We start from the raw sequence: 110,829 nt of genomic DNA, 5'->3' as shown, positions 1-110,829 counted from the left end.
GTGAAGAGCGCGGTGGAGGGAACGTCCACCGGCAGCCCAAGGTCCGCAGCGTTCATGCCGGCGATGCTAACCCAGAAATCGTCAGAGTGACGATTTCTGTTCCGGGGGTCGTGGCCCGTTTGTGCGAGGGGGGCCCGGGAGTGGCAGCATGGGGTGAGTGAGCGTCGCGCCTATTGAGATCGAACGCACGGAGCCGGCCGAAGGGGTCACGGCGGTCGTCGAACCGGACGTGCCCTGGGTGACCCTCGTGCACAACGATCCGGTCAACCTGATGAGCTATGTGTCCTACGTCTTCCAGTCGTACTTCGGATACTCCAAGGACAAGGCGCACAAGCTGATGCTCGACGTGCACAACAAGGGCCGCGCGGTGGTCTCCAGCGGCACCCGCGAGGAGATGGAACGGGACGTGCAGGCGATGCACGGCTACGGGCTCTGGGCGACCCTCACCCAGGACCGCGGCTGATGGCCGGCCGCTTCGAGGCGCTGCCCGGCGGCGGCGCGGCCGTGGCCCTCGACGACGTCGAGGTCTCCATCCTCCGCTCCCTCGCCGTCCAGCTCCTGGAGCTGATCGGCCCCGGCGACGAGCCGGCGGCCGACGCGGACCCGCTGGCCGCGCTCTTCTCCGAGGGGCCCGGCGAGCCGCCCTCCGACCCCGCCCTGCGGCGCCTCTTCCCCGACGCGTACGGGGACGACACCGAGGAGCTGCGGGAGGCCGCCTCCGACTTCCGCCGCTACACCGAGAACGACCTGCGGGCCCGCAAGCGCGAGGACGCCCTCGTGGCGGTGCGCGCCCTGGACTCCCTCCCGGCCGGGGCGGAGGAGGGCGGCGGGGTCCTGAAGCTCGCCCCGGACGAGTCCCGGGCCTGGCTCGGCACGCTGAACGACCTCCGGCTGACCATCGCGGCCCGCCTGGAGATCGCGGACGACGAGGAGAGCGAGCGGCTGTACCGGCTGCCGGACTCCGACCCGCGCAAGCCGATGGTGATGGCGTACCTCTGGCTGGGGATGCTCCAGGAGTCCCTGGTGGAGACCCTGATGCCCTCCTGAGGGGGCCGGAAGGGTGACATCGGGGGCCGTTCGCTCAGCGGACGCTCAAATCCGGATAACGAATACGTTATCGGAGTGTCCGCTTTGTCCTCTTGGGTGCGCCGGATTCCCCTTTCCCTGTGGTGCGCGCCACCCACGCACCCGGAGGCCGCCTCCGGGTGCGTGATACACCTTCACGACCGCTCGGGGACGCCACCCCTGTTCCCGAGGGCGCTTCGGCCGGCTGACCGCCGGCGGCACTCCATCCACATCCGGGGGGATCAGGATCTGATCCGTGACCGACGCACTCGTGGTCGCGCGGATCAGCATGGAGAAAGGCGCACCACCATGACCTCTGTGCAGGTCGACAAGCAGCACGACGGCACCGACGGGGCCGTGGGCGGCGGCGAGGGCTACCAGCGCGGCCTCGGCGCCCGGCAGATCCAGATGATCGCGATCGGCGGCGCCATCGGCACCGGCCTCTTCCTCGGCGCGGGCAAGGCCATCCACAAGGCCGGCCCCAGCCTCATCCTCGCGTACGCCATCGCGGGCCTGGTGATCTTCTTCATCATGCGGGCCCTGGGCGAGCTCCTCATGTACCGCCCGGTGTCCGGCTCCTTCTCGGAGTACGCCCGGGAGTTCGTCGGCCCCTTCGCGGGCTTCGTGACCGGCTGGACGTACTGGCTCTTCTGGGTCGTCACCGGGATCACCGAGGTCACCGCCGCCGCCACCTACATGACGTACTGGTGGGACATCCCGCAGTGGATCTCCGCCCTCGTCTTCACCGTGGTCCTCTACGGCGCCAACCTGATCTCCGTGAAGCTCTTCGGCGAGCTGGAGTTCTGGTTCTCCATGGTCAAGGTCACCGCCATCATCGGCATGATCCTGATCTGCGCCGGCATCCTCACCGTCGGCTTCTCCGACGCCGGGGACACCGCCACGGTCGCCCACCTGTGGAACCAGGGCGGCTTCTTCCCGAACGGCGTCGGCAGCACCCTGATGACGCTCCAGATCGTGATGTTCGCCTTCCTCGCCGTCGAGCTGGTCGGCGTCACCGCCGGCGAGTCCAAGGACCCGAAGACCGTCCTGCCCAAGGCCATCAACACCGTGCCGTGGCGCATCGCCGTCTTCTACGTCGGCGCCCTGATCATGATCCTGTCGGTCGTCCCGTGGACCGAGTTCCAGCCGGGCGTCTCCCCGTTCGTCGCCGCCTTCGAGAAGATGGGCCTCGGCGTCGGCGCCGCCGTCGTCAACTTCGTGGTCCTCACCGCGGCCCTCTCCTCCTGCAACTCGGGCATGTACTCCACCGGCCGCATGCTGCGCGACCTCGCGCTCAACGGCCAGGGCCCCAAGGTCTTCACCCGGCTCACGAAGAGCGGCATCCCGTTGCTCGGCACCACCTTCTCCGCCGCGCTCATGCTGGTCGGCGTCTGGATCAACTACGTCGCCCCCGGCAAGGCGTTCGAGTACGTCGTCTCCTTCGCCACCATCTCCGGCATGTGGGCCTGGATCATGATCCTGGTCTGCCAGATCCGCTACCGCCGCAAGGCGGACCGCGGCGAGCTCCCGCAGTCCTCCTTCAGGGCGCCGGGCGCCCCGTACACCAGCTGGTTCGCGCTCCTCTTCATCGGCATGGTCGTCGTGATGATGGGCATCGACGAGGGCGCCCGCGTCTCCCTCTACTGCGCGCCGGTCTGGGCCCTGGTCCTGGGCGTCTCCTACCTGGTCCTGAAGTCCCGCGACCCCGAGGGCGCCGCCTTCGCCAAGCGGTCCTGACCGACCCCGTCCCACCCTGCGGACCGTCCCGTACCACCCCTCGGTACGGGACGGTCCTTCTGTCTATCCTGTCGCCATGCTGACCATCACCCGGACCCTGTACGACCAGATCGTGGACCACGCCCGCGCGGACCACCCGGACGAGGCGTGCGGCGTGGTCGCGGGCCCGGCCGGCAGCGGCCGCCCCGAGCGGTTCGTCCCCATGCTGAACGCGGCCCGCTCGCCCACCTTCTACGAGTTCGACTCCGCCGACCTGCTCCGGCTCTACCGCGAGATGGACGACCGGGACGAGGAGCCCGTGGTCATCTACCACTCGCACACCGCCACCGAGGCGTACCCGTCCCGCACGGACATCACGTACGCCAACGAGCCGCACGCCCACTACGTCCTCGTCTCCACCGCCGACACCGACGGCGCCGGCCCCTTCCAGTTCCGCTCCTTCACCATCGTGGACGGCGTGGTGACCGAGGAGGACGTGAAGGTCGTCGAGAGCCACGCGTGACGCAGCCGATGAGACACTGACGGAAACCCAACGGGCGGCAGGACCCAGGAAGCCGGTGCGAATCCGGCACGGTCCCGCCACTGTGACCGCCTTCCCGGAGGCGGAAGCCAGGAACTGACCTGCCGCCCGCACCACCGAACGGGGACGTGGAAATCCCCGGAGGAGGAACGTTCCGTCATGTCCTGGCGCCGCCCGCTCGCACTCGCCGCCGTCCTGCTCCCGCTCCTCGCCGCCTGCTCGGCCGCCCCCGGACCCGCCGACCCGCCCGCGAAGGCCGCGCCGGGATTCCCGTACACCGTCACCAACTGCGGTGTGGAGCACACCTTCCGGGCCCCGCCGAAGCGCGTGGTCACCATGAACCAGCACGTCACCGAGATCATGCTCGCCCTCGGCCTGGAGAAGTCCCTCGTCGGCACCGCCTACCTGGACGACGCGGTCCTGCCCGCCTACCGGAAGGCGTACGACTCCGTCCCCGTCCTCGCGAAGGAATACCCCTCCAAGGAGGCCCTGCTCGCCGCCGCCCCGGACTTCGTCTACGGCGGCTACGGCTCCGCCTTCGACGCCAAGGACGGGCGCGGCCGCGACGACCTGGAGCGCTCCGGCATCGCCACCCGCCTCAACACCGAGTACTGCCCCACCGGTTCGCCCTCCGTGGACGACCTCTACCGCGAGGTCCGCGAGGTCGGCAGGACCTTCGGGGTGCCCGACCGCGCCGAGAAGTGGATCGGCGGGGCCCGCGCCGCCCTCGCCGCCGCCGGGAAGCGGATCGAGGGCGTCGAGCCCGTCTCCGTCTTCGTCTACGACAGCGGCGACAAGACCGCGTTCACCGCCGGCGGCAAGGGCATCGGCAACGAGATGATCACCCGCGCCGGCGGCCGCAACGTCTTCGCCGACCTCGACAAGGCGTTCGGCGACGCCACCTGGGAACAGGTCGTCGCCCGCCGGCCCGAAGTCGTCGTCCTCTACGACTACGGCTCCACCACCGTCGAGCAGAAGAAGAAGCGGCTCCTCGACGACCCCGCCCTCCGGGACGTCCCCGCGATCAGGAACCGCCGGTTCGCCGTCCTGCCCCTCTCCGACACGGTCCTCGGCGTCCGCGTCCCCGCCGCCGTCGGCAAGCTGGCCGCCCAGCTCCACCCGGCCGCCGCCCGATGAGCGCCGGGACCCGCGCCGTGGACACGGCGGAGGAACCGGCCGCCCCGGCGCGGGCCCCGCGCCCCGGCGCCCCGGCCCCCGGACGGATGCGCCTCCCGGCCGTCGTCACCGGCCTCCTGCTCGCCCTGGCCGCCGCCTGCCTCGCCTCCCTGGCCCTCGGCTCCGTCGCCGTCCCGCCCGGACAGGTCCTCGACGCCCTGACCGGACGGGCGGGCCCCTCCCCGTACCGGACGATCGTCCTCGACGTACGGCTGCCCCGGGTCCTGCTCGGCCTCGTCGTCGGCGCCGGGCTCGCCGTCGCCGGAGCCGTCCTCCAGGCCCTCGTCCGCAACCGGCTCGCCGACCCCTTCCTCCTCGGCATCTCCTCCGGCGCCTCCGCCGGAGCCGTCCTCGTCCTCGTCGTCGGCGTCGGGGGAGGGGTCACCACCACCCTCGCCCTGCCCGCCGGAGCCTTCGCCGGCGCCCTGGCCGCCCTCGTCCTCGTCTACGGACTCGCCCGGCGCGGCGGCACCATGACCGGCCCCCGGCTCGTCCTCGCCGGGGTCGCCGTCTCCTACGTCCTCTCCGCCCTCACCACCCTGATCCTGGCCGCCGCCGGCCGCCCCGAGCACTTCCGCGAGGCGCTGTACTGGTCCCTCGGCGGCCTCGGCAGCGCCCGCTGGGACACCCTCGTCCTGCCCGCCGCCGTCCTGGTCCTCGGCACCGGCGCCCTGCTCGCCCTGGCCCGCCCGCTCGACCTGCTCCTCGTCGGCGAGGAGGACGCCACCGTCCTCGGCCTCGACACGGCCCGCTTCCGCGCCGCCGTCTTCGTCCTCGTCTCCCTCCTCACCGCCGTCATGGTCGCCGCCAGCGGAGCCGTCGGCTTCATCGGCCTCATGGCCCCGCACGCCGCCCGGCTCGCCGTCGGCGCCCCGCACCGCCGCCTCCTGCCCGTCGCCGCGCTCGGCGGCGCGCTCGCCCTGGTCCTCGCCGACCTCGGCGCCCGGACCGTCACCGCGCCCCAGGACCTCCCCGTCGGCGTCCTCACCGCCCTCACCGGCGGCCCGTTCTTCCTCTGGCTGATGCGCCGCCGCCCGGAAGGAGCGCTCCTGTGACCGGCCTGCGCCTGGAGGGCCTGTCGTACGGGGAACGCCTCCGCTCCGTCGACCTCACCGTCCGCCCCGGCGAGACCGTCGGCCTCATCGGCCCCAACGGCAGCGGCAAGACCACCCTCCTGCGCTGCGTCTACGGCACCCTCGCCCCCACCGCCGGACGCGCCCTCCTCGACGGCGACGACCTGCGCGCCCTCGGCCCCCGGGCCCGCGCCCGCCGCGTCGCCACCGTCCCCCAGGACAGCGCCGCCGAGTTCGAGCTGACCGTCCGCGAACTGGTCGCCCTGGGCCGCTCCCCGCACAAGCGCTTCTGGGAGGGCGACACCGCCCCCGACCACGAACGCACCGCCACCGCCCTCGCCCGGGTCGGCCTCACGGACCTCGCCGACCGCGCGTACCCCACCCTCTCCGGCGGCGAGCGCCAGCGCGCCCTGGTCGCCCGCGCCCTCGTCCAGGACCCGGCCCTGCTCGTCCTGGACGAGCCGACCAACCACCTGGACATCCGTCACCAGCTCGACGTCCTCGCCCTGGTCCGCGCCCTGGGCACCACCAACCTGCTCGCCCTCCACGACCTCAACCTGGCGGGGGCGTACTGCGACCGGATCTACGTCCTGGAACGGGGCCGGGTCGTCACCGGCGGCACCCCCGCCGAGGTCCTCACCCCCGCCCTCCTGGACGCCGTCTACGGGGTCGGGGCGGATGTGATCCCGCACCCCAGGACCGGCAGCCCGACCGTCGTCTACCTGCACGGTCCGGCAGGCGGTCAGGAACCTTCCATCATGTGAGATCACATTCCGGAACCCGGACCGGGAATCGATACGATGAGCCCATGGTTTCCCACGACGTGAGCGAAGAGACTCCGGGCACCCTCCTGCTCGTGGCGCGCCTGCACGTCGACCTGGGCCGCCTCGCCAGCGCGATCTGTCCCGGCCGGGCCGCGGTCCGCCCGGTCCGCGCCGCGCTCTGAACGACCGGCCGAGCGCCCCTCACCGCACCACCCCTCCGCGCGGGGGCCAGCAGCGCGCCCCTCACGCCCCTTCCGACAGGAGCCCACGCCATGGCCATCGAGGTCCGCATCCCGACCATCCTCCGCACCTACACCGACGGCGCCAAGGCCGTCGAGGGCTCCGGCGGCACCCTCGCCGAGCTCTTCGCCGACCTGGAGACCCGCCACACCGGGATCGAGGCCCGCATCGTGGACGGCGGCAAGCTCCGCCGCTTCGTCAACGTCTACCTGAACGACGAGGACGTGCGCTTCCTCGACGGCATCGACACCAAGCTCTCCGACGGCGACAACGTCACGATCCTGCCGGCCGTCGCCGGCGGCGCGGTCTGATCCACATGCGCTACGACTCCCCGCTCGCGGCGGTCGGCAACACGCCGCTGGTCCGCCTCCCCCGGCTCTCGCCCTCGGACTCCGTCCGCGTCTGGGCGAAGCTGGAGGACCGCAACCCCACCGGATCGGTCAAGGACCGCCCCGCGCTCCACATGATCGAGCGGGCGGAGAAGGACGGCCGGCTCACCCCCGGCTGCACCATCCTGGAGCCGACCAGCGGCAACACCGGCATCTCCCTCGCCATGGCCGCCAGGCTCAAGGGCTACCGCATCGTCTGCGTCATGCCCGAGAACACCAGCGAGGAGCGGCGGCAGCTGCTCGCCATGTGGGGCGCGGAGATCGTTTCCTCCCCGGCGGCGGGCGGCTCCAACACGGCGGTCCGCGTCGCCAAGGAGCTGGCCGCCGAGAACCCGTCCTGGGTGATGCTGTACCAGTACGGCAATCCCGACAACGCCGGGGCCCACTACGCCGGCACGGGCCCCGAGATCCTCGCCGACCTGCCCTCGATCACCCACTTCGTGGCCGGGCTCGGCACCACCGGGACCCTGATGGGCGTCGGCCGCTACCTGCGCGAGCACAAGCCGGACGTGAAGATCGTGGCCGCCGAACCGCGCTACGACGACCTCGTCTACGGCCTGCGCAACCTCGACGAGGGCTTCGTTCCGGAGCTGTACGACGCCTCCGTCCTCACCACCCGCTTCTCCGTCGGCTCCGCCGACGCGGTCACCCGCACCCGCGAACTCCTCCAGGAGGAGGGCATCTTCGCGGGCGTCTCCACCGGCGCGGCCCTGCACGCGGCCATCGGCGTCGGCAACAAGGCCGTCACGGCGGGGGAGAGCGCCGACATCGTCTTCGTCGTCGCCGACGGCGGCTGGAAGTACCTGTCCACCGGCCTCTACACGGCCGCGACGACCGAAGAGGCCGTCAAGGCGGTCCAGGGCCAGCTCTGGGCGTGAGCCCCGGCCCCGGCGGGCGGCCTCAGCGCGCCAGATGGCGGACCCGGTCCCACAGGGCCGGGTCCGCCTTTCCGACCCTCCGGCGGAAGTCCGCCACCGGCACCTCCCGCAGCTCGTCCGTCTCCAGGAAGCTGCGCCGCCCCCGCGCGTCGCCCACCGCCCCCGGCGGCAGCGCGATCACCCCCGGCCGCTCCTCGTGGTGCTTGCTGGTGATCTTGGCGACGAGCGCGCGGTCCCCCCGTACCGAGAGCACCAGACAGGGCCGGTCCTTCGACCCGGGCCCGTCCTCGAAGGGCACGTCGGCCCACCAGATCTCGGCCGGTTCCGGCCCCCGCCCCCGCCGGGGTCCGGGCTCCGCCGGCCGTCCGGGCGGCCGGGTCCGCCCCGGAGGGCGGCGGGAGGAGGGCCGGGAAGGGGGCCGGCGCGGGGAACGCTTCCGCCCGTCGACGACCGCCACCACCAGGGCGAGCACCACCACCGCGGCCAGCGCGGGCCACCACGACGTGTCCATACCGCACGACGTTACCGGTGCGCGGTTCCCCCCGCCGTGACGCCCCGCCATCCATCCGAACCGGTGACAGAGCCCGTGAGTTCGCCCACAACGGGCCACCACGGAGGAGCGACGCGCCCGGACGCGCCTTACGCTCGACAGACCGCACAGCCTCCCCTCCCCCAGCGCGCTTCCCGCACCCGTCCACGGAGGTTCACGCTCCATGAAGCTCACCGTCGTCGGCTGCTCCGGGTCGTTCCCGTCCGCGGAATCGGCCTGTTCGAGCTACCTCGTCGAGGCCGACGGCTTCCGGCTGCTCCTCGACATGGGCAACGGCGCCCTGGGCGAGCTGCAGCGCCACATCGGTCTGTACGACCTCGACGCGATCTTCCTCAGCCACCTGCACGCCGACCACTGCATCGACATGTGCGGGTACTTCGTCGCCCGCTACTACCGGCACGAGGGCGGGCGCTGCGACGCGATCCCCGTCTACGCGCCGGAGGGCGCCGAGCAGCGGCTGACCGCGGCGTACGCGGACACGCCCTCGCCCACCTCGATGAGCGAGGTCTTCGACTTCCGCACGCTGAAGCCGGGCACCTTCGAGCTGGGCCCGTTCTCCGTCCGCACGGAGAAGGTGTGCCACCCGGTCGAGGCGTACGGCATCCGGGTCGGGCACGGCGGCCGTTCGCTCGCGTACTCCGGGGACACCGGGGCCTGCGAGGCGCTGCACGAGCTGGCCGAGGGCGCCGACCTCTTCCTCTGCGAGGCGTCCTTCACCCACGGCAAGGAGGACGTCCCGGACCTCCACCTCAACGGCCGCGAGGCCGGCGTCCAGGCGGCCCGGGCCGGGGTGGGCCGCCTGGTCCTCACGCACATCCCGCCGTGGACGGACGCCGGGCGGAACCTGGCGGACGCGCGCGCGGTGTACGCGGGACCGGCGGAGCTGGCGAGACCGGGCGCGGTGTACGAGGTCTGAGGACGAGCGGGTCCCGCGTACGGGGAAGGGCCCCGGAACCGTGACGGTTCCGGGGCCCTTCGGCGTCGTGGCGGGGCTCACGCCTTGGTGAGGTCCTCGACCTCCTCCTCGGGCTCGCGGCCCGGGGTGGGGAGGTTGAACTTGACGATCACGAAGCGGAAGACCACGTAGTAGATCGCCGCGAAGACGAGGCCGATCGGGATGATCAGCCAGGGCTTGGTGTCGAGCTTCCAGTAGAGGGCGTAGTCGATGAGACCGCCGGAGAAGTTGAAGCCCGCGTGGACGCCGAGCAGCCAGGTGATGGCCAGGGAGGCGGCGGTCAGCACGGCGTGGAGCACGTACAGCAGCGGCGCGATGAACATGAACGAGAACTCGATCGGCTCGGTCACACCGGTGACGAACGAGGTCAGCGCCAGCGAGGTCATCATGCCCAGGACGGCCTTGCGGCGCGTCGGGTGGGCGGTGTGGGCCATGGCGAGGGCGGCGGCCGGCAGGCCGAACATCATGATCGGGAAGAAGCCCGACATGAACATTCCGGCGGTCGGGTCGCCGGCGAGGAAGCGGCCGTAGTCACCGTGGACGACCTCGCCGGCCGCGTTGGTGAAGTCACCGAGCTGGAACCAGGCGACGGTGTTGACGAACTGGTGCATGCCGATCGGGATGAGACCGCGGTTGATCAGACCGAACAGGCCCGCGCCGGTGGCGCCGAGGCCGGTCATCCACTCGCCGAAGCTGGAGATGCCCTCGCCGATCGGCTCCCAGACCAGGCCGAAGAAGACGCCCACGGCCACGCCGACGAAGGCCATGATGATCGGGACGAGACGGCGGCCGTTGAAGAAGCCGAGCCAGTCGACCAGCTTCTTGCGGTGGTAGCGCTGCCACAGGACCGCGGCGAGCAGGCCCATGATGATGCCGCCGAGGACGCCGGGGTTGTTGTAGGTCGCGGCTATGTCCGCGCCGTCCTGGACCTTCGCCTCGGTGACCGGGAACGCCTCCAGCACCTTGCTGTAGACCAGGAAGCCGACGAGGGCGGCGAGGGCGGTGGAGCCGTCCGCCTTCTTGGCGAAGCCGATGGCGACGCCGATGCAGAACAGGATCGGCAGGTTGCCCGTGATCGCCCCGCCCGCATTGGCGAAGACGGAGGCGACCTTGTCCCAGCCGAGGCCGTCGGCGCCGAAGACGTCGGGCTGGCCCAGGCGGACCATCAGACCCGCGGCCGGCAGTACGGCGATCGGCAGCTGCAGGCTGCGACCGACCTTCTGCAGGCCCTGGAACAGGCCGGACCCGCGCTTCTTGGCGGGAGCGGCGGCCGGGGCGGTGGCCGTACTCATCAACTTCCTCCAGTAAGGCAAGGCGTCGCCGGAGGACAGTGAAAAGGGGTGCCGGCGGCGTCTCGTGGAACGCGGTGGTCTGGACCGCGTGGTCTACACCAATGAGTGGTGTAGACCAGTTTTAGCACGCGCGACTTAGATAAGGAACCTGTGAATTCTCACCCGCCCGGACACGCTCCGTGACGGGCACGGAAAGGCCCCCGGACCGTGGGGTCCGGGGGCCTGGATCGGGGCTCGCCGCGGGAGGCGCGGCGGAGCCGCGACGGGTCTACTTCACGTTGTCCCGCTCCATCTCCGCCTCCACCTCCTCCGGCTCGCGGCCGGGGGTCTGCAGGTTGAACTTCGTGATCGCGAAGCGGAAGATCGCGTAGTACACGACCGCGAAGGCCAGGCCGATCGGGATGATCAGCCACGGTTTCGTCGCCAGGTTCCAGTTGATCACGTAGTCGATCAGGCCGGCCGAGAAGCTGAAGCCGTCCTTCACCCCGAACGCCCAGGTCACCGCCATGGAGACGCCGGTGAGCACCGCGTGGATCGCGTACAGGACCGGGGCGATGAAGAGGAACGAGTACTCCAGCGGCTCCGTGATGCCGGTGACGAACGAGGTCAGCGCCACCGACAGCATCAGACCGCCGACCTCCTTGCGCCGGTGCGGCCGGGCGCAGTGGGTGATCGCCAGCGCGGCGGCCGGCAGCGCGAACATCATGATCGGGAAGAAGCCCGTGGTGAACTGCCCGGCGTCCGGGTCGCCCGCCAGGAACATGCTGATGTCACCGTGGACCACCGTGCCGTCCGGCTTGGTGTACGAACCGAACTGGAACCAGACGGGCACGTTCAGGAACTGGTGCAGGCCGATCACCAGCAGGGCGCGGTTCGCGACGCCGAAGATGCCCGAACCCCAGGCCCCGAGCCCGACCAGCCAGTCGCTGAAGCTCTCCAGGGCGTCACCGATCGGCGGCCAGATCCACAGGCAGAGCGCGGCGAAGAGGATCCCGACGAACGCCATGATGATCGGCACGAGCCGGCGCCCGTTGAAGAAGCCCAGCCAGTCCACCAGCTTGGTGCGGTGGAACCGCTGCCACAGATAGGCGGCGAACAGGCCCATCAGGATGCCGCCGAACACCCCGGGGTTCTGGTACGTGTAGCCCGCGAAGGCGTCGTCCGCGCCGAGGCACCCGCCCCCGATGTCCCTCGTGCCCTCGGGGCAGCCCTTCGGGAACTGGCGCAGCACCGTGTAGTAGACGAGGAAGCCGACCACCGCCGCGAGCGCGGTCGACCCGTCGGACTTCTTCGCCATGCCGATGGCGACGCCGATGCAGAAGAGCAGCGGCAGGCCGAGGCTGCCGTCGAGCAGGGCGCCGCCCGCGCCCGCCATCACCTTGGCGACGTTGTCCCAGCCCAGGCCGTCCGCGCCGAAGACGTCCGGCTGCCCGAGCCGGTTGATGATGCCGGCGGCCGGAAGCACGGCGATGGGGAGCTGGAGGCTGCGCCCCATCTTCTGGAGGCCCTGGAAGAGGCCGCTTCCCCAGGACCTCCTCGGTGCGGCCGCGGCTCTGTCGGTACTCATCGGCGTCCTCCCTGCCCGGAACGGCCCGGGTCCGCGTCGTGGCGCACACTGGTGTAGACCAGTTGCGGTAGGCTCCGGGAGCCCACCGAGGACAGGCTGCCGGTGATCGTCATCATTCGGCAGAAAGGTGCCACTCGCTCGCGAAGGTGGGCCAACCGTGGGTTAACGTGACCGAGCGGACCGCAAGTGCGCCGAGATTCGCGTCCCCGCGAACGGAACGGACAGGGAGAAACACATGGCCACCAAGGCTGAGAAGATCGTCGCCGGGCTCGGCGGCATCGAGAACATCGAAGAGGTCGAGGGCTGCATCACCCGCCTGCGCACCGAGGTCCGTGACCCGGCCCTGGTCGACGAGGCCGCGCTCAAGGCCGCCGGCGCCCACGGCGTCGTGAAGATGGGCACCGCCATCCAGGTCGTCATCGGCACCGACGCGGACCCGATCGCCGCCGACATCGAAGACATGATGTGAGCGGCTGACGCGCACCGGCAGGGCCCGTTCCGGCAGGGGAACGGGCCCTTCCCCATGTCCCGCTAGGCTCGTCGCATGTCTCGCATCGACGGCCGTACCCCCGAACAGCTCCGCCCCGTCACCATCGAACGCGGATGGAGCAAGCACGCCGAGGGCTCCGTCCTCATCTCCTTCGGCGACACCAAGGTCTTCTGCACCGCCTCCGTCACCGAGGGCGTCCCGCGCTGGCGCAAGGGCAGCGGCGAGGGCTGGGTCACCGGGGAGTACTCCATGCTGCCCCGGGCCACCAACACCCGCGGCGACCGCGAATCCGTCCGCGGCAAGATCGGCGGCCGCACGCACGAGATCTCCCGCCTCATCGGCCGCTCCCTGCGCGCCGTCATCGACTACAAGGCGCTCGGCGAGAACACCGTCGTCCTCGACTGCGACGTCCTCCAGGCCGACGGCGGCACCCGCACCGCCGCCATCACCGGCGCCTACGTCGCCCTCGCCGACGCCGTCGCCTGGGCCCAGTCCAAGAAGCTCGTCAAGGCCGGCCGCAAGCCCCTGACCGGCACCGTCGCCGCCGTCTCCGTCGGCATCGTCGACGGCGTCCCCCTCCTCGACCTCTGCTACGAGGAGGACGTGCGCGCCGACACCGACATGAACGTCGTCTGCACCGGCGACGGACGCTTCGTGGAGGTCCAGGGCACCGCCGAGGCCGAGCCCTTCGACCGCGAGGAGCTGAACGCCCTCCTCGACCTGGCCTCCGGCGGCTGCGCCGACCTCGCCCGCATCCAGCGCGAGGCCCTCGAAGGAACCCTCTGACCGCAACCCCCGGGCGCCGCACGGCGTCCTGACGGACAACGGGCGCACGGACACGTTCCGTGCGCCCGCGCCACCGACGCGTACAGGGGAGGACCCGTCTTGAAGCGCCGTCTCGCACTCGCCGCCGCCACGGCCGTCACGCTCACCGCCGTCCTGAGCGGCTGCGGAGCCCTCGACACGGCCATGGACTGCGTCAAGACCGCCGACGCCATCGCCACGTCCGTGCAGAAACTCCAGCAGGCCGCCTCCAACGCCACCAACGACGTCACGCAGATCGAGGAGTCGCTGAACTCGATCTCCACCGAACTCGGCAACCTCAAGAACACGACGGACAACGCCGACCTCTCGAAGGCGGTCGACGACCTCACCAAGGGCGTGGACTCGGTCCGCACCGCCGTGAAGAACGGCGACACCACCCCGGACATCACGCCGATCACGAACGCGGCGGGCGAGGTCGCGAAGGTCTGCACCCCGGGGTGACCGGCTCCGGGACGACCGCTCCGGAGCGAACGGTTCCGGGGCGAACGGCTCCGGGACGGCCGCTCCTCGGGGCGACCGCCCGGGGACGGTCGCCCCGAGGAGCGGCCGCCCCGGGATAATCACCCGCATGACCCGTCTGATCCTCGCCACCCGCAACGCGGGCAAGATCACCGAACTCCACGCGATCCTCGCCGACGCCGGCCTCGACCTCGAACTCGTCGGCGCGGACGCGTACCCGGAGGTGCCCGACGTCAAGGAGACCGGCGTCACCTTCGCGGAGAACGCCCTCCTCAAGGCCCACGCCCTGGCGCGGGCCACCGGCCTGCCCGCCGTCGCCGACGACTCCGGCCTCTGCGTGGACGTCCTCAACGGCGCCCCCGGCATCTTCTCCGCCCGCTGGTCCGGCACCCACGGCGACGACCGCGCCAACCTGGACCTGCTCCTGGCCCAGCTCTCCGACATCGCGGACGAACACCGCGGCGCCTCCTTCGCCTGCGCGGCGGCCCTGGCCCTCCCGGACGGCACGGAACGCGTCGTGGAGGGCTGGATGCCGGGCATCCTGCGCCACACTCCCGTCGGCACGAACGGCTTCGGCTACGACCCGATCCTCCAGCCGGAGGGGTACGACGTCACCTGCGCGGAGCTGACCCCGGCGCAGAAGAACGCGATCAGCCACCGCGGCAAGGCGTTCCGGGCGCTGGTGCCGGTGGTGCGGGAGTTGCTGGGCTGAGGGGTGGCACGCGAAGAGCCGCCCCGAGGGCGGCTCTTCGACGGTGCGGCCGATGGGATTCGAACCCACATGGGCGAAAGCCCAGAGGCACCTAAAACCTCCGCTTATACCATTCAGCAACGGCCGCTCGCACGGCCATGGTAGCGGTCCCCCGGCACCCGTTCGCGGGCTGTGCCGAAGTTCCCGCAGGGGCTGCGCCGGACCGGTTCCCCGCCGGAGCGAGCGGTCGGCGCGCGGAAGGGTCGGGACGGTCAGAACTTCGGCTCCGGCGCCCGGGCCATCACCATCTCCGCCGCCTCCTCGTGGGTCTCCACCGACGGGGGCGAGCCCTCCAGGGGCTGTTGGGCCGTCTCCTTCATGCAGGCCACGGCGATCACGCCGACGAGCGCCGCGCCCATCGCGTAGTACGCCGGCATCAGGTCGCTGCCGGTGGCGCCGATCAGGGCCGTGATGACCAGGGGGGTCGTGCCGCCGAAGAGGGACGCGGAGAGGTTGTAGCCCACGGACAGGGAGCCGTAGCGGACGTCCGTGGGGAAGAGGGCGGGGAGCGCCGCCGACATGGTGCCGAGCATGCACAGCAGCGACAGGCCGAGCATCAGCATGCCCGCGGTGACCGCCGGGACGCCGCCCCGGCCGATCAGCAGGAACGCGGGGAGCGAGAGCAGGAGGAAGCCCAGCATCCCCGTCATCAGGACCGGTTTGCGGCCGAGGCGGTCGCTCAGCCGGCCGACCCGGGGGAGGAGCGCCATCAGGAGGACCATCACCAGGAGCAGGATCAGCAGGCCGTGCGTCTCGCTGTAGCCGAGTTCGTCCGAGAGGTACGTCGGCATGTACGACAGCAGCATGTAGTCGGTGATGTTGTACGCGCCGACCAGGGCGACGCACAGGATCAGCGTCGGCCACTGGCGGCGGAAGATCTTCGCGAGTTCGCCCCGGGTCGTGGTCGCGGGCGCGTCCGCCGCCTCCGGCGGGTGCGCGGTGTCGGACTCCAGGCGCTGGAAGGCCGGCGTCTCGTCCAGGCGCAGCCGCAGGTAGAGGCCGACCAGGCCCAGGGGGCCCGCCACCAGGAACGGCACGCGCCAGCCCCACGCCTCCATCGTGTCGGTGCCGAGCCACGCGGTGAGCGCCGTGACCAGGCCCGCCGCGGCGACGTACCCGGCCAGGGTGCCGAACTCCAGGAAGCTGCCGAAGTAGCCCCGGCGCCGGTCGGGCGCGTACTCGGCGATGAAGGTCGAGGCGCCGCCGTACTCGCCGCCCGTCGAGAAGCCCTGGAGCATCCGGAAGCAGATGAGGAGGACCGGCGCCCAGAAGCCGATGGAGGCGTACGACGGGATCAGGCCGATCGCGAGGGTGCCGACCGCCATCAGGACCATGGTGAGCGCGAGGACCTTCTTGCGGCCCAGGCGGTCGCCCATCGGGCCGAAGAACATGCCGCCGAGCGGGCGGACGAGGAAGGCGACCGCGAACGTCGCGAACGACGAGAGGAGCTGGACCGTGTCGTTGCCGGAGGGGAAGAAGACGTGGCCGAGGGTGACGGCGAGGTAGGCGTAGATGCCGAAGTCGAACCACTCCATGGCGTTGCCCAGGGAGGCCGCCTTGACGGCCCGCCTGACCGCCGCCTCGTCCGTCACGGTGATGTCGGTCCGTCGCAGGCGGGGCTGTTTGCGCCGGCCGGCGGCCCGGAACAGGCGGGGGTGGCGTCTCAGGGCGCCGGGGTCGGGCGCGGGGGCGGGGTCGGTGGCCGGCATGACCGTACGTCCTCTCCGGGAAGGGCGAACACAAGAGGCCCTTCTTGCACGGTCATGCCGTTCGCAAACGAAAATCAGCCGAAAGTGCGATCTCCGTCACGCCCTCCCGGGCGTCAGGCCTCGACGCCCAGGTCCCGGATGATCTTGGCGACGTGGCCGGTGGCCTTCACGTTGTAGAGGGCCCGTTCCACCCTGCCCTCCTCGTCCACGACCACGGTGGAGCGGATCACGCCCGTCACCGTCTTGCCGTACAGCTTCTTCTCACCGAAGGCGCCGTACGCCTCCAGGACCTTCTTCTCCGGGTCCCCGACCAGGGTGACCTTCAGGTCCTCCTTCTCGCGGAACTTCGCCAGCTTCTCCGGCTTGTCGGGCGACACGCCGATGACGTCGTAGCCCGCGCCCGCGAGCAGCTCCAGGTTGTCGGTGAAGTCGCACGCCTGCTTGGTGCAGCCGGGGGTGAGGGCGGCGGGGTAGAAGTAGACGATGACCTTGCGGCCCCGGTGGTCCGCGAGGGAGACCTCGTTGCCGTCCGCGTCGGGAAGGGTGAAGGCGGGGGCGGTGTCGCCGGGCTGCAGTCGCTCGCTCATGGCTCTCCTCGGGAAACGTTCGCGTACGCGTGCAGAGCCTAATGGGGGTCTGGGGCGCCCCTTCGGCGGCGGAACTGACAGACTGTCCATCAACGACCGGATCACGACTACGGAGGCAGCGCGGTGTCGGAGGCCAGGACCCCTGCGCAGATCGAGGCGGACATCGTCCGCCGGCGCGAGCAGCTCGCCGTCACTCTCGACGAGATCGGCATTCGAGTGCACCCGAAGACGATCATCGGAGACGCGAAGGCCAAGGTGGCGTCGACGGTCGACCAGACCGCCGGCCGCGCCTTCGTCGCCGTCAACCGGGTGGTCTCGGACGTGAAGGCGCATCTCACCCACGCGGACGGCTCGCCCCGCCTGGAGCGCGTGGTGCCGGTGGCGCTCGCGGTGGTGGCGGTGATCGGGCTGGTCGCCGCCGGCACTCGCAAGGGCAAGTGACGGCACCCGTTCACGGGCGCCGCGCCCGGGCGGGTAGGTTCACCCCGTGAGCGAGAACACGCACGACAAGCTGCCCATCCGGATGCTCCACGACCGGGTTCTGGTCCGCACCGACTCCCCGGAGGGGGAGCGGCGTTCCGGCGGGGGCATCCTGATTCCGGCGACCGCCGCGGTCGGCCGTCGCCTCGCCTGGGCCGAGGTGGTCGCGGTCGGCCAGAACGTCCGTACGGTCGAGACCGGCGACCGGGTCCTGTACGACCCCGAGGACCGTGCCGAGGTCGAGGTGCGGGGCGTCGCGTACGTCCTGATGCGGGAGCGCGACCTGCACGCGGTGGCCGCGGACCGGTTCCAGGGGACGTCCGACTCGACCGGGCTCTATCTGTGACGACGGGTGCGAGAGGGCCCCGGTGACCACGGTCACCGGGGCCCTCGGCCGTTGTTTGCTAGCGTGGGAACCCCCGACGAGACGCGCCGTACCGGGTACACGACAAGACGACGCACCCCTGTTGTTCCGTCTCACGGAGGTGCTGTCGTCATGGCGTGGGTCCTGCTCGTCGTCGCGGGTCTGCTGGAAGTCGCCTGGTCGGTCGGGATGAAGTACACCGACGGGTTCACCCGTCTCTGGCCCAGCGTGTTCACCGGTGCCGGGATCGTCGCGTCCATGCTGCTGCTCTCGCAGGCCGCCAGGACGCTGCCGATCGGCACGGCGTACGGGGTGTGGGTCGGCATCGGCGCGGCCGGCGCGGCGGTGCTCGGCATGGTGGTCCTGGGGGAGCCGGCGACCGCCGCCCGCGTCTTCTTCGTCTGTCTGCTGGTCGTCGCGGTGGTGGGGCTGAAGGCGACCTCGGGTCACTGACCCCGTTCGGCGGTACGGGCGGGACCGGATTCCGGGGCGGCGGTGCGGGGGCGTCCGGCCTCCGGGCCGGTGCCGCCGGGCGGCCCGTCCGCCCCGGCCGCCCGTTCGGCCGCCGGGCTCCGCGTCGCGGCTCCCGGCCCGGCCTCTCCGGCCGCTCCCGTCGCCCCCGGCGTCCCCGTCGCTCCCGGTACGTACTCCCCGGCCATGTCCTCCTCCGACGAGGACGGGTGCGGCGGGGACGGGGGCGAGGAGGGCGACGGGTCCGGCGGCGACGGCGGGACCGGGGCGCCCGACGCGCTCGAAGGGTGGGCGGGACGGGAGGAGTGCGCCGTGTTCGCGGAGTTCGCCGCGTTCGGCGGGGCCGGTGCGCCGGACGCGTCCGGCGCCGCCGTCTCCTCCGCCTCCGCCCCCGGCATCAGCCGCAGGTCGAACTCCTTCGGGGACGTCTCCGCGAGCGCTTCCCGGGTGAAGGCGCCCCAGATCTCGGCGGGCGGCCCGCCCCCGGCGACCCGGGGCTGGCCGAGGGCCCCGTACAGCGGTTTCTGGTGTCCCGTCTCCGGGTCCTGGCCCATCAGCGCGACGACCGCCGCCAGGTCCGGGGTGTACCCCGCGAACCAGGCGGCCTTGTCGTCCTCCGCCGTGCCCGTCTTGCCCGCCGCCGGGCGCCCGACGGATCGCGCGGCCGTTCCCGTGCCCGTCTCGATGACGCCCCGCAGGACCGAGGTGGTGGTGTCGGCGGCCTCCCGGGACACCGCCTGCCGGGGCCGGGGGGCCGGGAGCGACAGCTCCGTGCCTTCCCTGGAGACCCCCTCGACCAGGGAGTACCCGCCGTGCCTGCCGTGCGCGGCGAGCGACGCGTACGCCGTGGCCATGTCCAGGACGCTGGCGGTGGCCGGGCCGAGCGCGATGGAGGGGGAGGCGGTGAGGTCGGGCGTGGACCCGGGCAGGCCGAGGGCGACGGCGGTCCGGCGTACGCGTTCGGGGCCGACGTCGACCGCCATCTGGGCGTACACGGCGTTCACCGACAGGTCCGTGGCGGCGGTGACGGGGATCTCGCCGTAACTCGCGTCGTCCTCGTTGGCCGGTTCGTACGGGGCGCCGTTCCAGCCCTCCACCGGGCGCCGGTTGGTCCCGTCGTACAGCGTGTGCGGGGTGATCGGCAGGCCCTGCTGGGTCTGCGCGCCGTTCTGCACGGCCGCCGCGAGGACGAAGGGCTTGAAGGTGGAGCCCACCTGGTAGTCGCGGCGGGTGGCGTTGTTGACGTACTGGCGGGTGTAGTCGATCCCGCCGTACATCGCGAGGACCTCGCCGGTCGCCGGATCGACGGCCGCCGCCCCGACCCGCACGTACCGGTCGGCGGGGCGGCGCGCCGGGTCGAGCCGGGACACGACCCGGTCCTCCACGGCCCGGACGAGGGCGTCCTGCGCGGCCGGTTCGAGGGTGGTCGTGATCCGGAAGCCGCCGGCGGCGAGGGCCTTCTCGTCGACGATCCCGCGCCCGGTCAGGTGGTCCTCGACGGCCCGGACGAGGTAGCCGCGCTGTCCGGACAGGGTGGGCGCGCTGCGGGCGGCCTGCGGGACGGGGAAGCGGAGCGCGGCGCGTTCCGCGCGGCCGAGCCACCCCTCGGTGACCATGCCGTCGAGGACGTAGTGCCAGCGGGCGACGGCCTTGGCGCGGTTCTCCGGGTGGGTGGTGACGTCGTAGGCGCTGGGGGCCTTGAGGAGGGAGGCGAGGTACGCGCCCTCGGCGGTGTCCAGGTGTTCGACGTCCTTGCCGTAGTAGGCGCGGGCGGCGGCCTGCACGCCGTACGCGTTCCGGCCGAAGTAGCTGGTGTTCAGGTAGCCCTGGAGGATCTCGTCCTTGCTCTTCTCGCGGCTGAGCCGGAGCGCGATGAAGAACTCCTTCGCCTTGCGGGTGAGGGTCTGTTCCTGGCCCAGATAGTAGTTCTTGACGTACTGCTGGGTGATGGTGGAGCCGGACTGGCGGCCCTTGCCGGTGACGGTGTTCCAGGCGGCGCGGACCATCGCCTTGGGGTCGACGGCGCGCGAGGTGGGGAAGTCGCGCTCCTCGGCGGCGAGGACGGCCCGCCGGAAGGAGAGCGGGATCTGGCGGAGCCGGACGTTCTCGCGGTTGACCTCGCCGTCGCGGGCGAGGGGGGTGCCGTCCCGGTAGAGGTAGACGTTCGTCTGGGCGACGGCGGCGGCGTTGGCGGGCGGGACGTCCACCAGGAGGTAGCCGGCGACGAGGGCGCCGGCGAGGAGGAGCGTGCCGAGCAGGAGGAGCCCGAGGAGGCCCCGCAGGAAGCGGCGGAAGGGGCCGCGGCGGGGCGGGCGGGGCTTCGTGCCCGGCCCGCCGGCCGTCTTCGGCGCGGGAAGGGTGGGGTCCCTGGGCTCCCAGCCCGGGCGGGACGCCCGGGGGTTGCCGCCCGGACCGCTCGTACCGGAGGAACCGGAGGAACCAGAGGAGACGGACATAAAACAGCATATTGCCCTTAAAGCGGCAAAACATCTGAACGCGACCCGGAAGTGACGCGAAAACGGGTCGCGACGGCGGCCGCGCTCCCGCTAGGGTCGTGCGCTTCGCCGTCAGGGAAGGGAGCCCCATGCTGCGGCTGTACGCGACGGTGGCCGCGGGCGGGTTCCGGCGCTACGCCACCTACCGGGTGGCGACGGCGGCGGGCGTCTTCACCAACAGCGTCTTCGGCCTCGTCCTCTCCTGCACCTACATCGCCCTCTGGGACGAACGGCCTCACCTCGGCGGCTACTCCGCGGACGACGCCCTCGCCTACGTGTGGATCGGACAGGCCCTCATCACCGTCTGCGGCCTGATGGGCGGCGGCTTCGAGGACGAGCTGATCGAACGGATCAGGACCGGCGACATCGCCGTCGACCTCTACCGCCCCGCCGACCTCCAGGCGTGGTGGTTCTCGGCCAACGCGGGCCGGTGCGCCTTCCAGTTCCTCGGCCGGGGCGTCGCCCCGATGACGCTCGGCGCCCTCGTCTTCGGCTTCACCCTGCCGTCGGGGCCGGGCGGCTGGGCGGCGTTCCTGCTCGCGGTGGCGCTGGGCTCGGTGGTCGGCTTCGCCCTCTGGTACCTGGTGGCGATGAGCGCGTTCTGGCTGCTCGACGGCCAGGGAGTGGTCCAGGTGGCCTGGCTGGGCGGCCTCTTCTTCTCGGGGATGCTGCTCCCGCTGAACGTCTTCCCGGGGACCCTGGGCGAGGTCGCCCGGCTGCTGCCCTGGGCCTCGCTCCTCCAGGTCCCGGCCGACGTGTACCTGGGCAGGTACCGGGGCTGGGACCTCGCGGGGGCGTACGGCTTCCAGGGCTGCTGGGCCCTGATCCTGCTCGGCGCGGGCCGGGCGGCGCAGGCGGCGGCGACGCGGAAGGTGGTGGTGCAGGGTGGCTGAGACGGAGGCGGGCCTCCCGGAGGAGGCTCCCGCGCGCGCGGACGGAGGGCCGGACGGCCTTCCCCGTACGGGTGCGGACGGCGAGCGGCCCCGTACGGGCCAGGGCAGCAGGTCCCCTACGGGACCGGACAGCGGCCGGTCCCGTACGCCCCCGGACGGCGAGCGGCCCCGTACGGGACCGGACGGCCCGCCCCGTACGTACCGCGGCCTCGCCGACTCCCTCCGTACGTACCGGATGGTGGCGGCCATGTGGATCCGGTCCACGACGGCGTACCGCGCCTCCTTCGCCCTCACCCTCTTCACCAGCTTCTGCGTGACCTTCTTCGACTTCGTCGTCATCCTCCTGATGTTCGGTCAGGTGGAGGGGCTCGGCGGCTTCTCCTTCGCGGAGGTCGCCCTCCTGTACGGGACGGCCGGCACGTCCTTCGGGATCGCGGACCTGACGATGGGCTCGCTCCAGCGGATGGGGAAGCGGGTCAGGGACGGTTCGCTCGACGTCTTCCTGACGCGCCCGGCGCCGCTGCTCGCCCAGGTCGCGGCGGACAAGTTCGCGCTGCGCCGCGTCGGCCGGGTCGCGCAGGCACTGGCCGTCCTGGTCTGGAGCCTGCTCCTGCTCGACGTGGACTGGACGCCGGCGAAGGCGGTGCTGCTGCCGGTGGCGGTGGTCTGCGGGGCGGTGATCTTCAGCGCCGTGATGGTGATCGGCGCGTCCGCCCTCTTCTGGATCCAGGACGCGGCGGAGGTCACGAACTCCTTCACGTACGGCGGGAACACCCTCCTCCAGTACCCGCCGTCGGTCTTCGCGCAGGAGCTGGTGCGGGGTGTCGTGTACGTCGTGCCGCTGGCGTTCGTGAGCTGGCTGCCCGCCCTGTACGTGCTCGGCCGGCCGGCCCCGCCGGGGGTGCCGGAGTGGGCGGCGTTCGCGTCGCCCCCGGTGGCGCTCGCCTGCTGCGGGGTCGCGGGCCTCGCCTGGCGGGCGGGAATCCGTTCGTACCGATCGACGGGAAGCTGAGGCCATGGTTCCGACCGAACCCTTCATCCATCTGGACGAGGTGGAGAAGACCTTCACGGTCCGCCGCCGGACGGGCCCGTTCCGCCGGGAGAAGCGCGAGGTCCGGGCGGTCGACGGGATCTCGTTCGGGGTGGAGCGCGGCGAGATGGTCGGCTACATCGGCCCCAACGGCGCCGGGAAGTCCACCACCATCAAGATGCTGACCGGCATCCTCACCCCCAGCGGCGGCCGGCTGCGGGTCGCCGGCATCGACCCGGCGCGGGAACGCACCCGCCTGGCCCGGCGGATGGGAGTGGTGTTCGGCCAGCGGACCACGCTCTGGTGGGACCTGCCCCTGAAGGACTCGTACAGGCTGACGCACCGCATGTACCGCATCCCGGACGCCCGCTACCGCGAGAACCTCGACCGGTGCGTGGAGCTCCTGGACCTCGGGGACCTGCTCGACGTGCCCGTACGGCAGCTCTCGCTCGGCCAGCGGATGCGCGGCGACATCGCGGCGGCCCTGCTGCACGACCCCGAGGTGCTGTACCTGGACGAGCCGACGATCGGCCTGGACGTGGTCTCCAAGGCACGGGTGCGGGAGTTCCTGGGGGACCTGAACCGCGAGCGCGGCACGACGGTCCTCCTCACCACCCACGACCTGACCGACATCGAGCGGCTCTGCTCCCGCGTGATGGTCATCGACCACGGGCGCCTGATGTACGACGGCGGACCGGCCGGCCTGCACGCGGTCGGCGGGAGCGAACGGCTCCTCGTGGTGGACCTGGAGCGCGAGCTGCCCCCGATCGAGGTGCCCGGCGCCCGCTTCGTCCGCGCGGAGGGCCCCCGCCAGTGGCTCGCCTTCCCGGCCACGGCGTCGGCGGCGCCCCTGGTCGCGGCGGTGGCGGCGACGCATCCCCTGGTGGACCTCTCGGTGCGGGAACCGGACATCGAGGCGGTGATCGCGAAGATGTACGGGGGAACTCGGGACGAGCGCCGGGAGTCCCTGATGTAGGAGGTCGACCATGGTGAGTTTCTCGTACACGGCGGCGGACGAGGAGAAGAGCAGGGGCGTCCGGCGGATGAAGACGCTGGCGACGTCCCTGCTGCTCCTCGTGGCCGTGATCTACGCCCTGGCGACGTGGGCGCGGAACGCGGGAGCGGGGGCCTGGGCCGGGTACGTCGCCGCGGCGGCGGAGGCGGGCATGGTCGGCGCGCTGGCGGACTGGTTCGCGGTGACCGCCCTCTTCCGGCACCCGCTGGGCGTGCCGATCCCGCACACCGCGATCATCCCGAAGAAGAAGGACCAGCTCGGTGCGTCCCTCGGCACCTTCGTCGGCGAGAACTTCCTGTCGGCGGACGTCGTGCGCGGCAGGCTCACCGCCCTGGGCGTCGGCGGTCGGCTGGGCACCTGGCTGGCGGACCCGGCCCACGCGGACCGCGTGGTGGCGGAACTCTCCACGGCCCTGCGGGGCGCGCTGACGGTGCTGCGCGACTCGGACGTGCAGGCGGTCGTGGGAGAGGCGATCACCCGGCGGGCGGAGGCGATGGAGATCGCGCCGCCCCTGGGCAAGACGCTGGAGAAGGTGGTCGACGACGGGGCGCACCGCCGGGGGGTGGACCTGGTCTGCGCCCGGGCCCACGACTGGCTGGTCACCCACGGGGACTCGGTGATGGACGCGGTCCAGGGCGGCGCGCCGGGCTGGACGCCGCGCTTCGTGGACAAGCGCATCGGGGAACGCGTCTACAAGGAGCTGCTCCGCTTCGTCACGGAGATGCGGGACATGCCGGGGCATCCGGCGCGGGGCGCGATCGACCGGTTCCTCGCGGACTTCGCGGCCGAACTGCAGGCGGACACGGACACCCGGGCCCGCGTCGAGCGCCTGAAGTCGGACCTGCTGGCCCGGCCCGAGGTCCAGGACGTCATCGCCTCGGCCTGGGCGTCGGTCCGGGCGCTGATCATCGCGGCGGCCGAGGACGACCACAGCCAGCTCCGCCTGCGCGCCCGCGCCTCCCTGATCTCCCTGGGCCGGCGCCTCTCGTCGGACGCCCGCCTCCAGGCGAAGGTCGACGGCTGGGCGGAGGACGCGGCGGCCTACCTCGTCACCACGTACCGCACCGAGATCACGTCCCTGATCACGGACACGGTCGCGAGCTGGGACGCCACCCAGACCTCCCGGAAGATCGAGGCCAACATCGGCCGCGACCTCCAGTTCATCCGCATCAACGGCACGGTGGTGGGCGCGCTGGCGGGCCTGCTGATCTACACGGTGAGCCACGGGCTGGGGGGCTGAGGGCGGGACCGTCCCTTCCGGGGCCGGCCCCCGTCGCGGCCTTCCGCAGGACCGGGCCCCGGCCCCGGGCTCAGCCCCGGCCCCGGGCTCAGCCCCTGTCGCGGGTGACGGCCCAGGAGGCGGCGGCGACGGCCCCGGCCACGGAGAACACGGCGGGCCAGGCCCCGATCCTCTTCGCGAGCGGGTGCGACCCGGCGAACGCGGCGACGTAGGCGGACGTCAGCCCCACGGACGCCTTCGTCCCGCCCGCCCGCTGCCACTCCCGCGCGGCCACCCCGCCGGCCACGGCGAGCACGGCACCGCCGAGCGGCCGCTTCCTGGTCCACCGGGCGACGGCGTACCCGCCGACGAGTCCGGCGGCGGCTACGGCGGGGGAGGGAATGCGGGGCATGGCGGGGCCTCTCGGGTCGACGGGTCGTCCTCCGAGCGTACGAGGTGCGTACGGGGCCCTCGCGCGGGGTCAGGGTCCGGCGGGGGCGCGGGTGCCGCCGTGGGCCTCCCGGCCGGGCGAAGGCGAGGACCCGCCGGGGGTGCGGGAGGCGCACCGGGCGCACAGCGTCTCGTCCCCGACGGGCCGGAACAGCATCGGCTGGACGTGGTCGCCGGAGCACTCGCGGGTGCCTTCGAGGCGCGGTGACAGCCGGGGCCCGGACGGCGGGGCCGCCCGGGGAAGCGCGCGGGGCGGCACGTCGCGGAGCAGGTACCGGACCAGCCCGCCGGGCCGGTGGACGGGGGTCCCGGCACCGGGAAGGCCGCGCAGGACGTGCGCGTGGACGTCGGCGGAGGTGTGCCCGGCGTCGAGCCAGCGGGTGGCGAGGCGGACGAGTTCGTCGCGCATGCCGGGCGGGATGTGACGCAGGGCGGGGGAGAGGAGCGGCAGCGCGCCGACGAGGGCGCGGGCCTCCTCCCGTCGCGGGCCGGTGGACGCCTCGTCGGCGGGGAGGGGGGCGGGCGCGGTCCGGCGACCGGGCCCTTCGGGCTCGCCGGACGGTTCGTCAGGTTCGCTGACCGGCTGGCCGTCGGGGTGGTCGACCGGCTCGTCGGGGGACGACGGAAGGTGGGAGGTGTCTTCCCCGAGGTCTTTCTCTGGATGACCGCCGGTCGACGGGGTCTCCGGAGCACCGGCGGCCGGGACACCGACGGCTCGTTTCCGGGGACTCGGCGCGACCTGCGGGGACACCTCGTGCGGGCGGTCGGAGAGGAGCGTCCGGGCGAGGATCTTGGCGGCCTCACCGGCCGTCAGGGGGGAGCTGGAGACGAGCTGTTGGGTGATCCAGAGCCCACCGGCGCCCTGGACCCGCCGCTCGTGTACGAACCCCTCCGCCTTGAGCTGCCGCTTGGCGCGGGTGAACGCGCATGCCCCGATCCGGGCACGTTCGGCGCTCCGGGAGAGTGATTCACGGGCGTTCGGGGGGAGGGAGAGCTGCCAGGTCAGGAGACGTACGGCATCGGAGTTGAGGCGGGGGTGCCGGATGATCTCGTGCGAGAACTGGCTGAAGGCACGGGAGGGCGCGATAACGTTGCGGTAGATCACGGTGGGTGCTTCCACTAGTGGTTCAGGCCCTCGCTGGTGGTTGCCGCCACCGGTGAGGGCCGTTTTGCACGACCGTACAGCACGCCGCGTGTCAAGCCGGACACACGGAGTGAAGATCACCTATGTGGGTGATCACCAGGGCCGTGCCGCAGTCTTCAGCCCCACCGGGGCACCCACGCGCCCCCTCGGCTCGGCGCCCGGAAGCGTCCGGCCGGGCTGGAGCGAGGGCGCACGGAGGAACCGAACGACAGCGCCGTATCCTGAGCCGGGCAACGCGGGCACGTCCGGTGCGGCGCGGCCGTCCACGCCGGGCATCGGGTCCCCGGCTGACGATGGGGAGTCGACAGTGATCAGCCTGGCCGCAGTGGGGGGAGTGGCCCTGATCGAACTGGGCATGGCCCTGACCCCGGGACCCAACATGATCCACCTCGCCTCACGCGCGATCACCCAGGGCCGCAGGGCGGGCCTCGTCAGCCTGAGCGGGACCGCCGTGGGATTCCTGTGCTACCTGGTGGCCGCGGCCGCCGGCCTGTCCGCGCTGTTCGCCGCCGTGCCGCTCGCGTACACGGTGGTCAAACTCGCCGGAGCCGCCTACCTCGCCTACCTGGCCTGGGACATGCTCAAGCCCGGTGGCCGCTCCCCCTTCGCCCCGGCCGGAGACCTGCCTCCCGTCTCCGACGCCCGCCTCTTCTCGACGGGCCTCCTGACCAATCTCCTCAACCCCAAGATCGCTCTCCTGTACGCCGCTCTCCTGCCCCAGTTCATGGACCCGCAGGCGGGCCCGTCCTGGGCGCAACTGCTGCAACTCGGCAGTGTGCAGATCGTCGTGGGGCTCTCCGTGAACGCCCTGATCATGCTGAGCGCGGCGCGGGTGTCGGGGTTCCTGGCCACCCGGCCCCGCGTGATGGCCGCCCAGCGGTACGCGGCAGGCGGCCTGCTCGGCGTCTTCGCGCTGCGCACGGCCCTGTCCCGCACCCCCGTCTCGGCCTGAGGCGCGCACGCGCACCGGTGAGACCGGCGCCCCCGCCTCGCCTCAGCGCTCGGAGGCGTCCCGCCAGTAGTCCGCCAGCATCTCGCCCGGCCACGCCGGCTGGGTGACGGGCCCGCGAGGAAGCATCTCCCGGAACACGGCCACGAGGTCCACGACGTGGGTCCCCTCGTCGGCGTCGAGGTCCGTGACGTGCAGGTCGCGTCCGTCGACCTCGAGGAGCCTCGGGAAAGAGGTCGCGAGCCGGGCCGGGCGCCGGTGGTTGTGGTGCACGAAGGTCCCGGTCGCCGGCCAGGCGGGATTGTCGCGGGGGCTGCGCGCGTGGAGGGCGACGTCGTCCGGGGAGCCGAGGTTGAAGAACCAGGTGACCTGGAGGTGGGAGAACTCCTCGATGCCCCGCAGCGTCTCGACGGGAAACTCCGGCCGCAGACGGATGACCGACTCCACACCGCCCTTGAAGTCGTCACGCTTCCCGGTGTGCCCCCCGACGACGTCGGCGATGACCGGCACCTGAACGAACTCTGCGGTCACGGAGGGACCTTCTTCCTTCTCGGCGGGGCGACTTGGGGATGCGGCGGCGTCAGATTACTCGCCGGAGGACCGCTCGGGCCCGTGCGTCCACTTCGGATGCGGAAGGGATGCCGCGGCGGCGAAACGGAGAGAGGACCGTGCGCATCGTGACGGCGGCTTCCCGCGTCCTGCCGGATTGGACACCCTCCGTGGCGTCCAGGGCCCGGATCACGTCCGGCAGGCCGCATCGACATCGACATTGACCTGCCCGGCCTGAATGAGGACCTGATCAAGGATCAGGTCTCTGTTCCTTCCGGGGGCGCAGTTCTCCGTCAGGTCTGTGCCGGCGTCTGCGCAAGTGCTGCCCGGAGGATCGCGCCGGCATCATCCGGCAGGCCCAGGTCGTGCAGTTCAACCGCGATACGCATGACATCTCTTTCGACGCGGCTCCGGCCATTGATACCGATGGCCGTATCCGCCAAGTCATCTTGTCCGCCACGCCACAGGGCGATGGCTGCCGCGCTCTCTAGAGGGGACAGCGCAGCGGACGTCTCCTGGATGAGGGCAACTGCGTGACCAACCTGTCCTTCCCTGCGGAGGGATGCAGCGCTGACGGCGAGCTGCTGCGCCGCAGTCACATCACGCGCTCTCCGCTGCCGGTCCCCCGCGGAACGGGGGACCGGCAGCGGAGTACGGCGCGTGAGAGCGGCCGGATTGCTCCCGTCCCTGGAAGCAGGCTGGGGTGAAACCGTGGAGGGTTGACGGGCGAGAAGCCGGCTGTTCTCGTCACGAAGCTGCTGGTTTTCCCTGAGTGCTGGGCCGCAGTTCTGGCAGAAGGTTGCTTCAGCCGCCGCATGGAGCACACGCAGTTCCGCCGGAGAAAACGCCACTGAACCAGGAGATGCGTGCTCGACAGCGAGCTTGTGGAGCGCGAGCACGAAGCCGATGGGGGGCTTGCGCCGCCCGTTGCGGTAGCGGGAGATCTCGCTCGGGCTCTTGTGCCAGTTTGCCAGTGCCAGCAGCGCTGAAGCCTCAGCTAGCGTTCTGACCCTCAGGTGCTCGTAGAGAGTGGCTATCGCCCCAGCGAGTGCCTTCCGGCCTGGTGGCAGGTCCAGCCCCGTCGTGCCTGTCCTGCCTTTTCCCGCCATGACCGCCCCCTCTGAACGTGTGCGGTTCATTGTGCAACAAGGGGGCGTTGACTACTTTGCGCGCAAAGCGAGCTGGGGGTAGACGGCACCTCTGACCGCCGTGCTGAATGGATGAACCAGCTGGAAGCCCGGCAGAGCAGACCCTTGGTTTGTGCTGCCCGGCGAACGGCTCTCCAGGGTGTTCGGGTGTTCGCTGAGCGGAGGATGCAAGTGGCAGTGCCGTCGTGGCTCGACAAGTCGTTCGGGAGCAAGGTTCGTGCTGGCCTGTGGCTGGTCACGGAAGTGAGGGAAGGGAACATCTTCACCAAGGGGCAGTTGAGGGCCGCGTTCCCCGAGGTGGCGCAGATCGACCGCCGGGTGCGTGATCTGAGGGATCACGGCTGGCAGATCGACACCAAGCGTGAGGACGAGTCCCTCCACCTTGACGAGCAGCGTTTCGTGAAGAAGGGGGCCGACATCTGGCTTCCCGGTCAGTCGAAGTCCCCGAAGGAGAAGTCCGGCCTGACTGCTGCTCAGCGGACCAAGGTCCTCGTAGCTGACAGCTTCCTCTGCCGGTCCTGCGGCATCGGTGCGGGCGAGTCATTCGGTGACGGGGGTCAGGACGCGCAGCTGGATGTGGCGCGGCGGCAGGTTCAGCTGCCGGACGGAACGAGCGAGATCCAGCTCGTCACCGAATGCAACAGGTGCCGGGTGGGTGGCCGACAGCGTCAGGTGGACCTGGCTGACGTGCTGAGCCGCATCGAGTGTCTTACTCCGCTGGAGCGGAATGTCTTCGGTAACTGGCTGAACACCGACCACCGCGAACCCAGCCCGCTGGAGCGGCTCTGGGGCGAATACCGCACCCTGCCCGAACCGGCCCGCAAGGCAGTGCGGGACGCTGTGCACGGTACGGACAAGTAACAGACGAGGGGACCTGGTAAGCAGATGAAGCAGGAATTTCCGCCGCCGCCGCACGCCGCCGAGTTCGGCGAGCAGGTCAGGAAGCGACTTGAGGACGTGAGGAAGGCCGGCGGAACCCGTGAAACGGTCACGGTGGACTGGAACGGCCAGGCGCTTCATTGTGAAGTGATCGACTGCTCCATCAGCTCCGTCTTCTACAACCCCGAGACTCATCGCATCAGGGCGCAGCGCAGCCATGACCCTGCCAAGGACGCGGCCCTGACTGCAGATCCCTGGGCGGAGGACAGCCAGCGATATCTGGAGTTCCTCCTCAAGGCCGACCCGGCTGACCCTAACCGCCGGGACCCGGACTTCGACAAGCTGAAGGAGAGCCTTCAGCAGTTCGGCCAGAATGACCCTGGCCTGATCACTCACCGGGGCATCCTCGTCAACGGCAACACGCGTACGGCAGCCCTGCGAGAGCTGGGCCAGCAGACGATGCGGGTGGGTGTTCTGCCGGAGTGGTTCACCTGGGATGACATCAACTCCGTCGAGCTGGCCCTGCAGCTTCGCCGGGATCACCGGCGGGACTACTCGTACATCAACCGTCTTCTTGCCATGGAGGAGCAGGCCGGCCTCGGCCGGACAGCCGACGCCATTGCGAAGGACTTCCGCATCCGGCCGTCTACCTATCATCAGGAGCGCTGGATTCTTAGCACGATCCGCGAGCAGATCTCGCGCAGCACTGACGGTGGTGCGACTGGCCTGCGACTCGTCGATTTCGAGGACCACCAGGAGAAGCTCAAGGAACTGCACCGTGCGTACGAGAAACTCGCCGCTGCCGATCCTGATCGTGCGGATGTGCTGAAAGAACTCCGGATGGCGGCCATCGTCCTGGGATTTGCCAAGACGGATGTACGGCACATTGACGAGAGCTTCCGTGACCGCTACCTCTCCCGGACGATGTCATCAGGCTTCAGCGGTCCCGCGAGTGCACAGGCGGCCGTGTCCGTGCCGGGCCTCGGCGGAGTAACGCTTCCGGGAGCTTCTTCGGAGGTCTCTGCGGCCAGGGCGCTGACGGAGAAGGTGCTCCGTGCGAAGGCGGTGGCCAGCGCTTCCAGCGAGGCCGTCTCTGACGAGGACAGAAAAAATGCGCAGGGTGTCTTTCAGGAGGCGCGCGAGGCTTTCGACCAGGCGATTGACGCCGCCGGCCGTGATGCGCGGCTGAAGAAGCGCAAGCAGATGGCCCCCGCCCGTATCGCGGATGCCTGTGCCGATATCGACCAGAGCGTTGTGGAACTCGTACAGGCACGGGCGTCACGCAGCCTTGACGAGGAAGCTCTCGACGAGGCCGTATTGAAGCTGCGGGAGAGCCTGCGCAAGCTGGCCCAGCAGGCAGGGCGCGGGTCCGCGACCCCCGGCGACGGCGTGGCCTGGCTCATCGAGGCCGTTTCGCTGGAGGCGTCAGGATGAGCGGGCTCACCGCAGGCATGTCGTTGCGACTCGATTTCGACGACACGCGTACGAAGGTCGTTCTCCGGACGACGGAACAGTACCGGGACGAACTCGTCCAGCTAGCCGCCCGTTTTCGCTCGGGCAGCCAGCTGGGGGCCGTGGCGGCTGTTGTCGAACTCAACGATCTGCTGGGTGGGCTGGGCGCACTTTCATCCTGGCCGGACGCCACGGGTGTCGAATGGGCCCCAGAACTTCAGAATTTGGTCGTTGGCGTTCTTCAGGATGCCCAAGCAGTTAAAGAGCGCCTGGACGCACCGGATCACGAGGGAGAGCTCCAGCCTGACGAGGTCACCTTCCTGCTGGGGGAGGAGTGGAAGGCTGATCTCAGCGACTTCCAGAAGCGTGATGTCGCCAAACTGCTCTCGCTTCAGCATGGCGCCAACTTCAGTGTTCCCGGTGCCGGCAAGACGCGTGTGGGACTGGCCGTCTACGCCAGCCAGAAAGCACAGGGGAAAGTCAGGCGACTGCTCATCGTCTGTCCCAAGTCCGCCTACGAGGCATGGCAGTACGAGAGTGCGGTCTGCTTCCAGCATCCGCTGCGCACGGACATCCTCGGCAAGTCCTATGACCAGTGGGCGGAGGTGCTGATCGTCAACTACGAGCGGCTGGACCGGTCGCTCACGGTGCTGGCTGCCTGGTTGAAGGCCGCCCCGTCAATGATCATCCTTGATGAGGCGCACCGCATGAAGCTGGGTGCGCGGGGCACATATGGCGCTGCCTGCATGGCTCTTGGACCGCTTGCCCGGCGGAGGCTGATCCTGACAGGAACGCCTGCTCCCAACGGGGCCAAGGACCTGGAGAACCTTCTTGGCTTCGTCTGGCCTGGACACGGGCAACGCACGGTCACTCAGGCAGTCGCCGGTGGTGACTTGGCATATGCGAGCACCGTTCTGCGGCCTTTGTTCACCCGTACGACCAAGCAGGAGCTCGGACTCCCGCCGATGTCACTCCAGATGCGTTACGTGGATATGCCTCCGCTGCATGAGGAGATCTATACGTCGCTGGTCGGAGGGGAAGCGAGCGGTGCGGCGCGTGAAGACCTTAGCGCGCTGGGAAAGACCGCCCTGCGGTTGCTGATGGCCGCAGTGTGTCCTGCGCTCTTGACCGAAGGTGCAAACAAATACGACCCACTTGCTTATCAATTGCCCCCCCTGGAAATTCCGCAGGGAAGCTCCCTTTACTCCCTCATGCAGAACCTTCCGGACCACGAGATGTCGCCCAAGTATCAGGAGGCGGCGCTCATCGTGGCGGAGAACGCGGAGAGGGGGCGCAAGACGCTCGTCTGGACGACTTTTGTCCGGAGCCTCGCTACTCTCGAAAAGCTCCTCGGGAAGTTCGGTCCTGCGGTGGTGTACGGCGGGACTCCCGATCGGGAGGAGCAGCTACGCCGTTTCCGCGAAGACCCGGACTGCATGGTGCTGATCTCTAATCCTGCAACTCTGGGGGAGGGGATCAGCCTGCATCAGGTGTGCCATGACGCCGTTTACGTAGACCGGGACTTCATGGCCGGTCGATTCCTCCAGAGCATGGACCGGATTCACCGCCTTGGGTTGCCTCCGGATACGGAGACCAACGCAACCGTTCTCGTGACGCGACGCACTATCGATGAGGTGGTGATGGCGCGGCTGGAAAAGAAACTGGAGTTCATGGGGAAGGTCCTTGACGACCCGTCGGTGCAGAAGCTTGCGGACCTTGAGGAGGAGCCGGCTGTAGCCGCGGGCCTGGCGCCGACCGACATGGCCGCACTGCTGAGCCACCTGGGAGTGGGTCTGGCGCGCTGAGCACCTGCGGTCGGTGGACGCAGGTACTCAGGCGGACAGGGTTGCTTGCCGCCACTTGCCTCGGCAAGTGGCGGCAAGCTATCTTCATCACTCGAAAGAGTGCATCTCGAACGTTCTTGCTAGTGCTGGAGGGGTTATGTCTGAAGTAGAGCTGAGCTGGCGGGATGAGTCGTTGGGTGCCCGTGTCCGCGTGGCCCTGTGGCTGCGTGACGAGGTGAAGGAAGGCGGGGTCTTCTCCAAGGCGTCGATCCGTGAGGCGATCAAGGGTACGGAGCAGGTGGACCGTCGCATGCGAGACCTGCGCCCTGCCGGCTGGGTGATCCTGACCTACCGCGACAAGCCCAGCCTCCAGCCGGACCAGCTCTACCTGGAGAAGATAGGGCAGCCTGTCTGGGAACCGGAGTACCGCGCGGCGGGGCTGCGCCAGATCAGTGCGAAGACCAGGCGCTACGTGTACGAGCGGGACGGTCACATGTGCCGTCGTTGCGGAGCGGCGGCGGGCGAGCGGTACGCGGACGACCCCGGTGCCCGTGCGCGGCTTACCCTCGGTCACGTGAACCCGCACAAGTCGGGTGGAGGCGGGAACGCCGAGGACCTGATCACGGAGTGCGCCCGGTGTAACGAAACGGTCAAGCACCTTACCGGTGTGCAGATGACCAAGGAGCAGGTCTGGGACCGGATGAAGGAACTCCCGCTCCAGGGCAAGCGTCATCTGCTGGCCTGGATGAAGGCGGACTTCCGGCCGCTGACTCCGGCGGAGAAGGCGTGGGGCATGTACCGGCAGCTCCCCGCCGCTGTGCGCGAGGAGCTGGAGGGGGACCTGGAAGCGCTCATGAAGAGCTGACTCCCGTGGTCCTCCAGCGGCGGTATCGCAGTCCCTGTCAGCCGGGGATGCGACACTTGCACGCGTGCAAGCAGCTTGCACGCGTGCAAACACCGCGCCTGGAGGAGTCCATGAGTACCACCGACCACAAGCTGACCTCGATCGAGATCTGCGCGGGTGCCGGTGGCCAAGCCGTTGGACTTCACCAGGCTGGCTTCCGGCACCTCGCGCTGGTTGAGATCGATAAGCACGCTGTGGAGACTCTGCGGCACAACATCGAGAACCGGCCGGGCTGGAGCTGGGAGAAGGAGCACTGCCTTGTCGTCGAAGGAGACGTCAAGGAGTTCCGCCCGCTTGAGCAGGTGCCGGCGCCTTCGGAGAGGGTTGAAGGAAACGGGCGGGGTGAACTGTCTGAAGACAGGGAAAAGGAACGCCTCAAGCCGCGCCAGCTTGATCTCCTGGCTGGAGGAGTTCCCTGCCCTCCATTCTCCTCTGCGGGAAAGCAGCTCGGGCGTGAGGATGAGCGGGATCTGTTTCCCAAGATGCTCGATCTCGTTGACGAGCTTCAGCCTCGCGCGGTCATGATTGAGAATGTGCGTGGCCTGCTGGAGCCCGAACGGAAGTTCCGTTACTACCGAAATCACATCAAGAACCGGCTCCGTAAGTCCGGTTACGTGATCTGCGGCTGGCGGGTTCTGCATGCCCAGGACTTCGGAGTTCCCCAGCTCCGTCCGCGTGCCATCCTGGTCGCTATTCGTGAAGACGAATACCGGGGGTTCTCCTGGCCTGAGCCGCAGGCGAAGATTGCGACTGTCGCGGAGAAGCTGAGCGAATCGATGGCGAAGAGGCTTGGGGGCGAGGGTTCTCCTCGTTTCCAGAGGTGGGTTGAAAGGGCGCGGCTGGGCACCGTGGCGCCCACCCTTGTCGGCGGTTCCAAGAAGCACGGGGGTGCGGATCTCGGTCCCACGAGGGCTAAGAAGGCGTGGGCCGCACTCGGTGTTGATGCCATGGGTGTGGCCAACGACGAGGACAAGATGGTCGACCCTGACCGTGATCTCGGAAACCTGGAACGGGGTCCTAAGCTCACTGTCACGCAAGCGGCCATTATCCAGGGTTTCCCTGAGGAATGGGAGTTCAGGGGCGGCGGGAAGACCGCACGCTACCGTCAGGTCGGCAACGCCTTTCCTCCGCCTGTCGCCGCAGCGGTTGGCGAGAGCATCCGGGAGGCACTCTCCAGGACAGGCCCGCTGCAGGAAGACCCCAGCCCGGAGTTTGAGCCGGAGGACGACCCGTCACTCGTCGCGCCGGAGCTTCCCCTCTAGCAGGCCCTTCCGCCGCTCCAGGACGGTGCGGAGCACGGTGCCTGCGCACTCCTCGGCGGGCTGGTGTTCCCAGAAGCGCAGAACTGTCCAGCCCGCTTCCGCCAGGCGCTGGTCGGTGTCCCGGTCGCGGGCCATATTGCCCGCGACCTTCTCCGACCAGTAGCCGGGATTCGTCTTCGGCGAGACGTAGTGCTCAGGACAGCCGTGCCAGTAACAACCGTCGACGAAGACAGCCACTTTTACCGGCCGGAAGACGATGTCCGCCGTGCGGCGCAGGTCCGGAAGGGGCCTGGCTGCCACTCGGTAGCGGAGCCCCTGCGCATGCAGCAGGCGGCGCAGAAGCCACTCCGGTTTGGTGTCCCGGCTCCGGATCGCCTGCATGTTGCGGCGTCTTCCTGCGGACGATGCCCAGGAACCCTCCGGCGGCACCCAGGGCTCGGCCTCCTTCAACTCTGTGCCTTTCTCGTGGGGGAAGAGCTACCCCTGTGAACCACCGTGGCACTTCCCGTACGTCTCCCCCGAGCCGCACCAGCACGCCTCGCCGCGGGCCGGCGGCCAGGCCGTCGCGCGGCCTCGGGCCGCGAGGGTGGTGGCGTACTGGGGGAGGAGGTCCGCGTTCGAGGGGTGGGTGGACTCCGAGGCGGCGAACGCCTCGTAGGAGGGGACCGTCGCGCGGACGACGCCCAGGTTCGGGGTGCCGGCCTGGGCGAGTTCGCGGAGGGACGCCTCCAGGTCGGTGAGGTGGGCCGTGTACGTGGGGTACTCGGCCTCCAGCTCCGGGTACGCCGCGAGCAGCTCGTCCAGTTCCGGCTCCGGCCAGTGGAGGACCGCGACCGGGAAGGGGCGGGAGAGGGCCGTGCGGTAGGTGCCCAGTTCGGAGCGGAGGCGGGCGATCTCGGCTCGGAGCTCCGCCGGGTCCTCCGAGCCGAGGGACCAGAGGCGCTTCGGGTCGTGGAGTTCGTCCAGGGGGACCGCCGCCGTGTGGAGCCGGTCCGCCCGGTCGTCCCAGTCGTCGTGCGGCAGCGCCAGCATCCTGCGCACCCGGTGCCGGGTCGTGATCAGGGACCGGGTCGCGTGGGGAAGCTCCTCCGGGGAGGCGGCCAGGAGCCTCGCCGCCTCCGTCAGGGTCGCCTCCGCCGCCTCCAGCTCGTCGTGGGCCTCCAGCGTCTCCGCCGCGATCTCCCACGGCGCCGCGTCCGCGGGCCGGGCCTCCCGGAGCCCGTCGATGATGGCGCGGGCCTCGGCCTCGTGCCCGTACTCCCACAGGTTCGCCGCCTTCAGCGCCCTGATCAGGTGCGGGTCGGCGGGCTCGGACGACAGGAGTTCGTCGTAGAGGGCCGTCGCGCCCGGGCGGTCGCCCGCCAGTTCCAGGTGGGCGGCGGCCCGGAGGGACAGGGGCTCCCGGTCACCCGGGTACTGCGCGGCGGTGCGCAGCAGGCGCTCGGCTTCGGCGGTGTGGGCGGCAGGCGTGTCGGGGCGCATGTGTCCCACCGTACTGCTGTACGGGTGCGGAGAGTTGGCGTGTCGGCGCTTCTCGTGTCCCGACGGCGGGACGGGGCAGGGCGGAACGGGGCGGGAGGCGGGAGCGTTCGCACCGGCCCCCGCGGGGCGCCCACCGCCGTCCGCCCGTCGCCGTCCACCGCCGCCCGTCGCCGTCCGCCCGTCGCCGCCCATCGCCGTCCGCCGCCGTCCGCCCGTCGCCGCCCATCGCCGTCCGCCGCCGTCCGCCCGTCGCCGCCCATCGCCGTCCGCCCACCGGGGACGCCCTCCCACGGCCCGGGGGCGAACCCGGAGACGAAGTCCGGGCACGGGCCCGGAGACAGGCCCGGAGGCGGACCCCGGCCCGGACGCGCCGGGCCGGACGGCGGCCCCCTTCCGCCCCGGCGCGCGGGACTAGGCTCGTCCGGTGATCAGACGCAGGCCCCAGCTCCTCTGGCTCCTCCTCCCGTACGTGCTGTTCGTCGTCGCCCTGCCGCTGGTGAACCGCGTCCCCCTGCTCGTCCTCTGGCTGCTCGGCGCGACCGTCCTCACCCCCTGCGCCGTCGCCCTCGCCCGGCGGAGGGACCGCCGGCCGTGAGCGTCTCCCTCGTCGTCCTCGGCGTCTCCCTGGTCCTCACCGTCGTCCTCGGACTCCTCGCCGCCCGCCGCCAGGAGGGCGGCGGCCTCGCCGGGTGGTCGGTCGGCGGCCGGTCCCTCGGGCCGGTCTTCATCTGGGTCCTGATGGCGGGGGAGGGGTACACCAGCTTCAGCTACCTCGGCGCCGCCGGGTGGGGGTACGACCACGGCGCCCCCGTCCTGTACGTCGTCGCCTACATGTCCTGCGGCTACGCCGTCGGTTACGTCGTCGGCCCCATGCTCTGGGGGTACGCCCGCAAGCACGGGCTCGTCGCCCTCAGCGACACGGCCGCCCACCGCTACCGCCGGCCCTGGCTCGGCGCGGCCGTCGCGGTCCTGGCGACCGTCTTCCTCCTGCCGTACATCCAGCTCCAGATCACCGGCATGGGCGTGGTCGTGTCCACGGTCTCGTACGGGAGGATCGGCCTCGGCCCCGCCTACTTCCTCGCCTTCGCCGTCACCACCGGCTTCGTCGTGGTCAGCGGGCTGCGCGGCAGCGCCTGGGTCTCCGTCCTCAAGGACTCCCTCGTCGTCCTCACCCTCGGGTTCCTCGCCGTGTACGTGCCCTTCCACTACTTCGGAGGGTTCGGAGAGTTCTTCGGGCGGCTCGTCGGGGAGAAGGGGGAGTGGCTGAGCCTGCCCGGTCACGGCGGCGAGCGGAGCGGGTACGGCGTCGGCTGGTTCGCCTCCACCACCGTCCTCAACTCCCTCACCGTCGTCATCTTCCCGACCACCGTCGCCGGCTACCTCGGCGCCCGCGACGCCGACGCCCTCCGCCGCAACGCCGTCTGGCTGCCCGCCTACAACGTCCTCCTCTTCGTCCCCATGCTGCTCGGCGCGGCCGCCCTCTTCGTCGTCCCCGGCCTCACCGGCGCCGAGTCGAACCTCGCCCTCCTCACGCTGGTCACCGACTCCCTGCCCGGCTGGGCCGTCGGCGTCGTCGGGGTCGCCGCCGCGCTCTCCTCGATCGTGCCGATGGCCGTCTTCATGCTGGTCATCGGCACCATGTGGGGGCGGAGCGTGTTCGGTCTCGTGCCCCGGCTGCGCGCCCGCGAGAAGGGGCTGTCCCAGCTCGTCGTGGTCGCCGCCGGGACCCTGGCCCTCGTCCTCACCTACACCGCGCCGAACACCCTCGTCCGCCTTTCCCTCATCTCGTACGAAGGGATGGCGCAGCTCCTGCCGCTGCTGTTGCTGGGGCTCGTGTGGCGCCGGATGTCCCTGGTGGGCGGGGTGTGCGGGCTCGTGGTCGGGGTCGCGATCGTCTGCGGCCTCGTCTTCTCGGGGAACGATCCCTTCCTGGGCGTCAACGCGGGGCTCCTCGCCCTCGTCGCCAACCTCGCCGTCGCCGTTCCCGTCAGCCTGCTCGGACGGCCGGGCGGCGGGGACGCGGACGACGACCGGCCGGACGAGGACGTCCTCGCCCTGGAGGAGTTCACCGACGCCGCCCTGCCCCTGGCCGGCCGGGGGAGAACGGCCCCGGGAGCGGGAACTTCCGTCCCCGGCCGCACGTCTTCCCGGTGAGCGGCCCCGGCCACGGGGACACGGCCGCCACACCGCGACATGCCGGTACGGCGGCACCGGGACACCGAGGGGGTGACGGGATGACGGCCAGGAGTCTGGTCCTGCGGACCGCCGCGCCCCTGTTCTTCCTGCTCGCCCTCGCCGGGCTGCTCCTCTCCGACGGCCTGGGCGCCGCCGCCGGGGCCGGTGTCTCCGCCGCCGTCGCCCTCGCCGCGGTCCGTGTCGTCCGCGCCCTCTCCGGGGTCCGTACGGCTCCGGCCGTGCCGTCCGCCGCCGTCCGGACCGCCATCCGCGACCGCGAGCGGCGCACCGCCTTCCTGCCGCAGCGCGATCCCGACGCCTCCGGGCGCCGCAGACCCCGGGCTCCCGGCCGTCCCCTCCCGACGGCCGCGTAGGGAGCTCCCGGGGACCCCCGCAGGAACCCCTCGCGCGGATCCGTCATGCCGAGAAACACCTCTCCCCGGCACGACGAGACCCCACGGAGGGCTCCCCCATGTCCGCGCTCCTGTCCCTGTTCGCCACCCTGGTCGAGCGGCTCGCCGAGCTGCTCCAGCCGCTCTTCGCCACCACCGCCACCGCCGCCGCGATCGTCCTCTTCACCGCGCTCGTACGGCTCGCCGTCCACCCGCTCTCCCGGGCCGCCGCACGCGGCCAGAAGGCCCGCACCCGCATCGCCCCGCAGCTCGCCGCGCTCCGCGAGAAGCACGCCGAGGACCCCGAGCGGCTCAGGAAGGCGATCCTGGAGCTGCACGCGGAGGAGAAGGTCTCCCCCTTCGCCGGCATCCTGCCCGCCCTGCTCCAGGCACCCGCCTTCCTCCTCATGTACCACCTGTTCTCCGGCGACCGGATGGCCGGGCACGCCCTCTTCGCCGCCCCGCTCGGCGACCGCTGGGCCGACGCCCTCTCCCACGGCGGCGCGTTCGGTCCGGCCGGACAGGTCTACCTCGTCCTGTTCGCGCTCGTCGCCGCCGTCGCGGCCTTCGGCTACCGCCACGGCAAGCGGCAACTCGCCGCCCAGCCCCTCGACCTCGGGCAGCCCACCCCCGGCGCGGCCGCGATCACCAAGGTGATGCCGCTGCTCTCCTTCGCCACCCTGATCACGGTCGCCGTCGTCCCGCTCGCCGCCGCTCTCTACGTCGTCACCAGCACCGCCTGGACCGTCGTCGAACGCGCCTTCCTCTTCAGCGCGGAGGAGCACTCCGGCGCCCCTGCTACTCGCGCGTAAGGGTCCACAGCGTGAACGGGGTCTTGCAGCGGGCCCCGTTCTCTTGGAGGATCGGCCAATCCTCCGATGGCCGCACTCCATCGGCCGGGGCACCCCGGGGCCCTTCGCGGCCCCACCTCGACCACAGGGAGAAGACCATGAAACTGCTGCGTGTCGGACCGCCCGGAGCCGAGCGTCCCGCCCTCCTCGACCAGGGCGGAACGCTCCGCGACCTGTCCGCCCTCGTCGACGACGTCGACGGCGGTCTGCTCTCCGACGCCCCGGCCCTCGACCGGATCCGCGCCGCGGCCGGCGCCGGGGTGCTGCCGCCGCTCGACGCCACCGGGCTGCGCGTCGGCCCGCCCGTCGGCCGGATCGGCAAGGTCGTGTGCATCGGGCTCAACTACCACGGCCACGCGGCGGAGACCGGCGCGGCCGTCCCCGCCGAGCCCGTCGTCTTCCTCAAGGCCGCCGACACCGTCGTCGGGCCCGACGACACCGTGCTCGTACCGCGCGGCTCGGTGAAGACCGACTGGGAGGTGGAGCTGGCCGTCGTCATCGGCCGCACCGCCCGTTACCTGGAGACCGACGAGCAGGCGCTCGCGCACGTCGCCGGGTACGCCGTCGCCCACGACGTCTCCGAGCGCGAGTTCCAGATCGAGCGCGGCGGCACCTGGGACAAGGGCAAGAACTGCGAGACCTTCAACCCGCTCGGCCCCTGGCTGGTCACCGCCGACGAGGTGCCCGACCCGCAGGCGCTCTCCCTCCGGCTCTGGGTCAACGGCGAGCTGCGGCAGGACGGCCACACCTCGGACCAGATCTTCCCGGTCGCGGAGGTCGTGCGGTACGTCAGCCGGTTCATGACCCTGTACCCGGGGGACGTCATCAACACCGGTACGCCCGCCGGCGTCGCCCTGGGGCAGCCGGAGCCCAAGCCGTACCTGCGCCCCGGCGACGTGGTCGAGCTGGAGATCGACGGGCTCGGGCGGCAGCGCCAGGAACTCAAGGGCGCCTGACCGGGCGGCGGGGGCCCGGCCGGCGGGTTCCCGCGAGGCCGGCCGGCCGGGTCCCCCCGGGGCCACCCGGCCGGCGGGACCTCAGAGGGCCACCGTGATCCCCTCGCGGGCCGACCGCCGCGCCGCCTCCAGGACGTCGAGGGCGGCGGCCGCCTCGTGCGCGGTGACCGGGTTCCCGCCGGTCCCGCGCAGGGCGGCGGCGACGGCCGCGTAGTACGCCGGGTAGTCGCCGGGCAGCGACTCGACCGGGGTGCCGCCGCCGGTCACCGGGGACTCCCCGGCGCCGATCCGGCCCCACAGCTCCTCCGGCTCCACGCCCCAGGCCGCGCCGGGGACGGGCCGCTTCCCCTCGCGCAGGGCGGCCTCCTGGGGGTCGAGTCCGTACTTCACGAAGCCCGCGCGCTGCCCGAGCACCCGGAAGCGGGGGCCGAGCTGGGCGGCGGTGGCGCTCATGTACAGGTGGGAGCGGACGCCGTTCGCGTGGGTGAGCGCGAGGAAGGTGTCGTCGTCGGCCTCGGCCCCCGGCCGGCGCACGTCCGACTCGGCGTACACCGAGACCACCGGCCCGAAGAGGACGAGGGCCTGGTCGACCACGTGGCTGCCCAGGTCGTACAGGAGCCCGCCGATCTCCTCCGGCGCGCCGGACTCGCGCCAGCCGCCCTTGGGCTTCGGGCGCCAGCGCTCGAAGCGGGACTCGAAGCGCTGGACCTCGCCGAGGGCGTCCTCGTCGAGGAGGCGGCGCAGGGTGCGGAAGTCGTTGTCCCAGCGGCGGTTCTGGAAGACGGAGAGCAGCAGTCCCCGCTCCTCGGCGAGGGCGGCGAGCCCGCGCGCCTCGGCCGCGGTCCCCGCGAGCGGCTTGTCCACGACGACGGGGAGGCCCGCCTCCAGGGCGGCCGTGGCGACCTCGACGTGCGTCTTGTTGGGGGAGGCGACGACGACCAGGTCCAGCTCCTCCGCACCGGGCGCCCACAGCTCCTCGGGCGCGGCGGCCACCCGTACGCCCGGGTGGGCGGCGCGGGCCTCGGCGGCCCGTTCCGGGTTGCCGGTGGTCACGGCGGAGAGGACGAGGTCCCCGGAGGCGGCGATCAGCGGGGCGTGGAAGACGGAGCCCGCGAGGCCGTAGCCGACGAGCCCGACGCGGAGGGGGGTGCGGGGGGCGGTGTCCGTACGGCCCCCGGTGGCGATCGTCTTGTCGGTGCCAGTCATGTTCCTCACTTAAGCAACGCTGTTGCCGAAGTGCAAGCGACGGCGACAATGGGGGCGTGAAGAAGGACCTGGGCGGAGTGAACGTACCGGCGCTGCGCAGCCACAACGCCGCGCTCGTGCTCGACCTGCTGCGCGCGGCGGGGGAGGCGGGGATCAGCCGCCTGGAGCTGGCCGGGCGGACCGGGCTCACCCCGCAGGCCGTCAGCAAGATCACCGGGCGCCTCCGGGCCGGGGGCCTGGCGGCGGAGGCGGGCCGGCGCGCCTCGACCGGCGGCAAACCCGCCACGGTCCTGCGCCTGGTGCCCTCCGCCGCGTACGCCGTCGGCGTCCACCTCGACCGCGACGAGCTGACCACCCTCCTGACCGACCTCGCGGGCACGGTCGTGGCCCTGCGCCGCCGCCCGCTGGACCTGGGGGCGGGGGCGGGGCCGGTTCTGGACGCGGTGACGGGGGAGGTGCGGGCGCTGCTTGAGGGCGGGGCGGGCGGCGGTCCCGTGGGCGGTACGGGGGCCTTTCCCGGTGCCGGCGCCGGGGGCGATGGAGGGACGGACCCGGGGGCGGCCGGGAGGGGCGCGGGGGCCGTTCCGGGCGCCGGGGCCGTGCTGGGGGCCGGGGCCGGGGCCGTGCTGGGGGTCGGGGCCGCCATGCCCGGACCGCTGGACCACCGGGCCGGGGTGCCCGGCCGGGTCACGGGCTTCCCGCAGTGGGCCGGGCACCCGGTCCGCGAGGAACTGGCCCGGCGCCTCGGACTGCCCGTCGTCCTCGACAAGGACACCAACGCCGCCGCCCTCGGCCTCGCCGTGCACCCCGGCGCCCCGGACTCGTTCGCCTACGTGCACCTCGGTACGGGGCTCGGCGCCGGCCTCGTCCTCGGCGGCGCGCCGCTGCGCGGGGACAGGACGGGAGCGGGCGAACTGGGCCACCAGACCGTGCAGCTCGACGGGCCGCCCTGCGCCTGCGGCGGGCGCGGCTGCCTGGAGGTCCTCTGCCTGGCGGCGGTCGCGCGCGGCGAACCGGCCGGGGCCGCGCGGATCCTGGGCGCGGGCGCCGCCAATCTCGTACGGCTCCTCGACATCGACCAGGTCCTCCTGGGCGGCCGGGTGGTGCGCGCCGCGCCGGAGACGTTCGCGGACGGGGTCCGGGGGGTCCTCTCCGGGCTCGGCCTGACGACCCGGGTGGCCGTCGTGCCGGGGCGGGACGCGGTGGCGGAGGGGGCGGCGTGGCTGATCCTGGCGCCGGTCTTCGGGAAGGAGGGCGGGCCCGCCGGCCGGGCAGGTCCGACGATCGGACCATAGGCTGATCGGCGGATCTTCCGGTCCTTCCGGAGCAGCCCCCGCCGCCACCGCTCGCCCCGCCCGTCGCCGGCTGGAAGTGTCACGGCCGACGACCCCTGCCCGCGAGCAGCAAAGGCACCGGCCCCATGGCATCCGCCCCCCTGCGACTGCGCAGCGTCCGTGCCGTGACCGTGGCGGCCGCCGTGGCGACGGCCCCCCTGATCCTCACGGCTCCCGTCCCGGCGACGGCGGTTCCCGCTCCCTCGACGGTGGCCCCCGCCGTGGCGACAGCGGCCCCCACCCCCGCAACGGCGGCTCCGGGGCCGGGCGGTACGGCCTCGGGCGGTACGGCTCCGGGCGGTACGGCTCCGGGCCCGGGAGCGACGGCCCCCGCGCTCGCCCCGGAGGCCCCGGCCGCTCCCGCCGTCCCCGCCCCCGACCCGTCCACTCCCGCCTGCGGCACTCCGGACGACACCGGCTTCCCGCTGGCCACCCGGATGCACGGCGGCCCCGCCTCCTACGCGGCGGGCGGCCCCTTTCAGGAGTGGGAACTCGAACTCACGAACACCACCGGGGCCCCCTGCTCGGGCATCCACCCGGTGCTCGTGCTCACCGACCGGGACCGGGTCCTGCACCCGGAGCGGATCCGTTTCGAGTTCTACGACGCCGGGGCCGCGCGCTGGCAGCCGGTGTCCTTCGAGGCGACCGACGAGGCGGAGAACGTGGGCGTGTTCACCGACTTCGGCGGTTTCTCGGTGCCCGCCGGCCGGACCCTCGCCGTCCCCGTGCGGCTGGCCTTCGGAGCGGAGACGGCCCCCGGCGAGGTCGTGGTCAACACGGCGATCGTCCAGCGCCAGGGCGCGGACGGGGACTGGATCGGCGAGTCCGGCGACTACCGCCTGACCATCGGCCCTCCCGCCCCGGGCACGCGGACCGCCCCCGGAGACCCCTCCTTCCCGGCCGCCCCGGCCTCCCCCTCCGTGCCGTCCGTACCCGCCGTCCCGGCCTCTCCCACCGCGCCGTCCGTACCCGCCGTCCCGGCCTCCCCCGCCGCCCCATTCGTACCCGCCGCCCCGGCCGAGTCCGCCGGAACCACCGGGTCCGCCGCGCCGACCGCCCCGGCCGCACCCGCCACGTCCCCCGTCAGGCCGGCCGAACCGTCCTCGTCCTTCCCACCCGCCACCTCCGCCCCGGCCTCCCCGCCCGCCGCCTCCGCCCCGCCGTCCCCACCCCTGCCCGGGAGGACGACCGCTCCCGCGCCGCCCGACCGGCCGGCCGCCCCTCTCCCCGAACTCGCCCACACCGGAAGCAAGTCGAAGGAGCGGGGCCGGGCCCTCGCGCCGATCGCCGTCGCCCTGGTCCTGCTCGGCGCCGCCCTCTTCCGCGCGGGCCGCCGGAACGGCCACCCACGGAGCTGAACCCGGCCGCCCCGAAGCCCCCACCGTCCCGGGGCCCCACCGCCCCGAAGCCCCCACCGTCCGGGGGCCCACCATCCCGAAGCCCCACCATCCCGAAGCCCCACCGCCCCGGGGCCCCGCCACCCCGAAGCCCCGCACCGCCGGGTCACCCTCCGTACACCTCCCCGTTCACCCCCGTCTGCGACCATCCCCCGGTGAACTACCAGACCACGCCCGGCGCCCCCGTCCGTTCCGGTATCCCCGAGCACGGCCGCGTCCCCAAGTACTACGCCGTCAAGGCCAGGATCGCCGTGATGGTGGACGAGTTGGGGGAGGGCGGGCGGCTCCCCACCGAACGCGACCTCGCCGTCCGGTACGAGGTGTCCCGCGAGACCGTCCGGCAGGCGCTCCGGGAACTCCTCCTGGAAGGGCGCCTGCGCCGCCGGGGCCGGGGCACGGTCGTGGCGGGTCCCAAGCTGGAACAGCCCCTCTCGCTCGCCAGCTACACGGAGGGCGTGCGCCGTCAGGGCCGCCGCCCCGGCCGCGGCCTGATCTCGCTCGACCGCTTCCCCTGCCCGGAGGCGCTGGCCCCCGAGGTCGGCGCCGAGCGGGGCGAACCCGTCTGGCACATGGAGCGGGTGCTGCTCGCCGACGACGAGCGGGTCGGCCTGGAGAGCACGTACGTCTCCGTGGCCCGCGCTCCCCGTCTGGACACCGACTTCGACCCGGACTCCTCCTTCTACTCCTACCTCCACGACCGGCTCGGCATCTCCTTCGGGGACGCCGACGAACGGATCGAGACCGTCCTCGCGACCCCGCGCGAGGCGCTTCTGATCGGCACGCCGCCCGCCCTGCCGATGCTGCTGCTGCACCGTGTCTCCCGGGACACCACCGGTCGCCCCCTGGAACGGGTCCGCACCCTCTACCGGGGCGACCGCTTCAGCTTCACGGCCCGCCTGGGACGCCAGGACTGACCGGACCGCGACCCGGAAGCCCCGACCGCATAACGAAAAGGTAACGGGTCTGGTCCAACCTTGTCGGGCCGTTCACCGTCCCGTCGTCCACCGGCCCCGCCCGGGTCATCCGTCCCCGCGACCGTCGTCGTCATGAAGGTGATCGTCGTAGGAGCCGGCGTGGTGGGAACCATGCACGCCTGGCACGCAGTGGAACGCGGCCACGAGGTCGTACACATCGAGCGCGAGGCCGAGGCGCGCGGGGCCTCCCTCCGCAACTTCGGCCAGATCTGGGTGAGCGGCCGGGCCGGCGGGGAGGAGCTGGAGACCGCCCTGCGCGCCCGGGAACTCTGGGAGGGCATCGGCGCCCGCGTCCCCGGGATCGGCTTCCGGGCCAACGGCTCCCTCACCCCCGTGCGGAACGACCTCGAACGCGCCGTCGCCGAGGCCGCCGTGGCCCGCCCCGACGCCGCCGCCCGCGGCTACGAGCTGCTCACGGCCGACGAGGCCCGCGCGGTCAACCCCGCCCTGCGCGGAACGTTCGACGCCGCGCTCCGGTGCGAACGGGACGCCGCCGTCGAGCCCCGCACCGCACAGCTCGCCCTCCGCGAGGCCCTCCTCGCCACCGGCCGCTACGCCTTCCTCCCGAACCGCGAGGTCCGGGACGTCGTCACCGCCGACGGGACCGGGTCCAGCGGCGTCCGCGACGACCGGGGCGAGACCCACACCGGCGACGCCGTCGTCCTGTGCACCGGCGCCTGGCTCTCCGGCCTCGTCCGCGAGGTCGCCGGGGAGATCCCGGTCCGCCGGGTCCGGCTCCAGATGATGCAGACCGACCCCCTCGGGGAGCCGCTGACCACCTCCGTCGCCGACGCGGACTCCTTCCGCTACTACCCGGCCTACGCCTCCGGGGCCCTGGACGCCCTCGAAGCGGGCCAGGCGCAGGACCCCGTCGCCGCCGCCCACCGGATGCAGCTGCTCATGGTGCAGCGCCTCGACGGCGGACTGACCATCGGCGACACCCACGAGTACGAGCACCCCTTCGCCTTCGACACCCTCGAAGACCCCTACGAGCACCTGACCCGGGTCGTGGAGTCCTTCCTCGGCCGCCCGCTGCCGAGGATCCGGCGCCGCTGGGCCGGGGTGTACGCGCAGTGCGCCGACACCACCCGGGTCGTGCACCGCCAGAAGGTCGGCGAGGGCGTGTGGCTGGTGACCGGGCCCGGCGGCCGGGGCATGACCTGCTCGCCCGCCGTCGCCGAGACGACCGCGAACGAACTGGGCTGGTGAATCCCGTGACCACGCAGAACCCGAAGGCCCCCCTGAACCTCGTCGTCCTCGACATGGCCGGCACCACCGTCGCCGACGACGGCCTGGTCGAGCAGGCGTTCACCGTCGCCGCCGAACGCCTCGGCGAGGACCCGGCCGCCATGATCGGCCACGTCCGCGCCACCATGGGCGAGTCCAAGATCTCCGTCTTCCGCCACCTCCTCGGCGGCGACGAACAGCGCGCGCAACGGGCCAACCTCGCCTTCGAGGAGGCGTACGGGGAGCTCGTCGCCGACGGCAGGATCGCCCCGCTCCCCGGCGCCGCCGAGACGATCACCGCCCTCCGGGAGCAGGGCAGGACCGTCGTCCTCACCACCGGCTTCGCCCGGGTCACCCAGGACGCCATCCTCGACGCCCTCGGCTGGCGCGACCTCGTCGGCCTCACCCTCTGCCCGGCCGACACCGGCGGCCGGGGCCGCCCGTACCCCGACATGGTCCTCGGCGCCTTCCTCCGCACCGGCGCGGTGGACGACGTGCGGCGGATCGTGGTCGCCGGCGACACCTCGTACGACATGCTCTCCGGGGTCCGCTCCGGCGCCGGGATCGTCGCGGGCGTCCTGACCGGCGCCCACGGCGAGGCCGCGCTCACGGAGCACGGCGCCACCCGCGTCCTCGCCTCCGTCGCGGAACTGCCGGAGCTGATACGGGAGTACGAGGCATGACCAGCGGCATCCGCTTCGACGCCGTCTCCGTCGCCTACGGCTCCACCACCGTCCTCGACTCCCTCGACCTGACGGTGGAGCCCGGCGAGGTCATGGCCCTCCTCGGCCCCTCCGGCTCCGGCAAGACGACCGCGCTGCGCGCCGTCGCCGGGTTCGTCCGGCCGGTCTCCGGACGCGTGTTCATCGGGGACCGGGACGTCACCGACCTGCCGCCGTACCGGCGGGGGATCGGCATGGTCGTCCAGCAGTACGCCCTCTTCCCCCACCTCAGGGTGGACGCCAACGTGGCCTTCGGGCTCAAGGCGCGGAAGGTGCCGAAGGCCGAGATCCCCGGCCGGGTCGCCGAGGCCCTGGAGATGACCGGCATGGCGGCCTACGCCCGCCGCCACCCCCGGGAGCTCTCCGGCGGCCAGCAGCAGCGCGTCGCCATCGCCCGCGCCCTCGCCATCCGCCCCGACGTCCTCCTCCTGGACGAACCGCTCTCGGCGCTCGACGCCCAGCTGCGCTCCGGCATGCTGGCCGAACTCGCCCGGCTCCACCGCGAGCTGCCGGACGTGTCGATCCTGTACGTCACCCACGACCAGGTCGAGGCGCTGACCCTCGCGGACCGGATCGCCGTCATGGACCGGGCCAGGCTCCGGGACTGCGGCACCCCGCAGGACCTGTACCGCAGGCCCCGCACCGGGTTCACCGCCTCCTTCGTCGGCAACGCCAACCTGCTGCCGGTGACGGTGGGCGCGGACGGGGTGGCCTTCGCGGGCACGGAGCTGAAGGTCGCCACCGGGGGAGCCGCCCCCGGCGCGGGCGCCACCCTCTGCGTCCGCCCCCACCTCGTCGGCCTGGGGGAGGGACCGAACGCCCTGCGGGGCCGGATCGCCGAGGTCCAGTGGCGCGGCTCCACCCACCGGCTGTACGTGGAGGTGGACGGCCACCGGGTGAAGGCGGACGTGCGGGAGCTGCGGGAGACCCCGGCGCTCGGCACCGAGGTCACCCTGCACTTCGCCCCCGACGACGCGGTCCTCCTGGCGGCGGGGGTGACCGGTGACTAGCACCCTCACCCCCGCCGCCCCCGCCGCCCCGGCGGGCGTCCCGGCCGCGCCCGGGACGCGGGCCCCCCGTACCGTCCCCGCCTGGGTGTGGGCCCTGCCGCCCGTCGCCGTCCTCGGCCTCGTGTTCCTCTACCCGCTCGCCCTCGTCGTCCAGGAGTCCCTGGAGCCCGGCGCGTACGCCCGGGTCTTCGCCTCGGCGTCCTTCCGCGACGCCCTCGTCACCACCGTCTGGCTCGCCGTCGCCTCCACCGCCGGCTGCCTGGTGCTCGGCTTCGTCCTCGCGCTCGTCATCGCGTTCGTGCCCTTCCCCGGCGCGAAGGCGGTGGCGAAGTTCGTCGACGTCTTCCTCTCCTTCCCGTCCTTCCTCGTCACGCTCGCCCTGCTCTTCCTCTACGGCACGGTCGGCATGGCCAACGGGCTCTGGACCGGCGTCACCGGCGCCGCCACCGGGCCCTTCCGGTTCCTGACCACTCCGTGGGGCGTCCTGCTCGCCGAGATCACGTACTTCACCCCCTTCGTGATGCGGCCCCTGCTCGCCGCCTTCTCGCAGCTCGACACGGCCCAGCTGGAGGTGGCGTCCTCGCTCGGCGCCCGGCCGGCGCGGATCGTCCGGCAGGTGATCCTGCCCGAGGCGCTGCCCGCGCTCGCGGCCGGCGGCAGCCTCGTCCTCGTCCTGTGCCTGAACGAGTTCGGGATCGTCCTCTTCACCGGCGCCAAGGGCGTCACGACCCTCCCGACGCTCGTCTACGGCAAGGCGATCCTCGAATCCGACTACGCCGCCGCCTGCGTCGTCGCCGTCGTCAACGTCGCCCTCTCCGTGGGCCTCTACACCCTCTACCGGGGGGTGAGCCGCCGTGCTGGTGCATAGCCGTACGGGCCGCTGGACGGCCTGGGCCCTGTTCGCGGTCCTCTTCGTGCCGCTCTTCGCCCTGCCGCTCCTCGTCGTCCTCGCCGCCTCCTTCTCCACCCACTGGTCCGGCACCCTCCCCTCCGGGCCCACCACCGTCCACTACGCGGCGGCCGTGCGCGGCGAATCCCTCCGGGCCCTCACCACCAGCCTGGCCACGGCCGTCGCCGCGAGCCTGGTCGCGCTGACCGCCGGCACCTGGGCCGCGCTCGCCGCGGCGGCCCTCGGCAGGCGCGGCGGGCGGATCATGGGCGCGCTGTTCGTCCTGCCGGTCGCCGTCCCGTCGGTGGTGGTCGGCCTCGCCGTCCTCGTCGCCTTCTCCCGGCCGCCGGTGCTCCTCAACGGCACCCGCTGGATCGTGATCCTCGCCCACACCGTGCTCGTCACCGCCTTCGCGTACCAGTCGGTCACGGCCGCGATCCGGCGTCTTGACCCGGTGTACGAGCAGGCGGCGGCCGGTCTCGGCGCCCGCCCCGCGTACGTGCTGTTCCGGGTGAGGCTCCCGCTCCTGCTGCCGTCCCTGAACGCGGCGGCCGGGCTCTGCTTCGCCCTCTCCATGGGCGAGCTGAGCGCCACGACGATGCTCTACCCGCCGGACTGGACGCCGCTCCCGGTGCTCGTCTTCACCGCCACGGACCGGGGCTCGCTCTTCACCGGCTCGGCCCTCGCCGTGGTCCTCATGACCACGACCCTGCTCGTCCTGCTCGCCGTCTCCCGCATCCGCACCAAAGCCTCGTACCGCTAGGAGAGAACAACGTCATGCGCACCCTGCCCACGGCCGCCGCCGTCACCGGCGCCCTCGTCCTCGCCGCCTCCCTCACCGCCTGCGGCGGCCCGTCCGCCGCCTCCGACGAGAAGGTCGTCACCGTCTACAGCGCCGACGGCCTCAAGGGCGAGGCGGGCGACGGCTGGTACGACAAGGTCTTCGCGGACTTCGAGAAGCAGACCGGCATCAAGGTCAAGTACGTCGAGGGGGGCTCCGGCGAGATGGTGCAACGCGCCCTCCGCGAGAAGAGCAACACCCAGGCCGACGTCCTCGTCACCCTGCCGCCCTTCATCCAGCAGGCCGGCTCCAAGGGGCTGCTCCAGGCGTACGCGCCGCGGGGCGCCGACCGGGTGGACGGCGCCGACAAGGCCGCCGACGGCACCTGGACCTCCGTCGTCACCAACTACTTCGGCTTCGTCCACAACAAGAAGGAGCTGCCGACGGCCCCGAAGACCTGGGAGGAGCTGCTCGACGCGAAGTACAGGAACCGGCTCCAGTACTCCACCCCCGGCGTCGCGGGCGACGGCACCGCCGTCCTCATCAAGGCCGTGCACGACTTCGGCGGCCGCGAGCCGGCCATGGAGTACCTGAAGAGGCTCCAGGCCAACAACGTCGGCCCGTCCTCCTCCACCTCCAAGCTCGCCCCCAAGGTGGACAAGGGCGAACTCCTCGTCGCCAACGGCGACGTCCAGATGAACTTCGCCCAGGCGAAGTCCATGCCGAACCTCGGCATCTGGTTCCCGGCCAAGGGAGACGGAAAGCCCACCACCTTCGCCCTGCCGTACGCCGCCGGCCTGGTGAACAAGGCCCCGCACGCCGAGAACGGCAGGAAGCTCCTCGACTTCCTGCTGAGCGAGAAGGCCCAGCGCGAGGTCAGCGCCGTCGGCGGCGGCTTCCCCGCCCGCGAGGACGTCAGGCCCACCGACGCCAACGCCGTCGCGCTCGCCAGGATCATGGAGGGCGTCGAGGTCTTCGAGCCGGACTGGGCCGACATCGAAAAGAACCTGACGGCGTACGTCGACGCGTGGAAGACCGCCACCGGAAGCTGAGAGTTCACCGTACGGCTCTGGAACACCCGCGCGGATCGCGGAAGGATAACGGGTACGGACCCAACGCCCCTGCGCAGCCAGGGGCGTTGATCCGTGTCCGGAACCTTTCCGCCCCCTTCACGGAGGACTCCGACATGCCGCTCACCGGCATCTCCCGCCGCACCGTGCTCACCGCCGCAGGCGTCACCGCCGCCGTCGCCGCCACCGGACTCGCCACCGGCCCCGCGGCCCGGGCGGCCACCGCCGCCGTCCCGGTGCTCCCCGACGGCACCAGCAAGGACAAGGTGCTCGTCGTCGGCATGGACGGCCTGCGCTACGACCGGATCGACGCCGCCAAGGCACCGAACCTCAAGTCCCTGATGGCGAAGGGCACCTACGGCCGCTCCCTCCTCTACGCCAACCCGATGGCCGCCACCTCCTCCGGCCCCGGCTGGTCCACGATCTCCACCGGCGTCTGGCCCGACAAGCACGGCGTCAGGGACAACACCTTCACCGGCAAGAACTACGGCCGCTACCCCGGCTTCCTCGCCCGCCTGAACCAGGTCCGCCCCGGCCTCTCCCTCTTCGCCGCCGTCGACTGGCCCGAACTCGACACCCACGGCACCGTCACCCCCGGCGCCGACGCCAAGCTGGTCTACGACAACAACTACGTCGTCAACGACAGGGTGATCACCGACATCACCGAGTCCGTCCTGCGCGACCAGAACCCCGACGTCCTCTTCGTCTACTTCGGCGAGACCGACGAGATCGGCCACAACTACGGCGCCGCGCACGCCAAGTACCTCGAAGCCATCGACGTCCAGGACGCCTACCTCGGCCGGCTCCTCGCCGCGATCGAGGCCCGCCCGTCGTACGCCACGGAGCGCTGGACCGTCATCGTCGCCACCGACCACGGCCACACCGACGCCGGCGGCCACGGCGGCTCCGGCATCGAGGAGCGGCGCACCTTCGTCCTCGCCCAGGGCCCCGGCATCGCCGCCGGCGCCCGCCCGATCGACACGCGCCTGGTCGACGTCGCCGCCACCGTCTTCCACCAGCTCGGCATCGTCCCCGACCCGTCCTGGGGCCTGGACGGCAAGCCGGTCCAGGAGCGCTCCGCCGACCCCTTCGACACCCTGTACGGGTCGCTGGGCGGCCGCGTGGACGAGACCGGCATCCCCGCCGGGATCCTCGGCTTCACCCACACCGCGCCCAGCGGCTGGTCGGTCGTCAACAACGCCATGGGCACCGGCGGCGTGACCGAGTGGCGCGGCTGGTCCTTCACCACCGACGAGTTCTGGACCCGCGCCCAGCGCGACCAGTCCCGCGAGCTGAACGTCCGCGCCCGGGGCGTCTTCGCCGTCGCCGACTCCGACGAGTGGGCCGACAAGGGCTTCTCCGGCACCTTCGACTCCACCCTGGTCACGCCCGCGCACCCCGTGTCCGGCGCGTCCTCGGTCACCCTCGGCTTCACCACCCTCTACCGGCAGGAGGGCGCGCAGACCGCCCAGGTCCTGGCGAGCTTCAACGGCGGCACCCCGACCGTGGTCAAGAGCTACACCGCCGACGTCCTCTCCCAGCCGCAGTCCCTCACGGTCCCGGTCCCGCCCGGCGCCTCCACCGTGAACTTCCGCTTCCGCTACACCGGCGGCAACAACTGGTACTGGACGGTCGACGGGGTGCGGATCACCGCGTCCTGACCCTCCCGGGGGCGCCGCCGCGGCGGTGGCGGCGCCCCGCGCGGTCACGGGACGCGTGTGCGCCCCCCGGCGCGGCTGGTATGACTGACGCATGCAGGAAGAGACAGCGCGGTCCGCGATCGACACGTTCCTCTCCGCCTTCAACGCCTCGGACGACAGATACGTCCCCGCGCTGCTCTCCCGGTCCCTGACCACGGACGTGGTCTTCTGGGGGCCGCTGGGCCGCAGCGAGGGCATCGAGGCGGTCGAGCGGTTCGTGCTGGACATCCGGCACCACCCTGCGGGGACCGGGACGATGGTGCGCTGCTCGGCGGTGGACATGCCCGACGAGTGGGCCCGGTACCGATGGGCCTTCACCACGCCGGACGGAGGCCCCCGCCTGGCGGGAACGGACGTCGTCCACCTGCGGCGGAGCCTCATCGACCAGGTGATCGTCTTCGCCGGGGAGATCGAGCCGGCCGTCTCCTGAACGGCCCCTCCCCGGCGCCCTCCTCCTTCCGGACCGCCCTTCCGGGGCCGTGCGCGGAGCCCCGTTTCCGGCCCGGCCCGGCGCGGGCGGTCAGGGCCTACCCTGGGGGCGTCGCCACAGCGCAGTCGCGGCGCCCAGCACCCCGCACACATGTACGGCAGGAGTCCCGCACCCATGGCAGAGCGCAAGCCGATCGAATCCTGGCTCACCGACATGGACGGCGTCCTCATCCACGAGGGCGTGCCGATCCCCGGCGCCGACGCGTTCATCAAGAAGCTGCGGGAGACCGGGAAGCCCTTCCTGGTCCTCACCAACAACTCGATCTACACCGCCCGCGACCTGCACGCCCGTCTCGCCCGGATGGGTCTCGACGTGCCCGTCGAGAACATCTGGACCTCCGCCCTCGCCACCGCCAAGTTCCTCGACGACCAGCGCCCCGGCGGCACCGCGTACGTCATCGGCGAGGCCGGTCTCACCACCGCGCTGCACGACATCGGCTACGTCCTCACCGACCACGACCCGGACTACGTGGTCCTCGGCGAGACCCGTACGTACTCCTTCGAGGCGATGACCAAGGCCGTCCGGCTCATCAACGCGGGCGCGCGCTTCATCTGCACCAACCCCGACGAGACCGGCCCCTCCCTGGAGGGCCCGCTCCCCGCCACCGGCTCGGTCGCCGCGCTGATCACCAAGGCCACCGGCAAGGAGCCGTACTTCGCGGGCAAGCCCAACCCGCTCATGATGCGCACCGGCCTCAACGCGATCGGCGCCCACTCCGAGACCAGCGCCATGATCGGCGACCGGATGGACACCGACATCCTGGCCGGTCTGGAGGCGGGCATGCAGACCTTCCTCGTCCTGACCGGCCTGACGACCCGGGCCGAGGTGGACCGCTACCCGTTCCGCCCGTCCAAGACCGTCGACTCGATCGCGGACCTCGTCGACCGCGTCTGACCCCTCCCGGGGGTCCCGGCCCGGACACCCGGCCGGGTCCCCCGGGATGCGAGGAGCGCCGGAACGGGTGACCCTGCCAGTACCAGGAGGTCACGATGCGTTCAGGCTCCATTGCTCTCCGCGCCGCAGGGGCGGCCTTGGTGTTCGTGCTGGCCCCGTCGGCGGGCGGCGCGCACGCCCACGACGGGGTGGGGGTCACCGTCACCCCGTCCGCGGCCTCGCCCGGCGACGACCTGGACGTCCGCGTCCTGGGCTGCGCGGGGGCGACCGGCGTCGCCACGTCCCCCGCGTTCGCCGCCGCGGCCGAACTCACCGGCCGGGACGGCGGGCACTCCCCGCTGTACGGCGACACCGGCGTGAAGGCCGGACTGGAGAGCGGTACGTACCCGGTCGACGTGGTCTGCGACGGCCACCGGCACCGGGACGCCGGTGTCGTGCGGGTCGGGGGCCGCGAGCCGGCCCGGGTCGCCCCGGTCCGCGCGGGCGGGGGCGCCGCCGTCTTCGCCGCCCCGGCCGCTCCCGGCGTCGCGCAGGCCGCCGGCGAGAACGGCCTCGGCACTCCGTACACCGTGATCGGCCTCGGCCTGGCCGCCGTCGCCGCCGTGGCGGTCGCCTTCCGCAGCTCCCGCCGCCGCGACGACGGCCCCGGTGCGGGAACGGCGGACTGAGAACGGAAACGACGAAGGCCCCTCACCACCGGTGAGGGGCCTTCGCTCTGCGTGCGCCGCCAGGGACTCGAACCCCGGACCCGCTGATTAAGAGTCAGCTGCTCTAACCAACTGAGCTAGCGGCGCCTGCTGACAGAGAGAACTCTACCCGACGTGGAGACGTGCTCCTGACCAATAACCGCCCCTCCGGCCTGTCGGATGGTCTTATCAGTCCTCCGATCGGTCAAAATGCGACTTGTCCGGACAGTTGAGACATGGCCGTCCCCGGGCGGCCGAAGAGATCTTGACGAGTGTGGAGGGGAAGCGCATGAGCGTGCTGGTCTTCGAGGAGTTCGAACCGGCGGCCGACTGCGGCTGCCCCGGCTGTGCCCGGCAGCGGCGCGACCTCGCCCTCGGCCTGCCGGTCCGGTCGGGCGGCCACCCGGCCGCGCACGGCGCCCGCCGCGCCCTGGTCCTGATGACGGCGGCGGGCGTGGTCCTGGGCGGCGGCGGGGCCGGGGCCGCCGCCTTCCCCCGCGCGCCGGACCCGTTCGTCCCGGCGGACACGGCGCCGGGCGACGGGACGGACCCGGCGGACGCCCCGGCGGGCACGGCGACGGCCCCCGCGCCGGCCGGGACGGTGCCGGACACGCCGCAGGGCGGGCCGGAGCCGCTGTACGGCGCGCCGGGTTCCGGTCCCCGTCCGGCCCCCGGCGCCACCCCGACGGCGGGGCAGGTCGTGACGGGGGAGGCCGCGACAGGACAGGTCGTGACGGGGGAGGCCGCGACGGGACAGGCCGCGATCGGCACGGCGCGCACGACGACCCGCACCGAGATCATCAACCGCGCCAAGGGGTGGGTCGCCGCACAGGTCCCGTACTCCATGACCGCGTACGGGGCGGACGGGTACCGCCAGGACTGTTCCGGCTACGTCTCCATGGCCTGGGACCTGGGCCGCAACGAGTGGACCGGCAGCCTCGGCGCCTTCGGCGAGCGGATCGACCGCGCCGACCTCCAGCCCGGCGACATCCTGCTCTTCCACGACCCGGCCGACCCGTCCCGGGGCTCCCACGTCACGATCTTCGGCGGCTGGACCGACTACACGCACACCTCCTACCTCGCGTACGAGCAGACCAGGCCGCACACGCGAAAACAGGCCACGCCGATGGCGTACTGGGAGAACAGTGACCGGTACGTGGCCTACCGGTACAAGGGCCTGGAGACCACCGGCGGCACCGGGAGCGGGGCGGAGCCCGTGGCGACGCCCTTTCCCGGCGCGGCGGCGTTCGGGCCGGGCGCGGACAACGCGTACGTCACCCGGCTCGGGAACCTGCTCGTCGCACGCGGCGGCAAGAGGTTCTACAGCCGGGGGCCCGGCCCGAAGTGGGGAGAGGCGGACCGGCGGGCCACCGAGGCGTTCCAGCTCGCGCAGGGCTGGCGGGGCAAGGAGGCGGACGGCCTGCCCGGCCCCGACACGTGGCGGCTCCTCGTGACCGGCGGCGGCAGGGACATCGGCGGTTCGAGTGGTTCGGGCGGTCCGGACGCGCATGCGCCGGCGTTTCCCGGGCGTGGCTCCTTCCGTCCGGGACAGTCCAACGCATATGTGAAGAAGCTGGGCGAACAACTGGTGAGGCGGGGCTTCGGCAAGCACTACCTGTCGGGACCCGGTCCGCGCTGGACGGAGGCGGACCGCCGCAACGTCGAGGCGTTCCAGCGGGCACAGGGCTGGCGCGGCGGAGCGGCCGACGGCTATCCGGGCCCGGAGACCTGGCGGCGCTTGTTCCGATGAACCGAGAGCATGAGGTGGACCCCGAATGACGGCACCGACCCCGAACCCCGCGGACTCCGGAGCGGCGGCCTCGCGCGACGCGGCCCGCACGGCCAGACGCCTGACGGACGGCACCCTCCCGCGCACGTCCCCACCCCCGGCCGGCCGGTCCGCGACGGCCGGGACCATGGAGGGCGGACCCGTGACGAACCGGTCCGAGGGGGCCGGACTCATGACGGCCGGACCCGTGGAGGCCGGGCCCGCGACGGCCGGGCCCGCGACGGCCGGGCCCGCGACGGCCGGATCCGTGGAGGCCGGACCCGTGGCGATCCGGCCCGTGGAGGCCGGGGCCCTGACGACGGTCGAGGCTCCGGTGACCCCGTCCCCGGCGGACCGGGTCCCGGCGGACCGGGTCCCGGCGGACCGGGTCCCGGCGGACCGGGTCCTGGCGGACCTGGCCCCGTCGGACCTGGCCCCGGCGGCTCCGCTCCGGACGCCGCCGGAGGAGCGCCCGGCACCGGCCCCCGTTTCCGGTACGGGGCCCACTCCTGTCTCCGGTACGGCACCGGGCCCCGTCCCCGCCACGGCGGCCGCTCCCGGACCGGACACGGTGTCCGTCGTACCGGAGCCCCCCCGTACCGAAACCGCCCCGGCTCCCTCGCCGGAGGCGGCGAAGGAGACGGCGACGGCCCCGACGGCGGAAGAGATCCCGGTGGTGGAGGAAGCCCCGCCGCCGGAAGAAGTTCCGGCGGCGGAAGAAACCCCTGTGGCGGAAGAGGCCCCGGCGCCGGAAGAGGGCCCGGCTGCTCAGGGCCCCGAGGAGTCCCCGCCCCCGTCCCCGCCCCAGGCCGTGGCCTCCGCCTCCGCCGTCGAGGGCCGCCCCGCGCCGACCGGGAAGCCAGGCGTTCCGGCATCCCCGGCGGACGAGCGCGCCCCCGCCTCCGAGGCCCCCGCCACCACTCCCGAGTCCTCCGTCCCCGAGTCCTCCGTCCCCAAGGACCTCGCCCCTCCCAAGGACCTCGTCACTCCCGAGAGCCCGGCCCCCGGGATCCTGGCCTCCGAGGCCCCGGCCCCAGGGGCCCCCGCCACCCCCGAACCCCCCGCCACCCCCGAACCCCCCGCCTCCGAGGCGGCCCCCCCTCCAGTTCCCCCCGCTTCCCCGGCCTCCCCCGCCCCTCCTGTCTCCCCGACCTCCCGGCCCCCCGCCGCCCCGGACTTCGCCCGGATCAGGGGGGCGAAGGTCGCCACCGTCGCCGTGCCCGTGGCCGGTGTGGTGCGGGTGGCGCGGCGGAGGAACGTGATCGGGACCGACACCACCGGCTCCATCCCGGTCCACCTGCTCTTCCGGGACGAGCCGGGGGCCGCCGCCCGTACCGCGGCGGACGGCGACGGGGGGCCCGACACCGTCGCCATGGCCGCGCCCACCCCCGTGCGGAAGGACCGTGCGCCCGCCGCCCCGGGCCCGTCGGGACCCCGGGTCCCGGGGCGGACCGAGCAGGCGCCCGAACCCCGGCCCCGTACGAAGGCCAGGTCCAAGGCCCGGCACGCGGCCCCGCTCCTCTCCACCCGCCCGGCCCCCACCGCCGACCCCTCCCTCGTCGAGCGTCCCGCGACGGCGCTGCCCGGCTGGGTCGGGCTGACCGCCGGGGCCCTGGCGCTGCTCTGGTGCGCGGCGGTCGTGTGGTGGACGGGCGCGGTGCCCACCGGGGCGGCGCGGGCGCTGGGGCTGCCGGACCGCCCGTACCTCGGCGTCCGCCTCGGCCACTGGTTCTTCCTCGGCATGGGGCTGGCGGCCGCGCTCCTCGCGTTCGGCGGCCTCGGCCGGGGCCGGGTCGGGCACGCCTGGGTGCTGACCCTGTTCGGCGACTACCGCGGCACGGTCCGCCGCACCGGCCTGGTCTGGGTCGGCCCGCTGCTGCTGCGCCGCCGGGTGGACGTACGGCTCCGGCACTGGCGCAGCGAGCCGCTGCCGGCCGTGGACGCCAAGGGCACCGCGCTCGACGTGGTGGTCCTGGTGGTCTGGCGGGTGCGGGACACGGCCCGGGCGGCCCTCGGGGTGGAGGGGCACGAGCAGTACCTGCGGGAGCAGGTGGAGGCGGCGGTGGCCCGGGTGCTCTCGCAGCTCCCGGCGGACGCGTTCCACGAGGACGCGCCGACGCTCCGGGACGCGGAGGCGGTCGGCGAGGCCCTGACGCGGATGCTGTCGGCGGAGTGCGCCCCGGTCGGGCTCGACGTCTTCTCGGCGCAGCCGACGCGGATCGAGTACGCCCCCGAACTCGCGGCGGCGATGCGGCGGCGGCGGATCGCGGCGCTCGACGCGAAGCACCGGGACAGCATCCTCACGTCGGTCGTGGACGCGGTGGACGACGTGGTCCACCGGCTGACCAGTCGTGGTCTGGTGGAGCTGGACGACTACGAGCGCAAGGTGCTGGTCAAGGACCTGACGGTGGCGTTCTACACGGGCCGGACCGCTCCCGCCGAGGGGGCGTGAAGGGATGGACAGGGTCAACTTCTCTCCCTACCTTGGTACTTGGTCCAGACCAAAGTGAGCCATCCGTGGTGCGCCTCCACCCGCGACAGCGGCGGTGACGCGCCACGGCCGGCCCTGCCCGCACGCGTGCGCCAAGGCCCGACGGAACCCCCCCCACGTTCTCTGGAGCGACAGCATGCGCAAAAAATCAGTCGGAGCGACGGTGGTGGCGCTCGGCGTCGCCGGTGTCACCCTCCTCGGCACCGGCACCGCCGGCAGCCACGGCTACACCGACTCGCCGATCAGCCGCCAGAAGCTCTGTGCCAACGGCACGGTGTCCAACTGCGGCAACATCCAGTGGGAGCCGCAGTCGGTCGAGGGGCTCAAGGGCTTCCCGGCCGCCGGACCCGCGGACGGCAGGATCTGTTCCGGCGGGAACGCCCCGTTCGCCGAACTCGACGACCCGCGCGGCGGCACCTGGCCCGCGACGAGCCTCACGGCGGGGCAGAGCTACACCTTCCGCTGGCAGTTCACGGCCCGCCACCGCACCACCGACTTCAAGTACTACATCACCAAGAACGGCTGGGACCCGACCCAGAAGCTCACCCGGGCCGCCCTGGATCCCCAGCCGTTCCTGACCGTCCCCTACAACAACCAGCAGCCGCCGGCGACCCTCTCGCACTCCGGGACCGTCCCGGCGGGCAAGACGGGCCGCCACCTCATCCTGGCGGTGTGGACGGTCGCGGACACCGCGAACGCCTTCTACGCCTGCTCGGACGTCAAGTTCTGACGGAACACCGTCACCCCGGCCGGGGCGCGAGCCGCGCCCCGGCCCCCCGGGGCGAGGGTGTTCGGTGCGCGGGACACGACGAGAAGGCCCCCCGCTTTCGCGAGGGGCCTTCTCCGTCGGTGCGCCGCCAGGGACTCGAACCCCGGACCCGCTGATTAAGAGTCAGCTGCTCTAACCAACTGAGCTAGCGGCGCCGGCTGACAGAGAAAATACTACCCGGTCCCGCGGAGTGCTCCGGACCACCTCGCGGGACGGCCGTCAGATCGCCAGCGAGAGCACCACCGGGGCGGCCCTGCGGTTGAGCGTGTCCGCCGCCGCGCGCAGCCGGTGGGCGTGCTCGATCGGCAGCGAGAGCGCCAGGCAGCCCACGGCCGCGCCCGCCGTCAGCGGCACGGCGGCGCAGACCGTGCCCACCGCGTACTCCTGGAGGTCGAGCACGGGGACGGTGGCCGGCTGGCTGTCCAGCTTGGAGAAGAGGACGCGCTCGCTGGTGATGGTCCGGGAGGTCAGCCGGGCGATCCTGTGCCGGGAGAGGTGGTCCCGCCGCCCGTTCTGGTCGAGCTGGGTGAGCAGGCACTTGCCGACCGCGCTGGCGTGCGCCGCCGAGCGGAAGTCGACCCACTCGTTGACCTTGGGCGTGCGCGGGCCGTCCGCGAACTGGGTGATCTTCACCTCGCCGTCGATGTACCGGCTGATGTAGACGGCCGCGCCGACGGAGTCGCGCAGCTCGGTCAGGGTCTCCTGGAGCTTGGCCTCGAGGGCTTCGCGGCGGGTCGTGCCGGAGCCGAGGAGGACGAGGGAGTCCCCGACCACGTACGCCCCGTCGGCGACCTGCTCGACGTACCCCTCGCGGCGGAGCATGAGGAGGAGCGAGGACAGGTGGGCCACGGGGAGGCCGGTCTCGCGCGCGATCTGGACGTCCGTCACTCCGCCGCCGTGCCGGGAGATCGTTTCGAGTACGCGCAGGGCGTACTGCACCGAGTGGAACGGCGCGGTGGGCTCGGGCTTCAGCGCCACGGTTTCCCCCTACCAGGTTGTGACCGCTAGCTTTCGTCCCAAGATAGCCGCCAAGGACCCTTCGGAGGGGGGCTGTTGGCGAGAATGACGCGGACGGTCCGGCCCGTACGCTGGGCCGCGCCACGCTGGCATATGCCGGTGTCATTAGTTTCAGGCAGAACCTCAGGTCAGGGACCTGCGCGGAAGCCCTCGTCCGTGCGTTCGACCGGGGGAGAGGAAGAGATTTTTCGCGGAGAAACGGTTCCGGCGCCCCTCTCCCCGGTGGCCGGGAACGCACGCGTCCCCTCGCGCGCCGGGGACGGCGCCCCGCGGGGGAGGGAAGCGGGGCGGGAGGGGCGGGAACAAGGAGCGGAATAAGCGGAGCCTCCCTCCTGTTCTTCCCCTCATGCATTCACGAGCGTGCCGAGGAGGGTTCCGACGGTGACCGACACCATTCGAGGAGAGGTGCGGGGCACCGCGCCCGTACCGCTGTCCGTACTGGACCTGGTGACCGTCGGCAGCGGGCGGACCGCGAGCCAGGCCCTCGCCACCAGCGTCGAGCTGTCCCGGCTCGCCGAGCGGCGCGGCTACCACCGCCACTGGGTGGCCGAGCACCACTCCATGCCCGGGGTCGCCTCCTCCTCCCCGGCCGTCATCCTGGCCCACCTCGCCGCCCACACCCGGCGCGTCCGGCTGGGCTCGGGCGGCGTCATGCTGCCCAACCACGCCCCGCTCGTCGTCGCCGAGCAGTTCGGCACCCTGGAGGCCCTCGCCCCCGGCCGGATCGACCTCGGTCTCGGCCGCGCGCCCGGCACCGACGGTGCCACGGCCGCCGCCCTGCGCCGCACCGACCGGCTGAACGAGGGCGCCGACGACTTCCCGGAGCAGCTCGCGGAACTGACCCGTTTCCTGGACGACGACTTCCCGGACGGGCATCCGTACGCCCGCGTCCACGCCGTGCCCGGACCGGTGCAGGGTCCGAAGGGGCGTCCGCCGGTCTGGCTGCTCGGCTCCTCCGGCTTCAGCGCCCGGCTCGCCGGCCTGCTCGGGCTGCCCTTCGCCTTCGCCCACCACTTCTCGGCCAGGAACACGATCCCGGCGCTGGACCTCTACCGGGAGTCCTTCCGCCCCTCGGCGGTGCTCGACGCCCCGTACGCGCTGATCGGCGTCGCGGCGCTCGCCGCCGACGAGGCGGAGCAGGCGCGCCGCCAGGTCCTCACCGGCGCCCTCTCGATGCTGCGGCTGCGCACGGGCCGGCCCGGCCTGGTGCCGACGCCGGAGGAGGCGGAGGCGTACTCCTTCAGCCCCGCCGAGCGGGAGTTCGTGGACGGCTGGCTGGCGAACATCGTGTACGGCACCCCGGACGAGGTCCGCACGGGCCTGGACGACCTGCGGAAGCGGACGGGCGCCGACGAGCTGATGATCACGGCCAACGCGCACGGCGGGGAGGCGCGGCTGCGGAGCTACGAACTCATCGCCGACGCCTACGGCATGCCGGAGCTTTCCGAGTAGTCCGGACGGCCCGGCCGCCCGGCCCCGGACCGGCGCCCGCCGGGCGGGCCGCGGATTTCCGGAACGGGTGGTTCATCGTCGAACGAATCCCGGATCTTCCCTAAGGGAACCTTAAACCGCTCGTCACCGAGGGTGGCGGGCGGTTCCGTCATGTGCTGCACCCCTCCGACGAGGGCTTTCCTCCGGCGATTGGTCTAGTCCTCAATTTGGTTCAGACCATTGACTCCCCGTTCGCGCGGCGGCTATCACTGCTTCCACTCCTGTACGGCACCACCCAGTACCCCCCACCGGAGGCCGCACGTGCACCCCCGCAAGTCACTGATCGCCGCGCTCCTGGGCTCGGCCCTCGCCGCAGGCGCGCTCACCGCCACCGCCGGCACCGGCCCCGCCCGGGCGGCCGGTACGCCGACCGCCGCCTCCACGGGCGACGTGCGCATCGCGTACTACGACCAGTGGAGCGTCTACGGCAACGCGTTCTATCCCAAGCACCTCGACACCCGGGGCATCGCGAGCCGGCTGGACGTCATCAACTACTCGTTCGGCAACATCCACCCCACCGACCTCACCTGTTTCGAGGCCAACAAGGCCGCGGGGGACGACAACAACCCCAACGCGGGTGACGGCGCGGGCGACTCGTTCGCCGACTACCAGAAGTCCTTCGGCGCGGCGGACAGCGTCGACGGCGTCGCCGACACGTGGAACCAGCCGATCGTGGGCGTCTTCAACCAGTTCAAGGAGCTGAAGGCGAAGTACCCCCACCTGAAGATCAACATCTCGCTCGGCGGCTGGACCTACTCCAAGTACTTCCACGACGCCGCGAAGACGGACGCGAGCCGCAAGAAGCTCGTCTCCTCCTGCATCGACCAGTACATCAAGGGCAACCTGCCGGTCGAGGGCGGCTTCGGCGGTCCGGGCTCGGCGGCCGGCATCTTCGACGGCATCGACATCGACTGGGAGTACCCCGGCTCCTCCGGCGGCCACCTGGGCAACCACTACGGCCCCGAGGACAAGCAGAACTTCACGCTCCTCCTCGCCGAGTTCCGCAAGCAGCTCGACGAGCACGGCAAGGCCAACGGCGGCAAGAAGTACCTGCTGACCGCGGCCCTCCCGGCCGGCCAGGACAAGATCAAGTACATCGAGACGGACAAGATCGGCGCGTACCTCGACTACGCGAACATCATGACGTACGACATGCACGGCGCCTGGGACGGCGACGGGCCGACGTACCACCAGTCCCCGCTGTACCCCTCCCCGGACGACCCGACCGACCCGATCGCGCCGGGCACCGAGAAGTACACGATCGACTCCGCCCTCGACTCCTGGATCGACGGCAACCCGGCCTACGGCATCGCGGGCGGCTTCCCGGCCGGCAAGCTGACGCTGGGCTACGAGTTCTACTACCGCGGCTGGAAGGGCGTCCCGGCCGGGACCACCAACGGCCTCGCGCAGACCGCGACCGGCGGCTCCAACCCCCGCCCGCTCAGCCAGCAGGCCGGCATCGCGCACTACAAGGAGCTGGGCGGCATCGTCGACAACCCGGCGACCACCTTCTGGGACGACCGGTCGAAGTCCTCGTACTTCTACAAGGACGGCGAGTTCTTCACCGGCCTGAACCAGAAGTCCGTCCAGGCCCGGGTCGACTACGGCAAGCAGCGCGGCCTGGCCGGCGCGATGATGTACTCCCTGCTCGGCCTGGACGAGAACGCCACCCTCCTGAAGCAGATCAACACCGCGCTCGGCACCGCCACCACGCCGCCCACCACCCCGCCGACGACGCCTCCCACGACGCCGCCGACGACGCCCCCGACCACCCCGCCCACCACGCCCCCGACGACGCCGCCGACCGGCTGCGGCTCGGTCCCGGCGTACGCGGCCGGCACGGTCTACAACGCGGGCAACGAGGTCTCCCACAACGGCCGCAGGTACAAGGCCAAGTGGTGGACCCAGAACGAGACCCCCGGCACCACCGGCGCATGGGGCGTCTGGCAGGACCTCGGCGCCTGCTGACGGCCTGACCCCCACGACCGCCGCTCCTCCCCGGCCGGCCGCTCCCCACGGCCGCCGCGTCCCCCCACGAGCACCGCCCCCGCCCGGACTGTCCCTCCGGCCGGGGGCGGTTCCACGTCCCGGACCGGCGCCCGTACGGCGGCTCAGACCGGCAGCGGCTCCGCGCCGATCAGCTCCGCGATCCGCTCCGGGGTCACCGCCCGCGAGTACAGCCAGCCCTGCCCCGTGTCGCAGCCGATCCGCCGCAGCCGGCCGGCCTGCCCGGCGGTCTCGACGCACTCGGCGGTGACCGTGAGCCCGAGCCGGTGCGCGAGCTGGACGAGCGCCTCGACGATCAGCTCGTCCGCCGGGTTGGAGTGCTCCTCGTCCTGGAAGCCGCGGACGAAGGAACCGTCCAGCTTGAGCACGGAGACCGGCAGCCTGCTCAGATAGGCGAGGTTGGAGTACCCGGTGCCGAAGTCGTCGATCGCGATCCGCACCCCCATGTCGCTCAGCGCCCGGAGCGCCTGGAGCGGCCGGCCCGCCGAGCCCATCACGGCGGACTCGGTCAGTTCGAGCTGGAGCAGGTGCGGGGCCAGGCCGGTCTCCGCGAGGATGCCGGCCACGTCCGCGACCAGGTCGGAGTCCCAGACCTGCCGGACCGCCACGTTGACGCTCACGAAGAGCGGGCGCTCGCGCGGATGGTCCTTCTGCCACTGCCGGGCCTGGTGGCAGGCGGTGCGCAGGACCCACCGCCCCAGCTCCACGATGGAGCCGTCCTCCTCGGCGATCCCGATGAACCGGTTCGGCGCGAGCGGGCCGAAGCGCGGGTGGTGCCAGCGCACCAGCGCCTCCACCCCGCGCACGGCCCCGTCGGACAGGTCCACGAGGGGCTGGTACTCCAGGGCGAACTCCCCGCGCTCCACGGCCGGCCGCAGGGTGGAGGAGAGCGCCTGCCGGGTCATCCGGTGGGCGTTGCGTTCGGGGTCGAAGAGGGTCCAGCGGGCCTTGCCGTCGGCCTTCGCCCAGTACAGCGTGGTCTCCGCGGCCTGCATCAGGGCGGTCGCCGTCGTCTCCTGCCCGGAGCGCTCGACCACGCCGATCGAGGCGGACACCGAGAGCCGCTGTCCGGCCAGGTCGAAGGGGGCCCGGAGCGCTTCGAGCACCGAGCGCGCCAGGTCCGCGAGCTGCTCCGTGCCGGTGGAGTCCTCGACCACGATCGCGAACTCGTCCCCGCCGAGCCGCGCCACGAGGTGACCGCCGCCCCGGGGGCGGCCGTCGCCGTCCGCGCACTCCGTCAGCCGTTCGGCGACGGCGGCCAGGAGCCGGTCGCCGACCCGGTGGCCGAGGGTGTCGTTGACCGCCTTGAAGCCGTCGAGGTCGATGTAGCAGAGACCGATCCGGCCCGTCCTGCCGTGCCCGTGCGGCTCGTGGGGTTCGTACGGCACGTGGGACCCGTGCGGTTCGCGCGGCGGTCCGGCGTCCTGCCGGGCGGTGGCGTCCAGGGCCGCCGAGAGGCGCTCGAAGAAGAGCGCGCGGTTGGGCAGCCGGGTCACCGGGTCGTGCGCCTGGAGGTGGCGCAGCCGGGCCCGGAGCTCGCGCCGGTCGCTGATGTCCGCGACCGACAGCAGGACCCGGCGGCTGCCGGGCACGGGGGCGACGGTGACCTCGGCCCACAGCGGGCGTCCGCCGGGCCGCACGAGGCGCCGGGTGCAGCGGAGGCGGGAGCGGCGGCCGCGGAGCACCTCGCGGTACGCGTGCCACGTGCGCCCGTCCGAGGCGAGGTCCACGAGGTCGGCGGCGGCCCGCTCCCGGAGCGCCGCGGCTCCGGTGCCGAGGAGGGCGCCGAGGGAGTCGTTGGCGGCGACGACCACGCCGTCCTGGTCGACGACGGCCATGGCGAGCCGGGCGATCCGGAAGGCGGCCCGGTAGTCGTGGAGTTCGGCCGCGCCGCGCTCTTCGTGACGCTCCGTGAGGGTGGGGTCGGTCCCGGGCGGCACCGGCCGCTCCCGGCGCGCCGGTCCTTCGGGGGTTCCGCTCACCGCTCGCTCCCGTGGTGCAGTCGGGCCGGTCGCAGGGGACGGGACGGTCGGCCGAGGAAGAGTGAGCCGATCATAGGGCCAGGCCGGGCGGCCCTTCCAGCCGCGCGGGGCCGCCCGGGTCCGCCCGGCCCCGCGACGCGCTCCGCCGGACCACCCGCCCGACCGCTTCTGTCCAGCTCTGACGCGGGTCGATGACGGGGTGATCGAATGTGACTTTCCGTAAACCTGTTCGTGTTCGTGTCGCGTCGACCTCCTGGCGTGTCCTCACCCGACCGGGTCAGCGGAAATGTGCGTAATGATGCAAATCATCACAAGGTGGGTGAGGTGTCCCGCATTCGTGATCCGGAGGTCCACGTGAGGCGTCAGCAGCCACCCGGGGGAGGGGGACCGCCCGGGGGAGCGGAGCCGCCGGGCGGCGCGGGACCCTCCGGGGGCGCGGGAGCGTCCGGAAGGACGGGGCGTCCCCGCCTGCGCGCCGGGGCGGCCGTCTTCACCTCGCTCACCGCGCTGGCCGCCACCACCCTCGTCACGGGCCCCGCCGTCGGCGTGCCCTCCGCGGTCCCGTGCGCCCTGTCCCGCACCTCGGCCCACCACTCGCTCGGCCTCGACACCTGGAACGGCTCGTACCCCCGCCCGGGGGGCACCCTCGACGCGGTCATGATCTTCCTGTCCTTCCCGGACGCCGAGCCGCTCACCGGGCCGGCCGAACTCGCCGCCGACCACTTCCCCGGCACCAGCGAGTACTTCGAGCGCGCCTCCTACGGGCGCTTCACCCTGCGCCCGCACCCGCAGGACGTCTGGACCCCGATGCCGCGCGAATCCGGCGCGTACGGCATACGGCGGGACTGGGACACCGGGAAGCGGGCCATGTACCTCCGGGACGCCGTCGCCGCCGCCGACGCGAGCGTGGACTTCTCCCGGTACGACATCGTCTACCTGGTCGCGGACCCGGACGCGCCGGGCGTGGACTCCGACGCGACCAAGGTCGTCAACCTGGAGCGCCCGCTGGAGGCCGACGGCGCCGAGATCAAGCGGGTCGTCACGGTCTTCGAGCGGCACCCGCCCGACCGGAACGTCCTCGCCCACGAGACCGGCCACGTCTTCGACCTGCCGGACCTCTACCACCGGCCCGAGGACGGCAGGGGCGACTGGGACACCCACGTGGGCGACTGGGACGTCATGGGCAGCCAGTTCGGGCTCGCCCCGGACCTCCTCGGCTGGCACAAGTGGAAGCTCGGCTGGCTCTCCCGCGCGCAGGTGGCCTGCGTCCGGGGGACCGGCCCCGAGGTGGTCAGCCTGGAGCCGGCCGACGCCCCGCGGGGACCGGGGGGCACGCTCGGCACCCGGCTGGCCGTCGTCCGCACCGGCCGCGACAGCGCGCTCGCGATCGAGGCCCGCAGCGACGCCGGGAACGACGCCGAGACCTGCACGGAGGGCGTGCTCGTCTACCGGGTCCGCAGCGGTACGGCCTCCGGCGACGGGCCGGTCGAGGTCGTGGACGCGCACCCCGACACCGAGGCGTGCGGGGACCGCTCGGTCTACCCGCCGCTCGCGGACGCCCCGCTGGAGGAGGGCGAGACCTTCACCGTGCCGGACACGGACGTCCGGATCGAGGTCACGGGCCGCACGGCGTCGGACGTCTGGACGGTCAGGATCACCCCGGGGAAGGCGGACTGACCGCGCCCCGCCGGAACACGAAGAAGCCCCCCGCTTCCGCGAGGGGCTTCTTCCGTCGGTGCGCCGCCAGGGACTCGAACCCCGGACCCGCTGATTAAGAGTCAGCTGCTCTAACCAACTGAGCTAGCGGCGCCTGCTGACGTCGTAGACATTAGCACCCGGATCGGCGGGAGGAAAAATCGATACCCGCACGTCGGCGGCGGCGGCCGCCCGCGCGGCCCGCACGCAGGCCCAGAGGACGACCTCGGGGCCGGGCAGCCACGGGTGCCGCGTGTCGGGGGCCACCAGCCAGCGGGGGCCGGTGGTGCCGGACGGCACGAGCGGCGGCACGGTCACCGCGTCCCCGCGCCCGTGGCAGAGCGGCCGGGGCACCGTTCCGGCCCTTCCCCGGCCGTCCCGCCCGGAGGCGGCGTCCGCCTCCCAGTCGAGCAGGGCGGGCAGCCGCTGGGCCGTGCCCGGCACGGTGAAGAGCATCATCCGGCCCCGGTGGACCGCGACGGGCCCCGAACCCGGGCCCTCCGCCCACAGCCGGTCCAGCATCCGGCGCCCGAAGACCTGGTCCACGCTGACGACGTCGAAGACCGTCCCGCAGGGCAGCGTGGCGGGCGAGGCGGGCCGGGACTCCCAGTGGGTGAGCGCGGCGCCCCGGCCGGCGGCGGCCGAGGCCAGCCAGGCGGCGCCGTCGGCGGTCACCCGGGCGGTCTGGTGCCGCCCCTCGTCGTCGTCCCGGAGGAACCGGAACACGTCGTGCGGGGTCTCTTCGCGCAGCCACGTCGTCATGCCTCCAGATGTACCCGGAGTGACGGAGCGGTTTCCGAGAGTTCGCGAAATCCCGGACAGGAGGGGTGGCCGAGGGGTATCGTGCGCACTCGGCATATGCCAGGGGCGGTTTTTGGTCACGGGGCGCGACTTCGAGCCGTACGCGCGTCCCCTCGCCCCGGCCCGTACGGCGCGTCCCCCGCCCCGATCGGGCCCGTACGCCGCCCGGGGCCGCGCGCCGCGCCGCCCGGGTGCGGCCGTCGTCCCGCCCGGGTCCGCTCAGTCCTCCGGCGGGCGTCCCTCCGCCCGGATGAGGTCGCGGCCGAACTCGATCATCTTGCGGGCGTAGTCCTCGGTCCACCGGGCCCGCTCGGCGACGTCCGCCACCGACAGGCGGTCGAAGCGGCGCGGGTCCGCGAGCTGGGCCGCCGCGATCGCCTGGAACTCGGTCGCCCGGTCCGTCGCCGCCCGGAACGCGAGCGTCAGCTCCGTCGCGCGGTCCAGCAGCTCCCGGGGGTCCTCCAGCGACTCCAGGTCGAAGAAGTGCTCCGGATCGGCGGTCGCCTCGGCAGGCTCGAAGACCAGCGGCGCCGGCCGGAGCCGCCGCTGTCCGCTCCGCTCCGCGGGTTCCGCCATCGTCCTTCTCCTCCTCGCACGGGTGCGGCCCGGAATCCCGGGCCGTCCTCCATTGTCCCGCGTCCCGCAAGGGCGCGAATCCGGAGCGGCGCGCCCCGGGCTCACGGCGTCCAGGCCACCCGGTGTTCCTCCAGGTGGGAGAGGACCGCGTGGTTCGCCTCCCAGCCGTCGGGGAACGACACCACCGCCCCCAGCCGCACCGGCTCCGTCGACGGGTGCTCGTCCAGGAGCTCCGCCACGCCCGCCCGGCACACCACCACGCACGCGTGCCGGTGCCGGGAGGCGAGCACGCACAGCCGGCCCGTCTCCAGGTGGAAGGCGGTCGCGTCCGGGCGGCCGGACAGCGGGTGGAGGACGACCGTCACGTCGTACTCGCGTCCCTGGAGCCGGTTCGCGGTGTCCACCGTCACCCCCGTCACGCCCAGCTCCGCCAGGGCCGCCCGCACCGCCGCCGCCTGGTCGCGGTGGGCGGTGCCGACCGCGATCCTGGCGGGGGTCAGGGGCACGGGGTGTTCCGAGCGCTCCGAGACCGCCGCGCCGTCCCGGTCCAGGAGGCGCCGCACCACCAGGGCGACCGCCCCGACGGCCTCGGGATCGGTGCGCGGGGTGTGCCGGGCCGGGAGTTCCAGCAACCCCCAGCCCGACTCGGCCGCCTCGTCCAGGACCCGGTCCGGGCCCGACCCGTCCGACGGCACCCCGAAGGAGAGCCTCCGGTCCCCGTGCCCGGTGCCGCTGCGGAACGGCGTGTACGGGTAGAAGGCGTCCGACACCAGCGGCGCCGCCGACGCGGGCAGCCGCCACGACACCGGCAGCCGGTGCTGCGGCAGCTCCGGATTGTGCGCGAGCAGGGTCGAGACCGCGCTCGCGGACGGGTCGTACGTCAGCCCCGCCCACTGGTCCGCGCCCACCACGGAGAACGGGTCCAGCTGCCCCGGGTCGCCCACGAACAGCGCCCGCTCGAAGAGCCCGGCCACCGCGAGCAGCGCGTCCGAACGCATCTGGTACGCCTCGTCCACGATCGCGTGCGCCCACGGCTCGGCGTTCTTCACGTGCCCCCACTTGGCGGCCGTGGAGATCACCACCGGGAGCCCCGCCAGGTCGCCCGCCTTCGCGGACTTCCGTACGTTCTCCAGGTCGTCGAGCGCCTTGTCGTACGGGTCGCTGTCGCTGGAGTGCAGCCGGCCCACCACGAGCTCCGGCTCCTTCTCCGCGAGCCGCAGCACCAGATCGTCCACCTGCGCGTTCGTCTGCGCGACCACCATCAGGGGGCGCCCGGCGGCGGCCAGTTCGAGGGCCGCCCGCACGACGAGCGTGGACTTGCCGGCGCCCGGCGGGGAGTCGACGACCACGCCCCGCGAGGTCCCGTGCAGGGTGTCCGCCAGGATGGCGTCCGTCGCCCGCCCGGCTGCGGCGGAAGGATCGAAGGGTTCGCGGGTCACAGCAGGTCCTCGGGGGTCACGGGGTCGGGCGGTTCCACGACGTCGGTCCGGGGCGGACCGCCGTGCGTCCAGGGCGTCTCCTCCGGGTCCGGCAGCTGCGGCCCGGTCCGCCGGTCGTGCTCGAAGAGTGTCCAGACGATCCGCTCGCCCTTCTCCGGCACCGAACCCCCGGCGGGCTCCCTGGACCGGCCCATCCGGTCCAGGACCCGGAACACCGGCGAGCCGTCCTCCTCGTACCGCACGAACTCCGCCGTCTGCGGCCTGCCGTCCAGCGAGCGGTACGCCCTCACCCGCTCGGCCAGGTGCGGCCGGTCCTCCGTGCGGAGCGTCAGGAGCGGCCGGGGCGCGGGCCGCTTCGACTCCGTCCACGCCATCGTCACCTCCACCACCTCCGCCGCGAACGCCTCGCCCGCGAGCCGCCGCCCCGCCATGACCAGCGGGTCGTCCAGCGCCTCCTGCGCCTCCAACTGCCCCTGCGCCTGCTCGCGGGCCGCCAGCTTCCGCGCCGCCGTCACCGCGTCGTCCCGGCGCGGCTGCGGCGGCTCACCGGCCGCGACCCGGTCCCGGTGGGCGGTGAACGACCAGCGGTCCCGGGTCCAGCGGTCCCCGGCCCCTGCCCCCTCCGGCAGCTCCCGCAGCAGCCCGAGCGCCCGCCACACCGCCTCCCACGTCGGCTTCAGCTGCGAGGCGACGAGCCGCCGTACCTCCCGCTCGGCCGCGACCAGTTCACCGAGGGCCCGGTCGGCCGCCCCGCCGTCCTCGGCCGCGCCGGTCGCCTGCCGGGCCCGGTCGTACCGCTCGATCGCGGGCGCCAGGAGCCGGTTGTCGAAGGCCGGGTCGGTGGCGGGCCCGGCGGGCGGGCAGAGGAGCTGCCCCCGCTCGTCCCGGCCCGCCTCGGCCCGCAGCGCCCCCACCGGCCCCGGCACCCCGTCCTCCGGGTCGATCCAGGCCAGCAGCGCGCCCAGGTGCTGGTCCTCCAGGGAGGACTGGCCGGTCGCCCAGTGCCGGTTGAGCAGGTCGGTCGCCGCGAGCAGCAGCGACGAACCGGGCACCCGGGCCCGCTCGCCGTAGTGCGTCAGCCAGCGCCCGAGCAGCGGCACCCGGGGCGGCGCCGGGAACGGCGTCTCCGGGTCCTGTTCGGCCGTCCGCCGGAACCGGGTGGAGCGCCCGAGCAGCCGCACGTACTCGACGCCCGCCCGGCTCGGCACGATCAGCTGCGGCGCGTCCGCGCACAGCTCGACCTCGACCCGCACCTTCTTCCCGGTCTCGGGGTCCGTCTCGTTGCGCTCCACCAGCTCCACGGCGTCCGTGAACCCGTCGATGTACGGCAGGACCGCCTCGGCCAGGTCCGCGAGGAACGAGAACCGCAGGTCGCGGTCGCGGGGCTGGGGCACCACCAGGAGCCTCGGCTCCTCCGGGTCGGTGCCGACGAGCGCGCCCAGCGGGGCGCCCGCCTCACCGGCGGTGGTCAGCGGCACCAGGACCAGCGGGCGTGCGGAGAGGTGCCGGTGCCGGACGGTGGCGAGCGGCTGCGCCCGGCCCGACTCGACGGCCTCCATCCGGGCCAGTGTGGAGATCAGTGACATGCCGGGGCCTTTCGGAGCGCGCGGCGGGAGCACGCGGTCGAGCGGGGGGTACGGGGCCCTCCCGGGCGGCGGGGCGGTCCCGTCCGGCCCGGGGCGCCGGTCAGCGGGGGCATTCCGGGTCCTCCCGGGAGGCGCGCGCGGACGCCGACGCCAGCGCCAGCGCCTCCGCGCGCAGGGCCCGCGCCCGGCGCAGCGCCGCCACCGCCGGGTCCTCCGGGTCGCCGGCCTCGCCGCGCGCCGCCGCCAGGACCGCGCCGACCGTCGTCAGGCCGCCCAGTTCGCCCCGTACCGAACGGCCCAGGGTCTCCACCGCGTCCGCCTCCCGCGACCGCGACCGGCAGTGGAAGGCCAGTTCGCAGGAGGCCAGGCACTCCGGCGCGTACTGGTGGGGCACCGACTCCACGGCCGTCGTCAGCTCCTCCGCCGAACGCTCCGTCACGTCGAAGCCGACGCCCTCCGGAAGGGCGTCCGCGATCTCGTCGATCCGGGTGAGGCGGGCCAGTTGACGCCGGGTCACCGAGCGTTGCTTGCGCACGTCGACCACCGAGGCCGTCGGCACGTTCGAGAAGTCCTTCGGGCAGACGAGCAGCACGGAGTGCGCCACCCGCGCGCCCTCCGCCGCCGCCGCGACCCGTTCGAGCGCGAGCACGTACACGGCGGCCTGGCGGGCCGCCGCGCCCACCTTCGCCGCGTCGGCCGAACCGTCGACCGTCGGGAAGGACTTGATCTCCACCACCGTCCAGACCCCGTCCGGACGGACCACCACCGCGTCCGGCTCCAGGTAGACCGGCGAGCCCGCCACCTCCAGGGCGAGCAGCGGGTGGTCGAGCAGCGTCCACGTCCCGGCCCCGGTCGCCTCCCGCAGCGCGAGCGCGGTGCGCGCCACCCGCCCCGAGGGCCCGGCCGCCGTCAGGTCGGGCACGGACACCTCGCCCGGCTCCTCCACCCCGAACAGGCGCAGCAGTTCGCGGCCGCCGTCCGCCTTGACCTTCGCCTCGAAGGAGTTGCCCCGCACGATCGCGAACTGCGACTGGCCGAAGGGGGCCGGGGAGCCGAGCTTCGCGGCCAGCGCGGACTTGTCGATCCCGGCGCCGTCGAGCAGGGCCCGGCGCCGGCAGCCGGGGTTGGCCGCGAGCGCCGCGAGCGCCCGCGCGTCCAGCGGGCGCGGCGGGTTGCCCGGACCGCGCAGCTCGGCGAGCCTTCCCGGGGTCCTCGGCTTCGCCGGGGCGGGGGAGGCCCCGGGCCGGCGGGTCGTCTGCGGCGGTGGTGTCGGGCCGCTGTCCAGGGATGCGCTCACGCGCGGAAGTCTCGCATCCGCCACCGACAACCGGGGCGGCTTCCCCCCTTTCCGGGCGTCCGGCCGCCCGTTCCGCGCGGGCGGCCGGCCCCCCGGCGCGGGCCGCGCGGACGCCGCCGGCCCGGGGCGGGGCGCCGGACGGCACCCGGTGGCCGCCCGCGTGCCGCCCCGGATCCGGGTGGGCGATGATGGAAGGAGCCCGTCCGCACCGCGAACCTCTGGAGAGCCTTCCCATGGCACCGCGCATCCTGCTCGCCCGGCACGGCCAGACCGAGTGGTCACTTCTCGGCCGGCACACCGGCAGGACCGACATCCCGCTGCTCGAAGAGGGCCGGCGCGGCGCGAAGCTGCTCGGCGAACGCCTCCACCGGGGGCCCTGGCAGGGCCTGCCCGGCGTGGAGGTGCGCACCAGCCCCCTGGTCCGGGCGAGCGAGACCTGCGCCCTCGCGGGCTTCGGCGACCGGGCCGAGCCCTGGGACGCCCTGATGGAGTGGGACTACGGGGCGTACGAGGGGCTGACCCCGGCGCAGATCAAGGAGATCCGGCCGGACTGGTTCATCTGGCGCGACGGCGTCCCGGAGGGGGAGACCCTGGCGCAGCTGTCGGACCGCGCCGACGGGATCGTGGAGTGGGCCCGCTCCGAGGACCGGGACGTCCTGGTCTTCGCCCACGGGCACATCCTGCGCTCGATCGCCGCCCGCTGGCTCGGCGAGGACGTCTCCTTCGCCGCCCGCATCCGCCTCGACCCGACGAGCCTGTCGGCCCTGGGATGGGCGTACGGCGCCCCGGCGCTCGAACGCTGGAACGACACGGGGCACCTGGAGGGGTGACCGCCCGCGCGGACCCCGCCGGGCCGGCGCCCGGTGTCAGCGCGTCGCGGACAGGACCCGGCCCGTCTCCGTGAGGAGGGCGCGGACGCGGGCCGAGGCGACGCCGTCGAGCGATTCCCGTACGAGCCCCGCCTCCGCCTCCGCCTCGTCCCTGCGGCCCGCCCGCGCCAGGTCCTCGGCGAGCTGGGCGCGGTAGAGCGCGAGGTTCCGGGCGAAGTGCGGGTTCTGCAGGACCGTGGCCCGGCGGGCGTGCCGGACGGCCCGGCCCCGGTCGCCGAGGAGCGACCAGCACTGCGCCTCGTGCGCCTCCCGCTCGGGCTCCCCGAAGAAGGACATCCACTCCGGGTCGTCGTCGGCCGGGCCCCGGTCGAAGAAGGAGTGGGCGCGGCCGAGGGCCCGCTCGCAGGCGGAGCGGTCGCCGAGCCCCGCCCACGCGCCCGCCTCCCGCAGCGACAGCAGACAGAGCAGCCGGGCCGACCCCAGCGGCCGGGCGACCCGCAGCCCGGCCTGCGCGGCCCTGAGCGCCTCCCGGTACCGGCCGGTGTCCCGGGCCAGGAACGACGTGTTGCAGAAGGCGTGCGCCTCCAGGGCCGCGTTTCCCGCGCTGCCCGTCACGCGCGCGGTGGCGAGGGCCTCGGCGTAGTGCGAGCGCGCGTCCTCGTGCCGGCCCGAGTCGTGGGCCAGCCAGCCGACGGAGAGGGCGAGTTCGCCCGCGCCCGCGTGCAGTCGCTCCTCGGTGGAGCGGCGGGCCGCCGTGCCCGCGTCGAGCAGCGCGTACGCGGCCCGGAGCGGCCGGACGGCCGCCTTGTGGAGCCCGTCGGCGCCGTGCCGGTCGTCGAGCAGCCTGATGCGCCGTACGACGTCCTCGACGGCCCGCACCTCGGTCTCGCCGATCCGGTGGGCGCCCCGGGGGGCCGGGATCGCGACGGCGGGGCCGCCGAGTGTCAGCGAAGCGGCCGCCAGGGCGGCGGAACCGCTCGTCATGAATGCGCGACGCAGCACGTCGCTCTCCTCATCGTTCCAGGTCGTGAAGCCGGCGGGGGACGCCGCGCCGGCCGGGACGGCCCGCCGTCGGCCGCGCACCGCCTCCCGCGCGGAGAAGCCCAGGTCGGAGAGGCCGAGGCCGGGGAACATGTGCAGGAACACCCGCTCGTACGCGTAGTTCGGGCAGCGGATCTCGCCCGCCTCCACGCGTCCGATGTAACGGGCGTCGCACGCGACCTGTTCGCCGATCTCCCGCGCCGCCCGGCGGACGGCGGCGGCGAACTCCGCCGCCGACCGCCGTCCCCGGAGCCTGCGGAAGGCGAGGTTGGGAACTGCCCGTGACACCGCCATGGCCGAGCCCTCTCCTGGTGCTGCCGGGTGGTCCGGCGGCACGAACGTACCCGCTGTGACCGAATGCCTACGCAGAGTTTGGCAACAAATCGGACGTCCGACCCGTGATCCGCCATGAACCGCCACCCTTTGCGGCGGGAAAACGCCGTAGCCGTTGACGCGCGCGGGCGTTGAACCGTAAGGGAGGCGAACGTGTCTCCCCATGGAGCGAGGAGGGGTCCCATGTCGGAGATCGGTTCCCAGTCGGCCACCCGGCAGGCGTCCGCCCCGGGAGCGGACGGGCCGCCGCCCGCCGACTCCTGGGACCTGGTCACCGTGCCGGTCCGCCAGGGGCTGGAGGCCGTCGACATCCTGCGCCGGGCCGGGGCCCCCGCCGTCGGGCCGGTGGTGCACGACGGGACCTGCGACACCCTGGGGTTCCTGGTGCCGCCCGGCACCGCCGCCGCCTGGGACATGCCGGGCAGCGCCTGTACGCGCACGTCGGGACGCGGCCTCCGCCTCCCCGAACTGCCGGAGCTGCCCGAGCCCGCCGGTGACGCGCCCCGGCCCGCCGGCTGGCTGCTGCCCCCCGGCGACACCGACCCGGTCACCGACCCCGCCGTCCTGCGCGAGGCGCTGGGCGAGGCGGCCCGGCTCATCGAGGCCGCCGACGGCCGCCGCTGAGCCCGCCGCGCGCCCGGACCCGGAGGACCCCCGCACCGCACGCGCACGGACGTACGGACGCACACGCGTACGGACGAGCGGATAATGGGCCGATGGCCAGGAACAAGCAGCGTGACCGGGCGGCGGCCGCCGCACCCGTCGCCGAGACCGTCGACGGCGGCCTCGCCGAACTCGTACCCGACCGGGAGCGCCCGCGCGGCTGGACCCTGCTCCTCGACGGCGCCCCGCAGTCGCACGTCGATCTCGACGACCCGTCCCACCTCGCCTTCGCGTACCAGCGGCGCCTCGGCCACGTCGTGGACCTCGCCGCCCCGCCGAACCGGCCGCTCCGGGTCGTCCACCTCGGCGGCGGCGCCCTCACCCTCGCCCGGTACGTCGCCGCGACCCGCCCCCGCTCCACGCAGCAGGTCGTGGAGCTGGACGAACCCCTGGTCCGGTTCGTCCGGCGGGAACTGCCGCTCGATCCGAACGCCCGCGTACGGGTCCGCTCCGCCGACGCGCGCGCCGGGCTCGCCAGGGTCCAGGACGGCTGGGCGGACCTGATCGTCGCGGACGTGTTCGGCGGAGCCCGTACCCCCGCCCACCTGACCAGCGCCGAGTTCCTCGCCGAGGTGCGGCGGGCGCTGCGGCCCGGCGGCCTCTACGCGGCGAACCTCGCCGACGGCCCGCCGCTGGCCCACCTGCGCGGCCAGATCGCCACGGCCGCCGCCGTCTTCCCCGAACTGGCGCTGACCGCCGACCCGACCGTGCTGCGCGGGCGCCGCTTCGGCAACGCGGTGCTGCTCGCCTCGGACCGGGAGCTGCCGGTGGCCGAGCTGACCCGCCGGGTCGCCACCGACCCGCACCCGGGCCGGGTCGAACACGGCCGGGCTCTCGCCGACTTCGCCGGGGGAGCGGCCCCGGTCACCGACGCGACCGCGAAACCCTCGCCCGCGCCGCCGGCCTCGGTCTTCCGCTGAGGGCCGGTCCGGGCCCTCAGACCGTCCGGTCCTCGATCTCCACCCGGGGCGCGGTGTCGTGCCACACGCAGAAGACCGACAGTTCGCGGTCGTCCCGGGTGAAGGTGACGCGGATCCAGTTGGTCTGCTTCCACACCTGCATCCGCCAGCCCGGGGCGGGCGTCGCCGAGACGAGTTCGGCCGAGGTCTCCCCGATGTCGAAGGTGGCCCGGCCGCCGTCCACGGGGTAGCTCTTCACGTTCGCGCCCGACCCGGGGTCCCGGTCCGCCGGAGGGGTGGAGGGGGCCGCCGTCGTGGGCTCCGGCCGGAGCGAGGGGCGCGCGGAGGGGGTGGCGGAGGGGGACGGCGGGGCCGTGGTGGACGGGGGGCCGCCCGGCTTCGCCGTGGGCGGCGCGGTGGACGGGACCGTCCCGGGGGACGACGGCGTGGAGACCGGCGGGCCGCCGCCCGAGCCGTACACCCCGTCGACGGCGCCGGCCGGCAGGGGGAGGGCGCGCGGCGGGTCGTACACGGTGCCGGTCAGCACGCTGTGCACCCCCCACCAGGACAGGGTGACCGCCGCGCCGGTGGCGAGTGACCAGGCCAGGGCGTGTACCAGTCCTCTTCGCACCGGACCATGGTGCACCATGGTCCGGAGCACCGTCCCCGCGGGTGACGTTGTCCGACGATTCGCCCACATGGCGTACGGTGCCGCCCATGGCAAGTGTGCTCGTGGTCGAGGACGACCAGTTCGTGCGCTCCGCCCTCATCCGGCAGCTCACCGCGGCGTCCCACACGGTACGCAGCGTCGGTACTGCCCTGGAGGCGTTGCGCGAGGTCGCCCATTTCCGTTTCGACGTGGTCGTCCTCGACCTCGGACTACCCGACCTGGACGGGGCCGAGGCGCTCAAGATGCTGCGCGGCATCACCGACGTGCCGGTGATCATCGCGACCGCCCGGGACGACGAGGCCGAGATCGTACGGCTCCTCCACGCCGGGGCCGACGACTACCTGGTGAAGCCCTTCTCCGTCGACCACCTCTCGGCCCGGATGGCCGCCGTCCTGCGCCGCGCCCGGTCCGCCGCCGGCGAGGCGCCGCCCTCCGCGGTCCTCCGCGTCGGCGGGCTCACCGTCGATCCGCTGCGCCGCCGGGCGGAGCTGGACGGCGCGCCCCTGGACCTGACCCGGCGCGAGTTCGACCTGCTGGCCTTCCTCGCCGGTCGGCCCGGCGTGGTCGTCCCGCGCAAGGAGCTGCTCGCCGAGGTGTGGCAGCAGTCCTACGGCGACGACCAGACCATCGACGTCCATCTGTCGTGGCTGCGAAGGAAGCTGGGCGAGACGGCCGCCCGGCCCCGCTACCTGCACACCCTGCGCGGCGTCGGCGTGAAGCTGGAGCCTCCCCGGGAGCCGCGGCCGTGAGATGGGCGCTGGTCAAGGTCTCCCTGGCCGTCACCGTCATGGTCGTGGTCGCCTTCGCCGTCCCCCTCGGACTCGTCGTCAAGGAGATGGCCCGCGACCGGGCGTTCTCCAACGCCGAACGGCGGGCCTCCGGCCTGGCCCCCGTCCTCGCGATCACCACCGACCGCGACGAGCTGGAGAGGGCCGTCGCCGCCACCGAGGACGGGCCCGCCGGCCGGCTCGCCGTCCACGTGCCCTCCGACATCCCGGGCGCGCCGCCGCTGGAGATCGGCACCCGGCGGGCCGGCGAGGAGGAGCTACGGGCCACCCGCGGACTGGGCCGGGCCTCCATCGCGGAGGTCCCGGGCGGCTTCGCCCTGCTCCAGCCCACCGCGATCAGCAGCGGGGAGGTCGCGATCGTCGAACTCTTCGTCCCCGAGGGCGAGGTGTCCAACGGCGTCGCCACCGCCTGGCTGATCCTCGCGGGGGTCGGCATCGCCCTCGTCGTCGGCTCCGTCGCCGTCGCGGACCGCCTCGGCGTCCGCATGGTCCAGCCCGCCCAGCGGCTCGCGGGCGCCGCCCACGAGCTGGGGGAGGGGCAGCTCGGCGTGCGCGTCCCCGAGGAGGGGCCGCCGGAGCTCAAGTCGGCCGCCGTCGCCTTCAACTCGATGGCCGACCAGGTCGTCCAGCTCCTCGCCAACGAACGCGAGCTGGCCGCCGACCTCTCCCACCGGCTGCGCACCCCGCTGACCGTCCTCCGGCTCAACGCGGCCTCGCTCGGCGCGGGTCCGGCCGCCGAACAGACCCGTACGGCCGTGGAACAGCTGGAGCGCGAGGTCGACATCATCATCCGTACGGCCCGGGAGGCGAAGCCGCAGACCCGGGCGACCGGACCCGGCGCGGGCTGCGACGCCGCCGAAGTGGTCCGCGAGCGGATGGACTTCTGGTCGGCGCTCGCGGAGGACGAGGGACGGCGGGTGCGGGTCGCGGGCGTCGAGCGTCCGGTCCGCATCCCGGTCGCCCGTCCCGAACTGGTCGCGGCCCTCGACGCCCTGCTCGGCAACGTCTTCCGCCACACCCCCGAGGGCACCGCCTTCTCCGTCGACGTCCACAACGGCGACGACGCCGTCATCGTCCTGGTCTCGGACGCGGGCCCCGGCATCGACGACCCCGCCGCCGCCCTGGCCCGGGGCAACGGCGGCGACCGGGACGGCTCCACGGGACTCGGCCTCGACATCGCGCGGCGGATGGCGGAGGGCACCGGCGGCGACGTCCGGATCGGCCGCTCGGTGCTCGGCGGCACCGAGGTCCGCGTCTGGCTCGGCCTGGCCGGTCGCGCCGGGACGTCCGGCGCCGCCGGGGCGTCCGGCCCCGCCCGTACGTCCCCCCGCCGCGCCCACCGCCCGTCCCGCCGCAGGCGCGGGGGGAGGGGAACGCGGCGGGCGGGGGAGCGCTGACGCCTCCCGGCTCCGGCGGTACGGTCCCGGGCTCGGCGGTACGGTCCCGGCCCCGGGCTCGCCGGTACGGCCTCGGCTCCGGCGGTACGGTCCCGGCTCCGCCGGCACGGTCCCGGCCCCGCCGGTACGGTCTCGGCTCCGCCGGCACGGTCCCGGCCCCGCCGGTACGGTCTCGGCCCCGCCGGTCCCGATCCCGGTCCCGGCCCCGCCGGTACGGTCTCGGGGTCCCGCCCGGTCCCGTCTCCCCGCTCCCTCCTCCTTCCCCCGCCCCTGCCTCTCCCGGGAGGCGAACCTTTCCCCCTCCCGATGGCCTCCTTAAGCGACCCGTAAGAAACCCCGCCCCCGCCCCCGGAGGCCGGTTTCCGCCCTTCCCGGCCGCTAGCGTGCTGTCACACCCCGAGCACGAAGGTTCCCACCGGCCGCACCCGGCCTCCTCTTCCTCTCCACCCACCCCCGAGCAGCGCGCCCCGGCCTCCCCCACCCACCCCCCGGCCGGGGCGCGCCTTTCCCGGCCGCGGACACGACGGAGGCCCCGGTCCGTGAGGACCGGGGCCTCCCCGGGGCGGGCGCGGCCCCCGGCACCCGCACGGGCGCCGGGGCCGGGCTCAGCCCCGGACCGCCGTTCTCCGCGACGCGTCGCGGAGCCCCAGGACGCACGCGGCGACGGCGACCAGGGCGCACAGCACCATCAGCGCGTTGACCACGACGTCGGGCCCGGCGTCCTGGGCCAGCGCGTTGGACGTCGCCGACCGGATGCCGAGGACCTGGAGGGCCGCCGCGGCGACGAGCCCGGCGGCACGGGCCCACCGGGGACCCTTCTCCGCGAGGGCGGGGAGCACGAGCACGGCCGCGGCCCAGAGCAGGACCAGCGCCGCCGTCGCCTCGGCCGCCAGGAGGAGGCCCCCGGAGCCCTCCGACCCCGGGTGGTCGATCCCGGACGTGTCCACCACGAGGAGCGCGAAGGCCAGCTCCATGAGCAGCACGTAGCAGACCTCCAGGACGAGGACCGCCGCTCCCGCCCGCTTCACGAAGAGAGGGCTCAACTGTTGCTCCTCACGAGTCGTCCGCTCTTGATGATCCACAGCTTGCCGTTCCGCTGGGCACTGCGGCAATCGTCCCGCGCCCTGGTCCCGGCGTTGGTCTGGCCGGTCCGCTTGCGGCCGATCTCCCGGCCGATCGCGTTGTTCTTCAGGTCCATCTGCTTGTCGACGCCCTTGGACGTCGACTCGTGCCGGGTCGCGAACTCGTAGGCGTCCTTGGTGGACAGACGGATCTCCATGCGCGCGTTCCAGTAGCAGTGCCGGAAGGAGTCGCCGGTGCCCTGGAAGAGGGTCTTGTCCGGGTACCAGTCCTGCGCCTGCTTGAACGCCTTGTTCGCGGCGTCGTACGCGGCGGTGCAGTCGATCGGGTTCCAGAAGCAGTACGACCGCTCGGAGGGCGTGGCGCTGCCGTAACCGAAGCCGGGGTCCATCAGGACCGGGTAGGCCAGGGTCTGGCCGGCGGCGGGGGCCAGCGAGGCGGTGACCTCGTTCCCGGAGAGCGTGAGCTTCACGGGGATGCCGGCGCCCTTGGCGTCCCGGGCGACGGGGGCGGTGATGAAGGTCAGGTTGCCCAGCTCGTCCGAGACGATGATGACGTTGTCCGCGCCCTGCGTCGCCGTCTGACCGGGCAGCAGGCGCAGGGTGTACGTGTAGCTCGTCGCCGCGGAGGCGCTCCGGAGCAGGTGGAACGTCTCGACGGCGTTCTGCCCGGTCCGGATGGCGAGCGTGTCCGCGTCCGTCTGCGTGTTCGGGTAGACGACGACGCCGGTCTCGCTGAGCGTGGCGGCCGCCGCGGCGCCCGAGGGCATGGCCACCGACGTCTGGACGGAGCCGTCCGCGCTGGTGCCGACGATCTCCTGACCGGCCGTGCCGGGGAGTTCCACGACGCCGGAGGCCAGGACGGACTCCTCGGTCTCGACGACCTCGGGGTCCTCCTGCTCCTGGTAGTCCGCGGGCGTGTCGTCGACCTCCGGGTACTCGGTGTCGACGGGCCGGTCCTCGGGCTCCGTCTGCTCCTCCTCGGGGTGCAGCAGGTCGGAGAAGTGCGTCTCGGCGACCTCGTTGACGAAGGAGGGGGAGAGGACGCCGGTGATCCGGCCGGCGCGGAACGCGTGCTCCGCCGGGTCCGACCACGTTCCCGCCGCGTTCTTCACGCGGACGGAGAGGACGTGGGTGCCGTCGGCCGAGGGGGTCAGCGTCACCGTTCCCCGGCCGGCCGAGAGGGCCACCGTGCCCGCCGGGCCGCCGTCCAGGGAGTACTCGGCCGCGACGGCCTTGCCCTGGGGGTCGGTGACGGTGAAGGAGCCGGGGGTCCCCGCACCGCCGTGCCACAGGCCGTCGGCCGGGTAGACGGAGGAGGCGACCGAGGGCGCCACCGGCACGGAGGTGTCGACGGTCAGGGTGCGCCAGGCGGACCAACCCCCGTTCCAGAGCTTGCCGTCGTACACCGAGACGCGCCACTTGTACGTTCCCGGCGCGAGCGCCCCGGAGGTCCAGGCGGCGGGCTTGCCGGAGGCGACGAACGCGGAGGTCCCGCTCGTCACCTTCGCGGTGGCGTCCTTGTTCCACACCTCGAAGGTGAGCCGCACGGAGTCGGCGTCGGGGTCGGTGGCCTGGGCGGTGAGGGTCGGGGTCGTGTCCGCGGTGACCGTGCCCTCGGCGGGGCTCACGGCGCTGCCGGCGTTCGGCTTGGTGTTGTAGGTCACGACGAGCGTCGGCTCGGTCGGGCCCTGGGCCCCGTCCACGTAGTTCGCCGAGCGGAAGCGCCGCCAGCTCGTCGAGTCCGCCTCGTCCACGGCGCGCACCTGGAGGCCGTGGTTCGGCTGGCCGTCGGCCCACGCCTGGACGATCCCGTCCACGTCCCAGCGCATGAAGTTCGCCGGGCAGGCCGAGCTGTACCCGTACGCGGCCTTGGAGACGACCGCGTCGTCGGCCGTCGTCGCGGGCTGCGCGCCCCAGGTCACCGCGCTGGGGTCCCAGTTCGCGGTGATGCGCCGGACGGCCACGCCGGAACCGGTCGCGGAGCAGCTCGACGACCAGTAGGAGTGCAGCCTGAACTCGGTGTCCAGGATCTGCTTGCCGGCGTACTTCGACACGTCGAACTTCACGTACGAACGGGCCTTCGTGGTGCCGCCGTCGTAGGTGCCGGCCTTCAGTTCGGTCGAACCGCGCTGGGAGTCCGGGTAGTTGGTGGCGACCCAGGTGTCCGTGGACGCCGCGAGGGTCGTCGTGGGGTCGATGTTCACCGGGTAGGTGACGTCGGGGTCGGTGAGGAAGGCCATGCTGGGCTTGAGGACCAGGACCGGCCGGCCCGCGCTCTGCTCGATGCGGGTCTCGATCTCCATGGAGTGGGTGGGGTCACCGGACTTCGGGTCCGTTCCCGTGCCCCACATCCGGGGCGCCGGGGCGCTGGCGACCAGCTTCCCGGTGGCGTCCTCCAGGCGCAGGTGTCCCGACCGCTCCTTCTCCAGGCTCAGGCCCTCCAGCGTGACCGGGAGCCGCAGTTCGACCGGCTCGGTGGGGCGCTCGCGCAGGATGAGCGATTCGGTGAAGCCCTGGGGGAGCGCGGTGACGTGCAGGTCGCCGTCGGGCACCACCTCGGGGTAGACCGCCGTGTCCCCCTCGACCTCCGGGGCCGGGAGGGCCTTCGTGGCGGACCAGTCCAGGCCGAAGGTCCGTCCGCTGCGGGTCACCGCCGCGAAGTCCTCGGCCCCGCCGTCGGACAGTTTGACGTCGGCGACGGCGGCCTCGGGTTCGAGCCGTGTCCCGGTGTCGACGAGGGTGGTGTCGAGCTGCTTCCACTCGCCCCCCTCCCTGATCCGGACCGGCCCGGACGCGGTCTCCGTGGTGACCGTCCCGTTCGGGTTGACCCAGGTGCTGGAGGCCTCCGTCCGCTCGGACAGGGCCTCGACCCGCTTGCCGCCGAGCACGGCGGCCAGGCGCGCCGACGCGAGGTCGGGCGCCTCGGTGCGGTCCGGGACGGCGTCCGTCGTTTCCGTGGGTATCGCCGTTCGCTCTTCCGCCAGGGCCGGCAGCTGCAGGGACAGCGTCAGGGCCACCGCGGTCGAGACGGACGCGATCCGTGTTCCTCTTCGCATCCACCCCCCTTAACTCGTTCGTTCGATGTGGTTCGCCTGCGGTGCAGGCCGCGCGAGCTTTTCATGATCATCATGTGAAGGGACAGCCGGGAAAGCGTGTGCTCGGTCACACTGGGTGCGCGGGCGGTACGGTGTGTCACCTTTTGTGATCATGAGGGGGGTGTTCCGGGGGCGCGGCGGCTCCCGCCGCCCGGCGGTCCGCGCCGGAACGCGAAGAAGGCCCTGATCCATGTCTCCATGGATCAGGGCCTTCCCCTGAAAGGGTGAGTAACGGGACTCGAACCCGCGACATCCTGGACCACAACCAGGTGCTCTACCATCTGAGCTATACCCACCACGCCCGGCGGTTTTCCCGAAGGTTTCCCCGACCGGCCGAGAAGAAGTCTACAGGGTTCCGGAGGGTGCTCGCGCCCACGTTTCCCGGAGGGGTCCGCGCGGGCGCGAGCGGGCGGTCATTCGGCGGACAGGACGTGGCGGGCGGCGATCCGCTTGGCGGTGTCCGAGTCGGGGCCGGGCTGCGGCACGAAGACCGCCTCGCGGTAGTAGCGCAGTTCCGCGATGGACTCGCGGATGTCGGCGAGCGCCCGGTGGTTGCCGCTCTTCTCCGGACTGTTGAAGTACGCCCTCGGGTACCAGCGGCGGGCCAGCTCCTTGACCGAGGAGACATCGACGATCCGGTAGTGCAGGTGGCCTTCCAGGGCGGGCATGTCGCGGGCGAGGAAGCCCCGGTCCGTGGAGACCGAGTTCCCGCACAGCGGCGCCTTGCCGGGCTCCTTGACGTGCTCGCGGACGTACGCGAGGACCTGGGCCTCCGCGTCGGCGAGCGTGGTGCCGCCGGGCAGCTCGTCGAGCAGCCCCGAGGCCGTGTGCATCTGGCGCACGATCTCCGGCATGGTCTCCAGGGCGGCGTCCGGCGGGCGGATCACGATGTCCACCCCGTCGCCGAGCACGTTCAGTTCCGAGTCGGTGACCAGCGCGGCCACCTCGATGAGTGCGTCGTCCGTCAGCGAGAGCCCGGTCATCTCGCAGTCGATCCACACCATGCGGTCGTTCATGCGTCCACCTTAGGGGCTTCCCGGGGGCTCTTCCCGTGCGAACGGGGGCGGCGGGCGCCCGGGGGAGGTGTCCCCCCGGGCGCCCGCCGCCCCCGCGGTGCGCGGCTCGTGACCGCGCGGGTCCTCGTTACGGAGCGCTGCGCTGGCCCGGGAGCGAGGCGCGCCCGGGGGCGTAGGCGTCGGCTCCCGGCTTCCCCTGCTCCTGCGGGGCCGGGCGCCGGACGCCGGCCGGGACCTGGGCGGGCACGACCGGATCGAGCACCGCCGTGCCGATGTCGCCCTGCGGCCGGCGGGCGCGGTACGCCGCCCGGTAGGCCGCCGGGGAGGAGCCGAGCTGGCGCCGGAAGTGGCCGCGCAGCGCCACGGGGGAGCGGAAGCCGCACCGGCCCGCCACCTCGTCCACCGAGTAGTCGGAGGTTTCGAGGAGCCGCTGCGCCTGGAGCACCCGCTGGGTGATCAGCCACTGGAGCGGGGCCGAGCCCGTGAGCGAGCGGAACCGGCGGTCGAAGGTCCGCCGCGACATGTAGGCGCGCGCGGCCAGGGTCTCCACGTCGAACTGCTCGTGGAGGTGCTCCAGGGCCCAGGCGACGACCTCGGCCAGCGGGTCGGCGCCGATCTCCTCGGGTAAAGACCTGTCGAGGTAGCGCTCCTGACCGCCGCTGCGCCGCGGCGGGACGACCAGCCGGCGCGCGAGCGCGCCCGCGGCCTCGGTGCCGTGGTCGGTCCGCACGATGTGCAGGCACAGGTCGATTCCGGCCGCGGTGCCGGCGGAGGTCAGGACGTCCCCGTCGTCCACGAAGAGCTCCCGGGGGTCCACGTGGACCGACGGGTAGCGCTTGGCGAGCGTCGGCGCGTACATCCAGTGCGTGGTCGCCGGCCGGCCGTCGAGCAGTCCGGCCGCCGCGAGGACGAACGCCCCGGTGCACAGCCCGACGATCCTGGCCCCCTCCTCGTGCGCGCGGCGGAGCGCGTCGAGCGCCTCCGGCGGCGGCGGCGAGGTGATCGACCGCCAGGCCGGGACGACGACGGTGCCCGCCCGGCCGATGGCCTCCAGGCCGTACGGCGCGGTGAGTTCGAGTCCGCCGGTGGTCCGCAGCGGGCCCTCCTCACCGGCGCAGACGAGCAGCCGGTAACGTGGCACTCCGGCGTCCTGGCGGTCGATGCCGAACACGGAGAGCGGGATGGAGCTCTCGAAGATGGGGCCGCCGCTGAACAACAGCACCGCGACGACTTCGCGACGGCGCCGTCCGGACAGTCTCCGTGCGGCCTCCGGTACTGCGGAGTCCTGGCTCATGACGCTAAGCCCCCCTCGGTGTTCGCGTCTCCCTGGTCGTGTCGCACCTGCACGTTTCCCCTCGGTTCTGCACGAGACCCCAGTCCTCGGTACCCATGATCGAATCTACTGCGTCCCGTGACGCCGGCGTGCCACGTTCTCGAACCGGTGGATTGTCGACAAGGCAACTTGGCGCGAAGCGATCGATCGGGAACCGTCGCCTCCGGGGCGCCGCGCCGTGTCGGCCCGGGTGGCGAACGCCCCGGTCGGCGGGGGGTGCGCCCCCTCGGGGCAGGGGTTTACCCGCTACGGGCGCCGGGGTTGGCCAATCGTTACGCCAAGGACGCGCCAGGCGGTGGAAGTTGGCTGAAAACGTATGGGAGCGGGTGTGCGAGCCTGTCAACTCGCAGGGGCTCCGGACCGGCTCGGAGCCCTCCCCGGCCCCTCCCGGAGGCCCGTCGGGGCGGGTCCGGCGCCGGACGGCTGCGGACGGCGCCGGCCGGCGGCGCGGTCGCGGACGGTCTCCCCGCGGCGGGGCGGCTCCGTGGCAACGAGGAAGGGAGCGCCCCGGTCACTCCCGGCCGCACCGCCCCCGCGCCCCCTCGGGGCCCCGTCCGGTCCGCGTGCGGGCGGTCGCGGGGGGCGACCGGGCGTCTGCCGGACGTCTGCCGGACGCCTGTAGGGCACAAGCGGCATTGCCAGATCCCGAACCGCTCGTGCATGCTCCCTGGAACGCCGCGCGAGCGGTGTGCGCGCCGGACACCGCGCGGCGGCCCCTGGGCAGGAGAGGAGTGGCGCCGTACCCTTGGGGGTATCAGCAGGGGAAGACCATTCCCGGACACAGCTCCGCTCTCCCGCCGTCCCTCACCCCTTTCCCGTTCCTTCTCACGAGGACCCTCTTCGCCGAGACACCGATGGCCGGTCACGAATTCTTCGAACCCGCGGACCGCGAGCGCGTCGCCGACTCCACGGTCGACCCCCTGGCGGTAGAACAGCCACGTCACGCCTGCGACCCGGCCTTCCGGCACGGGGTCGTCGTCGGCTTCGACGGCTCCACGTCCAGTGAGCGCGCCCTCGCGTACGCCATCGGCATGGCCCGCCGCTCCGGCTCGGGCCTGATCATCGTGCACGTGGCCAACCGGCTGCCCACCACGGTGTGGGCGGGCTGCGAGCCCCCCGTCTTCGTCGACGTGCCCGACCACCGCACCGAGGTCCTGGGCCTGGAGCTGGCCTGCGCCGACTACCTCGCCGAGGTGCCGTGGATCCTGGTCGAGCGCGGCGGGGACATCTGCCACGAGCTGGAGGAGGTCGGCCGCGAGTACGCGGCCGACGCGATCGTGGTCGGCTCCACGCACGGGATCGTCGGGCGGATCTTCGGCTCGGTGGCCGGGCGCCTGGCGCGCCGCGCCCGCCGGCCCGTCATCGTCATCCCGTAGGCCCGTAGGCCCGTAGGCCCGTAGGCCCGTAGGCCCGTAGCCCTGGTGGTTCCGGCTGTTCCGGCCGTCCCGGGAAGCACGACGGTCCCCGTGCACGGGAGGTGTGTGCACGGGGACCGTCGTGTGTCAGGTCGGGCGGCGCCGGGGGACAGGCCCGGCGGCGGGTCCGGGGGACAGGCCCGGGGTCCCGCTACTCGACCGTGACGGACTTGGCCAGGTTGCGCGGCTTGTCGATGTCGCGGCCCATGGCGAGGGCGGTGTGGTACGCGAAGAGCTGGAGCGGGATGCCCATGAGGATCGGGTCCAGCTCGTCCTCGTTCTTCGGGACCACGATGGTGTGGTCGGCCTTCTCCTGCGGCTGGTGCGCGACCGCGAGGATGCGGCCGCTGCGGGCCTTGATCTCCTCCAGGGCGGCGCGGTTCTTCTCCAGGAGGTCGTCGTCGGGGACGATCGCGACCGTCGGCAGGGCGGGCTCGATGAGGGCGAGCGGGCCGTGCTTCAGCTCGGAGGCGGGGTACGCCTCGGCGTGGATGTAGGAGATCTCCTTGAGCTTCAGGGACGCCTCCAGGGCGACCGGGTAGCCGCGCACGCGCCCGATGAACATCATCGACTGGGCGCCCGCGTACTCCGCGGCGAGCCGCTTGATCTCGTCCTCGCCCTTGAGGATCTCCTCGATCTGGGCGGGGAGGCGGCGCAGGCCCTCGATGATCCGCTTGCCGTCGGTGACGGACAGGTCGCGGATGCGGCCGAGGTGCAGGGCGAGCAGCGCGAAGGCGGTCACCGTGTTGGTGAAGCACTTGGTGGAGACGACGCAGACCTCGGGACCGGCGTGGACGTACACGCCGCCGTCGGCCTCGCGGGCGATGGCGGAGCCGACGACGTTGACGACGCCGAGGACGCGGGCGCCCTTCCGCTTGAGCTCCTGGACGGCGGCGAGCACGTCGTAGGTCTCGCCGGACTGGGAGACGGCGATGTAGAGGGTGTCGGGGTCCACGACCGGGTTGCGGTAGCGGAACTCCGAGGCCGGCTCGGCGTCGGCGGGGATGCGGGCCATGGACTCGATGAGCCCGGCGCCGATGAGGCCGGCGTGGTACGAGGTGCCGCAGCCGAGGATCTTGATGCGGCGGATGGTGCGGGCCTCGCGCGGGTCCAGGTTCAGGCCGCCCAGGTGCACGGTGGAGAAGCGGTCGTCGATCCGGCCGCGCAGCACGCGGTCGACCGCGTCGGGCTGCTCGGAGATCTCCTTGTGCATGAAGGTGTCGTGGCCGCCCATGTCGTAGGAGGCGGCCTCCCACTCGACGGTCTCCGGGGTGGCGGTGGTGGTGGCGCCGGAGGTGGTGTACGTGCGGAAGTCGTCGGCCTTGAGGGTGGCCATCTCGCCGTCGTCCAGGGTGACGACCTGGCGGGTGTGGGCGATCAGGGCGGCGACGTCGGAGGCGACGAGCATCTCCTTCTCGCCGATGCCGAGGATGACCGGGGAGCCGTTGCGGGCGACCACGATGCGGTCGTTGAAGTCGGCGTGCATCACGGCGATGCCGTAGGTGCCCTCGATGACCTTCAGGGCCTCGCGGACCTTCTCCTCCAGGGTCTCGGCCTCGGAGCGCGCGACGAGGTGGGTGATGACCTCGGTGTCGGTCTCGGAGGCGAAGACGACGCCCTCGGCCTCCAGCTTGGCGCGCAGCTCGGCGGCGTTGTCCACGATGCCGTTGTGGACGACGGCGACCTTGTTCTCGGGGTCCATGTGCGGGTGCGAGTTGACGTCGCTGGGGGCGCCATGGGTCGCCCAGCGGGTGTGGGCGATGCCGGTGGTGCCGGTGAAGCGCTTGGGGACGCGGGCCTCCAGGTCGCGGACGCGGCCCTTGGCCTTCACCATCTTCAGGCCGCCGGCCTTCGGGCTGGTGACGACCATGCCGGCCGAGTCGTACCCGCGGTACTCCAGGCGCTGCAGGCCCTCGAGCAGCAGCGGGGCCACGTCACGCTTACCGATGTAACCGACGATTCCGCACATAAAGGTGAAACCCCTCCAAGTCAGTGGATGTACTCGGCCGTCCGGGCCGTTCCGCTCGTTCCGCGCTCAGCCGTAGACGATCCGGCGGAGCTGCCGGAGCGAGAGCTCCGGCGGGGACACGGCCCGGTGCGGCAGTTCCGCCGCGATCCGTTCGAAGATCTCGGCGTTCACGGCGCCGCCGGCCTGCAGTTCGCGGTGGCGGCGGCGGACGAACGCCTCGGTCGTCTCGTCGAAGTACGCCAGCACGTCGAGCACCACCCGGGCGGCCTCACCGCGCTGGAGCGCGGTGCTGCGGACCAGATGGTCGATGAGGTCGTCGTGCGACGGACGGCGTTCGAGCACCCGTGAATATTGGGGGGTCCTCGCCGCTTTACGCAAGATTCCTGCCCGGAATCGGGCAGGGGTGGGAAGATCACACCTCCGAAGGCGCCGGTTGGCCTAGACCTTAACTGTTGGTGAGCGGTGCGGTACGCGGAGCGCCGGTCCGGATATAAGAAGACGACAGACGCGTCGTTCACCCGAAGGGGAGCCCGCCCGTGAGACAGCGCCTGACCACTCCGCACCGAAGGACCCCGCGCCGACGGATCCCGCGCCGAAGGATTCCGCGCCTGATCGGTTCCCTCCTCCTGCTGGCGACCGCCGGCGTCGCGTGCGGCGAGGCCGCCGCCGCCGCCGCCGACGGCGGCGGCGACGGCAAGGCGGCCGGCCGGCGGGCCGCCGCCGAGCCCGAGGTCCGTCCGCTCGGCCGGATCGTCCCCGTGCCCGCCTCCGTCTCCCCCCGGGGCGAGCCCTACACGCTCACCGCCACCACCCGCATCGGGGTGGACACGCGCTCCCGGGAGTCCCAGGACCTCGGCCGCTACCTCGCCGGACTGCTCCGCCCCGCCACCGGCCTCCCGCTGCCCGTCGTGGACGACCAGGCGGCCCGGGGCGGCATCCGGCTCCGGATCAGCCCCACCGACACCGCCCTCGGCGACGAGGGCTACCGGCTCAGCTCCGCGCCCGAGGGCCTCACCGTCACCGCCCGCCGCCACGCCGGGCTCTTCCGGGGCATCCAGACCCTGCGCCAGCAGCTCCCCTCCGCCGTCGAGCGCGACAGCGTCCAGGCCGGGCCCTGGAAGGTCGCGGGCGGCACCGTCACCGACACCCCGCGCTACGCCTACCGGGGCGCCATGCTCGACGTCGCCCGCCACTTCTTCACCGTGGACGAGGTGAAGCGGTACATCGACCAGCTCGCCCTCTACAAGGTGAACACCCTCCACCTGCACCTCTCCGACGACCAGGGCTGGCGCATCGCCGTCGACTCCTGGCCCCGGCTCACCACCCACGGCGGCTCCACCGAGGTCGGCGGCGGTCCCGGCGGCTTCTACACCAAGGAGCAGTACCAGGAGATCGTCCGGTACGCCGCCTCCCGCTACCAGGAGGTGATCCCGGAGATCGACATGCCGGGCCACACCAACGCGGCCCTCTCCTCCTACGCCGAACTCAACTGCGACGGCGTCGCCCCGCCCCTCTACACCGGCACCAAGGTCGGCTTCAGCTCCCTGTGCGTGCCCAAGGACGTCACGTACGACTTCGTGGACGACGTGGTCCGGGAGATCGCCGCCCTCACCCCCGGCCGCTACCTCCACATCGGCGGCGACGAGGCCCACTCCACCAGCCACGCCGACTACGTGGCCTTCATGGACCGGGTGCAGCCGGTCGTCGCCAGGTACGGCAAGACCGTCGTCGGCTGGCACCAGCTCACCGGGGCGACCCCCGCGAAGGGTGCCCTCGTCCAGTACTGGGGCCTCGACCGCACCCCCGCCGCCGAGAAGGAGCGGGTCGCCGCCGCCGCGCGGAACGGCACCGGCCTGATCCTCTCGCCCGCCGACCGCACCTACCTCGACATGAAGTACACGAAGGAGACCCGCCTCGGGCTCTCCTGGGCCGGGTACGTCGAGGTCCGCAGGTCCTACGACTGGGACCCGGCCGCCTATCTGCCCGGCGTCCCCGCGAGCGCCGTCCGGGGCGTCGAGTCCCCGCTGTGGACGGAGACCCTGTCCACCACCGACGACCTGGACGTGATGGCCTTCCCGCGCCTGCCGGGCATCGCGGAACTGGGCTGGTCCCCGGCCGCGTCCCACGACTGGGAGACGTACAAGGTCCGCCTCGCGGAACAGGCGCCGCGCTTCCGGGCCCTCGGCATCGACTGGTACCGCTCACCGGAGGTCCCCTGGCCGGCCGAGTAACACGCCCACGCACGCGGAACGCCCGGCCGGGGCTTCCCGGCCGGGCGTTCCGCGTGGTGCGGCGGGTCCGTCAGCGGACGCCGAACCCCCCGCGCCCGACGCCCTCCACGAAGGCCGCGAAGGCGGTGGCGCCCAGGTCCAGGACGGGTCCGTCCGCGACCTTGGAGTCACGGACGGGGACGGTGCCGCGCGAGGGGACGAGGTTGACGGCGACCTCGACGCACTGGCCGCCGTTGTTGCTGTACGAGGACGTGAACCAGTGGGGGGTCTCGTCGGTCGTCATGGGCGTCCTTTCGGTCGGCGGGGCCGCCCGGCGATCAGACGGCGCCGAACTCTCCGGTCCTGACGCTTCCCACGAAAGCGGAGAAGGCGTCGGCGCGGAAGCCCAGAACCGGCCCGTCCACGACCTTGGAGTCACGGACGGGGACGGTGCCGCGCGAGGGGACGAGGTTGACGGCGACCTCGACGCACGCGCCGCCGTTGTTGCTGTAGGAGGACTTGAACCACTGGGGGGATGCGGTCGTCACGAGGTGCCCTTTCGCGCTTCTTGGATCATGGCCACGGATTCCGCCTGGGAGAGCGATGCGGCCTGAAGCTGATGGTAGGCCGTCAACATGGGGACCACGGACGTCATTTCACGGTCGAAGTGCCCCTGCGTCTGCGACTCGGCGTAGCACACCACCGATCGGTCGGTAAGCGTGAGCAGGTAGGACGGGAGGTCGAACGTGCGACGCTCTCCTATGGCATACGGAGCGATCTGGAGTAGGGCGTTGGCGCGGTCCGCGAACTCGACGAGCCGTTCCAGTTGGGCGTCCATCACCTTGTGCCCTCCAACGGGCCGCCGGATGCAACTCTCGTCCATCACCACGAAGACCATGGGCGGTTGAGCGCGCTCCAGTGCCGCTTGGCGTGCGGCCACGACCGCCACCCGCTCGTCGGCCTGCTCCGGAGTAATGGACCCCCGCTTCACGGCACTGTTCGCCAGGACGCGCGCGTACTCCGGGGTCTGCAGCAGGCCCGGGACGATGCCGATCTCGAACAGCCGGATCTCCACCGCCCGGCCCTCGTACCCCACGTACTCCGGGAACCCCTCCAGCAGCACGCCGTGCCGCATCTCGCGCCACTCGCGCTCGAACGACTCCTTGCTCCCGACCAGGCCGAAGACCTGGTCGGCGCGGCGTGAGAACGGCAGGGTCGGCGGTTTACGGCCGGTTTCCACGGCGGAGATGTGCTGACTGGAGCACCCCATGGGTCCGGCCAGGTCCTCCTGGGTCCAGACCCGTTCCTCGCGCAGCCTGCGCAGATGGGCCCCGTAGGCCGCCTGCGGGCTGGACTCCGGCCGCAACTCCTTGCGATTGACCACGACTTGTCCTTCGGGGCTGCCTAGTTGAAGAGGAGGCCGACTCTAGTCCACGCTGGGCACCCCTGGTAGTGGATTCACTACGGAGAGGAGCGAACGTGCCCGTGCAGGACGTCCCCCCACCCCCCGACCCGTCCCCGCCCTTCCCCTCCACCGGCGCCTTCGTGGCCGACGCCGGCAGAGGAACGGTCCGCCTCGGCGAGGTCACCCGCAGGGAGGACGGGCGGGTGTACGTACGTCCGCCGGGTGGCGGGGCCGAGTGGGCCGCGACGCCCGAGGACCTGCGGGCGCCGACCGAGGGGGAGTGGGCGAGCATCCGCATCCTCACCACGCGCGTGCCCCCGGTCGTGCTCTCCGCCGACCACGGCCTCCGCCCCCGGCCGGAACCGGCCCCGGGGTGCACGCCCTGCGCGCACCTGGCGAGCTGGTTCGACCACTACATGCGGCGGGGACCGCAGCACGACGAGTCGGCGGCCGTGGACTGCGTGGTGGAGATCCGCAACCACCCGCACGACCCGCCGAAGATGACGCTCAGGGACTCCGCGCCGCCGGAGGGGCGGCCGTGAGCGCGCCGGCGCCCGGGGCGGCCGTGGAGGCGGCGCCCCCGACGCGCCGGATCGGGCCGCACCCGCGCGGCGAGACCGTCGCCACGGCCCACTGCCTGGACGGCGGGTGCGGCTGGGGGACGCCGCCCACGGCCGTGCCGCCGGGCGTGAACGTCGAGTGCCTGGCGCACGCGACGGCGACCGGGCACGACACCTTCGCCGTGACGGTCGAGTACGTGGCCCTGGTGACGGACGCGGGCGGCGCGGGGTGGGACCCGGACGCGGCGGTGTGACCGGGCGCGGGCGGCGCGGGACGGGGACCCGGACACGGCGGTGTGACCGGGCGCGGGCGGCGCGGGACGGGGCCCCGAACGCCTGCGGCCGCCCACCACCCCGGTCGAGGGGCGGCGGACGGCCGCGGGGAGTCCGGGCGCCCGGGTGGCCGGGGCCTCCAGGGCTTCCGGGACCGGGGCCGGGTCAGCCCGGCAGGCCCAGCTCCCGCGCGATCAGCATCCGCTGGACCTCGCTGGTGCCCTCGCCGATCTCCAGGATCTTCGAGTCGCGCCACATCCGGGCCACCGGATACTCGTTCATGAAGCCGTAGCCGCCGTGGATCTGGGTCGCCTCGCGGGCGTTGTCCACCGCCACCGTGGAGGAGTACAGCTTCGCGATGGCCGCCTCCTTCTTGAACGGCTCGCCCAGGACCAGGCGCGAGGCCGCGTCCCGCCAGCCGATCCGGGCCATGTGCGCCCGGGTCTCCATGTCCGCGATCTTGAACTGGATGGCCTGGTTGTCCCCGATCGGGCGGCCGAAGGCGTGACGTTCCTTCGCGTACTTCACGGACTCGTCCACGCAGCCCTGCGCGAGGCCCGTCGCGAGCGCCGCGATGGCGACCCGGCCCTCGTCCAGGATGCGGAGGAACTGCGCGTACCCCCGGCCCTCCTGGCCCAGCAGGTTCTCCACCGGGACCCGGACGTCGTCGAAGGACAGCTCGCGGGTGTCCGAGGCGTTCCAGCCGACCTTGGAGTACGGGGCGGCGACGGTGAAGCCGGGGGTGCCGGACGGGACGATGATCGAGGAGATCAGCGGGCGGCCGTCGGGCTTGCGGCCGGTGACCGCCGTGACCGTCACCAGGCCGGTGATGTCCGTACCCGAATTGGTGATGAAACACTTGGACCCGTTGATGACCCAGTGGTCGCCGTCGCGCACGGCCGTCGTCCGGGTGCCGCCCGCGTCCGAGCCCGCGCCCGGCTCGGTCAGGCCGAACGCGCCCAGGAGTTCCCCGGTGCACAGCCTCGGCAGCCACTCCCGCTTCTGCTCCTCGGTGCCGAACAGGTACAGGGGCATCGCGCCCAGCGAGACGCCCGCCTCCAGGGTGATGGCCACCGAGGAGTCGACCCGGGCCAGCTCCTCCAGGGCGATCCCGAGGGCCAGGTAGTCGCCGCCCATGCCGCCGTACTCCTCGGGGAACGGCAGCCCGAAGAGGCCCATGCGGCCCATCTCGCGGACGATCTCGTACGGGAACTCGTGCCGCTCGTAGTAGTCGCCGATCTTCGGCGCGATCACGTCGTGGGCGAACGCCTCGACGGTGCGGCGGAGTTCCTGGTGCTCGGCGGAGAGCCGGTGATCGAGGGACATGGCTGTCGTCACTCCTGGTGGGAGAGGGCGCGGACGGTGCGGGACGGGCTGGGTCGGCCCAGTTGTCCGGCCATCCACACGCTCGTGGCGGTGAGGGCGGCCAGATCGACCCCGGTCTCGATGCCGAGACCGTCGAGCATCCACACGAGGTCCTCGGTGGCGAGGTTGCCGGTCGCGCTCTTCGCGTACGGGCAGCCGCCGAGGCCGCCGGCGGAGGCGTCGACCGTGGTCACCCCGTGCCGCAGCGCGGCCAGGGTGTTGGACAGGGCCTGTCCGTAGGTGTCGTGGAAGTGCACGGCGAGGCGGGAGGTGGGGACGCCCGTCTCGTTCAGCGCGGTGAGCAGGGCCTCGACGTGCCCCGGAGTCGCCACGCCGATCGTGTCGCCCAGGCTCAGCTCGTCGCAGCCCATGTCGGCGAGCGCCCTGGCGACCCGGACGACCTGCCCCACCGGGACGGGCCCCTCCCAGGGGTCCCCGAAGCACATCGACAGGTAGCCGCGGACCTTCAGACCGGCCTCCACGGCCCGGACGACGACCGGCGCGAAGAGGGCGAGGGACTCGTCCACGGTCCGGTTCAGGTTGGCCTTCGCGAAGGACTCGGTGGCCGAGGCGAAGACGGCGATCTCCCGGGCGCCGAGCGCGAGGGCCCGGTCCAGGCCGCGCTCGTTCGGGACCAGGACCGGGAGGCGGACCGGGAGGTCGCGGACGAGCGGGAACAGCTCCTCGGCGTCGGCGAGCTGGGGCACCCACTCGGGGTGCACGAAGCTGGTCGCCTCCACCGTGTCCAGGCCGGCGGCGGCGAGCCGGCGGACGAACTCCGCCTTCACCTCCGTCGGCACGGCCGTCCTCTCGTTCTGGAGGCCGTCCCGGGCCCCGACCTCGTGGACGCGGACCCGGGCGGGGAGCCCGGCGGAGGGGACGGTCATGGGCAGACCGGTGGTCACGCTTCCTCCCGGGGGGCGACGACGGCGAGCACCTGGTCCATGGCGACGGCGGTGCCGGGCGTGACGTCCAGTTCGGTGACGGTGCCGGCGTGCGGGGCGGAGATGACGTGCTCCATCTTCATCGCCTCCACCACCAGCAGGCTCTGCCCGGCCTCCACCTCGTCCCCGACGGCCACCTTCACCACGGTCACGGTGCCGGGCATCGGCGCGGCCAGCGTGTCGGCCCCGCCGTGCCGGGCGCCGGAGAGCGCGGCCTCGACGGGGTCGTGGTCGAGGACGTGCCAGGAGTCGCCGTCGCGTCCGAGCCAGGCGCCGGCCCGGTGGAAGGTGTGGGAGACCCCGTCCACGACGACCGTCACCGAACCGTCCGTGACCCGGGCGCCGGGCGGCGCCCCGACCGTGACGGGTTCCGCGCCCGGTACGCGTACGGGGAAGGCGAGCGGGACCGGAGCGCCGCCCAGGCGCCAGCCGTTCGGCACCGAGAAGGGGTCCGTCCAGCCGTCCCGGGGCGCCGGGTCCAGCTCCGCGAGCCGTACGGCCGCCGCCGCCGCGTACACCTCCTCCGGTACCTCCTTCGGGACGAGCCCCTCCGCCTCGCGCTCCACCAGGCCCGTGTCCAGGGCGCCGGAGACGACGTCCGGGTGGGCCAGGAGGCGGCGCAGGAAGCCCGCGTTCGTCGGGACGCCGAGGGTCACCGTCTCCGCGAGGGCCGCGCGCAGACGGCGCAGGGCCGTCGGGCGGTCCGGGGCGTGCACGACGACCTTCGCCAGCATCGGGTCGTACAGGCTGCCGACCTCCGTGCCCTCGCTCAGGCCCGAGTCCGTGCGGACGCCGTTCCCCCGCGGCTCGCGCAGCGACAGGACCGTGCCGCCCGACGGCAGGAAGCCCCGGGCCGGGTCCTCGGCGCAGAGGCGGGCCTCGATCGCCCAGCCGTCCAGGCGGACGTCCTCCTGCGCGAAGGACAGCGGCTCGCCCGCCGCCACCCGCAGCTGCCACTCCACCAGGTCCAGGCCCGTGACCAGCTCCGTCACCGGGTGCTCGACCTGGAGCCGGGTGTTCATCTCCATGAAGTAGTACTGGGAGGGGTCGCCGCCCGGGACGATGAACTCGACCGTGCCCGCGCCCACGTAGCCGCAGGACCGGGCCGCCTCCACCGCCGCCGCGCCCATCGCCGCCCGGATCTCCGGGGTCAGCAGGACGCTCGGCGCCTCCTCGACGATCTTCTGGTGGCGGCGCTGGAGCGAGCACTCGCGCTCCCCGAGGTGCACCACGTTCCCGTGGGCGTCCGCGAGGACCTGGATCTCGATGTGCCGGGGCCGGTCGATCCACCGCTCCACCAGGAGCGTGTCGTCGCCGAAGGAGGAGCGGGCCTCGCGCCGGGCCGCCGCGATCTCCTCGTCCAGGACCGCCAGGTCCCGCACGAGCCGCATGCCCTTGCCGCCGCCGCCCGCGCTCGGCTTGAGCAGCACGGGCGCGCCCAGCTCCCGGGCCGCGTCGGCCAGCCCGGGGCCGGAGGCGCCCGGGACGACGGGGACGCCCGCCGCCGCCACGGTCTCCTTCGCCCGGATCTTGTCGCCCATCAGGGCGATCGCCCCGGCGGGCGGACCGATGAAGACGAGCCCCGCCTCCGCGCAGGCCCGTGCGAACTCCGCGTTCTCCGCGAGGAAGCCGTACCCGGGGTGGACGGCCCGCGCGCCGGTGCGGCGGGCGGCCTCGATCAGGGCGGGCACGGACAGGTACGACTCGGAGGCCGGCGGCGGGCCGATCCGCACCGCCGTGTCCGCCTCCCGCACGTGCCGGGCGCCGGCGTCCGCGTCGCTGTACACGGCCACCGAGCGCACGCCGAGCTCCCGCAGGGTGCGGATGACGCGGACCGCGATCTCGCCCCGGTTGGCGACGAGGACGGTGTCGAACATGGACGGCATCTCCTGGGATCCCCTCACGCTCTCCTGGGCTCCCCTCACATCCGTGGACTGCATCTCCTGGGGCCCTCTCACATCCGGAAGACGCCGAACCGGGGCTCCCCCAGCGGCGCGTTGGCACAGGCGGTCAGGGCGAGTCCGAGGACCTGCCGGGTCTCCAGCGGGTCGATGACCCCGTCGTCCCAGAGCCGGGCGGTCGCGTAGTAGGCGTTGCCCTGGGTCTCGTACTGCTCGCGGATCGGGGCCTTGAACGCCTCTTCCTCCTCCGCGCTCCACCCGTCCCCGAGCTGGTCGCGCTTGACGGTCGCGAGGACCGAGGCGGCCTGCTCGCCGCCCATGACGGAGATCTTGGCGTTGGGCCACATCCACAGGAAGCGGGGGGAGTACGCCCGGCCGCACATCGAGTAGTTGCCCGCGCCGTACGAACCGCCGACGACCACGGTCAGCTTCGGCACCCGGGTGGTGGCCACGGCCGTGACCATCTTGGCGCCGTGCTTGGCGATGCCGCCGTGCTCGTACGCCTTGCCGACCATGAAGCCGGTGATGTTCTGGAGGAAGACCAGCGGGATGCCGCGCTGGTCGCACAGCTCGATGAAGTGCGCGCCCTTCTGCGCGGACTCCGCGAACAGGATGCCGTTGTTGGCGACGATCCCGACCGGGTGGCCGTGGATCCGGGCGAAGCCGGTGACCAGGGTCTGCCCGTACTCGGCCTTGAACTCCTGGAAGCGGGAGCCGTCCACCACCCGGGCGATCACCTCGCGCACGTCGTACGGGGTGCGGGAGTCGACCGGGACCGCGCCGTAGAGGCCGTACGGGTCCACCTTCGGCTCCTCGGCCGGCTCGACCGACCAGGGGAGCGGGCCGCGCTCCGGGAGCGTGGCCACGATGTTCCGGACGATCCGCAGGGCGTGGGCGTCGTCCTCCGCGAGGTGGTCCGTGACGCCGGAGATCCGCGAGTGGACCTCGCCGCCGCCCAGCTCCTCGGCCGTGACGACCTCGCCGGTCGCGGCCTTCACCAGCGGCGGGCCGCCGAGGAAGATCGTGCCCTGGTTCCGCACGATCACGGCCTCGTCGCTCATCGCGGGCACGTACGCGCCGCCCGCCGTGCACGAGCCGAGGACGGCCGCGATCTGCGGGATTCCCGCGCCGGACATCCGGGCCTGGTTGTAGAAGATGCGGCCGAAGTGCTCCCGGTCGGGGAAGACCTCGTCCTGCAGGGGCAGGAAGGCGCCGCCGGAGTCCACCAGGTAGAGGCAGGGGAGACGGTTCTCCAGGGCCACCTCCTGGGCCCGCAGGTGCTTCTTCACCGTCATCGGGTAGTACGTGCCGCCCTTGACGGTGGCGTCGTTGGCGACGATCACGCACTCGCGGCCGGAGACCCGGCCGATGCCCGCGATGACGCCGGCGGCCGGGGCCTGGTCGCCGTACATGCCGTTCGCCGCGAGCGGGGCCAGCTCCAGGAACGGCGAGCCCGGGTCGAGGAGGGTGTCCACCCGGTCCCGGGGCAGCAGCTTGCCGCGTGCGGTGTGCCGGGCCCGGGACTTCTCACCCCCGCCCAGCGCGGCCGCCGCGAGCTTGGCGCGCAGCGTCGCGACCAGCTCGTGGTGCGCGGCCTCGTTCGCCCGCCAGGCCGGCGAGGCGGGGTCCGCCGCACTCGACAGCACGGGTGCCTGCTGCATCGACCGATCTCCCTTGTCCGGTTAACGGGCCGCCCGGTTAGTGAGCGTTAACGTCTGGCGCACAGGTTAACGACCGCTAACCGGCTTGTCTAGGATGGTGTCCATGGCCACGACTACGACCGCCGGCGTCAGGACCGACGCCCCCACGCGGCGCGAGCAGATCCTCAAGGAGGCTGCCCGTCTCTTCGCCGAGCGCGGGTTCCACGGCGTGGGCGTGGACGAGATAGGGGCCGCCGTCGGCATCAGCGGCCCCGGGCTCTACCGGCACTTCCCCGGCAAGGACGCGATGCTCGCCGAACTGCTCGTCGGCATCAGCGAGCGGCTCCTCGACGGCGGCCGGCTGCGGGTGGGGGAGGCGGGCGGCGACCCGGGGGCCCTGCTCGGGTCCCTCATCGACGGGCACATCGACTTCGCCCTCGACGACCGGCCGCTGATCATCCTCCACGACCGGGAGCTGGACCGGCTCAGGGACGAGGACCGCAAGCGGGTGCGCAAGCTCCAGCGGCAGTACGCGGAGCTGTGGGTGACGGCGGTGCGGGAGCTGTACCCGGACGTCTCCGAGGGCGAGGCCCGTACGGCGGTCCACGCGGTCTTCGGGCTCCTGAACTCCACCCCGCACCTGGCGGCGGCCGGCCGCCGGCCCGTGGAGGAACTGCTGCGGCGGCTGGCGCACGGGGCCTTCGGGGCACTGGCGGGCTGAGGGGGAGGACGGTCGGGGGCCGAGGGCCCGGGGCCGGGCGGTCCGGGGGCCGGTGGTTCGGGGGCCGGGCGGTCCGGGGGCCGGTGGTTCGGGGGCCGGGCGGTCCGGGAGCCGGGAGTTCGGCGGCCCGGCCTTCCGGTGATCCGGTCGTCCGGCACGCCGGGGCCTCCGACCGGCAGAATGAGCCCCATGCCGATACTCAGCCGTGAAGCCCTCGTCGAGCACCTCGTCCGCACCCGGATCGCGGGAGACGTCGCCACCCCGCGCGACAACAACCTCTCCCACTACCGGAAACTCGCCAACGGCGACCGGCACTACTGGCTCGGCCTGGAGCTGGGCGACCGCTGGACCGACGAGCAGGACGTGCTCGCCGTGATGGCCGAGCGGTGCGGCGTCGTGGACGACCCCGCCCACCGCAGCGGCCAGGACACCATCGACCCCGAGCTGACCGTGGACGCCCTCGACCGGATGGCCGCCCGGCTGCGCAAGGCCGCCGAGGGAGGCGAGCGGGTCCTCTTCGCGACCGGCCACCCCGGCTCCCTCATCGACGTCCACAGCCGGGTCGCGTCGGCCCTGCGCGCCCGGGGCTGCGACGTCGTCCGCATCCCCGGCGGCCTGACCGCGGACGAGGGGTACGTCGTGCAGTTCGCGGACGTCGCCGTCTTCGAACGGGGCGCCAGCCTCTGGCACACCCACTCCCCGGAGCCGATGAACGCGATCCTGGACGGCCTGGAGGTCCTGGGCGAGCCCGCGCCCGACCTGGTGGTCGCGGACCACGGCTGGGCCGGGCGCGCGGGCCAGCGCGGCATCGACTCCCTCGGCTACGCGGACTGCAACGACCCCGCCCTCTTCCTGGGCGAGGCCGAGGGCACGATGCAGGTCACGATCCCCCTCGACGACCACGTCGTGGACCCCCGCTCCTACGAGCCGCTGACCGCGTACCTGCTCCACACGGCCGGCCTGGACTGACGGCGGCGCGCCGGGTTCAGCGGACCGCCCGGCGCTCCCCCCGACCGGGCGTCGGGTCCAGGTAGACCCGGCGGACGGCGGGCACGCGCGCGCGGAGCCGGTGCTCGGCCTCCTCGCAGGCCCGCTCGACCTCCTCGGCCGGGACGCCGTCCCGGAAGTCGATCTTCGCGGCGACCAGGACCTCGCCCGGCCCCTGGATGAGGGTCAGCAGGTCCACGACGTCCGCGACCTGCGGGACGGACAGCAGCTCCTCGCGCACCGCGTCCCGCATCTCCTCCGGCAGCGGGCGGCCGACGAGGAGTTCGGCGTTGGAGCGCCCGAGGACCCAGGCCACGTACACCAGCAGGAGGCCGATGAGGATCGAGGCGACGCCGTCCCAGACGCCGGAACCGGTCAGCTGCCCGCCGAGCAGGCCGCCCGCCGCCAGCAGCAGTCCGGCGAGGGCGGCCGAGTCCTCCATGACGACGGCCTTCACGGTGGTGTCGGGGGTGTGCCGCAGATAGGTGAGGAAGGGCGTCCCCCGCTCCTTCGCCTCGGCCGCGACCTGCCTGATCCCGGTCCGCAGCGAGAAGCCCTCCAGGAGGAAGGCGACCGCGAGGACGATGTACGAGACGAGCGGATCGCCCAGCTCCTCGCCCTGGGTGAGGGTGTGGACCCCGTCGTACACGGAGAAGACCGCGCCGCCGACGAAGGTCGCGACGGCCGCCAGCATCGCCCAGACGTACCGCTCGCCCGCGTACCCGACCGGATGGTCCTCGTCGGCCGGTTTCCCGCTCCGTCTGAGCGCCGTGAGCAGCATGACCTCGGTGACGGTGTCCGCGAGCGAGTGGGCCGCCTCCGACATCATCGCGCTCGATCCGCTGACGAGACCCGCCACGGCCTTGGCGACGGCGATCCCGAGGTTCGCCGCCGCCGCCACGATCACGGTGAAGGTGCTCTCGCCGCCCGAGCCGTTCTTCCTGTCGTTCTTCGCCACGGTCGGAACGTATGCCCGGTCACGGGCGGGGTACGCGAACGACACCCTCCTGGATGACCGAGATCGCCAGCTTTCCGTCCCGGGTCCAGATCCGGGCCTGGCCGAGGCCGCGCCCGCCGGACGAGGTGGGGGACTCCTGGTCGTAGAGGAGCCATTCGTCGGCCCGGAAGGGCCGGTGGAACCACATCGCGTGGTCGAGGGAGGCCCCCACCACGTCCCCGACGGCCCAGCCGCCCCGCCCGTGCGCGAGCAGGACGGAGTCGAGCAGCGTCATGTCGGAGACGTACGTCGCCAGGCAGACGTGCAGCAGGGGGTCGTCGGACAGTTTGCCGCGGGTGCGGAACCACACCTGCGAGCGCGGTTCGCGCGGCTCCCCGACCGAACCCCACGGCGGGGTGTCCGCGTACCGCAGGTCGACGGCCGCCCGTGCCTCCAGAAGGCGCTCCGCGACTTCCGCCGGCAGGTGCCGGGGCAGCGTCTCCCCGGCCGTCGGCAGCGACTCCGGGTCCGGCGCGGCCGGCATGTCCGCCTGGTGGTCCAGCCCCTCCTCGTACGCCTGGAAGGACGCGGAGAGGTGGAAGACCGGCTGCCCGTGCTGGACGGCGACGACCCGGCGGGTGGTGAAGGAGCGGCCGTCGCGGATGCGGTCGACCGCGTACACGATCGGCGCGCCCGGGTCCCCGGGGCGCAGGAAGTACGCGTGCAGGGAGTGGGCGAGGCGGTCGGCGGGCACGGTGCGGCCCGCCGCCACCAGCGCCTGGGCGGCCACCTGGCCGCCGAAGACGCGGGGGACGAGCGAGGACCGGGAGCGCCCCCGGAAGATGTCCCGGTCGATCCGCTCCAGGTCGAGCAGATCGAGCAGGGCGTCCAGGGCGCCGGGGGTGTCCGGGGCGCCGCCGGGGGTGTCCGGGGCGCCGCCGGGAGCGTCCGGGCCGCCCCGGACGCCCCGGGCGTCGTGCGCTTCGGGCACGTGGACCTACAGGCCCATCGACTTCGCGATGATCGACTTCATGATCTCGCTGGTGCCGCCGTAGATGCGGTTGACGCGGTTGTCGGCGTACAGGCGGGCGATCGGGTACTCGTTCATGTAGCCGTAGCCGCCGTGGAGCTGGAGGCAGCGGTCGATGACGCGGTGGGCGACCTCGGTGCAGAACAGCTTGGCGCTCGCGGCCTCGGCCGGGGTCAGCTCACCCGCGTCCAGGGCCTCCAGGGCGCGGTCCGCGACGGCCTCGGCGGCGTCGACCTCGGCCTGGCAGGCGGCCAGCTCGAACTTGGTGTTCTGGAAGGAGGCGACCGGCTTGCCGAAGACCGTGCGGTCCGTGACGTACTGCTGCGCGAAGCGGATCGCGGCCTTGGCCTGGGCGTAGGCGCCGAAGGCGATGCCCCAGCGCTCGGAGGCCAGGTTGTGGCCGAGGTAGGAGAAGCCCTTGCCCTCCTCGCCGAGCAGGTCCTCGACGGGCACCTTCACGTCGACGAACGCCAGCTCGGCGGTGTCGGAGGTGCGCAGGCCCAGCTTGTCGAGCTTGCGTCCGATGGAGTAGCCCTCGGACTTGGTGTCCACGGCGAAGAGGGAGATGCCGAAGCGGCGGTCCTCGGCGCTCGGGGCGGAGGTGCGGGCGCAGACGATCACGCGGTCGGCGTGGACGCCGCCGGTGATGAAGGTCTTGGCGCCGTTGAGGACGTAGTGGGTGCCGTCCTCGGAGAGCTTGGCGGTGGTCTTCATGCCCGCGACGTCGGAGCCGGTGCCCGGCTCGGTCATGGCGAGCGCCCACATCTCCTCGCCGCTGACGAACTTCGGCAGGTAGCGCTTCTTCTGGTCCTCGGTGGCCAGCATCTTGATGTACGGCAGGGCAAGCAGGACGTGGACGCCGGAGCCGCCGAACTGGACGCCGGCGCGCGAGGTCTCCTCGTAGAGGACCGCCTCGAACTTGTGGGTGTCCAGACCCGCGCCGCCGAACTCCTCGGGCACGTTGATGCCGAAGACGCCCAGCTCGCCGAGCTTGTAGTAGAAGTCGCGGGGGGCCTGGCCGGCCGCGAACCACTCGTCGTAGACGGGGACGACCTCGGCCTCGATGAAGGCCCGGATGGTCTCCCGGAACGCCTCGTGGTCCTCGTTGAATACGGTACGGCGCACGGTGCGACTCCTCCGGTGTGCGGGCCCAAATGCCTAAGCGCTTGCTCAGTCTGTCGTCAACGAAGTTACCCAGCGGTCACCCGCCCTGTCCAGACTCCCCGCCTGTGATCCAGGCACGCCCCACGGAGTCGTACCCGAACACGGGCCGCCCCTCCGCCCCGCTCGTCCGAAAGGGTGCGCCGTCCTCGTCCCCGATCCGGACCGTGCCCCGGCGCCCCTCCGCACTCCACTCCAGCTCCAGGTACCAGCGGCAGTCGCACCCCGTCGTCGCCGCCGAGACCAGCAGCTCCCCCGGATCGGCGGAGTCGACCGCGTACGGGAAGGAGACCGCCGGGAGCGTCCGGCCCTCCTGCCCGGAGGCGTCGTACCCGTCCACCGCCCGCGCCACCGGCCGGGGCCGGTCCAGGTCCACCTCGAAACGGCGCGGCGTCACCGCCCCGCCGCACCCCTCGTCCATCCGGTACGCCGCCCACGGCAGCGGCGCCCCCCGCTCCACCACCCGCACGTGCAGCGCCTGGAGCACCACCGCCGCCGCGCCCTTCCCCTGCACCGACACCCGCACCAGCGTCTCCCCGCCGTCCACGGCCCCCCGCGCCGCCGCCCAGCTCCGCGCGTCGGCCGCCTCCGGCGGGGGAGGGGGCGTCCGCTCCACGAGGTAGGTGTGCCCGCACCCGTTCTTCCAGAGGTCCGAGGCGACCGTCCAGGTCAGCGGCGCCGCCGGTCCGGCGGCCCGCTCCCGGGCCTTCCCGGGCAGGAGTACGGCTCCGAGGGTCACCGCCCCCACGACCGCCAGCGCCCCGCCGGCCACGCCCGCCCACCCCCACCGACGCCTCCGCCGCACGGGCGGGAGGTCCGGCACGGGCGCGTGCGCGGGTGCGGACTCCGGGGCGGGTTCGGGCTCGGACGCGGGTTCGGGGGCCGACTCGGGCTCCGGTGCCGGAGGGCGGCGGGCGCGGTCCGCTTCCGTCCAGGCCGCCTCCAGGGCCCGCCGCTCCTCCTCGTCCGCCCCGCACAGCAGGGCGAGGCGGCCGACCACGGCGAACGCCTCCGGGACGGTCGCGCCCGAGCAGTAGCGGTGGAGGGTGGACGCGCTGACGCCCAGGCGCCGGCCCAGCGCCTCGTAGCTCCTCCCGTCCCGCGCCTTCAGCGCGCGCACGCGCCGCGCGAACTCCCCGACCCTGTCGTCCTCCGGCATTCCATCCCCCTCGCCCCCGCGTCCCACCCCTCACGTCCTTGCACGTCAGCGGGGGTGGGATGGTTCCGGGACGGGCGGAGGGCGCGTCACCGTTGCGGGCGGCGGACCGCCGGCCCGACGCTGGTGGAGCACCGACCGGACCCACCACCCGACGGGGGACCCACCACCATGCACAAGCTCCGCACCGCACTCGCCACCGCCGCCGCGACCGCCCTGGGCCTCGCGGCCCTCGCCACGGCCCCGGCGCAGGCAGCCGCCCAGCCCGCCTTCCTGACCGCCTCCCAGATGCCGCCGGCGCCGACGCCGTGGACCGCCACCCAGATCTTCACCGGCGTCCCGGAGAACGGCGGCGCCCTCTGCGCCCCGTACAAGATCCCGGCGCGGAACACCCGCTACCGCGAGTTCACCACCGAACTCGACACCAACGGCGTCCAGATCACCACCGTCGCCCCCACCGAGGCCGACGCCGTGAAGCTGGTCGGCACCCTCCGCACGGCCCTCGCGGGCTGCGGGCCCCTCCTTGAGCAGCAGAACCCGGGCCTGGACGCCGTCAGCGCGTACCACGGCACGCTCGCCGTGGAGGAGGGCGCCTGGGTCTACAGCCTGGACACCGCCGACCCGCAGATCGGCAGCACCGACATCCACCTCTTCTCCGTCGGCCGCGACGGCCGCACCGTCACCCTGGTCCGCTGGGGGCAGATGGGCGACCTCGCGGACGCCCCGCTGACCGCCTTCCGCACGACGACGAAGACGGCCGTGAACAAGCTCTACTGATCCGGGGGCTTCCCCGGAGGCCGATCGCAACTCCGCAGCGGCGCGGCCCGAACCTGGACGCGCCGCTGCCGTACCCGCCCACTCCGCCGGCGGCGGAGAGGGGCCGGCATGCTGCTGGGATTCCGCACGGCCAATGTGCGGTCACTGCGCGACGAACAAGAACTGAGTTCTGGCCCGAGGTCTGGTGCCTCTTCGACAGGGACCAGCACGAGCAGATCCCGGACGCCTTCAAACCGGCGAAGGAGGCGGGCGTGCGGATCGCCTTCTCGCACCCCTGCTTCGAGCTCTGGCGACTGCTCCACCACAAGCCGGTCCAGAGCACCTTCGGCGGTGTCTGCGGGGAGGCGGTGAAGCTCCTCCCCTTCGCGAACGACGCCGAGAACATCAAGAGCGTCCTTCCCGGGCAGATCCCGAAGGGCAGTTTCGCCCTCGCGAAGAAGCGGGCCCAGGAGATCAACGCCCGGCACCCCGCCGGCAAGGCCAAGGAGCTGAGGGACCCGTACACGGACGTGTACGAGTTCGTCGAGGAGGGGCTCGGCATCACCGCGTACTGACCGGGTTCGAGTGTCCGGGCAGTCAGTCGTCCGTCTTCACCGCCGTCACGAACGACGACCAAGCGCCCGGAGGGAAGAGGAGCGCGGGGCCGTGGGGGATCTTGGAGTCACGGACCGGGACGCCGGACGGGTGGCCGTCCAGGACCTCGACGCAACTCCCGCCGTCTCCGCTGCTGTAGGACGACTTTCGCCAGCCGGTCAGCGCGGCCGCGTTGGGGATGGTGCGGTCAGTCATGGTGCCCGTAGTCCTTTGCCGTCGCCCTCAGGAGGGCGAGCGACTCCTTGCGGGGGAGTGCGTCGCCCAAGGCGAGAGTGTAGGTGCGCTGCAAGGTCTCTACCAGGGCGGGCGAATCGTGCAGTCTGCCCATGAGCACGCCCTCGCCGTAGGCGACCGGTGGCTGGTCGTCGAACATCATCAGCGACAGCATCCCTTGGAGCAGCGGGTGGTAGCCCGCTCCGAAGGGGAGGACGTGCACGCGAATCCGATCGCGCTCCACCATGCCGATGAGATGGTCCAGTTGCTCCGCCATGATCTCCGGGCTCCCGATGTGGCGGCGCAGTACCGCCTCGTCCATCAGGGCGCAGAACAGCGGTGTGGCGGGATCGGAGAGGATCTTCGCCCGCTCCAGCCGTGTGACAAGGAGCTTGTCACCTTCCTCTTCACTCCGGGGGGTGACGCTCGGCCGTAGAACAGCACGGGCGTACCTCTCGGTCTGGAGGACGCCGGGTACGAGGGACAGGGCGAACTCCTGGACCACCGTCGCCTGTCGTTCGAGTTCCAGTGCCGCCCCGAAGTAGTCCGCGACTGCCACGTCCTGCTTCGGCAGGAAGCTTTGCAGGACGTTTCCCGTGCCCAGCGCCCCGTCCAGTCTCCGCGCGTCCTCCCGGGACGGTGTCCGGCGGCCCGCCTCGATGTGGGCGATGTGCGAACGGGTCATGATCGCGGTGTCGGCCAGCTCCTGCTGGGTGAGTCCGGCGGCCTCGCGTCGCGCCTTCAGCCACTCCCCGTAGACGTTGCTCATCCTCGACTCCTCCGTGACAAAAGGCCCGTCACCCCGAACCCCCTGTTCAGGGTAGTCGCGGCGGTCTCAGGCTGTGAGGGAATCGCTACGGAGCGAAGTCCCCCGTGGCCGTCGTGAACGGTCCGGGGGGCGTGGCCCTCACCCCTGCGGGAGTCGAAGACGTGTTGCCCTGTATCGCCCGGACGCTGACCTCGCTGCTGCGGCTCCCGTGGCCCCCGCCGCCCGGGCGCCACCGCCCGCCGTACGCCCGCGCCGTCCCCGTGCCCGGCCTGCCCGGGTCCGCTCCCGCCCGTGCCCCCGAGCCGTGTCTCGGGGGAGAGGACAGTCCCCTCGTCCGGCCGTACTTCGTCGCCCACGAGAGCCGTCGGGCCGAGGCCCGGCGTCAGCGGGGTCGCCGTCGTGCGCTCTGGTTCGCCGTGCACGGCATCGACCTCGGCCCCCGTGTCCTCCACGGACGGGAGGTCGCGGCGTGAACCCGCACACCACGGACGGCGCCCGTCTGCTCCCCTGGACCGGCGCCGGCGACAAGCCCTGTTATCTCGTCGGCGGCGGCGAGGGATACGTCTCCCACGTCGCCGACAACGTCGAGAGCGTGCAGCTCGGCATGGCCGCCGATCTCCTCGGCCACGTCGAGGACCTGTTGGGCGACCGCTCGGCCACTCCCGAGCAACTCCGTTACGTCGTCGCCCGCCTGGCGGAGTCCCTGCGCGAGGTGCACCGGGTCGCGCGGAGCCGGGGCGCGCGCCTCGTGGCGGCGTCCGTCCGGGCCGGCCACCCCGGGTAGCGGGAGCCGGCCCGGGTCACGGAGCCCCGAGCGCGAACCACAGCTCCATCCGTACGTCCGGGTCGTCCAGGTCCCGGTCGAGGAGCGCCGTACAGCGGGTGACGCGCTGGCGGACGGTGTTGCGGTGGATTCCCAGGGCGGTCGCCGTGCGGTCCCAGTTGCCGTGCAGGGACAGCCAGGCGCGCAGGGTCTCCCTGAGCG

General features: G+C 73.0%; 110 protein-coding genes, 5 tRNA genes and 2 riboswitches (2 of these 117 only partly in view). Of the genes, 67 read left to right on the top strand and 48 right to left on the bottom strand.

Annotation, left to right across the window (positions count from 1 at the left end):
- A protein-coding gene (locus ACZ6AQ_RS12975; RefSeq protein ID WP_468759695.1) for a nicotinate phosphoribosyltransferase crosses the window boundary here: on the bottom strand, positions 1 to 56 show its start. Its footprint begins 1,273 nt before the window's first position; 56 of the gene's 1,329 nt are visible here — the first part of the coding sequence; the start codon lies at positions 54 to 56; its stop codon lies off the left edge, out of view.
- 101 nt (positions 57 to 157) lie between these two features.
- On the opposite strand from ACZ6AQ_RS12975, the gene clpS reads away from it, so the two are divergent.
- The 10 genes from clpS (at position 158) to ACZ6AQ_RS12925 (ending at position 7,842) form a co-directional block, all read left to right on the top strand.
- Positions 158 to 463, top strand: coding sequence for an ATP-dependent Clp protease adapter ClpS (clpS, locus tag ACZ6AQ_RS12970; protein WP_388690395.1), 306 nt, complete (start codon positions 158 to 160; stop codon positions 461 to 463).
- Entirely contained in the window at positions 463 to 1,047 is a 585-nt protein-coding gene (locus tag ACZ6AQ_RS12965; RefSeq protein ID WP_468759693.1) for a DUF2017 domain-containing protein, read from the top strand. Before clpS ends, ACZ6AQ_RS12965 begins: the two co-directional genes overlap by 1 nt.
- Before the next feature lie 327 nt (positions 1,048 to 1,374).
- A complete protein-coding gene (locus ACZ6AQ_RS12960; RefSeq protein WP_468759692.1) occupies positions 1,375 to 2,802 on the top strand; it encodes an amino acid permease in 1,428 nt (475 codons plus the stop codon).
- Between the two features lie 76 nt (positions 2,803 to 2,878).
- A complete protein-coding gene (locus tag ACZ6AQ_RS12955) occupies positions 2,879 to 3,304 on the top strand; it encodes a M67 family metallopeptidase (protein ID WP_468759690.1) in 426 nt (141 codons plus the stop codon).
- Positions 3,305 to 3,326: 22 nt separating this feature from the next.
- Positions 3,327 to 3,441, top strand: a riboswitch (cobalamin riboswitch).
- Positions 3,442 to 3,481: 40 nt separating this feature from the next.
- Positions 3,482 to 4,459, top strand: coding sequence for an ABC transporter substrate-binding protein (locus ACZ6AQ_RS12950; protein WP_468759688.1), 978 nt, complete (start codon positions 3,482 to 3,484; stop codon positions 4,457 to 4,459).
- Positions 4,460 to 4,545: 86 nt separating this feature from the next.
- The gene (locus tag ACZ6AQ_RS12945) at positions 4,546 to 5,553 is read left to right on the top strand and encodes a FecCD family ABC transporter permease (protein WP_468759834.1); all 1,008 of its coding nucleotides are present in this window, start codon (positions 4,546 to 4,548) and stop codon (positions 5,551 to 5,553) included.
- A complete protein-coding gene (locus tag ACZ6AQ_RS12940) occupies positions 5,550 to 6,335 on the top strand; it encodes an ABC transporter ATP-binding protein (RefSeq protein ID WP_468759687.1) in 786 nt (261 codons plus the stop codon). Before ACZ6AQ_RS12945 ends, ACZ6AQ_RS12940 begins: the two co-directional genes overlap by 4 nt.
- Before the next feature lie 44 nt (positions 6,336 to 6,379).
- Positions 6,380 to 6,517 (top strand): putative leader peptide, encoded by a 138-nt coding sequence (locus tag ACZ6AQ_RS12935; RefSeq protein WP_468759686.1) that lies wholly within the window; start codon positions 6,380 to 6,382, stop codon positions 6,515 to 6,517.
- Between the two features lie 90 nt (positions 6,518 to 6,607).
- Complete coding sequence (locus tag ACZ6AQ_RS12930) at positions 6,608 to 6,886, top strand: MoaD/ThiS family protein (RefSeq protein WP_468759685.1); 279 nt, start codon at positions 6,608 to 6,610, stop codon at positions 6,884 to 6,886.
- A 5-nt stretch (positions 6,887 to 6,891) separates the two neighbouring features.
- Positions 6,892 to 7,842, top strand: coding sequence for a PLP-dependent cysteine synthase family protein (locus ACZ6AQ_RS12925; protein WP_468759684.1), 951 nt, complete (start codon positions 6,892 to 6,894; stop codon positions 7,840 to 7,842).
- A 22-nt stretch (positions 7,843 to 7,864) separates the two neighbouring features.
- Here ACZ6AQ_RS12925 and ACZ6AQ_RS12920 read toward each other — a convergent pair whose 3' ends face one another.
- Positions 7,865 to 8,353, bottom strand: coding sequence for a type II toxin-antitoxin system PemK/MazF family toxin (locus ACZ6AQ_RS12920; RefSeq protein WP_468759682.1), 489 nt, complete (start codon positions 8,351 to 8,353; stop codon positions 7,865 to 7,867).
- 202 nt (positions 8,354 to 8,555) lie between these two features.
- Here ACZ6AQ_RS12920 and ACZ6AQ_RS12915 point away from each other — a divergent pair, with 202 nt between their 5' ends.
- Positions 8,556 to 9,308: an MBL fold metallo-hydrolase gene (locus ACZ6AQ_RS12915; protein WP_388690365.1), complete on the top strand. Its 753-nt coding sequence runs from the start codon at positions 8,556 to 8,558 to the stop codon at positions 9,306 to 9,308.
- Between the two features lie 77 nt (positions 9,309 to 9,385).
- Here the strand turns inward: ACZ6AQ_RS12915 and ACZ6AQ_RS12910 are convergent, their stop codons facing one another.
- The gene (locus ACZ6AQ_RS12910; protein WP_468759681.1) at positions 9,386 to 10,639 is read right to left on the bottom strand and encodes a PTS transporter subunit EIIC; all 1,254 of its coding nucleotides are present in this window, start codon (positions 10,637 to 10,639) and stop codon (positions 9,386 to 9,388) included.
- A 268-nt stretch (positions 10,640 to 10,907) separates the two neighbouring features.
- Entirely contained in the window at positions 10,908 to 12,206 is a 1,299-nt protein-coding gene (locus ACZ6AQ_RS12905) for a PTS transporter subunit EIIC (RefSeq protein ID WP_468759679.1), read from the bottom strand.
- A gap of 196 nt (positions 12,207 to 12,402) precedes the next feature.
- Here ACZ6AQ_RS12905 and ACZ6AQ_RS12900 point away from each other — a divergent pair, with 196 nt between their 5' ends.
- From ACZ6AQ_RS12900 to rdgB, 4 genes are all read left to right on the top strand, one after another.
- Positions 12,403 to 12,675 carry a PTS sugar transporter subunit IIB gene (locus ACZ6AQ_RS12900; RefSeq protein WP_388690632.1) on the top strand — a complete coding sequence of 91 codons (273 nt, stop codon included), beginning with the start codon at positions 12,403 to 12,405 and terminating at the stop codon, positions 12,673 to 12,675.
- Between the two features lie 75 nt (positions 12,676 to 12,750).
- Complete coding sequence (gene rph, locus ACZ6AQ_RS12895) at positions 12,751 to 13,482, top strand: ribonuclease PH (protein ID WP_468759677.1); 732 nt, start codon at positions 12,751 to 12,753, stop codon at positions 13,480 to 13,482.
- 99 nt (positions 13,483 to 13,581) lie between these two features.
- Entirely contained in the window at positions 13,582 to 13,962 is a 381-nt protein-coding gene (locus tag ACZ6AQ_RS12890) for a hypothetical protein (protein WP_388690353.1), read from the top strand.
- A gap of 127 nt (positions 13,963 to 14,089) precedes the next feature.
- Positions 14,090 to 14,692 (top strand): RdgB/HAM1 family non-canonical purine NTP pyrophosphatase, encoded by a 603-nt coding sequence (gene rdgB / locus ACZ6AQ_RS12885; protein ID WP_468759675.1) that lies wholly within the window; start codon positions 14,090 to 14,092, stop codon positions 14,690 to 14,692.
- Between the two features lie 44 nt (positions 14,693 to 14,736).
- On the opposite strand, the gene ACZ6AQ_RS12880 is transcribed toward rdgB, so the two are convergent.
- From ACZ6AQ_RS12880 to bcp, 3 genes are all read right to left on the bottom strand, one after another.
- Positions 14,737 to 14,819, bottom strand: a tRNA-Leu gene (locus ACZ6AQ_RS12880).
- A 124-nt stretch (positions 14,820 to 14,943) separates the two neighbouring features.
- Positions 14,944 to 16,440, bottom strand: a complete 1,497-nt coding sequence (gene proP / locus ACZ6AQ_RS12875; RefSeq protein WP_468759673.1) for a glycine betaine/L-proline transporter ProP — start codon at positions 16,438 to 16,440, stop codon at positions 14,944 to 14,946.
- 113 nt (positions 16,441 to 16,553) lie between these two features.
- Positions 16,554 to 17,027, bottom strand: coding sequence for a thioredoxin-dependent thiol peroxidase (bcp, locus tag ACZ6AQ_RS12870; RefSeq protein WP_376231388.1), 474 nt, complete (start codon positions 17,025 to 17,027; stop codon positions 16,554 to 16,556).
- Positions 17,028 to 17,150: 123 nt separating this feature from the next.
- Between bcp and ACZ6AQ_RS12865 the strand changes: the two genes are divergently transcribed.
- The 3 genes from ACZ6AQ_RS12865 (at position 17,151) to ACZ6AQ_RS12855 (ending at position 18,324) form a co-directional block, all read left to right on the top strand.
- Complete coding sequence (locus ACZ6AQ_RS12865; RefSeq protein WP_468759671.1) at positions 17,151 to 17,468, top strand: DUF3618 domain-containing protein; 318 nt, start codon at positions 17,151 to 17,153, stop codon at positions 17,466 to 17,468.
- A gap of 46 nt (positions 17,469 to 17,514) precedes the next feature.
- Positions 17,515 to 17,853, top strand: coding sequence for a GroES family chaperonin (locus ACZ6AQ_RS12860; RefSeq protein WP_030222196.1), 339 nt, complete (start codon positions 17,515 to 17,517; stop codon positions 17,851 to 17,853).
- Positions 17,854 to 17,903: 50 nt separating this feature from the next.
- Positions 17,904 to 17,970: riboswitch (guanidine-III (ykkC-III) riboswitch) on the top strand.
- 33 nt (positions 17,971 to 18,003) lie between these two features.
- The gene (locus ACZ6AQ_RS12855; RefSeq protein ID WP_388690337.1) at positions 18,004 to 18,324 is read left to right on the top strand and encodes a DMT family transporter; all 321 of its coding nucleotides are present in this window, start codon (positions 18,004 to 18,006) and stop codon (positions 18,322 to 18,324) included.
- Here the strand turns inward: ACZ6AQ_RS12855 and ACZ6AQ_RS12850 are convergent.
- A complete protein-coding gene (locus ACZ6AQ_RS12850; RefSeq protein ID WP_468759670.1) occupies positions 18,318 to 20,798 on the bottom strand; it encodes a transglycosylase domain-containing protein in 2,481 nt (826 codons plus the stop codon). The genes ACZ6AQ_RS12855 and ACZ6AQ_RS12850 overlap by 7 nt on opposite strands.
- Before the next feature lie 131 nt (positions 20,799 to 20,929).
- On the opposite strand from ACZ6AQ_RS12850, the gene ACZ6AQ_RS12845 reads away from it, so the two are divergent.
- The 4 genes from ACZ6AQ_RS12845 to ACZ6AQ_RS12830 are packed head-to-tail and all read left to right on the top strand — an operon-like array spanning position 20,930 to position 25,015.
- Positions 20,930 to 21,730: an ABC transporter permease gene (locus ACZ6AQ_RS12845; protein WP_468759832.1), complete on the top strand. Its 801-nt coding sequence runs from the start codon at positions 20,930 to 20,932 to the stop codon at positions 21,728 to 21,730.
- Entirely contained in the window at positions 21,723 to 22,742 is a 1,020-nt protein-coding gene (locus ACZ6AQ_RS12840; protein WP_468759668.1) for an ABC transporter permease, read from the top strand. The genes ACZ6AQ_RS12845 and ACZ6AQ_RS12840 overlap by 8 nt, the downstream gene beginning before the upstream one ends.
- A gap of 4 nt (positions 22,743 to 22,746) precedes the next feature.
- Entirely contained in the window at positions 22,747 to 23,736 is a 990-nt protein-coding gene (locus ACZ6AQ_RS12835) for an ABC transporter ATP-binding protein (protein ID WP_468759666.1), read from the top strand.
- 10 nt (positions 23,737 to 23,746) lie between these two features.
- The gene (locus ACZ6AQ_RS12830; protein WP_468759665.1) at positions 23,747 to 25,015 is read left to right on the top strand and encodes a DUF445 domain-containing protein; all 1,269 of its coding nucleotides are present in this window, start codon (positions 23,747 to 23,749) and stop codon (positions 25,013 to 25,015) included.
- A gap of 88 nt (positions 25,016 to 25,103) precedes the next feature.
- Here ACZ6AQ_RS12830 and ACZ6AQ_RS12825 read toward each other — a convergent pair whose 3' ends face one another.
- Both ACZ6AQ_RS12825 and ACZ6AQ_RS12820 read right to left on the bottom strand, forming a co-directional pair.
- A complete protein-coding gene (locus tag ACZ6AQ_RS12825; protein WP_468759663.1) occupies positions 25,104 to 25,406 on the bottom strand; it encodes a hypothetical protein in 303 nt (100 codons plus the stop codon).
- Between the two features lie 69 nt (positions 25,407 to 25,475).
- A complete protein-coding gene (locus tag ACZ6AQ_RS12820) occupies positions 25,476 to 26,549 on the bottom strand; it encodes a hypothetical protein (RefSeq protein ID WP_468759662.1) in 1,074 nt (357 codons plus the stop codon).
- A gap of 346 nt (positions 26,550 to 26,895) precedes the next feature.
- On the opposite strand from ACZ6AQ_RS12820, the gene ACZ6AQ_RS12815 reads away from it, so the two are divergent.
- On the top strand, positions 26,896 to 27,540 hold the full coding sequence (locus ACZ6AQ_RS12815; RefSeq protein ID WP_468759661.1) for a LysE family translocator: 645 nt from the start codon (positions 26,896 to 26,898) through the stop codon (positions 27,538 to 27,540).
- A 42-nt stretch (positions 27,541 to 27,582) separates the two neighbouring features.
- Here the strand turns inward: ACZ6AQ_RS12815 and ACZ6AQ_RS12810 are convergent, their stop codons facing one another.
- The gene (locus tag ACZ6AQ_RS12810) at positions 27,583 to 28,068 is read right to left on the bottom strand and encodes a TrmO family methyltransferase domain-containing protein (protein WP_468759659.1); all 486 of its coding nucleotides are present in this window, start codon (positions 28,066 to 28,068) and stop codon (positions 27,583 to 27,585) included.
- Positions 28,069 to 28,379: 311 nt separating this feature from the next.
- On the bottom strand, positions 28,380 to 29,195 hold the full coding sequence (locus tag ACZ6AQ_RS12805) for a hypothetical protein (protein ID WP_468759658.1): 816 nt from the start codon (positions 29,193 to 29,195) through the stop codon (positions 28,380 to 28,382).
- A 204-nt stretch (positions 29,196 to 29,399) separates the two neighbouring features.
- Here ACZ6AQ_RS12805 and ACZ6AQ_RS12800 point away from each other — a divergent pair, with 204 nt between their 5' ends.
- The 5 genes from ACZ6AQ_RS12800 (at position 29,400) to ACZ6AQ_RS12780 (ending at position 35,515) form a co-directional block, all read left to right on the top strand.
- Positions 29,400 to 30,095, top strand: coding sequence for a hypothetical protein (locus ACZ6AQ_RS12800; RefSeq protein WP_468759830.1), 696 nt, complete (start codon positions 29,400 to 29,402; stop codon positions 30,093 to 30,095).
- A 24-nt stretch (positions 30,096 to 30,119) separates the two neighbouring features.
- Complete coding sequence (locus ACZ6AQ_RS12795; RefSeq protein WP_468759657.1) at positions 30,120 to 31,547, top strand: hypothetical protein; 1,428 nt, start codon at positions 30,120 to 30,122, stop codon at positions 31,545 to 31,547.
- Positions 31,544 to 33,370: a DEAD/DEAH box helicase gene (locus ACZ6AQ_RS12790; protein WP_468759655.1), complete on the top strand. Its 1,827-nt coding sequence runs from the start codon at positions 31,544 to 31,546 to the stop codon at positions 33,368 to 33,370. The genes ACZ6AQ_RS12795 and ACZ6AQ_RS12790 overlap by 4 nt, the downstream gene beginning before the upstream one ends.
- 136 nt (positions 33,371 to 33,506) lie before the next feature.
- Entirely contained in the window at positions 33,507 to 34,214 is a 708-nt protein-coding gene (locus tag ACZ6AQ_RS12785) for an HNH endonuclease (RefSeq protein WP_468759654.1), read from the top strand.
- A gap of 110 nt (positions 34,215 to 34,324) precedes the next feature.
- Complete coding sequence (locus tag ACZ6AQ_RS12780) at positions 34,325 to 35,515, top strand: DNA cytosine methyltransferase (RefSeq protein WP_468759652.1); 1,191 nt, start codon at positions 34,325 to 34,327, stop codon at positions 35,513 to 35,515.
- Here the strand turns inward: ACZ6AQ_RS12780 and ACZ6AQ_RS12775 are convergent.
- Together ACZ6AQ_RS12775 and ACZ6AQ_RS12770 are read right to left on the bottom strand one after the other, a co-directional pair.
- Positions 35,486 to 35,944, bottom strand: coding sequence for a very short patch repair endonuclease (locus ACZ6AQ_RS12775; protein ID WP_468759828.1), 459 nt, complete (start codon positions 35,942 to 35,944; stop codon positions 35,486 to 35,488). The two genes, ACZ6AQ_RS12780 and ACZ6AQ_RS12775, sit on opposite strands and share 30 nt — an antisense overlap.
- A 48-nt stretch (positions 35,945 to 35,992) precedes the next feature.
- A complete protein-coding gene (locus ACZ6AQ_RS12770) occupies positions 35,993 to 36,997 on the bottom strand; it encodes an SEC-C domain-containing protein (RefSeq protein ID WP_468759651.1) in 1,005 nt (334 codons plus the stop codon).
- Positions 36,998 to 37,421: 424 nt separating this feature from the next.
- On the opposite strand from ACZ6AQ_RS12770, the gene ACZ6AQ_RS12765 reads away from it, so the two are divergent.
- The 5 genes from ACZ6AQ_RS12765 to ACZ6AQ_RS12745 all read left to right on the top strand — a co-directional run bounded on the left by ACZ6AQ_RS12765 (position 37,422) and on the right by ACZ6AQ_RS12745 (position 41,371).
- On the top strand, positions 37,422 to 37,592 hold the full coding sequence (locus tag ACZ6AQ_RS12765; protein WP_468759649.1) for a hypothetical protein: 171 nt from the start codon (positions 37,422 to 37,424) through the stop codon (positions 37,590 to 37,592).
- The gene (locus tag ACZ6AQ_RS12760; protein ID WP_468759648.1) at positions 37,589 to 39,151 is read left to right on the top strand and encodes a sodium:solute symporter family protein; all 1,563 of its coding nucleotides are present in this window, start codon (positions 37,589 to 37,591) and stop codon (positions 39,149 to 39,151) included. The genes ACZ6AQ_RS12765 and ACZ6AQ_RS12760 overlap by 4 nt, the downstream gene beginning before the upstream one ends.
- 80 nt (positions 39,152 to 39,231) lie before the next feature.
- On the top strand, positions 39,232 to 39,546 hold the full coding sequence (locus tag ACZ6AQ_RS12755; RefSeq protein ID WP_468759647.1) for a DUF6412 domain-containing protein: 315 nt from the start codon (positions 39,232 to 39,234) through the stop codon (positions 39,544 to 39,546).
- Positions 39,547 to 39,644: 98 nt separating this feature from the next.
- A complete protein-coding gene (locus tag ACZ6AQ_RS12750; RefSeq protein WP_468759646.1) occupies positions 39,645 to 40,376 on the top strand; it encodes a YidC/Oxa1 family membrane protein insertase in 732 nt (243 codons plus the stop codon).
- A 137-nt stretch (positions 40,377 to 40,513) separates the two neighbouring features.
- Positions 40,514 to 41,371 (top strand): fumarylacetoacetate hydrolase family protein, encoded by an 858-nt coding sequence (locus ACZ6AQ_RS12745; RefSeq protein ID WP_468759644.1) that lies wholly within the window; start codon positions 40,514 to 40,516, stop codon positions 41,369 to 41,371.
- A gap of 81 nt (positions 41,372 to 41,452) precedes the next feature.
- Here ACZ6AQ_RS12745 and ACZ6AQ_RS12740 read toward each other — a convergent pair whose 3' ends face one another.
- Complete coding sequence (locus ACZ6AQ_RS12740) at positions 41,453 to 42,577, bottom strand: Gfo/Idh/MocA family protein (RefSeq protein ID WP_468759642.1); 1,125 nt, start codon at positions 42,575 to 42,577, stop codon at positions 41,453 to 41,455.
- A gap of 56 nt (positions 42,578 to 42,633) precedes the next feature.
- Here ACZ6AQ_RS12740 and ACZ6AQ_RS12735 point away from each other — a divergent pair, with 56 nt between their 5' ends.
- From ACZ6AQ_RS12735 to ACZ6AQ_RS12675, 13 genes are all read left to right on the top strand, one after another.
- The gene (locus tag ACZ6AQ_RS12735) at positions 42,634 to 43,872 is read left to right on the top strand and encodes an ROK family transcriptional regulator (protein WP_468759641.1); all 1,239 of its coding nucleotides are present in this window, start codon (positions 42,634 to 42,636) and stop codon (positions 43,870 to 43,872) included.
- A gap of 125 nt (positions 43,873 to 43,997) precedes the next feature.
- Positions 43,998 to 45,269: a hypothetical protein gene (locus tag ACZ6AQ_RS12730; protein WP_468759640.1), complete on the top strand. Its 1,272-nt coding sequence runs from the start codon at positions 43,998 to 44,000 to the stop codon at positions 45,267 to 45,269.
- A gap of 194 nt (positions 45,270 to 45,463) precedes the next feature.
- Positions 45,464 to 46,222: a GntR family transcriptional regulator gene (locus tag ACZ6AQ_RS12725; RefSeq protein WP_468759639.1), complete on the top strand. Its 759-nt coding sequence runs from the start codon at positions 45,464 to 45,466 to the stop codon at positions 46,220 to 46,222.
- Positions 46,223 to 46,354: 132 nt separating this feature from the next.
- On the top strand, positions 46,355 to 47,491 hold the full coding sequence (locus tag ACZ6AQ_RS12720; protein WP_468759637.1) for a TIGR03364 family FAD-dependent oxidoreductase: 1,137 nt from the start codon (positions 46,355 to 46,357) through the stop codon (positions 47,489 to 47,491).
- 5 nt (positions 47,492 to 47,496) lie between these two features.
- On the top strand, positions 47,497 to 48,192 hold the full coding sequence (locus tag ACZ6AQ_RS12715) for a phosphonatase-like hydrolase (protein WP_468759636.1): 696 nt from the start codon (positions 47,497 to 47,499) through the stop codon (positions 48,190 to 48,192).
- Complete coding sequence (locus ACZ6AQ_RS12710) at positions 48,189 to 49,241, top strand: ABC transporter ATP-binding protein (protein ID WP_468759634.1); 1,053 nt, start codon at positions 48,189 to 48,191, stop codon at positions 49,239 to 49,241. Before ACZ6AQ_RS12715 ends, ACZ6AQ_RS12710 begins: the two co-directional genes overlap by 4 nt.
- Positions 49,234 to 50,109: a 2-aminoethylphosphonate ABC transporter permease subunit gene (locus ACZ6AQ_RS12705; RefSeq protein ID WP_468759632.1), complete on the top strand. Its 876-nt coding sequence runs from the start codon at positions 49,234 to 49,236 to the stop codon at positions 50,107 to 50,109. Before ACZ6AQ_RS12710 ends, ACZ6AQ_RS12705 begins: the two co-directional genes overlap by 8 nt.
- A complete protein-coding gene (locus ACZ6AQ_RS12700) occupies positions 50,096 to 50,893 on the top strand; it encodes an ABC transporter permease (RefSeq protein WP_468759630.1) in 798 nt (265 codons plus the stop codon). The genes ACZ6AQ_RS12705 and ACZ6AQ_RS12700 overlap by 14 nt, the downstream gene beginning before the upstream one ends.
- Positions 50,894 to 50,907: 14 nt before the next feature.
- Positions 50,908 to 51,963, top strand: coding sequence for a 2-aminoethylphosphonate ABC transporter substrate-binding protein (locus tag ACZ6AQ_RS12695; protein WP_468759629.1), 1,056 nt, complete (start codon positions 50,908 to 50,910; stop codon positions 51,961 to 51,963).
- A 134-nt stretch (positions 51,964 to 52,097) separates the two neighbouring features.
- On the top strand, positions 52,098 to 53,642 hold the full coding sequence (locus tag ACZ6AQ_RS12690) for an alkaline phosphatase family protein (protein WP_468759628.1): 1,545 nt from the start codon (positions 52,098 to 52,100) through the stop codon (positions 53,640 to 53,642).
- Positions 53,643 to 53,733: 91 nt separating this feature from the next.
- On the top strand, positions 53,734 to 54,111 hold the full coding sequence (locus ACZ6AQ_RS12685; protein WP_468759627.1) for a nuclear transport factor 2 family protein: 378 nt from the start codon (positions 53,734 to 53,736) through the stop codon (positions 54,109 to 54,111).
- A 174-nt stretch (positions 54,112 to 54,285) separates the two neighbouring features.
- Entirely contained in the window at positions 54,286 to 55,065 is a 780-nt protein-coding gene (locus ACZ6AQ_RS12680) for an HAD-IIA family hydrolase (protein ID WP_388690272.1), read from the top strand.
- Positions 55,066 to 55,205: 140 nt separating this feature from the next.
- The gene (locus ACZ6AQ_RS12675; protein WP_468759826.1) at positions 55,206 to 55,733 is read left to right on the top strand and encodes a hypothetical protein; all 528 of its coding nucleotides are present in this window, start codon (positions 55,206 to 55,208) and stop codon (positions 55,731 to 55,733) included.
- A gap of 52 nt (positions 55,734 to 55,785) precedes the next feature.
- Here the strand turns inward: ACZ6AQ_RS12675 and ACZ6AQ_RS12670 are convergent.
- Positions 55,786 to 55,859, bottom strand: a tRNA-Lys gene (locus ACZ6AQ_RS12670).
- A 181-nt stretch (positions 55,860 to 56,040) separates the two neighbouring features.
- Here ACZ6AQ_RS12670 and ACZ6AQ_RS12665 point away from each other — a divergent pair.
- From ACZ6AQ_RS12665 to ACZ6AQ_RS12655, 3 genes are all read left to right on the top strand, one after another.
- Complete coding sequence (locus ACZ6AQ_RS12665) at positions 56,041 to 57,501, top strand: peptidoglycan-binding protein (RefSeq protein ID WP_468759626.1); 1,461 nt, start codon at positions 56,041 to 56,043, stop codon at positions 57,499 to 57,501.
- 181 nt (positions 57,502 to 57,682) lie between these two features.
- The gene (locus ACZ6AQ_RS12660) at positions 57,683 to 59,971 is read left to right on the top strand and encodes an SPFH domain-containing protein (protein ID WP_468759625.1); all 2,289 of its coding nucleotides are present in this window, start codon (positions 57,683 to 57,685) and stop codon (positions 59,969 to 59,971) included.
- Positions 59,972 to 60,146: 175 nt separating this feature from the next.
- On the top strand, positions 60,147 to 60,740 hold the full coding sequence (locus ACZ6AQ_RS12655) for a lytic polysaccharide monooxygenase auxiliary activity family 9 protein (RefSeq protein WP_388690264.1): 594 nt from the start codon (positions 60,147 to 60,149) through the stop codon (positions 60,738 to 60,740).
- A 120-nt stretch (positions 60,741 to 60,860) separates the two neighbouring features.
- Here the strand turns inward: ACZ6AQ_RS12655 and ACZ6AQ_RS12650 are convergent.
- Positions 60,861 to 60,934: transfer RNA gene (locus ACZ6AQ_RS12650), tRNA-Lys, on the bottom strand.
- A gap of 64 nt (positions 60,935 to 60,998) precedes the next feature.
- Positions 60,999 to 61,757, bottom strand: a complete 759-nt coding sequence (locus ACZ6AQ_RS12645) for an IclR family transcriptional regulator (RefSeq protein ID WP_388690263.1) — start codon at positions 61,755 to 61,757, stop codon at positions 60,999 to 61,001.
- 420 nt (positions 61,758 to 62,177) lie between these two features.
- On the opposite strand from ACZ6AQ_RS12645, the gene ACZ6AQ_RS12640 reads away from it, so the two are divergent.
- Positions 62,178 to 63,248 (top strand): LLM class flavin-dependent oxidoreductase, encoded by a 1,071-nt coding sequence (locus ACZ6AQ_RS12640; protein ID WP_468759624.1) that lies wholly within the window; start codon positions 62,178 to 62,180, stop codon positions 63,246 to 63,248.
- Positions 63,249 to 63,548: 300 nt separating this feature from the next.
- Positions 63,549 to 65,255 (top strand): glycosyl hydrolase family 18 protein, encoded by a 1,707-nt coding sequence (locus tag ACZ6AQ_RS12635; protein WP_468759623.1) that lies wholly within the window; start codon positions 63,549 to 63,551, stop codon positions 65,253 to 65,255.
- Between the two features lie 143 nt (positions 65,256 to 65,398).
- Here the strand turns inward: ACZ6AQ_RS12635 and ACZ6AQ_RS12630 are convergent, their stop codons facing one another.
- The gene (locus tag ACZ6AQ_RS12630; protein WP_468759621.1) at positions 65,399 to 67,276 is read right to left on the bottom strand and encodes a putative bifunctional diguanylate cyclase/phosphodiesterase; all 1,878 of its coding nucleotides are present in this window, start codon (positions 67,274 to 67,276) and stop codon (positions 65,399 to 65,401) included.
- Positions 67,277 to 67,600: 324 nt separating this feature from the next.
- On the opposite strand from ACZ6AQ_RS12630, the gene ACZ6AQ_RS12625 reads away from it, so the two are divergent.
- Positions 67,601 to 68,953: a M6 family metalloprotease domain-containing protein gene (locus ACZ6AQ_RS12625; protein WP_468759619.1), complete on the top strand. Its 1,353-nt coding sequence runs from the start codon at positions 67,601 to 67,603 to the stop codon at positions 68,951 to 68,953.
- Between the two features lie 59 nt (positions 68,954 to 69,012).
- Here ACZ6AQ_RS12625 and ACZ6AQ_RS12620 read toward each other — a convergent pair.
- The 6 genes from ACZ6AQ_RS12620 to ACZ6AQ_RS12595 all read right to left on the bottom strand — a co-directional run bounded on the left by ACZ6AQ_RS12620 (position 69,013) and on the right by ACZ6AQ_RS12595 (position 74,670).
- Positions 69,013 to 69,086, bottom strand: a tRNA-Lys gene (locus ACZ6AQ_RS12620).
- Positions 69,077 to 69,733, bottom strand: a complete 657-nt coding sequence (locus ACZ6AQ_RS12615; protein WP_468759617.1) for a hypothetical protein — start codon at positions 69,731 to 69,733, stop codon at positions 69,077 to 69,079. The genes ACZ6AQ_RS12620 and ACZ6AQ_RS12615 overlap by 10 nt, the downstream gene beginning before the upstream one ends.
- 258 nt (positions 69,734 to 69,991) lie before the next feature.
- Positions 69,992 to 70,348 carry a hypothetical protein gene (locus ACZ6AQ_RS12610; protein ID WP_388690254.1) on the bottom strand — a complete coding sequence of 119 codons (357 nt, stop codon included), beginning with the start codon at positions 70,346 to 70,348 and terminating at the stop codon, positions 69,992 to 69,994.
- 101 nt (positions 70,349 to 70,449) lie between these two features.
- Positions 70,450 to 71,787: an AAA family ATPase gene (locus ACZ6AQ_RS12605; protein ID WP_468759615.1), complete on the bottom strand. Its 1,338-nt coding sequence runs from the start codon at positions 71,785 to 71,787 to the stop codon at positions 70,450 to 70,452.
- Entirely contained in the window at positions 71,784 to 73,373 is a 1,590-nt protein-coding gene (locus ACZ6AQ_RS12600) for a hypothetical protein (RefSeq protein ID WP_468759613.1), read from the bottom strand. Before ACZ6AQ_RS12600 ends, ACZ6AQ_RS12605 begins: the two co-directional genes overlap by 4 nt.
- A 100-nt stretch (positions 73,374 to 73,473) precedes the next feature.
- Entirely contained in the window at positions 73,474 to 74,670 is a 1,197-nt protein-coding gene (locus tag ACZ6AQ_RS12595) for a hypothetical protein (RefSeq protein WP_468759612.1), read from the bottom strand.
- A gap of 233 nt (positions 74,671 to 74,903) precedes the next feature.
- On the opposite strand from ACZ6AQ_RS12595, the gene ACZ6AQ_RS12590 reads away from it, so the two are divergent.
- Positions 74,904 to 75,500 carry a histidine phosphatase family protein gene (locus tag ACZ6AQ_RS12590; RefSeq protein WP_388690248.1) on the top strand — a complete coding sequence of 199 codons (597 nt, stop codon included), beginning with the start codon at positions 74,904 to 74,906 and terminating at the stop codon, positions 75,498 to 75,500.
- Positions 75,501 to 75,536: 36 nt separating this feature from the next.
- Here ACZ6AQ_RS12590 and ACZ6AQ_RS12585 read toward each other — a convergent pair whose 3' ends face one another.
- Entirely contained in the window at positions 75,537 to 76,835 is a 1,299-nt protein-coding gene (locus ACZ6AQ_RS12585; protein WP_468759610.1) for a tetratricopeptide repeat protein, read from the bottom strand.
- Positions 76,836 to 77,057: 222 nt separating this feature from the next.
- Here ACZ6AQ_RS12585 and ACZ6AQ_RS12580 point away from each other — a divergent pair, with 222 nt between their 5' ends.
- Together ACZ6AQ_RS12580 and ACZ6AQ_RS12575 are read left to right on the top strand one after the other, a co-directional pair.
- Entirely contained in the window at positions 77,058 to 77,498 is a 441-nt protein-coding gene (locus tag ACZ6AQ_RS12580) for a hypothetical protein (RefSeq protein WP_468759608.1), read from the top strand.
- Between the two features lie 92 nt (positions 77,499 to 77,590).
- On the top strand, positions 77,591 to 78,457 hold the full coding sequence (locus ACZ6AQ_RS12575; RefSeq protein ID WP_468759607.1) for a spermidine synthase: 867 nt from the start codon (positions 77,591 to 77,593) through the stop codon (positions 78,455 to 78,457).
- A gap of 16 nt (positions 78,458 to 78,473) precedes the next feature.
- Here ACZ6AQ_RS12575 and ACZ6AQ_RS12570 read toward each other — a convergent pair whose 3' ends face one another.
- Positions 78,474 to 79,067, bottom strand: a complete 594-nt coding sequence (locus ACZ6AQ_RS12570) for a hypothetical protein (protein ID WP_468759605.1) — start codon at positions 79,065 to 79,067, stop codon at positions 78,474 to 78,476.
- Between the two features lie 86 nt (positions 79,068 to 79,153).
- Between ACZ6AQ_RS12570 and ACZ6AQ_RS12565 the strand changes: the two genes are divergently transcribed.
- Together ACZ6AQ_RS12565 and ACZ6AQ_RS12560 are read left to right on the top strand one after the other, a co-directional pair.
- The gene (locus ACZ6AQ_RS12565; RefSeq protein WP_468759603.1) at positions 79,154 to 79,855 is read left to right on the top strand and encodes a response regulator transcription factor; all 702 of its coding nucleotides are present in this window, start codon (positions 79,154 to 79,156) and stop codon (positions 79,853 to 79,855) included.
- Positions 79,852 to 81,291 carry a HAMP domain-containing sensor histidine kinase gene (locus tag ACZ6AQ_RS12560; RefSeq protein WP_468759602.1) on the top strand — a complete coding sequence of 480 codons (1,440 nt, stop codon included), beginning with the start codon at positions 79,852 to 79,854 and terminating at the stop codon, positions 81,289 to 81,291. Before ACZ6AQ_RS12565 ends, ACZ6AQ_RS12560 begins: the two co-directional genes overlap by 4 nt.
- Before the next feature lie 605 nt (positions 81,292 to 81,896).
- Here the strand turns inward: ACZ6AQ_RS12560 and ACZ6AQ_RS12555 are convergent.
- The 5 genes from ACZ6AQ_RS12555 to ACZ6AQ_RS12535 form a co-directional block, all read right to left on the bottom strand.
- Positions 81,897 to 82,334 (bottom strand): hypothetical protein, encoded by a 438-nt coding sequence (locus ACZ6AQ_RS12555; protein ID WP_468759600.1) that lies wholly within the window; start codon positions 82,332 to 82,334, stop codon positions 81,897 to 81,899.
- Positions 82,331 to 85,429, bottom strand: coding sequence for a DNRLRE domain-containing protein (locus ACZ6AQ_RS12550; protein WP_468759598.1), 3,099 nt, complete (start codon positions 85,427 to 85,429; stop codon positions 82,331 to 82,333). Before ACZ6AQ_RS12550 ends, ACZ6AQ_RS12555 begins: the two co-directional genes overlap by 4 nt.
- 262 nt (positions 85,430 to 85,691) lie before the next feature.
- Positions 85,692 to 85,764 (bottom strand) — tRNA-His (locus ACZ6AQ_RS12545).
- A gap of 117 nt (positions 85,765 to 85,881) precedes the next feature.
- Positions 85,882 to 86,484, bottom strand: a complete 603-nt coding sequence (orn, locus tag ACZ6AQ_RS12540; protein WP_388690233.1) for an oligoribonuclease — start codon at positions 86,482 to 86,484, stop codon at positions 85,882 to 85,884.
- Between the two features lie 127 nt (positions 86,485 to 86,611).
- Positions 86,612 to 87,778: a helix-turn-helix domain-containing protein gene (locus tag ACZ6AQ_RS12535; protein WP_468759597.1), complete on the bottom strand. Its 1,167-nt coding sequence runs from the start codon at positions 87,776 to 87,778 to the stop codon at positions 86,612 to 86,614.
- 893 nt (positions 87,779 to 88,671) lie between these two features.
- Between ACZ6AQ_RS12535 and ACZ6AQ_RS12530 the strand changes: the two genes are divergently transcribed.
- Entirely contained in the window at positions 88,672 to 89,193 is a 522-nt protein-coding gene (locus tag ACZ6AQ_RS12530) for a universal stress protein (RefSeq protein WP_468759595.1), read from the top strand.
- 190 nt (positions 89,194 to 89,383) lie between these two features.
- Here ACZ6AQ_RS12530 and glmS read toward each other — a convergent pair whose 3' ends face one another.
- Positions 89,384 to 91,201, bottom strand: coding sequence for a glutamine--fructose-6-phosphate transaminase (isomerizing) (gene glmS / locus ACZ6AQ_RS12525; protein WP_388692898.1), 1,818 nt, complete (start codon positions 91,199 to 91,201; stop codon positions 89,384 to 89,386).
- 66 nt (positions 91,202 to 91,267) lie between these two features.
- Positions 91,268 to 91,543, bottom strand: a complete 276-nt coding sequence (locus ACZ6AQ_RS12520; RefSeq protein ID WP_388692900.1) for a hypothetical protein — start codon at positions 91,541 to 91,543, stop codon at positions 91,268 to 91,270.
- Positions 91,544 to 91,737: 194 nt separating this feature from the next.
- Here ACZ6AQ_RS12520 and ACZ6AQ_RS12515 point away from each other — a divergent pair, with 194 nt between their 5' ends.
- Positions 91,738 to 93,432, top strand: a complete 1,695-nt coding sequence (locus tag ACZ6AQ_RS12515) for a beta-N-acetylhexosaminidase (protein WP_468759594.1) — start codon at positions 91,738 to 91,740, stop codon at positions 93,430 to 93,432.
- Between the two features lie 70 nt (positions 93,433 to 93,502).
- Here the strand turns inward: ACZ6AQ_RS12515 and ACZ6AQ_RS12510 are convergent, their stop codons facing one another.
- The 3 genes from ACZ6AQ_RS12510 to ACZ6AQ_RS12500 are packed head-to-tail and all read right to left on the bottom strand — an operon-like array spanning position 93,503 to position 94,795.
- On the bottom strand, positions 93,503 to 93,715 hold the full coding sequence (locus ACZ6AQ_RS12510) for a DUF397 domain-containing protein (RefSeq protein WP_468759593.1): 213 nt from the start codon (positions 93,713 to 93,715) through the stop codon (positions 93,503 to 93,505).
- Positions 93,716 to 93,749: 34 nt separating this feature from the next.
- Positions 93,750 to 93,959: a DUF397 domain-containing protein gene (locus tag ACZ6AQ_RS12505; RefSeq protein WP_468759592.1), complete on the bottom strand. Its 210-nt coding sequence runs from the start codon at positions 93,957 to 93,959 to the stop codon at positions 93,750 to 93,752.
- Entirely contained in the window at positions 93,956 to 94,795 is an 840-nt protein-coding gene (locus ACZ6AQ_RS12500; protein ID WP_468759591.1) for a helix-turn-helix domain-containing protein, read from the bottom strand. The genes ACZ6AQ_RS12505 and ACZ6AQ_RS12500 overlap by 4 nt, the downstream gene beginning before the upstream one ends.
- Positions 94,796 to 94,890: 95 nt before the next feature.
- Here ACZ6AQ_RS12500 and ACZ6AQ_RS12495 point away from each other — a divergent pair, with 95 nt between their 5' ends.
- Positions 94,891 to 95,358, top strand: coding sequence for a hypothetical protein (locus tag ACZ6AQ_RS12495; protein ID WP_468759589.1), 468 nt, complete (start codon positions 94,891 to 94,893; stop codon positions 95,356 to 95,358).
- Positions 95,355 to 95,630, top strand: a complete 276-nt coding sequence (locus ACZ6AQ_RS12490) for a hypothetical protein (protein ID WP_468759587.1) — start codon at positions 95,355 to 95,357, stop codon at positions 95,628 to 95,630. The genes ACZ6AQ_RS12495 and ACZ6AQ_RS12490 overlap by 4 nt, the downstream gene beginning before the upstream one ends.
- 184 nt (positions 95,631 to 95,814) lie before the next feature.
- Here the strand turns inward: ACZ6AQ_RS12490 and ACZ6AQ_RS12485 are convergent, their stop codons facing one another.
- From ACZ6AQ_RS12485 to ACZ6AQ_RS12470, 4 genes are all read right to left on the bottom strand, one after another.
- Complete coding sequence (locus tag ACZ6AQ_RS12485; RefSeq protein WP_468759585.1) at positions 95,815 to 96,975, bottom strand: acyl-CoA dehydrogenase family protein; 1,161 nt, start codon at positions 96,973 to 96,975, stop codon at positions 95,815 to 95,817.
- An 8-nt stretch (positions 96,976 to 96,983) separates the two neighbouring features.
- Positions 96,984 to 97,901, bottom strand: coding sequence for a hydroxymethylglutaryl-CoA lyase (locus tag ACZ6AQ_RS12480; protein WP_468759825.1), 918 nt, complete (start codon positions 97,899 to 97,901; stop codon positions 96,984 to 96,986).
- Positions 97,902 to 97,915: 14 nt separating this feature from the next.
- Entirely contained in the window at positions 97,916 to 99,844 is a 1,929-nt protein-coding gene (locus ACZ6AQ_RS12475; RefSeq protein WP_468759823.1) for an acetyl/propionyl/methylcrotonyl-CoA carboxylase subunit alpha, read from the bottom strand.
- A 68-nt stretch (positions 99,845 to 99,912) separates the two neighbouring features.
- Positions 99,913 to 101,520 (bottom strand): carboxyl transferase domain-containing protein, encoded by a 1,608-nt coding sequence (locus ACZ6AQ_RS12470; protein WP_468759583.1) that lies wholly within the window; start codon positions 101,518 to 101,520, stop codon positions 99,913 to 99,915.
- A gap of 103 nt (positions 101,521 to 101,623) precedes the next feature.
- Between ACZ6AQ_RS12470 and ACZ6AQ_RS12465 the strand changes: the two genes are divergently transcribed.
- On the top strand, positions 101,624 to 102,220 hold the full coding sequence (locus ACZ6AQ_RS12465) for an SACE_7040 family transcriptional regulator (RefSeq protein ID WP_468759582.1): 597 nt from the start codon (positions 101,624 to 101,626) through the stop codon (positions 102,218 to 102,220).
- A 189-nt stretch (positions 102,221 to 102,409) separates the two neighbouring features.
- Positions 102,410 to 103,189, top strand: a complete 780-nt coding sequence (locus tag ACZ6AQ_RS12460) for a phosphatase (RefSeq protein ID WP_468759581.1) — start codon at positions 102,410 to 102,412, stop codon at positions 103,187 to 103,189.
- A gap of 16 nt (positions 103,190 to 103,205) precedes the next feature.
- On the opposite strand, the gene ACZ6AQ_RS12455 is transcribed toward ACZ6AQ_RS12460, so the two are convergent.
- From ACZ6AQ_RS12455 to ACZ6AQ_RS12440, 4 genes are all read right to left on the bottom strand, one after another.
- Positions 103,206 to 104,165: a cation diffusion facilitator family transporter gene (locus ACZ6AQ_RS12455; protein WP_468759580.1), complete on the bottom strand. Its 960-nt coding sequence runs from the start codon at positions 104,163 to 104,165 to the stop codon at positions 103,206 to 103,208.
- Between the two features lie 19 nt (positions 104,166 to 104,184).
- The gene (locus tag ACZ6AQ_RS12450; protein WP_468759821.1) at positions 104,185 to 105,036 is read right to left on the bottom strand and encodes an acyl-CoA thioesterase; all 852 of its coding nucleotides are present in this window, start codon (positions 105,034 to 105,036) and stop codon (positions 104,185 to 104,187) included.
- Positions 105,037 to 105,141: 105 nt separating this feature from the next.
- Complete coding sequence (locus tag ACZ6AQ_RS12445; protein WP_468759578.1) at positions 105,142 to 106,299, bottom strand: acyl-CoA dehydrogenase family protein; 1,158 nt, start codon at positions 106,297 to 106,299, stop codon at positions 105,142 to 105,144.
- Between the two features lie 76 nt (positions 106,300 to 106,375).
- The gene (locus ACZ6AQ_RS12440) at positions 106,376 to 107,494 is read right to left on the bottom strand and encodes a helix-turn-helix domain-containing protein (RefSeq protein ID WP_468759576.1); all 1,119 of its coding nucleotides are present in this window, start codon (positions 107,492 to 107,494) and stop codon (positions 106,376 to 106,378) included.
- Between the two features lie 168 nt (positions 107,495 to 107,662).
- Between ACZ6AQ_RS12440 and ACZ6AQ_RS12435 the strand changes: the two genes are divergently transcribed.
- On the top strand, positions 107,663 to 108,268 hold the full coding sequence (locus ACZ6AQ_RS12435; RefSeq protein WP_468759575.1) for a hypothetical protein: 606 nt from the start codon (positions 107,663 to 107,665) through the stop codon (positions 108,266 to 108,268).
- Positions 108,184 to 108,822, top strand: coding sequence for an RloB family protein (locus ACZ6AQ_RS12430; RefSeq protein WP_468759819.1), 639 nt, complete (start codon positions 108,184 to 108,186; stop codon positions 108,820 to 108,822). Before ACZ6AQ_RS12435 ends, ACZ6AQ_RS12430 begins: the two co-directional genes overlap by 85 nt.
- A gap of 22 nt (positions 108,823 to 108,844) precedes the next feature.
- On the opposite strand, the gene ACZ6AQ_RS12425 is transcribed toward ACZ6AQ_RS12430, so the two are convergent.
- Positions 108,845 to 109,057, bottom strand: a complete 213-nt coding sequence (locus ACZ6AQ_RS12425; RefSeq protein ID WP_468759574.1) for a DUF397 domain-containing protein — start codon at positions 109,055 to 109,057, stop codon at positions 108,845 to 108,847.
- Positions 109,050 to 109,844 (bottom strand): helix-turn-helix domain-containing protein, encoded by a 795-nt coding sequence (locus ACZ6AQ_RS12420; protein ID WP_468759573.1) that lies wholly within the window; start codon positions 109,842 to 109,844, stop codon positions 109,050 to 109,052. Before ACZ6AQ_RS12420 ends, ACZ6AQ_RS12425 begins: the two co-directional genes overlap by 8 nt.
- 161 nt (positions 109,845 to 110,005) lie before the next feature.
- On the opposite strand from ACZ6AQ_RS12420, the gene ACZ6AQ_RS12415 reads away from it, so the two are divergent.
- Both ACZ6AQ_RS12415 and ACZ6AQ_RS12410 read left to right on the top strand, forming a co-directional pair.
- Complete coding sequence (locus ACZ6AQ_RS12415) at positions 110,006 to 110,317, top strand: hypothetical protein (protein ID WP_468759572.1); 312 nt, start codon at positions 110,006 to 110,008, stop codon at positions 110,315 to 110,317.
- Positions 110,314 to 110,628, top strand: a complete 315-nt coding sequence (locus ACZ6AQ_RS12410; RefSeq protein ID WP_468759570.1) for a hypothetical protein — start codon at positions 110,314 to 110,316, stop codon at positions 110,626 to 110,628. Before ACZ6AQ_RS12415 ends, ACZ6AQ_RS12410 begins: the two co-directional genes overlap by 4 nt.
- 16 nt (positions 110,629 to 110,644) lie before the next feature.
- Here ACZ6AQ_RS12410 and ACZ6AQ_RS12405 read toward each other — a convergent pair whose 3' ends face one another.
- Positions 110,645 to 110,829, bottom strand: partial view of a PucR family transcriptional regulator ligand-binding domain-containing protein gene (locus ACZ6AQ_RS12405; RefSeq protein ID WP_468759569.1) — the 3' portion only. The gene runs 1,321 nt beyond the window's last position; 185 of the gene's 1,506 nt are visible here — the last part of the coding sequence; its start codon lies beyond the right edge, outside the window — the gene reads right to left on this strand; it ends in the stop codon at positions 110,645 to 110,647.

It is taken from the genome of Streptomyces sp. NPDC041191, assembly GCF_055591945.1.
This window is presented reverse-complemented; position numbering and strand designations above follow the sequence as displayed.

Coding starts and splice junctions, on each gene's coding strand:
- ACZ6AQ_RS12965 (WP_468759693.1), top strand. CDS start 463: ATGGCCGGCCGCTTCGAGGCGCTGCCCGGCGGCGGCGCGGCCGTGGCC.
- ACZ6AQ_RS12960 (WP_468759692.1), top strand. CDS start 1,375: ATGACCTCTGTGCAGGTCGACAAGCAGCACGACGGCACCGACGGGGCC.
- ACZ6AQ_RS12955 (WP_468759690.1), top strand. CDS start 2,879: ATGCTGACCATCACCCGGACCCTGTACGACCAGATCGTGGACCACGCC.
- ACZ6AQ_RS12950 (WP_468759688.1), top strand. CDS start 3,482: ATGTCCTGGCGCCGCCCGCTCGCACTCGCCGCCGTCCTGCTCCCGCTC.
- ACZ6AQ_RS12945 (WP_468759834.1), top strand. CDS start 4,546: ATGCGCCTCCCGGCCGTCGTCACCGGCCTCCTGCTCGCCCTGGCCGCC.
- ACZ6AQ_RS12935 (WP_468759686.1), top strand. CDS start 6,380: ATGGTTTCCCACGACGTGAGCGAAGAGACTCCGGGCACCCTCCTGCTC.
- ACZ6AQ_RS12930 (WP_468759685.1), top strand. CDS start 6,608: ATGGCCATCGAGGTCCGCATCCCGACCATCCTCCGCACCTACACCGAC.
- ACZ6AQ_RS12925 (WP_468759684.1), top strand. CDS start 6,892: ATGCGCTACGACTCCCCGCTCGCGGCGGTCGGCAACACGCCGCTGGTC.
- ACZ6AQ_RS12920 (WP_468759682.1), bottom strand. CDS start 8,353: ATGGACACGTCGTGGTGGCCCGCGCTGGCCGCGGTGGTGGTGCTCGCC.
- ACZ6AQ_RS12915 (WP_388690365.1), top strand. CDS start 8,556: ATGAAGCTCACCGTCGTCGGCTGCTCCGGGTCGTTCCCGTCCGCGGAA.
- ACZ6AQ_RS12910 (WP_468759681.1), bottom strand. CDS start 10,639: ATGAGTACGGCCACCGCCCCGGCCGCCGCTCCCGCCAAGAAGCGCGGG.
- ACZ6AQ_RS12905 (WP_468759679.1), bottom strand. CDS start 12,206: ATGAGTACCGACAGAGCCGCGGCCGCACCGAGGAGGTCCTGGGGAAGC.
- rph (WP_468759677.1), top strand. CDS start 12,751: ATGTCTCGCATCGACGGCCGTACCCCCGAACAGCTCCGCCCCGTCACC.
- rdgB (WP_468759675.1), top strand. CDS start 14,090: ATGACCCGTCTGATCCTCGCCACCCGCAACGCGGGCAAGATCACCGAA.
- proP (WP_468759673.1), bottom strand. CDS start 16,440: ATGCCGGCCACCGACCCCGCCCCCGCGCCCGACCCCGGCGCCCTGAGA.
- bcp (WP_376231388.1), bottom strand. CDS start 17,027: ATGAGCGAGCGACTGCAGCCCGGCGACACCGCCCCCGCCTTCACCCTT.
- ACZ6AQ_RS12855 (WP_388690337.1), top strand. CDS start 18,004: ATGGCGTGGGTCCTGCTCGTCGTCGCGGGTCTGCTGGAAGTCGCCTGG.
- ACZ6AQ_RS12850 (WP_468759670.1), bottom strand. CDS start 20,798: ATGTCCGTCTCCTCTGGTTCCTCCGGTTCCTCCGGTACGAGCGGTCCG.
- ACZ6AQ_RS12835 (WP_468759666.1), top strand. CDS start 22,747: ATGGTTCCGACCGAACCCTTCATCCATCTGGACGAGGTGGAGAAGACC.
- ACZ6AQ_RS12830 (WP_468759665.1), top strand. CDS start 23,747: ATGGTGAGTTTCTCGTACACGGCGGCGGACGAGGAGAAGAGCAGGGGC.
- ACZ6AQ_RS12825 (WP_468759663.1), bottom strand. CDS start 25,406: ATGCCCCGCATTCCCTCCCCCGCCGTAGCCGCCGCCGGACTCGTCGGC.
- ACZ6AQ_RS12805 (WP_468759658.1), bottom strand. CDS start 29,195: ATGGCGGGAAAAGGCAGGACAGGCACGACGGGGCTGGACCTGCCACCA.
- ACZ6AQ_RS12800 (WP_468759830.1), top strand. CDS start 29,400: ATGCAAGTGGCAGTGCCGTCGTGGCTCGACAAGTCGTTCGGGAGCAAG.
- ACZ6AQ_RS12795 (WP_468759657.1), top strand. CDS start 30,120: ATGAAGCAGGAATTTCCGCCGCCGCCGCACGCCGCCGAGTTCGGCGAG.
- ACZ6AQ_RS12790 (WP_468759655.1), top strand. CDS start 31,544: ATGAGCGGGCTCACCGCAGGCATGTCGTTGCGACTCGATTTCGACGAC.
- ACZ6AQ_RS12785 (WP_468759654.1), top strand. CDS start 33,507: ATGTCTGAAGTAGAGCTGAGCTGGCGGGATGAGTCGTTGGGTGCCCGT.
- ACZ6AQ_RS12780 (WP_468759652.1), top strand. CDS start 34,325: ATGAGTACCACCGACCACAAGCTGACCTCGATCGAGATCTGCGCGGGT.
- ACZ6AQ_RS12770 (WP_468759651.1), bottom strand. CDS start 36,997: ATGCGCCCCGACACGCCTGCCGCCCACACCGCCGAAGCCGAGCGCCTG.
- ACZ6AQ_RS12755 (WP_468759647.1), top strand. CDS start 39,232: ATGACGGCCAGGAGTCTGGTCCTGCGGACCGCCGCGCCCCTGTTCTTC.
- ACZ6AQ_RS12750 (WP_468759646.1), top strand. CDS start 39,645: ATGTCCGCGCTCCTGTCCCTGTTCGCCACCCTGGTCGAGCGGCTCGCC.
- ACZ6AQ_RS12745 (WP_468759644.1), top strand. CDS start 40,514: ATGAAACTGCTGCGTGTCGGACCGCCCGGAGCCGAGCGTCCCGCCCTC.
- ACZ6AQ_RS12740 (WP_468759642.1), bottom strand. CDS start 42,577: ATGACTGGCACCGACAAGACGATCGCCACCGGGGGCCGTACGGACACC.
- ACZ6AQ_RS12730 (WP_468759640.1), top strand. CDS start 43,998: ATGGCATCCGCCCCCCTGCGACTGCGCAGCGTCCGTGCCGTGACCGTG.
- ACZ6AQ_RS12720 (WP_468759637.1), top strand. CDS start 46,355: ATGAAGGTGATCGTCGTAGGAGCCGGCGTGGTGGGAACCATGCACGCC.
- ACZ6AQ_RS12710 (WP_468759634.1), top strand. CDS start 48,189: ATGACCAGCGGCATCCGCTTCGACGCCGTCTCCGTCGCCTACGGCTCC.
- ACZ6AQ_RS12695 (WP_468759629.1), top strand. CDS start 50,908: ATGCGCACCCTGCCCACGGCCGCCGCCGTCACCGGCGCCCTCGTCCTC.
- ACZ6AQ_RS12690 (WP_468759628.1), top strand. CDS start 52,098: ATGCCGCTCACCGGCATCTCCCGCCGCACCGTGCTCACCGCCGCAGGC.
- ACZ6AQ_RS12685 (WP_468759627.1), top strand. CDS start 53,734: ATGCAGGAAGAGACAGCGCGGTCCGCGATCGACACGTTCCTCTCCGCC.
- ACZ6AQ_RS12680 (WP_388690272.1), top strand. CDS start 54,286: ATGGCAGAGCGCAAGCCGATCGAATCCTGGCTCACCGACATGGACGGC.
- ACZ6AQ_RS12665 (WP_468759626.1), top strand. CDS start 56,041: ATGAGCGTGCTGGTCTTCGAGGAGTTCGAACCGGCGGCCGACTGCGGC.
- ACZ6AQ_RS12655 (WP_388690264.1), top strand. CDS start 60,147: ATGCGCAAAAAATCAGTCGGAGCGACGGTGGTGGCGCTCGGCGTCGCC.
- ACZ6AQ_RS12615 (WP_468759617.1), bottom strand. CDS start 69,733: ATGACGACGTGGCTGCGCGAAGAGACCCCGCACGACGTGTTCCGGTTC.
- ACZ6AQ_RS12610 (WP_388690254.1), bottom strand. CDS start 70,348: ATGGCGGAACCCGCGGAGCGGAGCGGACAGCGGCGGCTCCGGCCGGCG.
- ACZ6AQ_RS12600 (WP_468759613.1), bottom strand. CDS start 73,373: ATGTCACTGATCTCCACACTGGCCCGGATGGAGGCCGTCGAGTCGGGC.
- ACZ6AQ_RS12590 (WP_388690248.1), top strand. CDS start 74,904: ATGGCACCGCGCATCCTGCTCGCCCGGCACGGCCAGACCGAGTGGTCA.
- ACZ6AQ_RS12585 (WP_468759610.1), bottom strand. CDS start 76,835: ATGGCGGTGTCACGGGCAGTTCCCAACCTCGCCTTCCGCAGGCTCCGG.
- ACZ6AQ_RS12580 (WP_468759608.1), top strand. CDS start 77,058: ATGTCGGAGATCGGTTCCCAGTCGGCCACCCGGCAGGCGTCCGCCCCG.
- ACZ6AQ_RS12575 (WP_468759607.1), top strand. CDS start 77,591: ATGGCCAGGAACAAGCAGCGTGACCGGGCGGCGGCCGCCGCACCCGTC.
- ACZ6AQ_RS12565 (WP_468759603.1), top strand. CDS start 79,154: ATGGCAAGTGTGCTCGTGGTCGAGGACGACCAGTTCGTGCGCTCCGCC.
- ACZ6AQ_RS12550 (WP_468759598.1), bottom strand. CDS start 85,429: ATGCGAAGAGGAACACGGATCGCGTCCGTCTCGACCGCGGTGGCCCTG.
- orn (WP_388690233.1), bottom strand. CDS start 86,484: ATGAACGACCGCATGGTGTGGATCGACTGCGAGATGACCGGGCTCTCG.
- ACZ6AQ_RS12535 (WP_468759597.1), bottom strand. CDS start 87,778: ATGAGCCAGGACTCCGCAGTACCGGAGGCCGCACGGAGACTGTCCGGA.
- ACZ6AQ_RS12530 (WP_468759595.1), top strand. CDS start 88,672: ATGGCCGGTCACGAATTCTTCGAACCCGCGGACCGCGAGCGCGTCGCC.
- glmS (WP_388692898.1), bottom strand. CDS start 91,201: ATGTGCGGAATCGTCGGTTACATCGGTAAGCGTGACGTGGCCCCGCTG.
- ACZ6AQ_RS12510 (WP_468759593.1), bottom strand. CDS start 93,715: ATGACGACCGACGAGACCCCCCACTGGTTCACGTCCTCGTACAGCAAC.
- ACZ6AQ_RS12485 (WP_468759585.1), bottom strand. CDS start 96,975: ATGTCCCTCGATCACCGGCTCTCCGCCGAGCACCAGGAACTCCGCCGC.
- ACZ6AQ_RS12480 (WP_468759825.1), bottom strand. CDS start 97,901: ATGACCGTCCCCTCCGCCGGGCTCCCCGCCCGGGTCCGCGTCCACGAG.
- ACZ6AQ_RS12475 (WP_468759823.1), bottom strand. CDS start 99,844: ATGCCGTCCATGTTCGACACCGTCCTCGTCGCCAACCGGGGCGAGATC.
- ACZ6AQ_RS12470 (WP_468759583.1), bottom strand. CDS start 101,520: ATGCAGCAGGCACCCGTGCTGTCGAGTGCGGCGGACCCCGCCTCGCCG.
- ACZ6AQ_RS12465 (WP_468759582.1), top strand. CDS start 101,624: ATGGCCACGACTACGACCGCCGGCGTCAGGACCGACGCCCCCACGCGG.
- ACZ6AQ_RS12460 (WP_468759581.1), top strand. CDS start 102,410: ATGCCGATACTCAGCCGTGAAGCCCTCGTCGAGCACCTCGTCCGCACC.
- ACZ6AQ_RS12440 (WP_468759576.1), bottom strand. CDS start 107,494: ATGCCGGAGGACGACAGGGTCGGGGAGTTCGCGCGGCGCGTGCGCGCG.
- ACZ6AQ_RS12435 (WP_468759575.1), top strand. CDS start 107,663: ATGCACAAGCTCCGCACCGCACTCGCCACCGCCGCCGCGACCGCCCTG.
- ACZ6AQ_RS12425 (WP_468759574.1), bottom strand. CDS start 109,057: ATGACTGACCGCACCATCCCCAACGCGGCCGCGCTGACCGGCTGGCGA.
- ACZ6AQ_RS12420 (WP_468759573.1), bottom strand. CDS start 109,844: ATGAGCAACGTCTACGGGGAGTGGCTGAAGGCGCGACGCGAGGCCGCC.